Source organism: Lachnospira hominis (ex Hitch et al. 2025) (genome assembly GCF_040096395.1).
Lineage (GTDB): Bacteria > Bacillota > Clostridia > Lachnospirales > Lachnospiraceae > Lachnospira > Lachnospira hominis.
Window position 1 is genome coordinate 173,015 of record NZ_JBBMES010000001.1, and the last position, 115,343, is coordinate 288,357.

Genomic DNA, 115,343 nt, shown 5'->3' on the forward strand with positions numbered 1-115,343 from the left:
GTTCCTGGTCGTAATATCCGATTGTAACTTTTGAACCGAGAGTGATTTCACCATAATCAGCAGGAATTAAACCGTTAATTATTTTAAGTATTGTTGTTTTGCCTGTTCCGTTATTGCCGATGAGGGCAACGCGTTCGCCTCTTTTTATTTCAAAGTCAAGACCTGAAAATAAAAAGTTATCGCCAAAACTTTTTGAAAGGTCTTTGACAGTTAATACGTCATTGCCGCTTACTACTTTAGGATCAAGGCGTATATGCATTTTGTCGTTTAATTCTGTTGGCTTATCGACAAGTTCCATTTTGTCAAGCATTTTTTCACGGCTTTCGGCACGTTTGATTGATTTTTCACGGTTGAACTGTTTCAGTTTTGTGATTACTTCCTGCTGGTGTTTGATATCACGCTGTTGGTTTAGGTATTCTTTTAATTTCATGTTGCGAAGAACAGCTTTTTTGGCAGCATAGTCTGTATAATTGCCGGAAAATACCGTGACGGCAGTGTTGTCAATCTCGATAATCTTTGTGACAATTTTATCAAGAAAATACCTGTCATGTGCAACTATTAAGACGCTTCCATTATATGTGAGAAGATAATTTTCAAGCCATGCAATAGAATCCATATCAAGATGGTTGGTAGGTTCATCAAGCATGATGATGTCAGGCTTTGATATGAGCAGTTTTGCAAGTGCAACACGCGTTTTCTGACCGCCTGAGAGTGTGTTTACATGAAGAGAAAAATCCTCATCGCCAAATCCAAGACCTTTAAGGACACCGGTAACTTCACTTTTATATGCATATCCGTTATTCATCTCAAATTCATGATTAAGTCTTGTATACTGTGAAAGCAGGTTGTCAAGCTCATCGCCTGTAACATCTTTCATCTGTATTTCGAGACTGCGGATAGTATTTTCCATATCAATTAAATCCTGTTTAACAGACAGAAGTTCATCATATATAGTCTTGTCAGTTGAGAGGTTCTGGTGCTGTGAAAGATAACCGAGAGTTTTTCCTTTGGAGACAGTAACATTTCCTGAATCAGCGGGAAGTTCACCGACAATGATTTTTAAAAGAGTAGATTTTCCGGCACCATTGATTCCGATTATGGCAGCTTTTTCACGTTCTTCAAGGTGAAATGAGCAGTCATTTATAATCTGGTCAGTGCCAAACGATTTGCTTATATGGTTACATGATAAAATCATTTTTATATCCGTCCTTTGAAAATTTGCTTATACATGGTGACAGGTAAAAGACTTGTCTGCCACACTAATATTTTATTATAAATGGGAAATGCTTTATTTGCAATATGCATAGGAAGGCGATTGATATATTGAGTGTCTGAATTGTATGTAATAATAAACATTTTGACTTTATCAGCATAATTGTGTAAAATAAATCGATTATAAAGATTGCTTTTTACAGAGCAGGAATGGAGAATTAATGAAATTTGAAGAATTAAATTTAGATGAGAGAATATTAAGAGCTGTTGAAGATATGGGGTTTGAAGAGGCATCTCCTATTCAGGCTTCAGCTATTCCGGTTATTATGGACGACCGAGATGTGGTCGGACAGGCACAGACAGGTACAGGAAAGACGGCAGCATATTCTATTCCTGTTCTCGAAAAAATAGATCCTGATTTAAAGAAACTTCAGGCAGTAATACTCTGCCCGACAAGAGAACTTGCAGTCCAGGTTGCAGAAGAAATCAGAAAACTTGCAAAATATATGAGCGACATAAAAGTGCTTCCGGTATATGGCGGACAGGAGATTGTAAGACAGATTAAGTCATTAAAAGCTGGAGTGCAGATTCTTGTAGGTACGCCGGGACGTGTTATGGACCATATGAGAAGAAAGACAGTTAAATTTGATAATGTTTCAATGGTAGTTCTTGATGAGGCAGATGAAATGCTCGATATGGGCTTCAGGGAGGATATGGAGACTATCCTTACAGATACACCTGAAGACAGACAGACAATAATGTTCTCAGCGACAATGCCTAAGGCTATTATGGATATTGCAAAGAATTTCCAGAAGGATGCTGAAATTATCAAGGTTGTAAGAAAAGAACTTACAGTAAAGAATATTGAACAGTATTATTATGAAGTAAGACCAAAGAACAAGAATGAGCTTTTATGCAGGCTGATAGATATATATAATCCGAGACTTTCAGTTGTATTCTGTAATACAAAAAGACAGGTTGACGAGCTTATATCTGAGCTTAAAGGCAGAGGATATTTTGCAGACGGAATTCACGGAGATATGAAGCAGGCCCAGAGAGACAGGGTAATGGCTGATTTCAGAAGCGGAAAGACAGAAATACTTATTGCTACAGATGTTGCGGCAAGAGGAATTGACGTTGATGATGTTGATGTTGTATTTAATTATGACCTGCCTCAGGATGAAGAATATTATGTGCACAGAATAGGAAGAACCGGACGTGCCGGAAGAGAGGGTGTTGCTTTATCATTTGTTTCCGGAAAAGAAGCATATAAGCTGAAGGATATTGAGCGTTACTGCAAGACAAAAATCAAGGCAAAACCTATTCCATCAATGGATGATGTGAAAAATACAAAGCTTGAAGCAATATTTTCAAATATAAAGGAGACTATTGAAGCCGGAGGGCTTTCAGATATGGTTGAGGCTGTTGAGGACAGGCTTAATATGGAAGATTATACATGCCTTGATGTGGCTGCTGCACTTCTTAAAATGGTAGTAGGTGATTCACTTGAGGACAGAGAGGAACTTGAACAGGTTCATTATGACCTTGATGCTGACAGGAGAGGCATGGTAAGACTTTTTATCAATGTGGGTAAAAAAGATAAGATTAAGCCGGCTAATATTCTTGGTGCAATAACAGGTGAGTCAGGAATTCCCGGTAAGCTTGTCGGCTCTATCGATATGCTTGATAATTATACATTTGTTGAAGTACCTTCAAAGTATGCAGATGCAGTTCTGCTTGCAATGGAAAATGTTACCATAAAGGGCAGAAAAATCAGCATGGAAAAAGCAAAGGGAACAGGACGTAAAAAGAAGAAAAAAAGATAAAATTCATAGCAGATGCTATGAAAGGCGGGAGTTAATGATACATGCATGCTGATATAGTTCTTGGACAACTCGATAAAAATGAAGCATTAAGATATATGGGACACAGAGGTGAGGATATTGATGAGCAGCTTGATAAGCTTATAACAAAATGTGAGAAAGAAGTGCTTAGCTGTGTAAAACCCAGATTTGTATACAAAGTATGCGATATTTCAAGAGAAGAAAAAGGAATTCTTGTTAAAGATACGAATCTGTTTCTTACAGGAAATTCTATAAAAAAACATCTTGATGGATGCGATAAGGCTGTGCTTATGGCGGTTACGATATCTGCTGATGCAGACAGACTTATAAGAATAGCACAGATACGTGACATGGCTGAGGCTGTTGCGATAGACAGTCTGTGCAGCGTTGCAGTTGAACAGGCATGTGACCGGGCTGAACTTATCATAAAAGAGGAAAATCCCGGATATTACCAGACATTCAGGTTTGGACTTGGATACGGAGATCTGCCGATAAGTCTTCAGGGACAGTTCCTTCATGTATTAAATGCTCCAAAACAGATTGGGCTTAATGTCAGTTCGACAGATATGCTCACACCGACAAAATCAGTTACGGCAGTTATAGGACTGTCGAAAAATCCAATTCCTCAGAGGGCAAGAGGATGTCAGACATGCAGTATGAATAAGAAGTGTCAGTTCAGACAGAAAGGTGGACGTTGTAATGGCTAGAGATTTTAGAGAATTATTAAAAAGAGATTATGTTATTCTTGATGGAGCAATGGGAACAATGCTTCAGGCAGCAGGCATGAAAATGGGTGAAACACCTGAGATGCTTAATATTACACATCCGGAACTTCTTGTTTCTATTCATGAGCAGTATCTTAATGCCGGTTCAGATGTAATATATGCCAATACATTTGGCGGCAACGCTTACAAACTGGAAGAATGCGGACACAGCGTGGATGAACTTGTCACTGCAGGAATTAAAAATGCGATTACAGCCAGAGATAATGTCAAACCTGAGGCACTGGTAGCACTTGATGTAGGTCCGATAGGCCAGCTTTTAGAGCCTACAGGCACTTTAAGCTTTGAAGAGGCATATGAGATGTATGCAGAGGTGGTGAAAGCCGGAAGCAATGCGGGGGCTGACCTTGTTGTATTTGAGACAATGACAGACCTGCTTGATGTAAAGGCTGCTGTACTTGCCGCAAAAGAAAATTCTGACCTTCCTATAATGTGTACAATGACATTTGAGATGAATAAAAGAACATTTACAGGATGTATGGTTCCGTCAATGGCACTTACTCTTGAAGGACTTGGTGTTGATGCCATTGGTGTCAATTGTTCACTCGGCCCAAAAGAGTTAGAACCTGTTATAGAAGAAGTTACAAAATGGACCAACCTTCCTGTTGTAGTTAAGCCTAATGCAGGACTTCCTGACCCACAGACGAATGAATATAATGTGGGACCAAAAGATTTTGCTGAATTTATGAAAGATTTAAGAAAGTACGGAATCAGGGTATTCGGCGGATGCTGCGGTACAAATCCGGAATTTATTAAAGAACTTTCAGATATGCTTAAAGAAAATGGCAATGCAATTGTAAATGAGCTGCCACAAAAAGTAATTCCGGCAGCAGTATGTTCTGCAACAAAGGTAGTTCCGATAGACCAGCCGAGAATAATCGGTGAGAGAATTAATCCTACAGGCAAGAAAATATTTCAGGAAGCTTTGCGTAAAGGCGATATAGATTACATACTTAATCAGGCACTTGAACAGGTTCAGGCAGGAGCTGATATTCTTGATGTCAATGTCGGACTTCCGGGAATAGATGAGCGTGAGATGATGATAACAGCTGTCAAGTCACTGCAGTCAGTAGTGGATGTTCCGCTTCAGCTTGATTCTACAATTCCTGAAGTGCTTGAGGCAGCACTTCGTGTATACAACGGTAAGCCGATAGTCAATTCAGTAAACGGTGAGGAAGAGTCTCTTAAAAATGTTCTTCCACTTGTAAAAAAATACGGAGCTTCTGTTGTTGGACTTACTCTTGATAAAAATGGTATTCCTAAAAAGGCGGAAGACAGATTTGCAATTGCAAAGAAAATTCTAGATGCGGCACTTGCAATAGGCATTCCGAAAGAAAATGTATACATTGACTGTCTTACACTTACTGCATCTGCAGAGCAGGACGGGGTAGTTGAGACGCTTAAAGCACTTCACCGTGTCAAGACAGAACTTGGATTGAAGACAGTTCTCGGCGTATCCAACATTTCCTTCGGGCTTCCTAACCGTGTGCTTGTAAATCACATTTTTCTTACAATGGCACTTGAAAATGGACTTGACCTTCCTATTATCAATCCTAATATTGAAGAGATGACAGGTGCTGTAAGAGCTTACAAGCTTCTTGCAGGATTTGATAAGAATTCAGTTGATTTTATAAAGCATTATGCAGGAAAACAGATAGTACCAAAGATTGTCATTTCTGAAAATAAATCAGCAGGAACGGACACAAAATCAGGGCCGGATGGTGCAAAGGGCATACAGCAATCAGCTTCTGATAATGATACAGGACTTGAAGGTGATAAGCTTGCACTTTACAATGCAGTTCTTAACGGACTTAAAAATGAAGGTGCTGACTGTACAGCTAAGCTTCTGGAAAATACAGACTCAATGGAAGTTGTCAATGAAGTTTTAATACCGGCACTTGATAAAATCGGTGAGGAATTTGAAAAAGGCACACTTTTCCTTCCGCAGCTGATAATGTCCGCATCAGTTGCACAGGCGGCATTTGAAGTTATAAGAAAATTTATGATAAAAAGTGATGCGGCACCGGTGAGTAAAGGAAAAATTGTAATTGCGACAGTAAAAGGCGATGTGCATGATATAGGAAAAAATATTGTAAAAGTTCTTCTTGAAAATTATGGATATGATGTTATAGATCTGGGAAAAGATGTTCCTTATCAGGCTGTAGTTGATGCGGTAAAAGAAAATGATGTAAAACTTGTAGGACTTTCAGCACTTATGACAACAACACTTGTATCAATGAAAGAGACAATCGAACTTTTGCATGAAAATAATCTTGATTGTAAAGTTATGGTAGGCGGTGCTGTCCTTACACCGGAATATGCAAAAGAAATTCATGCGGATTTCTATGCGAAAGATGCGAAGGAATCAGTTGATATTGCCAAGAGAGTATTAGGCTGACTTTGACATTGTTTTAACATTGGTTTATAATAAAAAATACGAAAAAACAGGAAGGTACGGATGAGCAATATGGAAGAGACAAAAAAAATATCATCTGCGGTAATCAGGAGACTTCCAAGATACTATAGATATCTTGGTGAATTGATTGAAAGCGGTGTTCAAAGAATCTCATCAAAAGAACTCAGTGCAAGGATGAAGGTTACCGCATCGCAGATAAGACAGGATCTGAACAATTTTGGAGGGTTTGGCCAGCAGGGATACGGATATAATGTAAAGTATCTTTATGATGAGATAGCTAAAATTCTTGGTATTGACCGTACTCATAATATGATTATTATCGGTGCAGGTAATCTCGGTGCAGCACTTGTTAATTCGGGTGATTTTGCAAAGAGAGGATTTATAATAAAAGGTGTTTTTGATAATAATCATGAGCTTAAAGGCAAAAAGATAGGCAGTCTAGATATTATGATGATGGATGAACTAAAAGGGTTTATAAAAGAAAATAATATCGAGATAGTTGCACTTACAATTCCAAGACAGGCAGCAAGAGAAGTTGCAAAAGAAGTGGCTGAAGACGGAATAAAGGCAATATGGAATTTTGCACATACAGACCTTAATATGCCTGAAGATGTTGTAGTTGAAAATGTACATTTATCAGAGAGCCTTATGAGACTTTCATATAATATAGCAAATAAAAATGGTAAAACTCGTAATATACAGGAGGGGTGATTTATCATGGCAGATATTACATATGATTTAATAAAAGACACAGCATCATTTAATCATATTCCTATTCTTACACTAGATAAGAGATGGTATCTGCTTGTCCCGGAGGTCAGCAAAACTGACGAGATAAAGTATTGGGAAAAAAAGGTTAATGACCTGCTAAAAAAACAGGGACAGGTAACCAATGATTTAAAAGAAGTAAAAAAGATAAAAGAACAGGTTATTCAGGATGTCGTTGAAAATATGGAAGAAGACGGCAATGATTTTCGTCGTAAGAAACGTATGAATAAAAACCAGCGTCTTATACATGAAGCAAAAGACAAGATTGAATCACTTGAAGATGAAGAAAAAGAGATTCCAAGACAGCTGGCAGAAGCTAATAGAAAACTTCTGGTTGAAACGGTAAAGATGTGCTATGCGAAGATTAATGAAAACAAAGCAGATCTTGAAGTGCTGGATAAATGGATTGAAGCTACAAGAATCAAGCTCAAAAAGAATCTTCTTATAAAGCATGATAAGGAGAGTATGAACGAACAGCTTTATTCGGGAATGCATAATATCTTTGGACCGGAGATCATGGGAGTCCTTGATGATATTAATTCAAAAGGTCAGGAGTAACTGTATATGAAGTATTTACTTGATTCTGCTGCAATGAAAAAAATAGATGAATATTCAATAAAAACGACAGGGATTCCATCTGTAGTTCTTATGGAGCGTGCAGCATTGTCTGTATCATCATTTGTGGAAAAACTTGCATACAATAAAAAAGACAGCGGAAAAAAAGATATAAGCATCTGCGTTGTCTGTACAAAAGGAAACAATGGAGCTGACGGGCTTGCTGCCATACGTCAGCTTTATCTTCATGGTTATAAAACATTGGTGTATGAAGCTGGCAGAAAAGAGCCGGGAACAGATGAGTATGAGCTGCAGAAAAATATTATAAAAAATCTTGAAATTCCATTTGAATGTGCAGTACAAGATAACATACTACCACTGGATGAATATGATTTTATTATAGATGCAATGTTTGGAATTGGACTTTCAAGAGATGTCACGGGTGTTTATGCACAGATTATAGATGAGATTAACCGTGTCAGTGCAGTTAAGGTGGCGGTTGATATTCCGTCGGGGCTTAGTGCGGGAATAGTTCAGGTAAGCAATAAGAAAGTAAAAGCAGATTATACAGTTACATTTGGATTTGACAAGACAGGGATGGTTTTGTATCCCGGTAGGAAATATGCAGGAAAAGTAATAGTTTCTGATATAGGTTTTGCAGTCAGTCAGGACAATGTGCAAAAAATATTAGAAAATAATCCGGCAAGAATGATTGAAAAAAAGGATATTCTGACGATTCCCGAAAGAGAAGCAGACGGTAATAAAGGAACGAGCGGAAAAGTGCTTATAGCGGCGGGAAGCAGGAGTATGGGCGGTGCGGCGTTTATGTCAGCACAGTCTGCATACAGAAGCGGCTGCGGGCTTGTGAGGGTTTTTACACATGAAAATAATAAAAATGCACTTCTTACACTTGTGCCGGAATCAATATGTGACACATATAATGATAAAAACAGCAATTGTGATGAACTTACAAAATGGTGTACATGGGCTGACTGCATTATTGCAGGCCCGGGCTTATCGGTTTCAGGACAGTCAGAAGAGATTGTAAAATGCATTTTACAATCAGGTTCGGATGCAACATTAATACTTGATGCGGATGCTTTGAATATCATCTCAGAAAATGAAGAATATTATGAATATATAAGCAGATACAAAGGCAAAGTGATTATGACACCGCATGTTGGAGAAATGTCACGGCTTACAGGAAAAAGCATAGGACAGATAAAGGGAAATCCTGTGGAGACGGCATCATGTTATTCAAAAGAACATGGTGTTATATGCGTATTAAAAGATGCAGCAACAGTGGTTTGTGACCATGATGACATATATATCAATACTTCCGGAAATTGCGGAATGGCAACAGGCGGTTCCGGAGATGTGCTTACGGGAGTTATTGCCGGCATGATGTGTGCAGGATTTGATGATGAGTGTTTTGCAGCAGCACTGGCTGTATATATACATGGCTGTGCCGGTGATATGTGCCGGAAAAATCAAGGCACATTTTCAATGAAAGCATGGGATATTGCAGAGTCGTTAAGCACAGTTTTTACACAAAATAATACAGATTATAATTAAAAAATAAGGAATCGGGGAACAGAGTTAAAATGGGAAAGTATTACAGAGTATATGCAGATGTTGAACTCGGAAACATAGAATCCAATGTAGAGGCACTTATGGCACTTACGCCTGCCGGCACAAAGTCACTTGCAGTAGTCAAGGCAGACGGATACGGGCATGGAGACGTTGCAGTTGCAAAAGCAGTGTATTCAAAAGTCTTCGGGTATGCTGTTGCAACTCTTGATGAAGCAGTTAATTTAAGAGAAAATGGAATAGATAAACCTATATTAATACTTGGCTTTGTAAATACAGATGAATATGAAACTCTGGTTGAAAATGAAGTTGCAGCTACAGTTTTTGATTATGAGACAGCCGAGGAATTAAGCGAGGCGGCAAAAAAGACAGGAAAGACAGCAATATGCCATATTAAAGTAGATACAGGAATGAGAAGAATAGGAATGGAACCTGATGAGAGCGGTGTTATGCTTGTAAAGAAAATCAAGCAGCTTCCTAATCTTAATGTAAGAGGTATTTTTACTCATTTTGCAGCTTCGGATGAGACTGATAAAACATCAGCAAACAGACAGTATGAGAAGTTTAATGGTTTTATAAAAAAACTTGAAGATGATGGGATTACATTTGAAATAAAACACTGTGCAAACAGTGCGGCAGTTATAGATATGCCTGATACATATAAAGATATGGTGCGTCTTGGAATAGCAATGTACGGAATGTATCCTTCTGACGAAGTTAATAAAGATAAAGTTCAGCTTAAACCGGCACTTGAACTGAAAAGTCATGTTACTATGGTAAAGACAGTACCGGCAGGCGAACGTGTAAGTTATGGCGGAACATTTACAACACAGCATGAGACAAAGCTTGCAACTGTCTCTGTCGGATATGGAGACGGTTATCCGAGAAATCTTTCGTCAAAAGGATATGTGATTATCCGTGGACACAAAGTTCCTATTGTCGGACGTGTGTGTATGGACCAGATGATGGTTGATGCGACATCAATTCCGGATATACAAAGAAATGATGTTGTCACACTTATCGGAAAAGATGGAAATGAGGAGATAACTGTAGAAGAAATCTCTGCTCTAGCAGGAACATTTAACTATGAATTCGTATGTGATCTTAATAAAAGAATTCCGAGAAATTATTATTATAACGGCAGATACATAGGAAGCCATGATTATTTCCATGAAAAATGGAATCTTGAAATCTGAAACAGGCAATATATATTAATAAAAAATTGAATACACACCCGTAAGCTGGAAATACTACGATTATCAGATTAATAAATAGCTTTGGGGGAGTGTGATAGATTTGGTAATTAAACGTGGTGATATATTTTATGCAGATTTAAGACCGGTTGTCGGTTCAGAACAGGGTGGAGTAAGACCTGTACTTATAATACAGAATGATACAGGCAATAAACACAGTCCTACTGTAATATGTGCTGCGATAACATCAAAAATGAATAAAGCTAAGCTGCCGACACATGTTGAAATTGATTCAAAAAGATTTGATATAGTAAAAGATTCGGTCATTTTACTTGAGCAGCTGCGTACAATAGACAAGAAGAGATTAAAAGATAAAGTGTGTCATCTTGATAATGAGATTATTTCGCAGGTTAATCATGCTTTATCAGTTAGTCTTGAGATGGATTCTATTGACTGATAATATGTTTATATGTTACTATAAAAAAGCATACTGATTAAATTAGTTTGTTTAAGAAAGGATATAGAAGATGAACGAAGGCCATCCCGCGGATGGGAACGAAGGATTATTTTCTTCACTTTTTAAAAAGATTACAGGTAAAGTGAAGAAAGATGATGATGTAACAGAAGAAGAGATTATGGATATGGTCAATGAAGGCCATGAACAGGGTGTTTTAAAAGAAAATGAAGCTGAGATGATTGGCAATATTTTTGAGTTTGGGGAGAAACATGCATCTGATGTCATGACTCACAGAAAGAGTATTGTAGGAATTGAAGCTGATACTACAGTAGAAGAAGCTTTTGAATTTATAATGGGCGAGAATTATTCAAGATATCCTGTGTATGACGGTGATATTGATAATATCATAGGAATTCTTCATATAAGAGATCTGCTCAAGATATATTCAGAAGAAAAGAACAGAAAAAAGAAACTTGTCGATATGAAACATCAGGTTCTTTTTGATGCGAGTTATATACCTGAGACAAGAAATATAAGTGTTCTTTTTAAGGAGATGCAGTCCGATAAAGTACATATGGCAGTTGTTGTTGATGAATACGGACAGACAGCCGGTATTGTTACTATGGAAGATATTCTTGAAGAGATTGTCGGTAACATTTTTGATGAATATGATGATGAAGAAGTGCTTATAAGCCGCCAGCCTGATGGCAGTTATATAATAGACGGACAGACACTTCTTGAAGATATAGAAGATGCATTTGACATGCATTTTGACTGTGAAGATATTGATACTATAAATGGTTACCTTATTTATAAAATGGGGAAGATACCACAGGATAATGAACAGTTTGAATGTACTTGTGACGGATATTCATTCAGAGTGCTTGAGGTGCATGACAGGATGGTGACAAAAGTTGGAGCAAGGAGAGAAGAAGAAAGACAGCAGCCTGTTACATAACATTTTATACTATGGTATATATCAGGGGTGAGGATTATGATACCAGTAAGTTTAAGACATGAAGACAGTGAGGTTCTGGAAGCAAATTGTACAATTACAAAAGATTATCAGATTATAAGCGGCGATGAAAGTTTTTACAGGATGATTGGCGAGAATACAATGTTTCTTATGAATAAGCTCATTTATCCTGATGATTTGAATATATTTGAAGAATGTATTTTTTCTGATAAGAATAATTTTGTACTGCTTAGAATTCATACAGCAAAAGAAGTATTCAGATGGGTTTTGATGAAAAGACGTTTTGAAGCTGATGAGCCGGGGAGAATTGAGCTTCAGATTAAAGATGTAATAACACAGAATGATAAATTTGAACTGTATTATAACAATGTCCGTAAATACCGCGTATTTATGAATCAGATGAAGCAAAGATTTTTTGAATACGATTTTAAGACTAAAATTATAACTATATACTTTTATGTTAATGGACATTCGGAGATACTTGAAAAAGATATGCTTAGTGAGTGGCAGAAGAGAGTAATTAGGATGGGCTTTGTTGAAGGCGAGAATATAGAGCGTTTCAACAGAATGTGTGATGATATAGAAAATGGCATCGACAGTTTTTCATCGACATTCCAGTCTTCTTTTATGTCGCGTGGCACAAGAACAGATTTGCTCAATTTCAGGGGCGAGACAATGAGAGAAGGCTCAATTAACATGCTCGTTGTCGGTCTCATCGACGAAATTGGCGGAAGAATTGATGCACAGCCCGTACTTTATGATAATGATGTAAACAAAGATTCTGCTACAGGACTTCTTAATAAAAAGGCTGTAACGGAAGCGGTTATTGATGCACTTGCCGAGGCTGACACTCTTAATGACAGAAGAACTCTTTATCTTGCTGTAATGGATATAGATGATTTTAAAAATGTTAATGATACATATGGACATTATTTCGGTGATGAAGTTATTGCCGGATTTGCCGCTGAATTGCGAAAGAATATTGGTGATAAAGGAATTATAGGAAGAATTGGCGGCGATGAGTTTATATGTCTGTTTACTGACTGTCATAGTGAAGATGATGTAAGAATTTATCTTAAAGCGATAAGAAAAGGACTGAGTTTTTCTTTGGCTGAAAAACAGCCGGGATATGAATTCGGAGCATCGATTGGTGTTGCAAAGTATCCGCAGGATGGCACGGTATATGAAGAATTATTCCGTATTGCAGATGGATGCCTTTATATTGCAAAAGAAAAAGGCAAGAACAGATATATAATTTATGATGAAAAGCTTCATGGAAAAGCAATTGCAGAAGGAATCAAGAATGGACATATAATCGGTGGTGACTTTATGAAGCCTTACGAGAAGGGTAATATGACTGCCGATATGATTGCAAGGATAGTGAAAGATGGCAGAAATGCAATAGATAGTGTATTTACCGAATTGATGGATAAGATGCACATTCAGGGTATATGTGTATATGCCGGTGATGACATGGCATGTGTCAAGAAGTATGGCAAATATGGAAATCACCCGCAATATGCCGCACTTATGGGAAATGATAAATATCTTTCTTTATTTAATGAGAATGGAATTAATGTTATCAATAATATAACATCGCTTGCAATGGATTTTTATGATATATATAAGATGCTGATTGAAGAAAAGATATGTTCATCGCTTCAGATAGGTGTAAAAGATGCAGATGGTGTATATAAATGGCTGATCTGCTTTGATACATTTGGTGACCATAAGAGAAAATGGAGCCATGACGATATTATGTCAATATATATACTTATAAAGACTATTGCAAAACTGGATGAAATTAATGATGAAAAAAATCTTTAAACAGAACATCAATAAAATAATTATTATAGTTGTATGGCTGCTTATATGGCAGGCAGCAGCATCATTGACAGGGCTTGAACTTATTTTGGCAGGCCCTGTCAATGTGTTTAAGGCATTATGCACAAAGCTGGGTGAAAAAGATTTTTACATAGCAGCAGGCGGAAGCTTTGTACATATCTTTGCCGGTTTTATAATTGCATTTGTGACAGCATGCATTATAGGTTTTCTTGCATCTTTTTGCGGATGGCTCAGGGAATTTTTAAGACCGGCAATAGTAATAATGCAGTCGCTTCCGATAGCATCATTTATTATTGTGCTGATTATATGGTTCGGCTCGAAAAATGTTGCGTCATATATTTCATTTATTGTTGTATTTCCGATGATTTATAACAGCGTTATAACGGGCGTTGGCAATGTGGACAGCAAAATACTCGAGATGGCACAGGTGTTTAATGTTCCGTGGTGGAAAAAAATAAGATGTATATATGCTGTGTATGTGCTGCCGTATATTCAGACCTCTCTGAAATCGGCACTTGGAATGTGCTGGAAAGCAGGGATTTCGGCTGAAGTAATCGGGCTTGTGACACATTCAATAGGAGAACAGCTGTATTATTCAAAATTATATCTGATGACAGCAGATTTATTTGCCTGGAGTATAGCAGTTGTATTTATAAGTTTTATTTTTGAGAAAATATTTATGAAACTTGTGGATTTGACAGTCTTAAAGATGAGGAAACTGTAATGATAAAACTTGAAAATATATGTAAAAGTTATGATGAAAAGACTGTACTTGATAATATTATGGCAGAGTTTCCGGATGACAGCATAACATGTATTATGGGGGAATCGGGAGCCGGCAAGACAACACTTGTAAGGATTATAGCAGGACTTGAAAATGCTGACAGAGGTACAGTTAGCGGTGCAGGGGTTGTGTCATTTGATTTTCAGGAAGACAGGCTTATAAATGATATAAGTGCGGCAGACAATATTATGCTTGTTCTTGATAAAAATGATTTTGGCGGACATGATAAGAAAACGATGCGTAAAATTATAAATGAAAATCTTGCAGAGGTCCTAAAGGACTATCATTCAGATAAAAGTACCGGAACTTACAGCGGCGGCATGAAAAGGCGTGTGTGTCTTGTCAGGGCAATGATGAAAAAATCGGATACGGTTATTCTGGATGAGCCGTTTTCCGGCATGGATGAGGAGACAAAGATTCTTGCAGCAGAGTATATAAAAAAGCATCGTGACGGCAGAATATGTATAGTTGTTACGCATGAGAAAAGCGATTCGGGATTACTTGATGGTGGTATTTATTTGTTGACAACGGACAAGGCAGTTGATACAATATAGTGAAGTTCTTTTGTTATACGGGAGGTACATATGAGACATGCAGTTTTTTCTATTCTAGTTGAAAATTCAGCCGGTGTTTTAAGCCGTGTTGCAGGACTTTTCAGCAGAAGAGGTTATAATATAGATAGTCTTACTGTTGGTGAAACAACAGACCCTAAGGTGTCAAGAATGACAGTTACAGTTACAGGTGATGATGATGTTCTTGAACAGATTGAGAAGCAGCTTTCAAAGCTTATAGATGTCAAAGAAGTTGTAGAACTTCCGGCAGAGGCATCTGTATGCAGGGAACTTGTTCTTGTTAAGGTTGAATGTGATACGACAAGAAGACAGGAAATTATAGCTATAAGTGATATATTCAGAGCAAATATTGTTGATGTTTCAACAGAATCTGTTATTATAGAGCTTACGGGAGCACAGAGCAAACTTAATGCTTTTATTGAATTACTCAACGGTTTTAAAATTACAGAACTCGCAAGAACTGGTATTACAGGACTTGCAAGAGGAACTGCAAGTTTAAAATAAATATTAATTAATACTTTTGGAGGTAAAGTAAGATGGCAGAAGCTAGGATTTTTTATCAGCAGGATTGTAATTTATCATTATTGGATGGTAAGACAATCGCCATTATCGGTTATGGCAGTCAGGGACATGCACATGCATTAAATCTTAAGGATTCAGGTTGCCATGTAATTATTGGTCTTTATGAAGGCTCAAAGTCATGGAAGAGAGCAGAAGAGCAGGGCTTTGAAGTATTTACTGCAGCAGAAGCAGCAAAGAGAGCTGATATTATCATGATTCTCATTAATGATGAGAAGCAGGCTAAGTTATATAAGGAAGATATCGAGCCAAACCTTGTACCAGGCAATATGCTTATGTTTGCTCATGGTTTCAACATACATTTTGGTTTAATCAAGGCACCTAAGGGCGTTGACGTTACTATGATCGCTCCTAAGGCACCTGGTCATACAGTACGTTCTGAGTATCAGGCAGGTAAAGGTACACCTTGTCTTGTAGCTGTTGAGCAGGATGAGACAGGTAAGGCACTTGAGATGGCACTTGCATATGGTCTTGGTATCGGCGGTGCAAGAGCTGGTCTTCTTGAGACAACATTCAGAACAGAGACAGAGACAGACCTTTTCGGTGAGCAGGCTGTTCTTTGCGGTGGTGTTTGTGCATTAATGCAGGCTGGTTTTGAAACACTTTGCGAAGCTGGTTATGATCCAAGAAATGCATACTTTGAATGTATCCATGAGATGAAACTTATCGTAGATCTTATCTATCAGTCAGGTTTCGCAGGAATGAGATATTCAATCTCTAATACAGCTGAGTATGGTGATTACATAACAGGTCCTAAGATTATCACAGATGATACAAAGAAGGCTATGAAGCAGATTCTTAAAGATATCCAGGATGGTACATTTGCAAAAGAGTTCTTACTCGATATGAGCGAAGCTGGCGGACAGGTTCACTTTAAGGCTATGAGAAAACTTGCTTCTGAGCATCCATCAGAGAAGGTTGGCGAAGAAATCAGAAAGCTTTACAGCTGGAACGACGAATCAGACAAGTTAATCAACAACTAATTTGTTCGGATTTCCGGATATTTATATACCCCGCCGCTTTCGGCGGGGTGTTTTTTACGCAACAGGTGGAATAATTTAAAGCCTGTATGATGCATATTATTAGTATTTGCCAAGGAGACAGATTTATAATGTATAATTTTTCTAAATCAAAAAAAATACTTTTTGCTATAATGGCAGTTTCTTCATTAACATTTGCTGCATGCTCACAAAAAAACAGTTCGGATGAAAATGTGACATCAAATCAGGCACAGACTGAGTATGAGAGCAAATCATCAGGTACACAGGCAGTACAGCAAGAGACAACAAAAGAGCAGATTAAAGGTGTAAATAAAATTGCACTGTATATAGACCACAAGGATACAGGTATACATGAACTTGCTGATACATATTCATCTGCGTGGGTTAAAGGAAAAGATATTATAAGTTTTGACGCATTTGGATGCGATGAAAAGACATTTTCATCTAATGGCATGAACTTTAAAAAATTATGGGAAAGTTACTGGACAAAATATGAAGGATATGAGAATTCTAAAATAGGTTATATTGTGAGTTTTAAACTGAAATCAGGAGAGGAAATAAATACTACAATTAAAAATCCTGATGATGTTTTTGTATATAGAAATTATCTTGAAAATTATCTGTATGATGATATAAATCAGGTCCAGGGTGAGTGGTACAGCCATCTTTTACAGTCAGAAGTGACTGATAAAACACGTATGACTTCAATAAAATTTACAGCAGGACAGGATATTGATAAAGTTGGCGACACAATAAAACTGACAGCTTTTGTATACAATTCGGATGATGATTTTGATGCTTCCGGGAATTACAAAGGAAATGTGAGTTATACAGTTACAATAAAAAATACAGCACAATAAAATTAGGAGAGGAATATATAGGTGAAAATTTACATGTTAAGTAAATATTTAAAAAAGGCAGTGGCAGTAATGTCGTCTGTAATGATTTTTTCATTTGCAATACAGGCAGTATCACCATCACTTGTTGCAAAAGCAGACAGTGTAAGTACACAGACAACAGCATCAGCACAGGAACAGCAGGAAGCACAGGCAAAACAGCTTACATTAAATCTTTTGGCATCATCTGGAAAGAGCGTGGCAAATCTCTTGGACGATGCGTATACATCTAAAGTGTCATTTGCGGCAGGAGATACACTTACAGTTTCAGCTGATGAACCTATGCAGGGTGTATATCTTAAATGGGCTTCGCTGGAAAGCAGCTATAGCGTGTCATATAACGGAAAAGAGCAGAAAATCACGAAGGAAAATATGCTTCATAAGTATATTGATTTTGGAGAGACAGTTACAGAATGTACAATAACTTTTGAAAGTGCAGCTTCTGTGTGCGATATATTTGCATATGGAAAAGGTAAACTTCCTGATAATGTGCAGGTATGGGAAAAACCATGTACAGACGCTGATATACTTGTATTTTCGACACATGCAGATGATGAGATTCTTTTCCTTGGTGGAGTTCTTGCAACATATGCAGGCCAGCAGGGGCTGAATGTGCAGGTTGCATATATGACAAATTACTGGAATGGTGCGACTGTAAGGGAACATGAAAAACTTGACGGTCTCTGGGAGAGCGGTGTAAAGCATTATCCTGTTAATGGGAAATTTGATGATATATACGCTACAGATCTTAATGGTGCAATGAGTGTTTATTCTTATGATGATGTACTTGGTTATGTTACAGAACAGATAAGAAGGTTCAAGCCGCTTGTTGTTGTTACACAGGATATCAATGGAGAATATGGACATGGAGGACATATGCTTCTTGCAAAGGCTGTATGTGAGGCTGCCGATAACAGCGGCACGGCTTCATTTAAACAGGAATCTGCTGATAAGTATGGTGCGTGGGATGTTCCAAAAACTTATATACATCTTTATGGCGAAAATAAAATCAGGATGGATTTAAGACAGCCGCTTTCAAATATGAAATCAAGAACAGCAATAGACGTTGCCAAAGATGCGTATTTACAGCATGTATCACAGCAGTGGTGCTGGTTCTACGTATCGGATGAATATGAATACAGCTGTGCTGATTTTGGACTTTACAGGTCTACAGTCGGTACAGATACAGGCAATGACATGCTTGAAAATGTAACGACGTATGAAGAAAAAAAGCGGATTGAAGAAGAGTCAAAAGCTGCAGAAGAATCCTCAAAACAGGAAGAATCTTTAAAGACAGCCGAAAAAGAGGAGATAAGAGAACAGAAAGCTGCTAAAAAGAGAAATATAGTTCCGGTTATTATTATTGCTGTTCTGATTGTTGTGCTTGCAGCTGCCGGAGTGGTTTATCATAATTATATGGAAAAGATGCGCCGCAAAAAGAGAAGAAAAAACAGGGGGAAAAATGGCAGTCATAGGGGTAATACAAGATAATCTGTATAAATCACGTGCAAATATAGCAATAAAAAGGATAAAGAAAAAATGTTCCGGGCTTCCTGTTATGATTCACCAGGTCAGTGAAATCCGTGGATACAACAGTACATATGCACTGCTTAATGCAGTTGTTATTCGTGATGCAGATATTGTAGTTGTTGAACTGGACAGGTTGAATGATATCAGGCTGAAATATCCGGATATATCTGAAAATATCAGCATTGCAGCGGTTCTGAAAGCAGGAAATCCTGGAAATGTACTTATAACAAGAAAATTTGAAAAAAAGTTTGGGCATGCTGTGGCATTGTGTGATTCAATGCAGGCTGTAAGGCAGCTTGAAAGCATATTTGATGGTATAGTATGCAAGTATAATGATGATGATACAGTAAAACAGATAGAAAGATTAAAACAGGGGCAGTGTGATGCACTGTTTTTGTCAACAGACAGGGTAAAAGTAACGCAGAGTGAACATATAAGAGGACTTTCCTACAAATATTATGAGGGAAGTGAAAAAGATACATCACAAGGAAAAGCTGTGTGGGTGATAGTGGCAAGATATGATAACAGAGGTCTTATAGATATTCTGGAAAACCTTTCTGATGTAAAAACAGTTGAAATGTGTCGTAAAAAATTGTAGAATGTATTATTATATAAATATAATGCTGTGTGACAGTAAAAATGTAAATATTAATAGTTTAATAGATTATTGGCGAGGATACATATGGAATTTAAAAAGATTGATGATAAAAAGTTTCAGTGCCTTCTTTTTGAAGAAGATTTAGAGGAAAATAATATATCATTAGATGACTTTTTTAGAAATGATACAGAAAAGATACATGGACTTCTTGATGTTGTTATGGAAGAGGCAAGAAAAGAGATTGGTATAGCACCTTCAGGTGAGATGATTTCATTACAGCTTGCACCGCAGCCTAATAATTCTTTGCTTCTTACAGTGTCATCCGGCGGTGATGATATTTCGGACATGTTAAGACAAGCAGGAAAGAGAGCGGCAAAAGCACTTTCTTCAATGAGTCCGAAAGAAAATAATATTATAAAGAATTCAGATGACAGGCGTAAAAAGAAAGTCAAAGAAGCCGAATTTGAAAGTGTTGCCGTCAAAGACGGTGATGAATTTTTTGCGATTGACTGTGAAGGAGGATTTGTTGACAGTGAACTTGCAATATGCAGATTTTCAGAATGGGCTGAATTTGAAAGATTCTGTTCACAGAGCAGAAGAACATGGGGTGTCCGTAACACACTTTATAAGGATAATACTGATGTTTATATTGTTCTTGAAAGAGGAAGATGCTCAACTGTAAAGTTTTCACAGCTTGTTAATGATATGCTTGAATATGGTGAATTTGTACCGGCAAATGTGGAAAAGATAGGATATATAAAAGAACATTATCATAAGATAATAGCTGATAATGCTATTAATATTACTAAAAAATATTGTAATGCCGGATAATTGATAAACAGTATGGAGGAAAAGATGCTTGAATTAAAAGATATATGTTTTAATGTGAGACAGGATTCAAAAGAAAAAGAAATTTTGAAAAATATTAATTTGAAAATTGATGAGCGTTTTGTTGCAATAACAGGACCTAATGGTGGAGGCAAGTCTACACTTGCAAAGATTATAGCCGGAATTGAAAAGCCTACATCAGGAAAAATTATCCTTGATGGAGAAGATATTACAGATTTATCGATAACAGACAGAGCAAATAAAGGCGTAAGTTTCGCATTCCAGCAGCCTGTAAGATTTAAAGGATTGACAGTAAAAGATTTAATTACACTTGCAAGCGGTAAAAAGATAACAATTGCGGAAGCGTGTTCATATCTTTCAGAAGTTGGTCTTTGTGCAAAGGATTATATTAACAGGGAAGTTAATGCTTCACTTTCAGGAGGAGAACTTAAACGAATTGAGATTGCAATGATTATTGCAAGGGGAACAAAACTTTCTTTGTTTGATGAACCGGAAGCAGGAATAGATTTGTGGAGTTTTAATAATCTTATAAGAGTTTTTGAGTCGCTTCATGAAAAGATTAAAGGCTCAATAATTATTATTTCACATCAGGAAAGAATTCTTAATATAGCTGATAAAATTATTGTTTTATCAGGTGGAGAAGTGACTGCTGTCGGAACAAAAGATGAGGTAATGCCAAAGCTTATTGAATCATCAGAAGCCTGTTCAACACTTCTTGATAAACTAGCTTAATAATACAGTTAATATATTTGAATGGAGATTATTTAGATTATGGATGCAATACAAAAAAGCATGCTTGAAAAGATAGCGGATCTGCATGAAGTGCCGGAAGGAGCTTATAATATACGTTCTAACGGAGCACTTGCAGGCAGAAATACAACAGCCAATATAGATATTGTTACAAAGCAGGATAAACCGGGAATAGACATAATTATCAAGCCGGGCACAAAAAATGAGAGCGTTCACATTCCGGTTATATTAAGTGAGAGTGGACTGAATGACTGCGTATATAATGATTTTTATATCGGTGAAGGTGCAGATGTTGTGATAGTTGCAGGATGTGGAATTCATAACTGTGGAACTGATACATCAGAACATGATGGAATTCATACATTTTTTATCGGTAAAAATGCAAAAGTAAAATATATCGAAAAACATTATGGTGAAGGTGACGGAACCGGTGAAAAGATTCTTAATCCCACAACTATAGTCCATATTGATGAAGGCGGATATATGGAGATGGAGACAACGCAGATAAAAGGTGTTGATTCAACAATAAGAGATACACAGGCTGATTTGAAGGACGGTGCATCTTTAGTTATAAAAGAAAAGATTATGACACACGGAAACCAGACTGCCGAGACTAACTTTGTAGTTAATCTTGATGGTGTAGATTCAAGTGCCAATGTAATATCACGTTCAGTTGCAAAAGATTCATCAAAGCAGGTATTTAATTCAAAAATATGCGGTAACAACAAGTGTTACGGACATACTGAATGTGATGCAATTCTTATGGATAACGGACATGTCAATGCGGTGCCTTCGCTTGAGGCAAATGACCTTGATGCAAGTCTTATCCATGAGGCGGCAATCGGCAAGATAGCTGGAGAGCAGCTTATCAAGCTTATGACACTCGGACTTACGGAACATGAGGCAGAAGAGCAGATTATTAATGGGTTTATGAAGTAATGAGATATGCAGAATTTTTAAAAAAAGATGGTGTAATAGGTTTTGTGGCTCCATCTTTCGGATGTGCCACTGAACCCTACAGAAGTGCATTTGACAGTGCAAAAAAAGAGTTTGCAAGGCGGGGATATATTCTTGTAACCGGTCCTAATTGTTATGAATCTTCCGGAATAGGAATAAGCAGTACGCCACAGAAGTGCGGAGAGGAACTCACATATATGTATATAAACAGCAGTAGTGATATTCTTATATCATGCGGTGGTGGTGAGCTGATGTGTGAGACTCTTGAGTATGTTGATTTTGATAAAATAAAGAATTCACCTCCGAAGTGGTACCTTGGATATTCTGATAATACCAATTTTACTTTTTTACAGACAATACTTAACGATACAGCATCTATTTATGGTGTGTGTGCAGGTGCATTTGGCATGAAACCGTGGCATAAAGCAATTGATGATACATTCCGTCTTATCACGGGAAAGAAACTGCGTTTTACCGGGTATGACAAATGGGAAAAGGAATCATTAAAATCAGAAGAAAATCCTTGTGCGACAATGAATGTCACAGAAAAAAGAATAACTCCTGCATTCATTGGAAGTAAAAGGATAGCTTGTGAGGATACTGATATTACTTTTTCAGGACGTTTAATTGGCGGATGTATGGATTGTCTTGTTAATATTTTAGGAACAAAGTATGATAAAGTTGCTGATTTTAATGAGCGATATAAAGAAGATGGTTTCATATGGTTTCTTGAAAGCTGCGATTTGAATGTATTTGCCATAAGACGAGCTATGTGGCAGATGGAAAATGCGGGATGGTTTAAGTATTTAAAGGGCTTTGTGATAGGACGTCCGCTTGTATTCGGACAGGAAATGATGGGGCTGGACCAGTATGAGGCTGTTCTTGGAATTATAGGAAAATATAATGTTCCTGTCATCATGGATGCAGATTTGGGACATTTATCACCGACAATGCCGCTTATCTGTGGAAGTGTAGCAACAGTCAGCATAAAGGGAAATAATTACAGTATAGATATGAAACTGATATAAAAAATGGCGGGCAATAATTTGCCCGCTATTTTATGTATAAAATAAATTTTCTAAAAGACAATCGGAATGACGTGATTCGAACACGCGGCCTCTTCGTCCCGAACGAAGCGCTCTACCAAACTGAGCCACATTCCGCAATAATATTTCCGGATATAATCAATATGCCAAAAACATTATATATTTTAATAGCATTTTGCATAAATGTCAATAAAAAGTTCTGCTTTTAAGAAAGTTGATAAGAGATGTGCATGCACTGTCAGATGGAAGTGATTTGCTGTATGCAAAGCATATCTGGCGTGGCTTTATAGTAGATGGTGTTTTTATCTGAATAAGTGATTTGTTATTAAGCTCTTCTTTTATGAATTCTTTAATAATGCATCCGACACCGAGACCGGTTTTTACAAAGTCAATTAAAAGCTCCATACTATTTACTTCCATGGCTGTGTCAGAAGAAATTTCCCAGCTGCTTAAATAATTGTTGATAAATTTTCTTGTAAGGTTGTTTTTATCAAGAAGAATCAGGTTTGAATTGTTTATTATATCATTTGAAGATATATTTTCACGTTCAATCAGTCCTTTGGCATATTGCGGTGATGATACGAATATGTCATGAATCTGGCCGGCACCTATATAGTCGAGTTTTTTGGCCGAATCGGGTCTGGCAATAAGTCCGATATCAATTTCGTTGTTTTCAATAAGCTCAATTGTGTGGCTTGTTGACTGGCATGATATTGTTATCTGCATATGTGGATATTCTGTAAGAAAATCTTTGAGACAGGGAAGAAGAATATGCTTGCACAGAGTTGAACTTACACCAATTCTTATATGTCCTATTCCAAGTTCGTGTATATGCCTTAATGTATCTTCACCTGCAGAAATTGTCTCAAAAGCACTGTGAAGATATCTGTAAAGTATATTTCCTTCATTAGTTAAAGTTATGCCTTTTGATGAGCGTTTTATAAGGCTGACTCCAAGTGATTCTTCAAGTTTTTTGATGGATTTACTGACGGCCGGCTGGCTGATATAAAGCGACTTTGCGGCACCGGATATGCTTGACGAACGTGCAACTGTAAGAAATATATGATATAAAGGTATATTTGCTGAATTCATAATGCCTCCTTGAATGATTTATGAAATGCACTAATGTATAACTTCAAGTTATAACTGATATGTATAATATGTATTTGCATTATATCAATAAGTGTATTAGAATACAATAAAAGCATTTAAATTATAGTCTGAAAGGATGGTAGATAAAGATGGGAATGACAATGACACAGAAGATTCTTGCTGCTCATGCAGGTCTTGACAAGGTTGAGGCAGGACAGCTTATTGAGGCAGATCTGGATCTTGTACTTGGTAATGATATCACATCGCCGGTTGCGATTCATGAGATGGATAAGATGACTGTTAAAACTGTATTTGATAAGGATAAGATTGCACTTGTACCAGATCATTTTGTACCTAATAAAGATATTAAGTCTGCTGAACATTGTAAATGTGTAAGACAGTTTGCAATGAAGCATGATATTACTAATTATTTTGAAGTTGGACAGATGGGTATTGAGCATGCACTTTTGCCTGAAAAAGGACTCACAGTTGCCGGTGATGTTATTATCGGTGCTGATTCACATACTTGTACATATGGTGCACTTGGTGCATTTTCTACAGGTGTTGGTTCTACAGATATGGCTGCAGGAATGGCAACGGGCAAAGCATGGTTTAAAGTACCTTCAGCTATTAAGTTTAATCTTACAGGCAAGCCTTCAAAATGGGTAAGTGGTAAAGATGTGATACTTCACATTATCGGTATGATTGGTGTTGATGGTGCTCTTTACAAATCAATGGAATTCACAGGTGACGGAATTGCGAACCTTACAATGGATGACCGTTTTACAATTGCCAATATGGCAATAGAGGCAGGTGGAAAGAACGGTATTTTCCCTGTAGATGATATCACAAGAGAATATATGAAAGAACATTCAAAGAGACCGTTTGTAGAATATAGTGCAGATGATGATGCAGAATATGAACAGGTTTATGATATTAATCTTGCAGAGATTAAGCCAACTGTTGCATTTCCTCATCTTCCTGAAAATACACACACAGTTGATTCTATAGATGATATTAAGATTGATCAGGTTGTAATCGGTTCCTGTACAAATGGCCGTATAGATGACCTTCGTTGTGCGGCAAAGATTCTTGAGGGAAGAAAAGTTGCAAAAGGACTTCGTGTAATCGTAATTCCTGCAACACAGAAAATCTATCTTCAGGCAATTGAAGAGGGTCTTGTTCAGACATTTATCAATGCAGGTGCTGTAGTAAGTACACCTACATGTGGTCCATGTCTTGGCGGTTATATGGGTATTCTTGCTGAAGGCGAGAGATGTGTTTCAACAACTAATAGAAATTTCGTAGGACGTATGGGACATGTTGACTCAGAGATTTATCTTGCAAGCCCGGCTGTTGCGGCTGCCAGTGCTGTTACAGGTAAAATAAGCCAGCCATCAGAACTTGGTTTATAATATAATTTGAATATAGATTAATGGAGGATTAGTGATGAAAGCAGAAGGAAGAGTTTTTAAATATGGCGATAATGTTGATACAGATGTAATTATTCCTGCAAGATATCTGAATTCATCTGACCCGGCAGAACTTGCTACACACTGCATGGAAGATATTGATAAGGATTTTGTTAAAAATGTAAAAAAAGGTGATATAATTGTTGCAAATAAGAATTTTGGATGTGGTTCTTCAAGAGAACATGCTCCTATTGCAATTAAGGCAGCAGGCGTAAGCTGTGTTATTGCTGAAACATTTGCAAGAATTTTTTACAGAAATTCAATTAATATCGGACTTCCTATTATTGAGTGTCCTGAAGCTGCAAAAGCTATCAATGCAGGTGATGATGTAGAGGTCGATTTTGACAGCGGTGTCATAACAGACAAGACAACAGGCCAGAGCTTCAAAGGACAGGCATTCCCTGAATTTATGCAGAAAATCATAAAAGCAGAAGGACTTATTAATTACATTAATAATAAGTAATAAGACAAATAAATATTATTAAAATATAAAGCACCGGCATATTTCGTATGCCGGTACTTTAGTCATATGCATATAAGAAAAATAGTAATAATGTAATATATCAATCAGCTGACAACTAGTGTATTATAATGATTAAATTTCTCTATAAATATATGGTTTAAATGAAAGGAAATAAAATGCAGAAGAAAAGCAAAAAAAACGCATCTATTGCCCATAAGATGAGAAACGGATATAACAAAGTAATCAAAATAATGATAGCATCTGGAATTTTGTCACTTATAGTAATTGTGTTGCTTCTTGCTAACATGCTTAATTATGTACAGAAGGTTGAGCGTGCAGACAGAGCAGTAAAGACATGTATAATTGATGTTAATTCCGCAGCAAGAAGTATTCGTGAAATGGCACTTAATACAGATAAGTCATCATATAATACATATGAAAGTGATGTCAAGGATATATTAAATAATGTTAACTCAGAACTTCTTATATTAAAAGGTCTTAATACAGTTGATACGGATTTATATAATCAGTATGCAAAGGCTTTAAATGACTGGGGAACAATTGGATATTCAATTATAAAAGAAATAAAGGCAGGAAATAGTTCTGCTGCAACAAATGATATACTTAATAAGTGTACACCGGCACTTGATAATGTAATCAGCATCGGAGATAAACTTGATGCCGATACTGATGTAACAAGAAACAATGCAATCCGGTTTACATTATTCTTTGCTATAGCAGGAATTGCAGCAATAATTATATTTGTTATTGTAGCAATAATTATTTCAAAAAAGACAAGTAAGAATATTGTCAATTCTATTATGCTGCCACTTGGTGAGATTGAAAAAGTCGCAGCAGAACTTACACAGGGAAATCTCCACAGTCAGCTTGATTATCATTCTGATGATGAAATTGGACAGCTTGCACATAATCTTAGAAAGTCAATAAGAATTTTAAGTTCATATGTTGACGATATTGGATATTCAATGAAAGAATTCTCGAAGGGTAACTTTGCAGTTCAGCCTGAAGTTGAATGGAAAGGTGATTTTGTTGACATTCTTAATTCATTTGTTGCATTTGAAAACAGTATGTCTGATACAGTAATCGGAATACAGAGAGCAGCTAATGAAGTATCAGGAGGAGCCGGACAGGTCGCTGAAAGTTCTAATGATCTTGCACAGGGTGCAACAGATCAGGCTGCAGTTGTTGAAGAACTGACTGCTAGTATTACTAATGTGGCTGAACAGATTGACAAGAATGCCGAGAGTACAAAGAATATAAGCACCAGTGTTGATAATCTCGGAAAAGAGATTGTTACAAGCAATGCAAGAATGCAGGATATGGTTGAATCTATGAATGAAATCAATGAGGCATCTCAGCAGATAGACCAGATTATTGCAACAATTAACGAGATTGCATCAAGAACGAATCTTCTTGCACTTAATGCTTCAATTGAGGCAGCAAGAGCAGGCGAAGCCGGAAAAGGCTTTGCAGTTGTTGCAGACCAGGTAACAGTTCTGGCTGAGAACAGTGCCAAGGCTGCAAAAGAATCAGCAGTACTTATCAGCAATTCTGTAAGTGCGGTTGAAAGAGGTATGGTAATTGCTAATGAAACAGCAGGAAAACTTGAAAAAGTTGCTGATAATTCTAAGCAGATTACAGTCGATGTAAATGATATAGCTGAGACTTTGAAGGCACAGACGGATGTGATTCATCAGATTAATGAAGGCGTTAACCAGATTAATGATGTTGTTCAGACAAATTCAGCAACTTCACAGGAATGTGCTGCTGCAAGCCAGCAGATGAGCAGCGAAGCGGAGAATCTTAAAAATCTTATACGTGAACTCCGCGTTATTAAAAAGTAATATGATAACTCCTGCGATAGCTTTTACGGCTTCGCAGGAGTTTTTTACTGCATGGAAATTTTACAATGAATCAATGTATTTTCTGAACTTTGAAGGCAGGATTATTTTATTGTAAATTGAAGCGTATTGTATAGAAGAAATATTTTCAATGTAATTACGTTCATATTTTACAGATGTTTTCTTTTCGGTCATATCAGCAGCTTTGTTATATGCAATTGCAGCTTCATTTTCAGCTTCATATGTTCCAATCTGGTACATTCCGTTGATGTGGATGGCAGCACGATATAATTTTTTGCCGTTTTTTTCAATCATGCTCACACCGTTATAGCGGTTGATGACACAGATGTTTTCATAACGGTAATCACATGAATCTCCATTTTTAAAAATGTAGTCACGCCCCTCGACAGAGTGTGCACGGATTCCATAACGGGAGAGAATACTTGTCTGCATTCCAAAATCATTTACATAATAGTACCCGCCGCGTGCAATGATTTTGTGGGTTGAATAATAAAACAGGCTGTCCGTATTGAAAATAAGCGTTTTATCAGGTGACAGAAAATAGAGAAAAAACTTTTTGCACAGGTAAACAGGCGTCTTTATATATATTCCGTTATCTCTGAAATTAATAAGTATTATGTATTTTTCAAAAGGTATATTCATGTCTGGAGAATAAGATGTTGTGTGGAGTTCTGTATTTATGATGTGCAAATCGCTGCGGGACAATATTTCGCATGCTTCATTGTAAGTTACGGCGGCTTCATTTTCAGAAGAGAAACTTCCGAGACTTATATGTTTGTTTTTGTGTGTTATAGAAGAACGATAGTAAACAGTACCGTCTTTTTTATATGCAGTATAAACTCCGGCTGGCATATATTTTCTCCTTTTTTTAAATGAATGTGTAAATTTGCAAAATAATGTTGTGTTTATTCATAACTATGTTGTATAATAACAAATGATTATATGGTTTTATTATATGTCAATGATGTTGATTTTTCCATATAAAAATTAGTAAATGATATTAAGGGTGGAAAGAAGAATGAGTTTGTTTTACAAAAGTACCAGAGACGACAGCGTAAAGGTTACTGCATCACAGGCAATATTAAAGGGACTTGCACCGGACGGCGGTTTATTTGTACCGGAAAGTATTCCTTCATTTGACAAGAGCCTTGAAGAGTTATCTAAGATGTCATACAAAGAAGTGGCATATGAAGTAATGAAGCTTATGCTGGATGATTTCACAGAAGAAGAGTTAAAGGCTTGTATCGACAAGGCATATGATGAAAAGTTTGATACAGATGTAATCGCACCGCTTGTCAAAGCTGATGGTGCTTATTATCTGGAACTTTTCCATGGTGCAACTATTGCATTCAAGGATATGGCACTTTCAATACTTCCACATTTGCTTATAACTTCAGCTAAGAAGAATGACGTACATAATGAGATAGTTATTCTTACAGCTACATCAGGCGATACAGGAAAAGCTGCACTTGCAGGATTTGCCGATGTTAAGGGAACACGTATTATTGTATTTTATCCTAAGAATGGTGTCAGCCCGATTCAGGAAAAACAGATGGTTACACAGAAGGGTGATAATACATATGTAATCGGAATCAAAGGAAACTTTGATGATGCACAGACTGGTGTAAAGAAGATTTTCGGAGACAAAGAGCTTGAAAAAGAGATGGCAGAGGCAGGATTTCAGTTCTCATCAGCTAACTCAATCAATATCGGACGTCTTGTACCACAGATTGTTTATTATGTATATGCTTATACAAGACTTCTTGCAGATGGTGAGATTAAAGCCGGAGACAAGATTAATGCTGTAGTTCCTACAGGTAATTTTGGTAATATCCTTGCAGCATTCTATGCTAAGAATATGGGACTTCCTATTAACAAGCTTATTTGTGCATCAAATGAGAATAAAGTATTATATGATTTCTTCACAACAGGTGAATACGACAGAAACAGAGAGTTTGTTCTTACAACATCTCCTTCTATGGATATTCTTATTTCAAGTAACCTTGAACGTCTTATCTATAGAATTGCCGGAAATAGTGCAAAGAAGAATTCAGAGCTTATGGAATCATTAAAGAACACAGGCAAGTACGAGATTACACCTGAGATGAAAGCACAGTTATCTGATTTCTATGGCAATTATGCAACTGAAGCTGAAGATGCAGCTACAATAAAGAAGCTTTATGAAGATACAGGCTATGTTATCGATACTCATACAGCAGTTGCTGCTACAGTTTACGAGAAATATAAGAAAGAGACCGGCGATGATACAGTTACAGTGATTGCATCAACAGCAAGTCCATATAAGTTTACAAGAAGCGTTATGGATGCTATTGATTCAAAGTATGACAGCATGACTGACTTTGAACTTGTAGATGAATTAAGCAAGATTTCTAATGTTGCCGTTCCACAGGCAATTGAAGATATAAGAACAGCACCTGTTCTTCATGATACAGTATGTGAAGTTAATGAGATGAGTTCAAGCGTTAAAAAGATTCTTGGAATTTAATCGGAATTAATTATAAAGCATAAAGCTTTTGCAAAATGGATTGGAATCTGTTTTGCAGAAGCTTTTTTCATATCTTGTATCAGAGGGGAGAATATGTTTTCAATTATATGGAAAATTTGAAAGACAAAAATGAAAGCGGGGTATTATATGCAGGACGATTATGGGAATGTAACATTAGTTAATGTATCGGGAATTTATGATGAACAACCTTTATTTATTGATAAATTAAAAAAAGGCGGTGCTGGAGTTATAGATGCTGTCAGTATGACAGGGACAAACGGATATTGTGATGATATGGCAAAAGAAAATTTTCGTGAAATGATGAAAGAATATCCGACAAAAGGTATTCATTTTATTGATGGAGGCAATTACCATTATCTTACACTTTTATGGTTAAGTCTTATAGAGGAGCCGTTTGACCTGATAGTATTTGATAATCATTCTGATATGCAAAAGCCGGCATTTGGTGATGTTTTATCATGCGGCGGCTGGATTAGAAATCTGGTGGAAGATTCCGGCTTTAAAGGGAAAGTAACTGTTGTAGGTGTTGACAAAGATAATATAGATAAAGAAATGAAGGAGCTGGGGGTAAAGTTTATTACAAAGCAGACAATACTTAAAAAGAGAGGACAACAGTATGGTCTTGAAAATGAACTTATAGATAAATGCTGGACAGGAAAAAGACCTGTATATATTTCGGTTGATAAAGATGTGCTTGATGAAAAAGAATATAAAACAAACTGGAATCAGGGAATCATGAGTGTTGATGAGCTTTTTGCAATAATTGAGGACACATTTGAAATGCGTAAAGTTATAGGTATGGACATCTGCGGAGAGATGGATGAGGCGGTAAATTCAGAATTTGGCAGCATTTATAATGAAATAAACCAGGCAGTTAATATGAGATTTTTAAAGTTTAGAATTTCTTAATAAAAAAATTTAATAAGGGTGTTGACATTAATATGAGGTAGTGTTATTTTATGTATATCAAATGTTAGCACTCAAATTTAACGAGTGCTAACATGAGATAAATAAGCAGCATTTATTTATGGATAAGGAGTGAGAGTCAATGGAACTTGATGACAGAAAAGTTAAGATTCTGAAAGCAATCATTAAAAATTATCTTGAAACAGGCGAACCGGTTGGCTCAAGAACCATATCCAAATATGCAGATTTGAAACTGAGTTCGGCCACAATCAGAAATGAGATGGCAGACCTTGAAGAACTTGGATATATTGTCCAGCCTCATACATCAGCGGGAAGAATTCCTACAGATAAAGGCTACAGATTTTATGTGGATGATATGATGAGTCAGAAAGAGACAGAACTTGTGAACAGGGAGCAGGTAGTGACAGACAGAGAAAAAGAAGTTGAGTCAATGCAGGGTATCCTTTCACAGAAGGTCGATAAGGTTGAAGAACTTCTTCAGAATGTTGCAAAAGTGCTTGCAAAAGATACTAACTATGCAACAATGGTCAGTGCACCACAGGTTAAAGGTAACAAGCTTAAATTTGTCCAGCTTTCGCAGCTTGAAACAAATAAGATTCTGGCGGTTATTGTTATGGAAGGCAATATAATCCGTAACAAGGTAATAACAGTAAGTGAAGATTTATCACAGGAGAATCTTTTAAAGCTTAACATTCTTTTGAATACGAGCCTTACAGGACTTTCATTGCAGGAGATGAATCTTAGTATTGTATCTAAGATGGAGAATCAGGCAGGAGAGCATATGCAGCTTGTAAAAGAAGTTGTTGATGCTATTGTTGAGACAATAAGCGGAGAAGATAATTTAAAGATATATACCAGCGGTGCAACTAATATTTTCAAATATCCTGAGCTTAGCGATTCGACGAAAGCAAGTGAGCTTATATATGCACTTGAGGAAAAACAGTCACTTACTGATTTTGTAAAAGATACAGAGAGTGATAATTCCGATAATACAGGAATTCAGGTATATATAGGAAATGAAGCACCGGTTGAGTCAATGAAAGACTGTAGCGTAGTTACAGCAACTTATGAGCTGCAGGATGGCATGCGTGGAACGATAGGTATTATCGGACCGAAACGTATGGATTATGATAAAGTTGTTGAAAAACTTAAGACAATTCAGAATCAACTGGATGATGTCTTTAAGAAATCATAGGAAAGGTTGGATATAAAAGTGTCAAAGAAAGAAAAAGATTTAAAGAAGAAAGATGAAAAATTAGAAAAAGATATTGATAAGACTGAAAAAAAAGACGCTGAAACTGTAGAAACTCAGGCTGATAACGCAGATGCAGATAACACTGCAAGCGATGCGGAAGCGGCAGGTGATACAGATAATGATAAATCTGATAATAAAAAGAAAGATCCACGAGACGCTGTTATTGATGAACTGCAGGACAGAGTTAAGCGTCAGATGGCTGAGTTTGACAATTACAGAAAGCGTACAGATAAAGAGAAGTCAGCAATGTTTGAAATGGGAGCTTCAGATGTAATTAAAAAGTTACTTCCTATTGTTGATAATTTTGAACGTGGTTTTAAAGCAATCACGGATGAAGAAAAGGAAACACCATTTGCCAAAGGTATGGATATGGTTTACAAGCAGACAATGAAGATGCTTGAAGATCTTGAAGTTAAACCTATCGAGGCAGTTGGTTTGGAGTTTAACCCGGATGTTCATAATGCAGTAATGCATGTTGAAGATGATTCAGTAGGCGAAGGAATAGTAGTTGAAGAATTTGAGAAGGGTTACACATATAGAGATACTGTGATTCGTCACAGCATGGTAAAGGTTGCCAATTAGTTGGATTTTGAGTGATTAATTGCAGCATTTACATTATGACAATTGAAATTAGTATTTAATGTGCATTGCACAGAAAGGAAGATTAATATGGGAAAGATTATTGGTATTGACTTAGGTACAACAAACTCATGCGTAGCAGTTATGGAAGGCGGTAAGCCGGTTGTTATCGCAAATACAGAAGGTCTTAGAACAACTCCTTCAATCGTAGCATTTACAAAGAATGGTGAAAGACTTGTAGGTGATCCTGCAAAACGTCAGGCAGTAACAAATGCTGACAAGACAATTTCATCTATTAAGAGACATATGGGTACAGATTACAAGGTTGAGATTGATGGTAAGAAATACACACCACAGGAAATTTCAGCTATGATTCTCCAGAAATTAAAGGCTGATGCAGAAAACTACCTCGGTGAAAAAGTTACAGAAGCAGTTATTACAGTTCCTGCATACTTCAACGATGCACAGAGACAGGCAACTAAGGATGCCGGTAAGATTGCAGGCCTTGATGTTAAGAGAATTATCAACGAGCCAACAGCAGCAGCTCTTGCTTATGGTCTTGATAATGAAAAAGAACAGAAGATTATGGTATACGATTTAGGTGGTGGTACATTTGATGTATCTATCATTGAAATTGGTGATGGAGTTATCGAAGTTCTTGCTACAGCTGGTAATAACAGACTTGGTGGAGATGACTTTGATGAGAGAATCACACAGTATATGCTTGATGATTTCAAGAGTAAGGAAGGCGTAGATCTTTCTAAAGATACAATGGCTCTTCAGAGATTAAGAGTTGCTGCAGAGCAGGCTAAGAAGGAACTTTCAAGTGCTATGCAGACAAATATCAATCTGCCATATATTACAGCTACAGCTGAAGGTCCAAAGCATTTTGATATGACTCTTACAAGAGCTAAATTTGATGAACTTACACATGACCTTGTTGAGAAGACAGCAGAGCCGGTAAGAAATGCATTAAATGATGCTGGTATTACAGCTTCTGAACTTTCAAAGGTATTACTTGTAGGTGGTTCTACAAGAATTCCGGCAGTACAGGATAAAGTAAAACAGCTTACAGGACATGAGCCAAGCAAATCATTAAATCCAGATGAATGTGTTGCTATTGGTGCATCTGTTCAGGGTGGTAAACTTGCAGGTGATGCCGGTGCCGGTGATATCCTTCTTCTTGATGTAACACCACTTTCTCTTTCAATTGAGACAATGGGTGGTATTGCTACAAGACTTATTGAAAGAAATACAACAATTCCTACAAAGAAGAGCCAGATATTCTCTACAGCTGCTGATAATCAGACAGCCGTTGATATCAATGTAGTACAGGGTGAAAGACAGTTCGCTAGGGATAACAAGTCACTCGGCCAGTTCAGACTTGATGGTATTCCACCAGCAAGAAGAGGTGTTCCACAGATTGAAGTTACATTTGATATTGATGCTAATGGTATCGTAAATGTATCTGCTAAGGATTTGGGAACAGGTAAGGAACAGCACATCACAATTACAGCAGGTTCTAACATGTCAGATGCTGATATTGATAAGGCTGTTAAGGAAGCTGCTGAATTCGAGGCACAGGATAAGAAACGTAAGGAAGCAATTGAAGTAAGAAATGATGCGGATTCAATCGTATTCCAGACACAGAAAGCACTTGATGAAGCTGGCGATAAGCTTGATGCTAATGATAAGGCTGCTGTTGAGACAGACCTCAATGCATTAAAGAGTCTTGTTGACAGCACAGATGCTGAAAATATGACAGATTCACAGGTTGATGAGATTAAGGCTGCTAAGGAAAAACTTATGGAAAGTGCACAGAAGCTTTTTGCTAAGCTTTATGAAGCACAGCAGGGTGCAGCCGGTGCAGGCCCTGATATGGGTGCCGGTGCAGGTCCTGATATGAACAATGGTTCAGCTTCTAACAGTAATCCTTATGGCGATGATGTCGTTGACGGTGACTACAAAGAAGTGTAAAATCAATTGATGTTTAAACAGATTTACATGCAGTAGTGAAAGTTACAAAGCGTGTATCGATTCGTTAAACATTGGAGCTTGAATTAAACTGCATGGGGCAGAAAGCCCTGTGCAGTTTTTGGTGAAAAAAGCAAAAATTTTACATGTGTATTAGACAAACACAGAAATGGAGTTAATATGGCAGATAAAAGAGATTATTATGAGGTTCTTGGCGTTTCAAGAGATGCCGATGATGCTGCAATAAAAAAGGCATACAGGCAGCTTGCAAAGAAGTACCATCCTGATACAAATCCCGGTGATAAAGAAGCTGAAGCGAAGTTTAAAGAGGCATCAGAAGCATATGCAGTGTTAAGTGATGCCGAAAAACGTCGTCAGTATGACCAATTTGGACATTCTGCATTTGAAAATGGAGGTGCCGGCGGCGGTGGCTTTGATTACAGCAACATGGGAGATATTTTCAGCGATATATTTGGCGGTGGAGATATTTTTGGAGATTTGTTTGGCGGCGGTTCAAGAAGAAGAAACAGTAATGGACCAATGCGTGGTGCAGATGTAAGAAAATCTGTCAGAATTACATTTGCCGAATCGGTAAAAGGAACGAGCAAGAAGATAGATATTGAATTTAAAGACCCATGTAAGAAGTGTAATGGTACAGGTGCAAAACCTGGTACTCAGCCTGAGACATGTCCTAAGTGTGGCGGTAAAGGTCAGGTTGTATACACACAGCAGTCATTTCTTGGCATGGTTCGTAATGTCCAGCCTTGTCCGGACTGTAATGGTACAGGTAAGATTATTAAAGAAAAATGTCTTGACTGTCATGGAAGCGGTTATATCAACACAAGAAAGACTATCGAAGTTACAATTCCAGCCGGAATTGATAATGGTCAGAGTGTAAGAATACAGGGCAAAGGTGAGCCGGGTGTAAATGGCGGACCAAGAGGAGATTTGCTTGTAACAGTAATGATTTCAGCAGACCCTGAATTTAAGAGAGATGGATATAATATAATGTCAGATGTTGTTATATCTTATCCAACAGCAGTTCTTGGCGGTGAAGTAAAAGTTAAGACTGTAGATGGCGAAGTGGTTTACGAAGTAAAACCGGGAACGGCTTCAGGCACGGTTGTACGTTTAAGAGGAAAAGGCATGCCGACTGTAAGAAACAATGCAGTGCGAGGCGACCATTACATCACAGTTATCGTAGATGTTCCTAAACGTCTTACAAATGAGCAGAAAGAGGCTTTGATTGCATACGACAAAGCACTTACAGGCGAAGAAAAACATACAAGGAAAAAGGGATTTTTCAAATAAATAAAAAAATAACGTCTGTTTTCGTATCGGGATTAAGAATCCAATATACGAAAACAGACTTTATTTTTCCGCGTTTCATGAAATGGAGGACAATTTTCACCTCGGGATTAAAAATCCAATATATGAAAATTGTCCTTGTTTTTTTACATGTTTTAAAACTTCAATTTTATAATTACAATGGTAATCGAACTTTTTTTGAAAAAACGTGTAAAAATCATTTTTAATAAGATTTTAAAAAATTTTATCATATATGTCTTCCTTTCTGTTTTGATTTGACGAAAGTTTTCTTACTTTAATCCGTCATATGTTATATGACAGATTTTTTTAAAATCAGATTGATTTTATATGAAGTAAATATTTTAACTTTCGTCATGTGTAAATAGTGGTTTGAATTTTTTTTAAAACGAAAAATTTAGTGATTTTTTTAACAATTATTTGTATTTTTTTAATTTTAAAATGACGGTTGTAGAATAAGACCTTGCTTTGACATTAAAAATAGTTAAGTGAATAAAAATTTTAGTTGCGAGGCAAGTTTTACATGTAACCCCGCAGTGCGTTTTTTAAATATTGACACTAAGTGTCCGAATCAAAAAACGCATTGCGGGGTTAATTACAAATAAATATGGATATAAATGCAAAAATGTGATAATATTAAAAAGAATATAGTTTCTTCACAAAACAAGGAGGATTTATGACTGATATAAATAAACTGAATTTATCAAAATATGATGTAATTTCCGTTGAAAAGCTTGAAGATTTAGATTCTACAGGGCTTTTATTAAGACATAAAAAGAGCGGTGCAAGGATTGCCATTGTTTCCAATGATGATAATAATAAGGTATTTTCTATAGGTTTTAAGACACCGCCGTATAACGATACAGGGCTGCAGCATATTCTTGAACATTCGACACTATGCGGTTCAAGAAAATATCCTGTGAAAGACCCGTTTGTAGAACTTTGCAAGGGGTCGCTCAACACATTTCTTAATGCTATGACTTATCCGGATAAGACTGTATATCCTGTTGCGAGCTGCAATGATGTGGATTTCAAAAATATTATGGATGTTTATATGGATGCGGTATTTTATCCTGATATTTATAATAAGCCACAGATTTTTAAGCAGGAAGGCTGGCATTATGAACTTGAAAATGAGGATGATGAGCTTAAAATCAATGGCGTTGTATATAATGAGATGAAAGGTGTATATTCGTCACCGGATGATGTGCTTTCAAGATATACATGTGTATCTTTATTTCCTGACACGCCTTACAGATTTGAGTCGGGCGGTGAGCCTGCTCATATTCCTGAACTTGATTACAATGAATTTCTTGATTATCACAAGAAGTTTTATCATCCTGTAAATAGCTATATTTATCTGTATGGTGATATGGATGTACAGGAAAGACTTGATTATCTTGACAGGGAATACCTTAGTTATTTTGATGCAGATGATGTAGAGATTGACGCATCAATTCCTGCACAGAAGAGTTTTGAAAATGATGTTTTTAAGGAATTTAATTATGCTGTAACGGATGACGAACCGCTTGAAAATAATGCATTTCTTTCATATAACAAGGTTGTTGGAACATCACTTGATGCAAAACTTTATCTTGCAATGCAGATTCTTGATTATGCACTTATCATGGCTCCCGGAGCAAAGTTAAAACAGGCTCTTATTGATAAAAATATCGGAACTGATATTTACAGCAGTTTTGAGACATCTGTGTATCAGCCGATTTATTCAATTATTGCTAAAAATGCAGATGAAAATAAGAGACAGGAGTTCACAGATACAATTAATGAAGTGCTCAGTGATATTGTAAAAAATGGTATTGATATGCGTATGATTGATGCGGGAATCAATTATTATGAATTCAAATACCGTGAGGCTGATTATGGTGCATATCCAAAGGGATTAATGTATTATCTCACAATGATGGACAGCTGGCTTTATGATGAAAATAAGCCGTTTATTCATATTGAGGCGGGAAAAACATTTGAGCAGATTAAAAAAGAAAAAGAGTCAGGATTATTTGAAAAAATAATCGAGGAGTGGCTTGTAAATAATCATCATGGTTCTGTTATATCGCTGGTTCCGAAAAGGAATCTTGAAAAAGAACTTGAAGATAAGACAAAGTCTGAGCTTGCAGATTTTAAGTCTAAGCTGACAAAAGAGCAGATACAGCAGTATGTGCGTGAAACAAAGGAATTAAAGGAATATCAGGACGAGCCTTCAAGTCAGGAGAATCTTGAAAAAATTCCAATGCTTGCACTCAAAGATATTGGAAAAACTCCGGCAAGACTTTATATCGATGAAAAAGAGGAAAATGGTATCAAGGTTATTCACCATAATATGTTTACCAACAGAATTGCATATATTATGATGTCTTTTGAATGTAAGAGTGTATCAGATGAACTTGTACCATATATAGGACTTCTTTCATCAGTGCTTGGACTTATGGATACTGATAATTTCACATATCCTGAACTTACTAATGAAATCAATATTAATTCGGGAGGACTTTCATCAGATTCTGCAATATATACAGATAATAAAGAACTTGATAAGTATCAGATAAGATATGAGGTAAAAGGTAAAGTCTTATATGAAAAAATACCTTTTATGCTTGAAATGATGCATGAAATTATATATTGTACAAAATTTGATGATTATAAGAGACTTAAAGAGATTATTTCAAGAACAAAGTCGAGAATTGAAAGCTCAATGACAGGTATGGGACATACAGTAGCTATGCTTTATGGAATGTCACAGTTATCTGCATCGGGATATTATTCAAATCTTATGAGAGGATACGGATTTTACCTTTTTATCCAGGAGATTGAAAAAGATTTTGATAACAGAAAAGAAGAGATTGCAGGCACACTTAACCAGCTTATAAAGCTTATATTTACAAAGGAAAACCTTGTTGTCAGCTTTAATGCCAATGATGATGGATATGATAAATTTAAGGCTGCTTTTGGTGATTTTGCAGGAAAATTAAATACAGACAATTATCCTGTAGAAATAAGAAAATTTAAGCCATGTAATGTTAAAACAGGTTTTACGTCATCATCACAGGTTCAATATGTTGCAAGATGTGGCAATTTTGTTGATGCGGGATATAAGTATACAGGTGCATTAAGAGTTTTAAAAGTTATTTTCGGCTATGATTATCTTTGGATAAATGTGCGTGTTAAAGGCGGTGCATACGGCTGTATGAGCGGTTTTGGCAAAAATGGTGACATGTATATGGTATCTTACCGTGATCCTAACCTTAAAAAGACAAATGAAATTTTTGATGAATCAGTTGATTATATTAAGAATTTTGATGTGAGTGACAGAGACATGCTCAAGTTCATAATTGGTACAATAGGAGATATGGATACACCAATGAATCCGGCAGCTAAGGGCGTTCGTTCATTTGGAGCATATATAAGCAATGTGACTATTGAAGATTATCAGAGAGAGCGTGATGAAGTTTTAGGTGCGACACCGGAGAAGATAAGAGAACTGGCACCAATTGTTGAAGCAGGACTTAAACAGAATCATCTGTGCGTTGTTGGTAATTATAAAAATATAAATGATGAGTCATCTATGTTTGATGAGATTAAGCCATTATTTGTATCAGCAGTACAAAATAACAGTGAAGAAGAATGATTTTTTGGAATGGAGAAAAGTATGAATTTGGATGAAATGCTTGCTGCAAGCGGAATTACAGGCGGTGCGGCTGCTGACGGAAAAAATGTAAAGTCAGGGTTTGTTACGCTGATAGGACGACCTAATGTAGGTAAGTCAACACTTATGAACCGTATGATAGGTCAGAAAATTGCCATTACGTCTAATAAGCCTCAGACGACAAGAAACAGAATACAGACAGTCCATACAGATGAAAGAGGACAGATTGTATTTGTTGATACACCCGGTATTCACAAGGCAAAAAATAAACTTGGTGAATATATGGTTGGAGCAGCAGAAAAGACAATCGGCGAAGTTGATGTTGTATGCTGGCTTGTTGAGCCGACAACATATATCGGTGCGGGAGAACAGCATATTATTGAAAGACTTAAAAAAGTAAAAGCACCGATAATTCTTGTTATAAATAAAGTAGATACAATCAAAAAAGAAGAAATTCTTCCGGTTATTGACTGCTATAGAAAAGAACTTGATTTTCAGGAAATAATACCTGTGTCAGCAAGAAGCGGTGCAAATGTTGATGAACTGATTGATACAATTTATAAATATCTTCCTTATGGTCCGATGTTTTATGATGAGGATACAATAACAGACCAGCCTATGAGACAGATTGTCGCCGAGCTTATAAGAGAGAAAGCACTTCATGCACTTAATGAAGAGATTCCTCACGGAATTGCCGTTGTAATTGACAGCATGAAAGAAAGAAAAAGCCAGAAGGGCATAATTACAGATATTCAGGCAACCATTATATGTGAGAGAGATTCCCACAAAGGAATAATTATAGGTAAAGGCGGAGAAATGCTTAAAAAAATCGGTGCAAATGCCAGATATGAGATTGAAAAGCAGCTTGATACAAAAGTGAATCTTCAGCTTTGGGTGAAAGTTAAAAAAGAATGGCGTGACAGCGATGTTCTTATTAAGAATTTTGGTTATGACAAAAAGAAGGACGATTTGGGTTAATCTGATATGAGTGACATAACAGAGGTTACAGGCATAGTTTTATCAGCTATGCCTGTAGGCGAGTTTGACAGAAGGATAGTAATTCTTACAAAGGAAAGAGGTAAGATTGCAGCATTTGCAAAAGGGGCAAGACGACCAAACAGTCCTCTTACAGGAATAACAAGACCATTTGTTTTTGGAACATTTCAGGTGTATGAGGGAAGAACTTCGTATACGATAAGACAGGCGAATATAACAGCTTATTTTGAAGAAATTATAAGCGATTTTGATGCGGTCTGTTATGCATATTATTTTGCGGAGCTTGCCGATTATTATGGCAGGGAAAATCTTGATGCATCTGTTATGATAAATCTGTTATATGTTGCATTAAAGGCTCTTGGACGTAAAAATTTATCAAAGCCGCTTATCCGCCTTACCTATGAACTGAGAATAATTGCAATAAATGGTGAAAGTCCGGATTTTTTTGTATGTCAGGGCTGTGGCAAGGAAAAAGAACATTTGGTCTCATTTTCAAAGAGTACACTTGGAATTTACTGTGCGGATTGTGCAGATTATGCACATATGTCAGTAAAACTGGAAGATTCGACAGTTCATGCACTTCAGTATATAACGGGAACACCATTAAACAGACTTTTTTCCTTTGCTGTAAATAAAAATGTATTAATGCAGCTGATGGAAGTTATTACATCGGTAAAGGAATCGGTTATAGATAAAAAAATGAAATCATTTGAAATGCTTTCAATACAGGAGGAGTTAAATGCTTAAAAATATTTCACATAATAATCAGAAAAAAATTGCATTGATTAATGATTTTACCGGATTTGGGAGGTGTTCAATTGCGGTTGAACTTCCTATTATATCCACACTCAAAGTACAATGTTGTCCATTACCTACTTCAATTTTTTCTAATCACACAGGGTTTGACAGTTATTTTTTTGATGATTATACTGACAGGATGGAAAGATATGTGGAAGAGTGGAAAAAGCTGGATTTATCATTTAACGGAATATGTTCCGGATTTCTTGGTTCAGCCAGACAGATTTCTATTGTTAAGGATTTTATAAAAGAATTTAAAACTGATGATACAATAGTTGTTGTGGACCCGGTTATGGGCGATTATGGGAAAATTTATTCTACATATACAGATGAAATGTGTGGTCTTATGAAGGAACTTGTTGCAGGAGCAGACATAATAACTCCTAATATTACTGAAAGCTGTATTCTTACTGATACCCCATATTCTGATATGCTTTATGAAAAAGACATAGTAGAACTTGCAGAAAAACTTTCAATGATGGGACCTGAAAAGGTAGTTATAACAGGAATTGTTCAAGGAACATTTATTTCAAATTATTGTTATGAAAGAGAAAAAGAAGGGAAAAAAGGTTATTTTGTTAAAGCATTAAAGATTGGGGCACAAAGAAGTGGAACAGGTGATATATTTACATCAATAATTGCAGCAGATGCGGTCAATGGTGTGGATTTTCATAAATCAGTAAAAAAAGCTTCTTCGTTTATAAAAAAATGTATCATGAAGTCAATTGAACTTGATATACCATTGACTGATGGTGTATGCTTTGAAGAGCTGTTATATTCATTAAAATAAATATTTGGAGGTGCTTCATGGAAATATTATATAAGGTACATAATAATTTGTATGTTAATCTTACTAACAGATGTCCATATGCCTGTACATTCTGTCTTAGACAGACAATGGATAGAATCGGTGAGTCGGACAGATTATGGCTTGAAAGAGAACCGTTGGCAAAAGAGGTTATAGATGAGTTTGCAAAATTCAATATGGAAGATTATGACGAAGTCGTTTTTTGTGGATTTGGCGAGCCTACAGAGGCATTTGATGTGTTAAAGGAAGTTGCTTCATATGTCAAAAAGACATATAACAAGCCAATTAGAATTAACACAAATGGTGTAGGAAATCTGATTAACAAAAGGGATATCGTACCTGAAATGGAAGGACTTATTGATACAGTTTCAATAAGTCTTAATGATCCTGATAAAAAAAGATATAATGAGCTTGTAAGAAGCAAATTTGGTGATGAATCATTTGATGCAATGCTTTCGTTTGCAAAAGAATGTACAAAATATATTCCCAATGTTGTCCTTACAACAGTTGATACGACAATTTCCCATGAAGAAGAGGCACAGTGTCAGAAAATATGTGATGATATAGGTGCAAAATACAGAATAAGGCCATGGGAAGAATAAAAGTATCATTGGACAGAGAATAATACATAGCCGGGCAAGATTTAAGCTTGTCATATTTGAAGAAATGTTATAAAATTATCTGCATATTGCAGTCAAACATAACGGAGGTAGAAAAGAAATGGAAAAGACAATGGAAAAGATTGTTGCTCTTGCAAAGGCCAGAGGATTTGTATATCCTGGTTCTGAAATATACGGCGGATTGGCTAATACATGGGATTATGGTAATCTTGGTGTAGAACTTAAAAATAACGTAAAGAAAGCATGGTGGCAGAAGTTTGTACAGGAAAGCCCATATAATGTCGGCGTTGACTGTGCAATTCTTATGAATCCACAGACATGGGTAGCTTCAGGTCATCTTGGTGGTTTCTCAGACCCTCTTATGGATTGTAAGGAATGTCATGAGAGATTCCGTGCAGATAAGCTTATTGAAGACTGGGCATCAGATAATAATTTTGACATTGGCGGTTCAGTTGACGGCTGGACTCAGGAACAGATGAAGAATTTTATTGATGAGCATGAAATTAACTGTCCTACATGTGGAAAGCATAATTTTACAGATATCAGACAGTTTAACCTTATGTTCAAGACATTTCAGGGAGTTACAGAAGATGCTAAGAATACAGTATATTTAAGACCAGAGACAGCACAGGGTATTTTCGTAAACTTTAAGAATGTTCAGAGAACATCAAGAAAGAAGATTCCATTTGGTATCGGTCAGATTGGTAAATCATTCAGAAATGAGATTACACCAGGTAACTTCACATTCAGAACAAGAGAATTTGAGCAGATGGAACTTGAGTTCTTCTGCAAACCTGGCACAGACCTTGAGTGGTTCAGATATTGGAGAGAGTATTGCATCAACTGGCTTAAAGCTCTCGGCATCAAGGATGATGAGATGCGTGCAAGAGACCATTCACCAGAAGAACTCTGCTTCTACAGCAAGGGAACAACAGATATTGAATTTTTATTCCCATTTGGATGGGGCGAACTCTGGGGTATAGCTGACAGAACAGATTATGACCTTACTCAGCATCAGACAGTATCAGGTGAGGATATGTCATATTTTGATGATGAGTCAAAAGAAAAATATATTCCATATGTTATTGAACCATCACTCGGTGCAGACAGAGTTACACTTGCTTTCCTTTGTTCAGCATATGATGAAGAGGAACTTGAGGGCGGCGATGTGAGAACAGTTCTTCATTTCCATCCTGCTATTGCACCTGTTAAGATTGGTATTCTTCCACTTTCTAAGAAGTTAAATGAGGGGGCAGAAAAGGTATTTGCAGAACTTTCAAAGACATATAACTGTGAATTTGATGACAGAGGCAATATTGGTAAGAGATATAGAAGACAGGATGAAATTGGTACACCATTCTGTGTTACTTATGACTTTGATTCTGAGGAAGACGGAGCTGTTACAGTACGTGACAGAGACACAATGGAACAGGAGAGAGTTAAGATTGAGGATTTGAAAGCATATTTCGCAGAAAAATTTGAATTTTAATTATGCGGAAAGGCACGGTTATTTATATGATATGTCCAAAATGTGGTCAGGAATATGAAGGTGATAAGTGTCCAAGATGCAATGGACCGGAAGTCATTGTTAATAATGCAGATTATCTGAAACGGAAGAGGGCGTATGAGGAGAAGCAGGCCGGAAAGGGGTCTGCTTCTTCTGATAAAGAGACTTCTGAAAATAATACAGCAGATGTTAAAAATGGTGGGCAGGAAGAAGTGCTGCCTGATGAAATGTTTCGGCGTCTTAAAGAAAGTGGAAGTAAATTTGCACAGGATGCGGTTGAAAAAACAGCATCACAGGCGAAAAAGGCTGTAAAAGGCAAGAAGAAGCTGATAGTAAGAATAATTGCAGCAGCAATAGTTTTAATGCTGGCTTCTCTTGCAGGATTTGGCATATTTAAGCTTGCAACACGTAAAAATTATGTTTTGTATATGAAATACAATAATAAAATATATAATGTTGCAGGGATAGACAGTAAGCTGGTCTGCAGCGAAGATGATATTGTTTTTGAGGCTGATAATAATTCATTTTATATTCCGGAATTTTCTGATGAAATAGATAAAAATAATATTATACAGAAAATGGCTTCCAATCAGGGAAAATATTTTACTGCCATAACTTATGATTCTGTGGAAGACAAGTACACGCTTTTTGTATGGAACAATTCAATGAGTCTCAGACTTGCTGAAAGTTCAAATAAAAAAGAAATACTCTATATAAGTGATAAAGGAACTATAATTTATAAAGATACCCAGGTTGTAAATGACCAGGGGGCATTAGGACAGACATCACTTATGGTAAGTAAGCTGGATAAATCCAAAGATGGTGATGTGCATGGTGTTATAACAGAAGTTGAGTCGTCGCTTGCAAATGTGTATATATATTCTGCCAAAAATACGATTATATATAATTCAACCGGTAATGTGTTGTATACACTTAATTATGATAAAGATGAGAAGAAAAAGGAAATATCTGAAGATGCAAAAAATATTTATGCCCTTACAAGTAAATCTTCTGTGAGATATTCCTATAAGGCAAATCCGGTTAATCAGTCAGATAAGGCGGAAGGATTTATATATAGTGTCAACGGAAACTGTTATTATCACAGCATATCATCAAAGAATACAGAGGATATGTTTATTGGTAAATTTAATGGTTCCGGTGTTGAGCTTATATATGATAAAGATTATGTATATGTAATCAATTCTGGTCAGGTAAGCTATGCGTCTGTCAAGAAGGATGTAACGCCGGTATTTACAGTTGTGTCAAAGCTCGGAGGTGCGTCAGATTATGTATTTCTTGAATTAGCTGATACGATTGCAGCAGTTGATGAAAATAATAATCTAATAAGCATAAGTTCCGGTAAAGTTAAAACTATTGCTGAAAATATTACTGATGGCTCTTTAAGCATTGTAAAAAACACATCATCTGAACTTACGTATATACGTGATAATGTCCAATATTATAAAAAGTCGCTTACAGCGGATGAGGTGAAGATGACAGATGTTGGCTCAGATGCAGATACTGTGAGCACATTATTTTATAAAAATAAACTGTATTATTACAATTCAGATAAGAAATTATGCTCATGTACAGTAAAAGGAAAGAATGGTTCAGTGGTTGGAGACGTTGAACGTTTCTGGCTGGGAACAGAGTATAAGTAGAAAATGTAAAAGAGATGTAACTGTGATTTGCGTAGTTACATCTCTTTTTATTATATAAACACATATTAATAACATATAATCAAATGTTTTTAAATATTTCCTGTGACATGTTCTGCATCATATTGTCTGAATCGGAAGGTGTGGTAGCAGAACTGTTTGCAAATTTCTGAACACGCTCAACAGCAATTTCTGTGTCTGATAAGATGTTTACTGCATTCATACAGTCTTCTGATATAGTGTAAAAAAAGATTGAAAGATTGATAATCCGCCGGAAATGCAGCATTTTTATGTTAAAAAACGAAGTTGACAGTTGTATATTGACATAAAGCTTTAAAAGAAGTATTATTTTACAAGTTGGGAATGAAGTTCTCCCATGGGAAACCTAAACTGCTTATTATAGCTGATGACTTCTACGATTTTAGAATCGCAGGGGTTGTCAGCTTTTTTATGTGGACAATGAATAGAATCCCTGCTGAATAATTTAAGGAGAATTATATGTTAGCATCATTATCACTTATTTTTCTGGTTGGACTTGCAATGGGTGCAATCTGCCAGAAACTTAAAATGCCTCGTATTATCGGAATGCTTGTTACGGGTATTGTATTAGGACCATATGTTCTAGATTTTCTCGACCCGTCAATACTTTCTATTTCATCTGAATTAAGAAAACTGGCACTTATAATTATTCTGCTTAAAGCAGGATTGTCTCTTGATTTGAAGGATTTGAAGAAGGCGGGACGACCGGCAATTCTTATGTCATTTGTTCCGGCAACATGTGAAATAGCAGGATATATATTATTTGCACCATTGTTATTAGGAATTAACAGGATAGAGGCGGCGGTAATGGGAGCAGTGCTTGGAGCCGTTTCACCTGCGGTTGTCATACCGAGAATGGTAATGCTTATGGAAGAAAAATATGGGACGAAAAAAGCAATTCCACAGATGATTATGGCAGGAGCGTCATGCGATGATATTTTTGTTATTGTATTATTTACGACATTTTTAAGCATGGCACAGGGTGGAAGTGCTGATATTGTTGATTTTGTAAATATTCCTGTTTCAATTGTTCTGGGAATACTTCTTGGTGCAGTTACAGGATATGGATTATATTTATTTTTTGAGACATCATATGCACATAAGCATTGTGTCAGAAACAGTACAAAAGTAATAATTGTGCTTGGCTTTTCAATGCTGCTTGTTTCTGTTGAAGGCTGGCTTGAGGGAAAAGTATCTGTTTCAGGACTACTTGCTGTAGTCAGCATGGCATGTGTTATAAAAATAAAAAGTACAGCGTTTGTTTCAAAAAGATTATCAGAGAAATTCGGAAAGTTATGGATTGCAGCTGAAGTGGTTCTTTTTGTGCTTGTTGGGGCTGCGGTTGATATACGATATACGCTTAGTGCAGGAATAGCGGCAGTGTTTATGATTTTTATTGCATTGATTTTCAGAACGGCGGGTGTTTTGATATGTACGATAAAGACTAAACTTAATATGAAAGAGAGAATATTCTGCGTTATTGCGTACCTTCCGAAAGCCACGGTTCAGGCGGCAATCGGTTCAGTGCCTCTTGCAGCAGGACTTGCCTGTGGCAAAATTATTTTGTCAGTGGCTGTACTTGCAATTATTATCACAGCTCCGCTGGGAGCATTGGGAATTGATAATACATATAAAAAATTGTTGGAGAAGGAATAGGTAATTGAATTAATCATAAAACCACCACTTTATACATAAACTATAGCCAGAATATTGTGTATTGGGTGAGCAAATGTTTGTTATTAAGAGTAGAAACAAAAGACTTATAATGTGCATAATGTGTCTGATTTTAATATTTACATCAGTCTATGCGGGAATGAGCCGCGTCACATGTATTGCACAGGAACGGACACAGGGGGAAAATTCAGGAATAGAATTAAAATCACCGTCAGCGATACTTATGGAGGCATCAACAGGTCAGGTTATATATGAAAAAGATGCAGATACGAGCCTGCATCCGGCAAGTATTACCAAGATAATGACTCTGATATTGATATTTGATGCTATAAAGGATGGCAAAATCGGACTTGATGACGAAGTTACTGTATCGGAATATGCGGCATCTATGGGCGGAAGTCAGGTGTTTCTGGAGGCAGGAGAAAAGCAGACGGTTGATACGATGATTAAATGCATAAGTATGGCAAGTGCGAATGATGCATGTGTAGCCATGTCAGAATACATAGAGGGCACAGAGAGTGCATTTGTTGCAAAGATGAATGAAAGAGCCATGGGGCTTGGAATGAACAATACTAATTTTGTGAACTGCTGCGGACTTGATACGGATGGACATATGTCAACTGCCCGTGATATAGCACTTATGAGCCGTGAACTGATAACAAAATATCCGCAGATTCATGATTATTCCACAATATGGATGGATACCATTATTCACAGTACAAGAAGAGGTGACAGCGAGTTTGGACTTACAAACACCAACAAGCTTATTAAGCAATATGAATGGGCGACTGGGTTAAAGACTGGTTCGACAGGGCTTGCAAAATGCTGTCTGTCAGCATCGGCAAATAAGGATGGGATTGACCTTATTGCTGTAATAATGGCTGCACCGGACTCAAAGACACGATTTGCTGAGGCTGTTAATCTTTTGAATTATGGATTTAATACATGTGATATATATAAAGATGATGGTATGCCTTTATTAGAAAATATAAGAATTTCAAAAGGTAAAAAAGACTATGTCAATTGCCGGTATGAAAAAGAATTTTCATATATGTTTATTAATCCGGTTAATCATGAAGATATTTCAAAAGAACTCCATATAAATGAAAATATTGCCGCACCTGTATATGAAGGAGATACAATTGGAACACTTGAATATTATTATAATGGAGAAAAAATAGGCAGCGTCAATGTTATTTCATCTGAAAATATAGAAAAAGCAGATTTTTTAACACAGATAAAAAAGGTGCTTGGCAGGCTGTTGAAATGATATTGTAAGAATAGATTGCTGGTATATGACCCAAAATGTGAGCTGAAAAATATTGCGGCTGTAAAAAATTCAATATATATGTTATAATAAATCCAAATGACTTATGAAAGTGGAGTATATAATGGATTTATTTGATTATGTCAGACAAAATACGATGAAAAATGAATCGCCGCTGGCTTCAAGAATAAGACCGGAAACTTTGGATGAAGTAGTAGGACAGCAGCATATTATAGGAAAAGATAAACTTTTATACAGGGCAATTCAGGCTGATAAGATAAGCTCAATTATATTCTATGGACCTCCGGGAACAGGAAAAACCACACTTGCAAAGGTGATTGCCAATACTACAAGTGCAGATTTTAAGCAGATTAATGCAACTGTTGCCGGAAAAAAGGATATGGAAGATGTCGTTGCACAGGCAAAAAATAACCTTGGAATGTACGGAAAAAAGACGATACTGTTTGTCGATGAGATTCATAGGTTTAATAAAGGACAACAGGATTATCTTCTGCCTTTTGTTGAGGACGGAACAATTATCCTTATTGGTGCGACTACAGAAAATCCATATTTTGAAGTAAACGGAGCTTTGATTTCAAGGTCAATAATATTTGAATTAAAGCCACTTGACAAAGAAGATATAAAAACACTTATAAAACGTGCAGTATATGATGAGAAAAAAGGAATGGGAAGTCTTCATGCAGATATAGATGATGAGGCACTTACATTTCTTGCAGATGTGGCAAATGGTGATGCGAGAAGTGCATTGAATGCCATAGAACTTGGTATTCTTACAACAAAGCCATCTGAGGATGGAAAGATTCATATTAATTTAAAGATTGCCGAACAGTGTATACAGAAGCGTGTATTAAAGTATGATAAAGATGGTGATAACCATTACGATACTATATCAGCATTTATTAAGAGCATGCGTGGTTCTGACCCTGATGCGGCTGTATATTATCTTGCAAGAATGTTATATGCCGGAGAAGATATAAAGTTTATTGCGAGAAGAATAATGATATGTGCAAGTGAAGATGTCGGAAATGCTGACCCGCAGGCACTTGTAGTTGCAACTAACGCATGTCTTGCAATAGAAAGGCTTGGTATGCCGGAAGCACGGATAGTTCTTTCACAGGCGGCAACATACGTTGCATGTGCTCCTAAGAGCAATGCCGCTTATATGGCTGTAGACAAAGCACTTGATATTGTGAAAAATGAAAAGACATATGGTGTTCCTGTGCATTTACAGGATGCACATTATAAGAGTGCAGGAAAGCTTGGACATGGTATTGGATATAAATATGCACATGATTACAAAAATCATTATGTAAAACAGCAATACCTTCCGGATGAACTTGAAGGCACTGTATTTTATGAGCCGACAGATAACGGATATGAGAAAAAAATAAAGGAACATCTTGATAAAATTAAGGCGGAGGCTGAATCTTAATGAGAGATAATCTTAGGCGGCTGGCATGTGGTCATTTTGTATATGATAATCCTAAGCTGCATTTTAAACAGGATAATATAGAATTAAATATCACAAAAAATGTAGTCTGTGAGCAGTCGTTTGATATAGTCTCAAGGGAAGTAACAAAAGGCGTTATCTGGTCATCAAATGAGCATGTTAAAATCATCGACAATATGTTTCTTGGAACTGTAAGTACGATACATTATATTGTTGATACTAATGGACTTCAGAAAGATGATGTTATAAAAGGCAAGTTTGATGTCATAAGCAATGCGGGGGAATATTTTTTAGAATATGCTTTTACAGTTACGGCACAATTTTTAAAGACTAACGAAAATGATATTGCAGATTTATTTCAATTTGCTAATTTCACAAGAGATTATCCTGAAGAGGCTGTTGCAGTTTTTCTTAGTGATAATTTCAATATCCTTATTGAAAATGATACAAAACTATCTAATATATATGAAGCATTGAAAAAAGAGAATAATACCGGGCGTGCGATAGAAGAGTTTCTCGTTGCTGCCGGGAAGAAATCTCCTGTTTCAATAAATTTATGCACAGATAAAGAACGCTCATATATATGCAGCGATGACAGAAGAGATACTATTGCTTTAGAAAAGAATGCGTGGGGATATATTGAGGCAGATATTTGCGTTGAAGCAGATTTTATTTCAATGGAAACAGAGCATATTTCGGCACAGAATTTTACAGGAAATAAATGTGAACTTGCATATATAATTAATTATGAAAAACTTCATGATGGATATAATTATGGAAGAATAATAATAAATACATATAATCGTAAAATTGTAACTGATATAGAAGTAAAAAAAATATATGCAGAGTATCCGGATGAAAATACAAATGAGATATATCATGATAAGAGAAAACTCATGTATGAGATTACCCAAAATTATCTCGATTACCGCATGAAAAAATTTAATACAGGTGTGTGGGCTGAGCGTTCGGCTAATCTTATAGAAAGGCTGAGAACGCTCGATTATGACAATCCGCTGTACATGCTTATGCAGGCACAGGTTTATAACCTGCGTAAGATGAATGATGAGGCACAAAATCTTATTGAGCAGGTTCAGGTTTCAAAAGATGATGCATTTTTATACAGCTATTATCTTTATGTAAAATCAATGCTTATAAGTAATGCAGTATATACTGCGAAGGCTGCCATAGATATTAAAAATTTATATGAAAATGGCAATGATGACTGGCGTATATTGTGGATAAGATTTTATGTTGATCTGACATTCGGACATAATCAGAGCATTAAGCTTATGAGGATAAAAGAAAGCTTCCGTTCAGGATGTAAAAGTGGTGTGATGTATATGGAAGCATTAAATGTTATGAATAATCAGCCGCATCTTTTAAGAGTTCTTGATAAATTTGAGATACAGGTTCTTACGTTTGGATGTAAGAATAATATTATAAATGAAAAACTTGCATTGCATGCCGCACAGATAGCTGTTTCTGACAAAAATGCCAGCAATTCAAAAATAGAACTGTTGAAAAATATTTACAAAATATATGAAAAAGATGAGGTACTTACGTCTATTATTTCATATCTGATTTGTGCCGGAAGTATAAGCCGTGAAAGTAATATTTATTATGAGAAAGGGATTCTTCGAGGGATAAAAATTACAAGATTATATGAATATTACATAAAAAGTCTTGATAAAAATAAATATCCGCGTTTTTCAAAGCTTGTTTTAATGTATTTCGCATATGACGCCTCTCTTGATTATGAAAATAAATCATTTTTATATGCAGATGTACTTTTTAATGAAGCGGAAAATGAGAAGATAATGGAGATGTACATGCCGCTTATTGATAAATTTGCGTATGAACAGCTTCGTTATGGCAGAATTAATAATCATCTTATATTAATTTATAAAAGAATATGGAATAAATGTTTATTTGATGAGTATACAGCATCATCAATGATGAAAATTTTATACACTTATAAAATAAAATGTTATGAGGAAAATGTAAAAGCTGTATGGGTAAAACATAAAGAATATAAGACGTTACAACGTTACGAAATCATTAATAAATGTGCATTTGTCCCGATTTACACGAAAGATGCCGTTATTATATTTGAATCAGAATCAGGAGAATTTTTTAAGGACAGCTTCAGGTATGACATTGAAAAAGTATTTGAAAATAAATACTACGAAATGATAAACGCGAGCATGCTTGCTTATCAATATGAAGAAAATGATATAGAAAAATATAAAAATATAATTTTGTACGAGCAGAAAAAAGATATATTTAATGAAGAAATATATGAAGCTGTCAGATGTATCATAAATGATGCTGATTGTGATAAAAAATGTAAAAAGAAGCTTAACAGCTGGCTTATAAAATATTTTGAAAAATCATATGATAAAGAAAATTATCTGGCAGATATACAGATTATAGATACTGATGATTTAGATGAAAATGATGCAGTGAGACTTATATATGCAAGTGTCGATAATAATGCTTATAGTTTTGCATTTTCAATTATAAAGCAGTACGGAATATGTAATGCCAATTCAGGAAAAATATCAGAACTTGCACGTCATATGCTGGGATTTGCAGGGACAGAAGATGATGATGAACTTACGCAGCTGTGTGAATATGCTTTTGAAAATAAAAAATATAATGCTGATATTCTTGAAAATCTTGAAAAAAGATTTAATGGAACTAATGAGCAGATGCTTGATATATGGAATGCATGCAAAGATTATGATGTATTTACAGGTGATATAGAAGAAAGAATTGTCGCACAGATGCTTTTTACAAAATCAAGTGATAAAAGGCTTACAGATGTATTTGATTCATATGTAAAAAATGGTGGACACAGGACAGTTATTGCGGCTTATGCTGCATATAATGCTTTTATGTATTTTGTAAAGCACAGAGAAGTTGACATAGCAGTTTTTGACGTGATAGAAGAGCTTATTATGGAAAAACGTGCAATTCCTGATGTCTGTGTCCTTGCATACTTAAAATATTATTCTTTAAGAACCGGAGAACTTACAGAGTCAAAAAGCAGATTTATATATGAAATTATAAAAACATTGTGTGCAGTGGACAAGTGTTTTGAATTTTATAAAAATTATTCTGAAGTATTTGCACTTCCATATAATATGACAGACAGGACATTTGCGGAGTATGCAGGTAATCCGGATTCGCGTGTGGAGATTCATTACTGGTTTGGAGAAAGCAGTAATGAATATACTGAGATTCTTTCAAGTTGTGGAGGTTATTTTGTAAAAGGATTTACACTTTTTTATTCGGAGAGTGTCAGATATTATTTTGTTGAAGAAATTGGAAGTGAAACAAGAAAGTCTGATATATTTCATATGCAGAATAATGTTATCAATAAATCAGAGACCGCAGGAAGATTTGACAGCATTAATAAAATTCTTTCGGCAAGGCAGCAGCATGATCCGGCAGAAATGAAAAAGTGTATGTATGATTATTGTGTTCAGGATTATGTAACACAACAGATTTTTAAACCAATGTAGGTGAGGAATTTAATGAATAATGTAAATGGAGTGATAGTCGGGATTGATATACAGGATAAAATAACACAGGCTGCAATCTGGGATGAGCAGACAGAGATGGTGATACATGTTACAGGACCTGAAAACGAGGCCGCTTTTTTAAATCCGTTTGAAATGCCAGGCTGGGAACAGAGCGGTAATATTGAGGCAGCCTGTGAATTTATTGCATCGATAATAGAATGTGCATCAAAATGTGCACAGGGCAGAAAAGCGGGATTGATATGCATAACAATCGCTGATTATGAAATTAAAAAGCTTAATTTTATATCGGAGGTCATGAAACGGCTGCAGTTTAACAGTGAACAGTGGTCAGTTATAAGCCATGAGGAAAGTTTTGCTTTTTATGCTTACAGCCAGAAAAAAGGTCTGTATTCAGCAGGTGTTATGCTTCTTGACTACAGTAATGATAATATTGCATCATATATCTGCATGAAATCTAATCTTAATGGTTGTGATGTTATAATGGAAAACAGGTATTTTTCTGATGCCATACAATATGATGAAGAAAAGGATTCATATAGCAATCTGTGTGTTAATCAGCATGAGATAACAGAGTGGCTTAAAGGATTGCTGTTCAGGTATAATGTCTCAAGTGTATTTCTTACAGGCAGCAGATTTGAGATGGAGAAATTTCCTGATGAATTCACAAGATTTCTGTGCCATTCAAGAAAAGTTTTTGCAGGGCAGAATCTTTATGTGAAAGGTGCGGTTCTTGGGGCATGTACAAAAGTAAAACAGATACTTCCTCCTGATACAATTCTGGCATGCAAAAACAGGATTACAACTGGTATAGAGATGGACATATGCGAGCGTGGAAACGATATGCGTCTGAAAATTGTAAGACCCGGAACAAACTGGTACAGTGTAAAAAAACAGCTGTTTTTTATAATAGATGATGTAAGATATATTAATTTTTATCTGAGACCTGTTGATACTAACAAAGAATATATTGAAAAAATTGACATAAGTTCACTGCCTTTCCGTGAAGGTAAAATGACAAGAATAGAAATGGATGTTGATTTTATGTCTGATGAGGAATGTCATGTGTTAATAAAGGATAAAGGCTTTGGTGACATAGTAAAAAGTTCCGGAAAAATAATAGAAAAAACGTTTTTACTGAAATGAGGGTCATGCGTAAATGGGAAAGATAATATTATGCAGGGCAAGAGAGGCAAAACAGCCGCTTGTTGTAAAGGATATAGGACTTAAAATATATACACTTGAGGAATTGTGCTATTTTATATATAATAATATTTATTTTATAAGCATTGACTTCTTTGATGACGACTTCAATTCATTTGTTGAGGAGACAGGGCAGAAACAGCTGGTACAGATAATTGCAGATTTGAAAAGCAGGAATGCAGGACTTGCACAGATTGTTGTAAGTGTTTTAAAATATGTTGATTATTACAGCAATGAAGAGATAGAACAGTTAAGCGGTGTGCTTGGAACACTTGACAGCCGCAATGTTTATGAAAGACTTAAAGCGAGAGCTGATACATTGCTTGAAAATAAATGTTATTACGGTGCAGTGCAAAATTATGCGAAAATAATTGAGGGCACATATGATAAGTCACTTTCGGGATTGTTTTATGCGAGAGTGTATCATAATATGGGGGTTGCACATGCAAGAATGTTTTTATACAAACAGTCTGTTCCATATTTTGAGGAAGCCTACAAAATAGGGCAGCACGAAGAGTCGCTAAAATGTCTTATGGCAGCTAAAAGACTAGCTATGGGAAATAATATAATAGAAAGTGATGATGCATCTGACCAGGAGGCAGCTTTGAAAAGCGAACTTGAAAAACTGGCAGACAATGCAAGATATTCTGATACATACAGACATCTCCAGCAGATTGAAAAGCTTAAAGAGGAGGCTGATATTACGGAGTATAATGATGCACTTACCGGTCTGCTTGATGATTGGAAGAAACAGTATATTAAGTACAAATCATAGAATGGGGTACATATGGGATTTTTAAAGTCAGTTAAGAATATCTTCTTTAAAGATGAAATAGAAGATGATTATGAAGAATATGACGAATTTGATGAAGAACTGAATAAGCATGCCAGAACAATAAAGTCATATCTTGATGAAGAGGATTATGGCAAAGAAAACGAAGACACTGATAATCAGGAATTTGATGAGTATGATGAGAGTTCAGGATATGAAACGCCGGAAGATGATGAGGGCTTTGACGGCTTCAGCGATGATGAACTGCTTGTGGGTGATGAACGTGATAACGTAAAACTGGGGGCTTTTGATGGAAGTGACCTGAAAGAATATGTTAAAGGCCAGTGCGAGATTATGGAAGATGCCGGAAGGCATATTGAAATGATAATGGAGGAGTACAGTCAGGTATCAGAGAGATTTGCTGATATTGAACTGTATGAAAATGCACCGGATAATCTGAAAGACCAGATTGCAAAACAGGCTGAACTTGTTGACAATCTTGCGGTTGACAGGCGGATTCTTAAAAATTCCGAGAGCAAGCTGTCTAATAATGCATATAACAGAATGGACATGTATGCACAGGAACTTCCTAAGAGTTTTAGGTTTATACAGCAGCAGGAAACATATTATGAGACAGTGAAAAGAGATTTACAGTCTCTTGAGGGCGAGAGGATGGCTCTTAGAATGGAAGCCAAGAATCTGAAAAAGAAACATGCTGCAATCAAAAAGGCTGCAATTATAGTTCTTGCCTGTCTTGCGGTAGTTTATTCTATTTTTACAATAGTTATGGTTGCACTTGATAATGAAGATGAGTTATATTTATTCTTTGTTGTGACATTTCTTGGTGCAATAGTTGCTGTGGGAATATTTGCATGGCTGAGTATTATTCACAGACAGGCATCGGCAGTCGAAATAAAGATAAATAAAATTACGGCGGCATTAAACAAGATAAAGATAAAGTATGTTAATGCGGCAAATGTGCTTTCATATGAATATGATAAATACAAAATAAAGAGCTCATATGAACTTGGAAGAAAATTTGAATTATATCTTCAGATGAAAGAAGAAAGAAAGCATGTACTGATGATGACAGCTAATCTTAATGATGCAGAAAATAAGCTGCTTATGCTTCTGAAAAGAATAGGAATTTCAGACACAGTTGTATGGCTTTCACAGACCAAAGGACTATATATACGCAATGAAATGGTTGAAATCAGGCATGAACTTGCGGCACGTCGTAAGAAACTGAGAAATCAGATTGAGTATAATGAAGGCAGGATTGAAGAAGCAAAATATAACATAAGAAAAGTTAATAAATTACATCCGGAGTATACAAAAGAGACTTTGGAAATACTTGATGAATATGAAAAAAGGTCTATAAATTAAATTTTGCTTGCCAATTACGGTACATGTGTTAAAATTAGTTACAGTTCAGTTATTTTAAATTGGAGGAAAAAGTAATCATGATGAAGGAAAGATTGCAGGAAATCAGGGAGAGAGCGTTAGAACAGATTAACTCTACTGATTCACTTGAAAAGTTAAATGAGGTAAGAGTATCTATCCTCGGCAAGAAAGGCGAACTTACAGAAGTCCTTAAAGGAATGAAGGATGTTGAGCCAAAAGACAGACCTATGGTTGGTCAGATAGTCAATGAGACAAGACAGGCTATAGAGGAAGTTCTTGAGAATGCAAGAAAAGAACTTTCAGAGAAGATGAGAGAGATTCAGATGAAAGCAGAAGTTATTGATGTAACACTTCCTGCAAAAAAGAATAATGTTGGACACAGTCATCCTAATACACTTGCTCTTGAAGAAATTAAGAAAATATTTGTTGGTATGGGATACGAAGTTGTAGAAGGTCCTGAAGTTGAATATGATTACTATAATTTTGAAGCGTTGAATATACCTGCCAATCATCCGGCAAAAGATGAACAGGATACATTTTATATTAATGACAAGATTGTCCTTCGTACACAGACATCATCAGTTCAGGTTCGTGAGATGGAGAAAGGAAAACTTCCGCTTCGTATGATTTCTCCGGGTCGTGTATACAGAGCAGACGAAGTTGATGCAACACATTCACCATGTTTCCATCAGGTAGAAGGTCTTGTTATTGATGAAAATATTACATTTGCGGATTTAAAGGGTACACTTGTAGAATTTGCAAAAGAAGTATTTGGCCCTGAGACAAAAGTTAAATTCAGACCGCATCATTTTCCATTTACAGAACCTAGTGCTGAAATGGATGTTTCATGCTTTAAGTGTGGCGGTAAAGGATGCCGTATGTGTAAAGGTGAAGGCTGGATTGAAATTTTAGGATGTGGAATGGTTCATCCTCACGTACTTGAGATGAGCGGAATTGATACAGATAAATATACTGGTTTTGCATTTGGTGTTGGTCTTGAAAGAATAGCACTTCTCAAATATGAAATTGATGATATGAGACTTTTATATGAAAATGACGCACGTTTCTTAAAGCAGTTCTAATAATTAAGATAACAGGTTGTGAATATATTATAGATATCAGAAGGGATAATTAATCATGAATACATCTTTAAATTGGATTAAAGCAATGGTACCCGGACTTGATGATGTTACAGATCAGCAGTTCCGTGATGCCATGACACTTTCAGGAACAAAGGTTGAATGCTTCACAGCATATGATAAGAACCTTGATAAAATAGTAGTTGGACAGATTGAATCAGTAGAAAAGCATCCTGATGCAGACAAGCTTGTTATATGCCAGGTAAATGTAGGTGATTCAACAGTTCAGATTGTAACAGGTGCACCTAATATTGAAGTTGGTTCAAAGGGTCAGAAAGTGCCTGTAGTTCTTGATGGAGGACGTGTTGCAGGAGGTCATGATGGTTCTGCACTTCCTGAGGACGGAATTAAGATAAAGAAAGGTAAACTTCGTGGCATAGAATCATGCGGCATGATGTGTGCAATTGAAGAACTTGGTTCATCAAGAGAGTTTTATCCTGATGCACCGGAAAATGGTATATATATTCTTGGTGATGATGCAGTTGTAGGTTCTGATGCCGTAGAGTATCTTGGTCTTAATGATACTGTATTTGAATATGAGATTACAAATAACCGTGTTGACTGCTATAGTGTAATCGGTATTGCAAGAGAAGCAGCAGCTACATTCAACAAACCATTTAATCCTCCAATGCCATCTAAGACAGGCAATTCAGAGGATGTTAACGATTACATAAGTGTGGATATTGAAGCAAAAGAACTTTGCCCTCGTTATGTTGCAAGAGTTGTTAAAAATATCAAACTTGCACCATCTCCAAAGTGGATGCAGCACAGACTTATGACAGCAGGAATCAGACCTATTAACAATATAGTAGATATAACTAACTATGTTATGGAAGAATATGGTCAGCCTATGCATGCATATGACTATGACCAGATTGCAGGTAAAAAGATTGTTGTAAGAACAGCTGCTGATGGTGAAAAATTCGTCACACTTGATGGTCAGGAAAGAATACTTAATTCATCAACACTTATGATTTGTGACGGTGAACGTGCCGTAGGTGTTGCCGGTGTAATGGGCGGCGAAAATTCAATGATTACAGATGATGTTAAGACAATGCTTTTTGAAGCTGCAACTTTTGACGGAACAAACATCAGAAAGACAACTAAGAGAATCGGTCTTCGTACAGATGCATCAGGCAAGTTTGAAAAAGGTCTTGATCCTGAAAATGCAATGGCTGCAATGGACAGAGCATGCCAGCTTATAGAAGAACTTGGTGCCGGAGAAGTTGTCGGTGGAGCTGTTGATATCTATCCTGTTAAGAAAGAATGCAGAAGAATTGTATTTGAACCTGAAAGAGTGAATAAACTTCTTGGTACAAATGTATCCGTTGATGATATGATGGATTATTTCAAGCGTCTTGAAATAGAATATGATAAAGAATCAAATGAGCTTATTATTCCTACATTCCGTCAGGATTTAATAAGAACAGCTGATATTGCTGAAGAAGTTGCAAGATTTTATGGCTATGACAACATTCCTACAACACTTCCTCATGGTGCTACAACAATGGGTAAGGTTTCGTTCAAGCAGACAGTTAAGGATGTTGCAGGCGAGATAGCACAGTTCTGTGGATTTTCACAGGCTATGACATATTCATTTGAAAGTCCTAAGGTTTTTGATAAATTAAAGATTGCTAAGGATTCACCACTTAGAAAGACAGTTGTGATTTCAAATCCACTTGGAGAAGATTTCTCTATTATGAGAACACTTCCTCTTAATGGTATGCTTACATCACTTTCAACAAATTATAACAGAAGAAATAAAAATGTTAAGCTGTATGAACTTGCTACAGTTTATATTCCGTCTGATAATGAAGAAGAACTTCCAACAGAAAGCGTTGATTTTACTCTTGGTTTCTTTGGAGATGGAGATTTCTTTACAATGAAAGGCGTTGTAGAAGAATTTCTTGAAAGAATAGGAATGAGAAATAAGCCTGAATATGATCCACAGGCAGGCAAGCCATATCTTCATCCGGGTCGTCAGGCAAATGTAATCTATGATGGAACTGTTATCGGATATCTTGGTGAAGTACATCCTGATGTTGCTGATAATTATAGTCTTGGTGAGAGAACATATATTGCTGTTCTTGATTTATCAAAGATTACTCCGATGGCTTCATTTGACAGAAAATATACAGGAATTGCCAAATTCCCGGCTGTTACAAGAGATATAAGCATGGTTATGCCTAAAGACATGCTTGTAGGAACTGTTGAAAAAGTCATTGAAAAACGCGGCGGTAAGCTTGTTGAGAGCTTCAAGCTGTTTGATATATACGAAGGCGAACAGATTAAAGCTGGATTTAAATCTGTTGCGTATTCAATTTCATTCAGGGCAAATGACAGAACATTGGAAGATAAAGATATAGCTCCTATCATGGAGAAGATTCTTAATGATTTGTCAGAAATGGGAATAGAACTTAGAAGTAACTAGAGGTCAGACATGGAAAAAGTTATGAATCTGCATGATTTTTATTATGACCTGCCACAGGAACTTATAGCACAGGATCCGCTTTCTGACCGCTCAAGTTCAAGGCTTATGGTCCTTGATAAAAATACAGGCGAAATAGAACATAAAATATTTAGGGATATAGTTGATTATCTTAATCCGGGAGACTGCCTTGTTATTAATGATACAAAGGTAATTCCGGCTAGACTTATAGGTGAAAAAGAGGGTACAGGGGCAGCAATAGAAGTGCTGCTTCTCACCCGTAAAGCTGATTTGAAGGATACATGGGAAGTTCTTGTTAAGCCGGGCAAAAAGGCAAAAATAGGAACTCGTATTCATTTTGGCGGTGATAAACTTATTGGTGAGGTTATTGATATTGTAGAAGAGGGAAATCGTATTATCAGATTTGAGTACGACGGCATATTCGAGGAAATACTTGATGAACTTGGACAGATGCCTCTTCCGCCATATATAACACATAAACTGGAAGATAAAAACAGATATCAGACAGTATATGCAAAACATGAAGGTTCGGCAGCAGCACCGACAGCAGGACTGCATTTTACAGAGGAACTGCTTAAAGAGATAAAAGAAAAAGGTGTTGATATTGCAAGAGTAACTCTTCATGTCGGACTTGGTACATTCAGACCTGTTAAAGAAGAAAATGTACTTGATCATCATATGCATTCTGAATTTTACAGAATTGATGAGGAAGCAGCAGAAAAAATTAATAACGCACGTAAAAATAATGGGCGTATTATTGCTGTTGGAACTACAAGTACAAGAACACTTGAATCGGTGGCTAAAGAGGATGGTACAATAGAAGCGTGCAGTGGTTGGACACAGATATTTATATATCCTGGATATAAGTTTAAAGCAATCGACTGTCTTATTACAAACTTCCACTTGCCTGAGTCTACACTGGTTATGCTTGTGTCAGCACTTGCAGGACGTGAGAATGTACTTAATGCGTATGAAACTGCAGTAAAAGAAAAATATCGTTTCTTCAGTTTTGGAGATGCTATGTTTATAAAATAATGCAGAAGATATGGGAGGAGAAAAATAGTGGGAGCAGAAAGAAGAAGAGCATCAAGAGTCCCGATTAATGTGACATTGTCACTCAATGGTATCAGTGATGAAAATGATGCATGTGAGCAAAAAGATATAAGTGTTGAAACAGTAGACATTTCAAAGGGTGGTATAGCTTTTATTACAAAAAAAACCTTGAAAAAGGGGACTTTTTACAATACTTCAATTCAAATGCCGAACCATGAGGTTCTTGATGTTGTTATTGAAATAGTAAGACAGCAGCCAGATGAGAATGGTGAGATTATGTATGGAAGTCGTTTTGTTGGAATAGGACCTGAAGATGAATTTCGTATAGAGGTATTCAGAATGGTATTTGAAGGAACAAAAAATCAGAATAATTAAAATTAAAGATATTGAGTAGTGCGGATAATCGCGGCTGCAATTGCCGAAAGGCAGCAGGTGAGGAAAGTCCGGGCTTCGCAGGGCAGGATGCCAGATAACGTCTGGTGGAGGTGACTCCAAGGATAGTGCAACAGAAATAAACCGCCTGTTTTACAGGTAAGGGTGGAAAGGCAGTGTAAGAGACTACCGCGTTGCCGGTAACGGCAATGGTCCATGTAAACCCCATCCGAAGCAAGTCCAAGAAAAAGCTATACGGCTGCCCGTCGTGCTTTTAGGTAGGACGCTTGAGTGTATCGGCGACGATGCAACTAGATAGATGATTATCACACATTTATATGTGGACATAACCCGGCTTATAGTGCTGCTCATTATAATAAATTAGTTATTAAAACATTTTACAGATGACAAAAATAAATATTTTCTTTCTGCCGGAAAATGAATTAAGGTATGGTTTGTTGTGAAAAAAAACAGGGTTATATATTATAAAGATGAATTGTCAGATGAGTTTTCGTCGGCACAGATAAAACCAATATCTATTGATGAAAATTACATTTATGACAGGAAAACAAAAGGGAAAATATTACATACATTTTGGTATAAGATTATTGCCAGACCTCTGGCATATATTTTTTTGAAAATAAAATTTGGACATAAAATTATAAATAAAGAAGTATTAAAAGGATATTCAGATAAAGGAATATTCATATATGGAAATCACACTAATGCTGCAGCTGATGCATTTATTCCAAGCATGGTGAGTTTTCCAAAAGATACATATGTAATTGTGCATCCCAATAATGTTTCAATGCCTGTTCTGGGAAAGATAACACCATATCTTGGAGCTGTTCCCCTTCCTGGAAATAAAGAGGCATTTGTGAATTTTACAGATATTATAGAGAAAAGGCTAGATGAAAAAGACAGCATTGTTATTTATCCAGAAGCCCACATATGGCCATATTATACGAAGATAAGGCCGTTTAAGGATATGTCTTTCAGATACCCGGCTCAGTATCATGCTCCGGTATTTTGTTTTACTAATGTATACAGAAAGAGAAAACTAAGAAAGACACCGCAAATGATAACATATATAGATGGACCATTTATTGCAGATTCATCGATTCCAATTAAGGAACAGAAAGTATATCTTAGAAATAAAGTCTATGATGCAATGACAGCAAGAAGCAAAAATAATAATGTTGAGATAATAAAGTATATCAGATTGGAGAACGAATAATGATTAATGTATTATTCGCCGGTAATGATGGGGTTTTTGATGGCATACTTACATGTATGCTTTCAATATTTTTAAGAACTACAACAAAAGAGCCATTTACATTTTACATATTTACAATGGATGTAAGCCATATAAAGAGCAGCTATATTGCAATTTCGGAGAAAAAGACAGAATATCTTGATTCGATTGCCAAAAGCTACAACAAAGATAGCAAAGTGGTACGTATGGATGTAATAGAAAATTATAACAGAGTATTTGCGAATTGCCCGAATGAGCTTACATATTGTTCTCCGTACACACTTTTAAGACTTCTCGCTGACGAGATGGACGAGATACCTGATAAATTATTATATCTTGATGCAGATATTTTATTTAACAGGGACATAACACTTTTGTATAATCATGATATAAGTGATTACGAGTATGCTGCAGCAAGAGACCACTATGGAAAATATCTGATTAATCCTAATTATATTAATGCAGGTGTGCTTTTGCTTAATATGAAAAAAATAAGGCAGACAGGACTTTTTTCAAAAGCAAGAAAGCTTCTTTCAGAAAAAAAACTGTTATTTGCTGACCAGTCTGCTATCTACAGGAGTACAACAAAAAAGCTTATGCTTCCTCAGAAGTTTAATGACCAGAAGTTTTTACATAAGCATACTGTTGTAAGGCATTTTTCAAAGAGATTGTTTTATACACCGTATCCTCATACAGAAAATATTAAACAATGGCAGATTAGTAAAGTTTATCGAATATTTAGATATGATGCATTTGATGACATATTCTTTGAATATATATATTTAAAAAAGAAATTTGAAAGGGATATAAAAGGTAATACAAATGAATAGCAACATAATACCGATTTTCTTTGCATGCGATAATGGATTTGTAAAGTACACTATGGTTTCATTAAAGTCTCTTATGATGAATGCAGACAGAGACAGACAGTACAATATCCATATTCTGAATACAGGAATAGATGATGACAAGAAACAGGTCGTACTTGATATGGCAGATGATGTATTTCATATATATTTCAATGATGTAACAGAATATTTAAAAGAACTCGAAAAAAGACTTCCTTTAAGAGATTATTATTCATATACAACATATTACAGATTATTTCTTGCAGAAATGTTTCCAGAATATGAAAAAGCATTGTATATTGACAGTGATACTGTAGTGCTTGGAGATATATCAGAACTTTTCGATTATGATATAGGTGATAATTATGTCGGAGCTTCATGTGACCCGGTTGTTTCCCAGGCTGATATATTCGGTAATTATGCTGAACAGGTTCTTGATATTGACAGAAATCATTATTTTAATGCCGGAGTTCTTGTACTTAATATAAATCAGTTCAGAGAGCAGGATATACTCGGACAATTTGTTGAGCTGCTTCATGCATATACATTTGTTGTTGCACAGGATCAGGATTATCTTAATATTATCTGTAAAAATCATGTTTATTGGATAGATCCTAAGTGGAATAGTGAGACATTTGGTAAGCTTGCATGTGATGAGGAAGATATTTGCCTTATTCACTATAATCTTGCAGCTAAGCCATGGCATTATGAGGATTGTAAGCTGGCTAAGTATTTCTGGCAGTATGCAAAAGAAACAACCGTATATGACGAAATAAAAGATGTTCTTAATAACTTTACAAGAGAAGATGAGGAACAGGATAAGAAATACGGTGAAAATCTTTATAAACTTGCACATGATGAGATTCATAATGAGAATAATTATAAAAATATCTGCGATAGAAGTCAGGTACAGTCTAGGCAGAGAAGAGAAATAGTTGAGAAAATAGAGCAATATGAAAGAGAGGGGCGTTTCGATGAAGATGTTGAGGACGATCCGCCTTCAAGAGTATTACTTCCGGAAGAGATAGATTATACATCTAATAAATTTTTGAAAAAATTCAGAACAAGATATGCATTTAAGTTTGCAAGATGGTATCTTAATTCTATGATAAGAGAAAAAAAGGTAATAATAAAAGGCTATGAGGGAGTGGAAAATTTTAAAGCTCTTAACAGTGGTGCAGTTATTACATGCAATCATTTTAATGCATATGACAGCTTTGCAATGGAGCTCGTCTATGACAAAGCACAACAACAGTCAAGAAAATTGTATCGTATTATTAAAGAAGGTAATTACACAAGTTTTCCGGGATTTTATGGATTCCTTATGAGAAATTGTAATACACTTCCATTGAGCAGTAATATGGATACTATGAAGAAATTTATTTCTGCCGTAAATAAACTTCTGTCAGAGGGCAATTTTATACTTATATATCCTGAACAGAGCATGTGGTGGAATTATAGGAAACCTAAGCCTTTAAAGACCGGTGCATATAAATTTGCAGCAAGAAATAATGTTCCTGTACTGCCGGTATTTATGACTATGCAGGACAGTGATATAATAGATTCAGACGGTTTTCCTGTTCAGGAATATACAATTCATGTTGCACCGCCTATATATCCCGATGCTTCAAAGTCGGAGCATGAAAATGCCATGATTATGATGAAAGAAAATTATCGTTTATGGAAAGATATATATGAAAAAGTATATGATGAAAAACTCACATATACATGTGGAATGAATTTTGAAAATTCAGAATTTTATAAAGAATTTTTTAATGATAATGAAGAATTATCAGAACAGGTTGGTTAATAAAAAGCTCCGTCCGGTTGTTTATACCGGGTGGAGCTTTTTTGTATTAAAATTATCTTGAATATTTTTCTTCACAATATTTACAGCGGTAAACCTGTTTTTCTTCGTCAGTAAGAATGAAAACATGGTCTAATTCCTGTTCGATAGAAGTAATACATCTAGGATTTTTACACTTAATTACATTAGTAATCTGTGTCGGAAGAGAAAGAGCTTTCTTTTCAACAATCTGACCATCCTTAATTATGTTTACTGTGATATTGTGGTCGATAAAGCCTAATACATCGAGGTCTACAAGATCAAGACCACCTTCAATTTTAATGATGTCTTTTTTGCCCATTTTGTTGCTGCGTGCATTTTTGATGATGGCAACACAGCAGTCGAGTTTGTCAAGTCCAAGATTATTATAAATCATCATAGATTTGCCGGCTTCTATATGGTCAAGCACGAAACCTTCATTTAATTGTCCTACGTTTAACATAAAATCCTCCTTGTTTTTCCGAAGGAAAAATCCGAACTCCTGTGAGGAGAGGATTTGTCCTCCTTGTTTTTCCGAAGGAAAAATCCGAACTCCTGTGAGGAGAGGATTTGTCCTCCTTGTTTTTTCTTATTGTTATTTATTGAGACCGAGTAAAGTAAGTATAAGAGCCATTCTTACATATACTCCATACTGAACCTGCTTGAAGTATGCGGCACGAGGGTCGTCATCAACCTCTACAGAAATTTCATTTACACGAGGAAGTGGGTGGAGCACATACATATCTTCTTTTGCAAGAGCCATTTTTTCCTTATTAAGTATATAGAAATCTTTCATTCTAAGATATTCATCCTCATTGAAGAAACGCTCACGCTGGACTCTTGTCATATAAAGAATATCAAGTTGAGGCATTACATTTTCAAGTTTTTCAACTTCTTCATATTCAACATTATTTTCTTTTAAAGTATCAATTATGTAGTCAGGTACACGAAGTTCTTTAGGTGAGATGAGTATGAACTTTACATTTTTGTATCTGATAAGTGAATTGATAAGTGAGTGAACAGTACGTCCAAATTTTAAGTCTCCGCAAAGACCAATTGTAAAATTGTCAAGTGAGCCTCGAAGCTCACGTATTGTCATAAGGTCTGTAAGAGTCTGTGTTGGATGCTGATGACCACCATCACCGGCATTGATTACAGGAATACGTGATTTCTGGGCAGCTACCATTGGTGCACCCTCTTTTGGATGACGCATGGCACAGATATCTGCATAACATGAAATTACACGGATTGTGTCAGAGACACTTTCACCTTTTGATGCTGAACTTGAGTTGGCAGAAGAAAAACCAAGAACAGAACCGCCTAAATTCAACATAGCGGCCTCAAAACTGAGTCTGGTTCTGGTACTTGGTTCATAAAAAAGTGTTGCTAACTTTTTGCCATCACATGCGTGGCTGTATTTTTGTGGATTATTTGATATATCTCTTGCTAAATCAAGTAATTCATTAAGCTCTTCCACACTAAAGTCAAGTGGGTTAAGTAGATGCTTCATAGTATGCCTCCTAATTTTTTTTCTGTATGCTATTCTACATGTATTTGCAAGATTTATCAATTGTTATTTTGAAATAATTGTGTTAAAATACATTTAATACGAACATTAAGAAGGGAGAGACGTTATGTCTAACAGCAGTTCTATGGGCAATGATAAAAAAAATAATAATCCTAAGATAATACTTACAGGTGACAGACCAACAGGAAGACTTCATCTTGGTCACTATGTAGGTTCTTTAAAAAGAAGAGTAGAGTTACAGAATTCAGGTGAATTCGATAAAATATTTATTATGATAGCGGATGCACAGGCACTTACAGACAATGCTGATAATCCGGAAAAAGTAAGACAAAACATAATTGAAGTCGCACTTGATTATCTTTCATGTGGGCTTGATCCTTCAAAGACTAATATTTTTATCCAGTCACAGATTCCACAGCTTACAGAGCTTACATTTTATTATATGAATCTTGTTACTGTATCAAGACTCCAGCGAAATCCTACAGTTAAGAGTGAAATTCAGCTTCGTAATTTTGAGGCAAGCATACCTGTTGGATTCTTTACATATCCTATCAGCCAGACTGCAGATATCACTGCATTCAAGGCAACAACAGTACCTGTTGGTGAAGATCAGGAACCAATGCTCGAACAGGCAAGAGAGATTGTAAGAAAGTTTAATTCTATATATGGTGAAACACTTGTTGAGCCGGATATTCTTCTTCCTGATAATAAGGCTTGTCTCAGACTTCCGGGTACAGATGGAAAAGCTAAGATGAGCAAGTCTCTTGGCAATTGCATATATCTTTCAGATACACCTGAAGAAGTAAAACGTAAAGTTATGAGCATGTATACAGATCCAGACCATATCAGAGTTGAAGACCCAGGTAAGATTGAAGGTAACTGTGTATTTACTTATCTTGATGCTTTCAGTTCAGAAGAAGATTTCAAGGAATTCCTTCCTGATTATAATAATCTTGATGAGTTAAAAGACCATTACCGCAGGGGTGGACTTGGAGATGTAAAAGTTAAGAAGTTCTTAAATAATGTACTTCAGAAGCAGCTTGAACCAATCCGTAATAAACGTCATGAATATGAGAAAGATATTCCGGGTGTATATGAGATATTAAGAAAAGGTACAGAAGCAGCATATGAAGTTGCACAGCAGACGCTTAATGAAGTAAAAGCATCGATGAAGATAAATTATTTTGATGATGCACAGCTTATCAAAGTTCAGTCAGAAAAATATTCAGGTATTGAAGATTAATAAATAGAAACATACATTTTTGAATTTACCAATTGTGGCAGGGTTCAGAAATGTATGTTTTTTTATTGATTATATACATTACATGCAATTGCATACATTTTATAAAAAATCAGACCCTTGAGTGCAATATTTTTTGTTGCTAAGATAAAATAAAATATTTTGAAGTTTTAGGACTGGAATATCCTGAATTCGTAGGAGTTTGGTAACGAAAATGTTAAGAATTGGTATATGTGATGATGAAGAACTGATTACAAAAAGACTGATGAGAATTTTATATTCATTAGAGAAAAATCAAAGTGAAAATTATGATATTGAAATTTATACGGATAGCGTAAAATTATCAGAAAAATTATCGGCGGGGAAAAGATATGATTTGATTTTTCTTGATATTATGATGCCGGTAAAGTCCGGCGTTGAAGTTGGTAAAATTATAAGAAATGATTTGAAAGATAATATCACACAGATTGTTTTTATATCATCTGAAAATAAATATGCAATGGATTTGTTTGAAATAAGACCTATGAATTTTCTGATAAAACCATTTGATGAAAATGACATAGAAAAAATTATGAAAACAGCAGCAGAACTAATAAATACGAATAAACATATTCTTATACTTGAAGCCAGAAAGGAACTGCTACGAATTCCGGTGAGTGAAATCCGATATATTGAAAGCAGCGGAAGATATATTATTGTTCATGACAGTGGTGGTGAATATAAATTAAAAGGAAAATTAAATGATATATATGAGCGTGTAAAAGGATTTGGATTTTTATTTATTCATAAATCATATATTGTAAATAATCTTTATATAAGAAAATATTCATACGATAATGTCGAGCTTGATGATAATGTAATTTTGCCGGTCAGCAGGCAGAGAAGGGAAGAAATAAAAAAATCATGCAGTATAGGATTGTAATTAATTTGGCAGTATGTGCCTTCAGCTGTTTTGTTGCAAATGATCTGGCGACAGATATATATGGAGAAAGATGTAAGAGGGTGCTTCTTAATATATTGACAAATGCTGTATATGTATTTCTTCTTATGGACATGATGTTATTTCCATATGCAATGATATTGTTTCCTGTTATAGTATTTCTTGGATTTATGGCATTGTCTGTAAATTATAATGTTGATAAAAAGAAAATGTTTGGTACAAATTGTGCTGTGCTTGTAGCACTTGTTGTCTTGTATACATTTACATATATGTTTATGAAAGGCTGTGATGATGGATATGAAACATATATAATGTTTACAGCCATAGAGTATATAGTATTCAAAGCGTATCTTAAAATGAAAGAAACAACAGTAACATTTACCGGAATTCTCATAATAATAATACCGGTACTGTATTTTTCATTTACAATTTACATGTTAAATAATGCATCATTTAATGATAAAGAAAAGCTTGTAATGTTTTTTGTAATTGTTGTAATTAATATTCTGATGATAGTATTTTATAATGAATTTATAAAACAATATAAGATAGCTTTAAATAAAAAGGCAATGGTTGAGCAATATAATTCAATTAAAAATCAGGTCAGCACAATGGCGGAGACGAATGAAAAAATGAGAAGAATACGCCATGACATGAGGAATCACATGATTGTCATGGAACAGATGCTTGATGATAAAAACTATGACAGATTAAAACTATATATGCAAAAGCTGGCAGATATTGCACATGAAAATGAGCAGAAAATTGATACAGGAAACATAGAACTTGATGCAATTTTAAATAATAAAATTAATGAAGCCCAAAATAGTAATATAAAAACAGAAACAGATATTACAATTCCATCAGGGATTATTAAGGATGGATATGATATTGCGGTTATACTTGGCAATATTCTGGATAATGCAATCAGGGCATCACTTGAATGTGATGAAAAAGAAAGAAGTATTAATATAAATATAAAATATAATCGCGGAGTTATGTCAATATTGGTTATGAACGCATATGCCAATAATATTAATGTAACAAAAAACGTATTGCCTGTCACAACAAAAGATGATTCGTTTGAACATGGAATAGGACTGGCAAATGTAAGAAATACTGTTGAGAAATATCATGGTGAACTGATTATTAAAACAGAAAATAAAAAGTTTATTGCAGATATTATTTTGTATATATAAAGCAGTACATGATTAATCAGCGTGATATATTACATGCTAATTTTGACCACTAGACTGCTGTTTTTGACACTTTTGAAAAAATCCTCTTTTTTTATGATATGGTAATACCCGTAATCCGGATACAAAATTCTAATTAAGGAGGAAAACAGATGAGTTTGAAAAACTCAAAAATGACAAAAAGTACGAAAGAAAAGCATGGTGTGAAAAAAATACTCAGAACAGCAGTGATTTTATGTGCGGCAGTTGCAGCCGGAGTCAGTGCTGGGTCTTCAGGTAATATTGTGAAAGCAAATAACGAGGATTATGAGGATTTTCTTTTTACGCATGGATGGGAAGGGATTGACTTTGATACATCACTTTGCTATTCAAAGGATAATGAATCTAATATGTTGGCTTATTGTATTAATACTAACTATCCGTTATGTATATCAGCAATTGGAAGTAACAGTGCTAACAGGAATGGTGATGACTGGACACTTTGCTCTAATTACAGCTGGAGGCATGTGATGAATTCTGGAGATACGTATTCTATACTGAATACTGTAAAACAGAAGGGATTTGCAAATGCAGGTCTTTTAGGTGAGTCTTATGAGGAGGATTATACACAATTTACAGTTATATTTAGAACTGATGCAGAGGAGTAATGTAACATTAATGTGGGATAGGTGAAAAGATGAACGGAAAAAATAATAGCCACATTAAAGAATTCAAGATGTTTGTTTTATTGGTTGTTCTGATTACTACATTTATATATTTATTGTTTTGTAATAAATATATAAGTGTTTATTATGATGATAGACAAAATAATCGGGTTGTTGCTGCCAAAACCCAATACGAAAAAATAAAGCAACCTAATTATGATAAACTTGAATTTATAAGTAAGGAACAATTTTTTAAATATCAAATAGCTACTTTAAACAATAAGATTAATTATTATGAATCTGTAAGTTGTATATTGGCTGAAGAAAATAGAGTTGATAGTGCACAAATTGAAATTGTATGTGATATGATTCATAAAAACAATGATGAGGAAATATCTGGACTAGTGAATGTTACAGCTCATATTGTGTTGAAAAATAATGGTAAGTCAGGACTATGTAATGTGAAACCCAAATTAAGGATATTGATGCGTGAAGGAATTTATAATGATAAATTAAATGATAAATTCAAACTAATAGACATGAAATTTGATACAGATATAGAAGGATATACTTTGCCAGAAATTGATAATAGTAGTAGTAATCTTAATTCTGATATGGGTTATGTAAGAACCGATGATTGGAAATCGTTTGCTTTTCGCGTATACATCGAATCTAATAGCGAGATATCATACACCTGTGTGTTCAGAACGCCTAAAGAGTATGCAGATGATGAGAACCTCGTTATTGGAAACGATGATTCACATGCCAGCAGGAGATGGGATGGCGAAAAAGAAGTAACATATGATAATGGAGGGTACAGAATATACATTAACAGACAATAAAAATGTCTGAGAATAAATGAGGAGAAAAAAGTGAAAGAAATATTCAAGATAGAGTGCATGAGGGCATTTAGAAATAAAAAATTTCTGCTCATGGCATTGGCAGGATGTCTTATTGCATTACTAGACCTGGTAGGAACTTCGTGGCTTGGAGGTGCGATAGACCTGGCACAGTGTGCGGAGAAAATTGAGCCGGGGTACACGAATGTATTTGAGTCAAATGCAGTTGTGACATCTTTGTACTTTTGGATGCCAAATCATGGAGATGTCAGCAAATATTATTATGTTTATAAAGTTCTGATACCTGTAATGGCGGCAATACCATATGGTTCATCATATGTCGAGGATAAGAGGAGCGGATTGATTAATCAGCTGCTTTTAAGATGTAAAAATAAAAAAGATTATTATATTACAAAATTTATAGTTACATTTATAAATGGAGGAACGATTGCGGCAATACCGATTGTGGCGAGCCTTATTATAAGCATGTGCGTTGCACCATGGGGTATTCCTGTGTATTCGGTATCATTTTATTCAGTTGGAAAAAGAGCAGTGTTTGCAGAACTTTTTTACAAACATCCGGAATTGTACGTGATAATTTACATAACATATGTATTTATATTATTTGGACTGCTTAATTGTCTGTGTCTGACAGTTGGATTCTTTGAAGAAAATAAATATGCAGTGATACTTGTACCGTTTTTAGTATATTATGGCAGCAGCTTTATTATGAAATATTTATTTGGCTCAACGGCATCCTTGATGACAACATCAGGAATGATGCTGTTGTATAAAGACATTGCTGTATACGTGGCAGTTCAGATATTTATAGTGTTTGTGGTGGATTTACTGTTTTTTATGAAAATAAAAAAGGATGTAATTTAGATGAAGATAAGAAAAATAATTGTGTACTTATGCGTGTTTGCTGCGGCTGCATCCATTTTTACAAGAATAATATATGTTAATAAAGTATATCCGTCAGTAAAAATACATAATTACAATATTGGTGATACGGTTAATACAGATGAATATCAGATATGTTTGGATTCAGTAAAAGTTTATGAAAAAGCAGAGTGGGAAAATTATATAGACAGCACACAAATCGGCCGTGAACGTGATTCGTACAAGGCGGATGATAAAGATGCTGCATTAAAAATGAGATATAATCCGGATGAAGATTATAAGGTCATAGAGACAGAATTGTTGGTGAAAAATATTTCAGGTGAAAGAAAAACAGCGGTAATGGGGCAGTTGTGCAGTGTTAATGGAATTATGCAGAAAATGATGATGAATTATTATTATACAAGGCGTTTACAGCCGGAGGGAAAGATTGATTCAATAGTAAGGACGATAGAGGCTGGCGAAACACAGAAATGGAAATGTTATTATGTAGTTAATAACACAGATGAAGAATTATTTTTTGAATATATAAAAGTAGGGCAAATAAACAGAATAAGTCTGAATCTGCATAAATCCTGAAAGGAGTGGTGATTTAATGCAGATTGAAATATCGAATTATACAAAAAAGATAAAAAAGAATATTTTATTAGATAACATAAATATAAAAATGGAAAACGGTAAAATATATGGGATGTGCGGAAGAAACGGAAGCGGTAAGACAATGCTTATGAGAGCAATAAGCGGACTTATAAATCCGGATGAAGGATATGTTAAAATTGGTGAAAAAATAATTGGAAAAGACATATCATTTCCTGAAAGCATAGGGCTGCTTCTTGAATATCCGGGATTTGTAAGAAAATACAGTGGTTTTAAAAATCTCAAAATGATTGCTTCCCTTAAAGGAATTGCCAGTGATAACCAGATAAAAAATACTATGATAAAAACAGGACTTAATCCGGAAAATAAAAAATCATTTGGAAGCTATTCTCTTGGCATGAAACAGAAGCTTGGAATAGCATGTGCAATAATGGAAAATCCTGAATTGATTATTCTTGATGAACCTGTAAATGCATTGGATGAATTCAGCATAAAAAATATAGCCGGTATTATAGAAGAACAGAAAAATAACGGTGCGTTAATAATTGTATCAGCACACAGTAAAGAACTGCTTTTGTCATTTTGTGATGAAATATTTTATATGGATGATGGACGGATAATAAAAAATGAAAAAATACAACAAACTGATAATAAATAATTTAAAATGCAGTTTTAGAAATAATATTTTTATATATTTATTATTTGTAGTTCTTATTTTATTATCGTGCATTTATCTGAAAAATGGCGTAATGCATGGAAAAAGCGTTGGGGCAGGAGATTATTATTTTAATATTATAAAAGGCGTTGAAAAAATAGACAGCAATAATAAACTAAAAGAAATCCCTTTTATATATCTTGGTTTTGCAATATTTATTTCATATATTACAGGACAGATTCTTGAAAATGAATGTAATAAAATATTTATCATATATGCAGGAACAAGAAAAAAGTGGATTTTATCTAAAATAACAGCAATATTTATCAATATTGTTTTTATGTATATGACAGCTGCAATTATATGTTTTATGTCTGGAAAACGTAAAATTACTTTCAACAGTGAATTATTTGAAAAGTATTTTGGAACAGATTATTTTATTCAGAATAATGAGAATAAATTTTTGTATATATTAGTGTTTTTTGCCGCACCAATAATAGCTTCATTTGCAATAAGCATGGTTCAGATTGCGTTTTCGCTTGCTGTTAAAAATATGGCAGGTTTTATTATATCAATGATTATATATATAATTTCGATTTTTGATATAAATATATTTTTGCCTGGAAACGGATGTATGGCTCAAAGAAGCAGTCTTTTTATGGAAAATGGCTTGTCAGTGTCCCAGGTAATAATTATGGATATTATAATGATTGTTATTACTTTGATTATCCAGTTGAAAATAATCAGTGTAAAGGATATATTATAGTTATTAAAAATTATAGTTTACATTTTTGCATTGCGAAAACTGGCAGATGGGAGTAAATATGCAATATATAATTGAGAATAATGATTTTAAAGTAACAGTAGATTCAAAAGGATGTGAAGTTGTATCAGTATTGAAAAAGTCAGATGATACGGAGTATATATGGTGTGGAGATGCTTCAGCATGGAAACGTCATACGCCGGTATTATTTCCGGTTGTCGGCAGATATAAAAACGACTGCACAATATATGACGGCAAAGAGTATCATATGACTCAGCATGGATTTGCAAGAGATTCAGAATTTGAAGTTGTTGAAAAATCCGAAAATGCGATTACAATGAAACTTACATACAGTCAGGAGACGCTTAAAAAGTATCCTTTTAAGTTTAATCTTTATATCAGACATATAATTGAAGATGATATTTTGTCTACGGAATGGCATGTTGAAAATGCAGATGATAAGGATATGTATTTTAGCATAGGCGGACATCCGGCATTTGTATGCGGTGAAAATGCCTGTGGTGCAAAGCTTGTATTTGGGACAGATAAAGATATTCTGGAATACAGCCTTTTATCAAATGATGGTCTTCTTGAAGATAAATGCTATGTGATGAAGCTTGAAAATAAGGCAGTTACTATAACACAGGACTTTTTTGACAAGGATGCTTATATAGTAGAAAACAGCACAATAAAAAGAGTAAGCCTTGTAAAAGACGATAAAACTATTGTGACAGTTGAATTTGATACGCCCGTGTTCGGTCTATGGTCACCGGTCGGAAAAGGAGTTCCTTTTGTATGTATAGAACCATGGAATGGAAGAACGGACAGTGCTGACTTTGATGGTGATTTGACTAAAAGAGAGTGGAGCAATAAACTGGCACCGGGCAAAGAATTTGTTTCGGGATATAAGGTACGGTTTGGCAGATAGGAAAGATATAATAAATTTTATAATAATAACAAAAACAGCATCTGGGGTATTAAAAACACCTCGGATGCTGTTTTTTTAGCGGAACAATAAAATTCTGAACCCCGCATAAAATCAGGCATTGCGTTATGTAGCAAAAAATATTTATGATTTTGCTTGACATAAATCATATAAGGGGTTATATTAATCATAACAACTGTGCTAATTCATATAGTACAGTTGTTACAGAACGAAAAACATTGCAATGAAAAAATAGAAATGAAAGGATTAGGTGTTTAGATGTTTGTTGTAGACGTCATGTCGCGAGTGCCGGTATATGAACAGATAATCAAACAGGTGGAAGAACAAGTGCTTACAGGTATTTTGAAGGAGGGCGATAAATTACCTTCAGTAAGGTCGTTATCTGTAAAACTCTCTATCAATCCCAATACAATCCAGAAGGCTTATACAGAACTTGACAGAAGACAGCTTATAATAACTGTTCCGGGTAAGGGTTCATTTATATCAGAAAAAGCTATTGAGGTTGTAGGAGCGAATTCAAGAGAGAAGATGACAGAACTTAATAAGATTATCAGGGAACTGGCATTGGCCGGAGTTACAAAAGAAGAAATAATTAATAATATTGAAGAAGTGTTTAATAATACGGAGGTATGACAATGATTAATGCAGAGGCTATTCACAAGTCTTTTGAGGACTTTACTGCACTGGATAATGTTACATGCAATATCAGTGACGGCTGCATATATGGCATGGTTGGTTCAAATGGTGCGGGAAAATCTACATTTTTAAGAGTGTTATCCGGAGTTTACAAACCAGATAAAGGATACGCATTTATAGACGGACTTAATGTATATGAAAATCCAAAAGCAAAGCAGAAAATCGTATTTGTTGCTGATGATTTATATTTTCTGCCGGGTGCAACGCTGAATAAAATGGCAAAGCTGTATGCATCGGCATATGACAGATTTGATTGGGCAAGATTTAAAGAACTGACAAAATTATTCGGACTTGACCCGAAAAAATCAATTTCTAATTTTTCAAAAGGAATGAAGAGACAGGCAGCGATTATATTGGCACTGTCAACAAGAACAAAATATATGTTTTTTGATGAGACATTTGACGGACTTGACCCTGTAATGAGAAATCTTGTGAAAAAACTTATATGCAATGATGTTGCAGAACTGAATTCAACTGTTATAGTTACCTCACATTCTTTAAGAGAACTCGAGGATATATGTGACCATCTGGCACTTCTCCATAAGGGCGGAATGGTGCTTGACAGTGATGTGCTTGAATTAAAAACATCACAGTTTAAAGTTCAGGTGGCATTCAGGGAAAACTTTGATAAGAGCAGATTTGAACAGTTTAATATCACACGTTACAGACAGGAAGGTTCAGTTGCCAATATGATAATTAATGGAGACAGAGAAGAGACAGTTGCATTGTTCAAAGCAATGAATCCGCTGGTTCTTGATGTCCTTCCGCTTACACTTGAAGAAGTATTTACTTATGAGATGGAATCTCTTGGCTATGAATTTGAGAGTGCATTGGAGGTTGAAAAATAATGAATAATAAAAAGATTTTCAGTGTGAAAATGTTCTGGCAGTCATTTTTGCAGTTAAAAGTAATAGGTTTTATATCAACGATATTAATGGTGCTTATAACATGCGTGCCGATATGCATAAGGGCAGTTAATATTAAATCTAATATTGAATATGCAGGTGTTGAAAAGGCATCAAGATATGTTCAGCTTGTTGATGGGAATGATTTTATACTTATACTGATTCTTACATTTGCAATAATAACACCGGTTCTTGTTTTATTTGCGTGGAATTTTCTTAATAAAAGAAATACAAGTGATTTTTATCATTCGCTTGCTTATACAAGACTGAATCTGTATCTTACTAAAATAGCAGCCTTTGTATTATGGATTCTGATTATGTATGCATCAATATTTTTATCAGCTGTAATTTTATATAATATATTTAAAACATGTTATATTGTAAATTATGGCTCGATACTTAGTGTGTTTTTCTCGGAATTTATATGCTGTCTGTTATGTGCGGCAGCAGCAACACTTGCTTGTTCTATAACAGGAAATATATTCAGTAATATATGTCTTACAGGACTTATATTGTTTTTTCCAAGATTTATAATATTGATGATTCAGGTGACAGTTGTATCAATAGTATATTTTGCATCATCAGAGCATTTTGTTTCAATTCTTGACAATAGCTATAATATGATTGTTGGTCAGGTGTTCAGTGTGTTTACAGGTTCATCATTAGATGGTGTAATTAATGTAGCACATTCAAAAATATACACATTTGTTCTTGCACTTATTTATTTTGTTACCGGTTGTCTGCTTTTTATAAGAAGAAAGAGTGAGACGGCAGGAAAACCTACACTGTCTTGGAAACTGCAGTTTGTAATACGTACAGTTATCGGATTTTCAATAAGTATTATTGGTGTGATTTCATTTGTGGGTGCAGTAAGAAATGCAGATATAGAAAAGTCGCAGAGTATATTATATGTAGTTATAACGTTCATTGTGGCTGCGGTTGTTGTTATAGTATATGAGTTGATTGCAAGCAGAAAAACGCACCGTGTGATAAAAGCAATCCCTTCAATAATTACTGCATATGTGCTGGCAGCTGTTTTTGGTGTGATTGTAAATATCGGAATTGGCAGTATGATTAATTATCAGCCGGATGCATCAAAGATTAAGTATATAAAAATAAATACAGGAAATGATTCATATGTTTATGATAAAGATTATTTTTCAGATGTATTTTCACAGGTGAAAATTGACGACATAGATGCAATTAATTCAATTGTTAATTCAATGAAAGATAATATGGAAATATATAATACTTATGATGAATATTCAGCAATATTCCAGAATGGCGATTACAGCCCGGTTACTGTATATATTAAGGATGGCATTTGGGGAAGATACAGAACTGTATATGTCAAAGAAAAAGATATACAGACAATTATAAATGGAGCAGTGAAGAACGATGAATTCTGCAAAAAATATAAAAAGCTTCCGCAGTATGAAGAAGCTGTAATAAGCTGGTCAGATAATATGTCCGATGAGGACAGTAAAAAATTATATAATACATTTTTAGATGAAGTGTCAAAAATGTCATTTGAGGACTGGTATCTTACAGTTAATGGAAGGAAAAGAGGTGTATCATTGGCTTATGTTGATATATCATTTTCACTTAATGGAACTAAATATACTTCAGAAGTATTAATCGGAGATAAAATGCCAAACACGCTTCAGGCATACATGAATGCTGTTAATAAGTATGTGGCAGAAAATAAAAAGGATTCTTACGAATCAATGTGTAATTATCTTGATAATATTGAGACAGAGAAAAATAAAGATAATTATACATGCTATATATCAGTCTATGATGTAGAAAATAATACTCAATCACGAATATGGTCAGAAAATATGGACAGTAATAAAATTGTTCCTGATTTGAAAGAAAACCTGAAAAACATCTCACCTGAGAAAAAATTTGATTTGACAAAACCGGTAATTGAAATAATTTTCTATGGAAACAGATCAGGGGGGTCATTTAGTTATTTCTTCCAGATGGATGGATATGATTCTTTAGATGATTTTAACAATCAGGGTCCAATTGGATTGTAAAATTTCTGCATTAAAATAAATATTAAGGCAATCATATAAATAAAATGCTGCGAATATTTGTGGAGCATTATAAATATTGAAAGGATTGCCTTAATATGAGTGATTTTGTAAAAAATGCAGATGAAAATATAATAAATTTCAAAAACCGGCTGAGATTCCCAGCTAATTTTGATATGCTTGACAGAGCTGTCAGAATAGGCGGAAAGAAGGCCGGTTTTTTCTTTATTGATGGTTTTGTTCAGGAGGATATGGTGGAAAAACTTATGCAGTTTTTTTATTCCTTAAAACCGGAAGATGTCAGTAATATAGATAAATTTCTTGAAAATGGGATGCCATATACAGAAGTTGACAGGGCTGATAAGTATGAGCGGGTTATAACATCTTTTCTTGCAGGAGTTACAGTCCTTTTTGTAGATGGATTTGACGAGGCTGTACTTATAGACTGCAGGACTTATCCGATGAGGTCGGTTGCTGAACCGTGGAAAGACAGAGTTCTAAGAGGCTCAAGAGATGGTTTTGTTGAGACACTTGTATTAAATGCGGCATTGCTTAGAAGAAGAATAAGAGATACAGGATTTTCAATGGAGATGTTTAATGTGGGAACACGCTCACGCTCTGATGTTGCCATATGTTATATAGATGACCTGGTTGATAAAAGTCTTCTTAATAATATTAAGGAAAGAATAAAAAAACTAAATGTAGAATCACTTACCATGAATGTTGAAAGCCTTGCGGAGTGTCTTTTTGAGTATAAATGGATTAATCCATTTCCAAAGTTTAAATATTCAGAAAGACCGGATACGGCATCTGCTGCGATACTTGACGGAAATATCGTCATAATGGTTGATAATTCACCGGCCGTTATGATAATTCCGACATCAATATTTGATATTGTTGAAGAACCTGATGATTATAATTTTGCACCCATGATAGGAACGTATCTGAGGCTGTCGAGATTTCTTTTTACCATTGTTACAATGATGCTTACGCCGATATGGCTTCTGCTTATTCAGAATCCGGAATTGATTCCGTCATGGCTTTCGTTTATAACGGTGTCTGATGAAATAACTGTGCCTGTTATTTTTCAGCTTTTGATTCTTGAACTTGCAGTTGACGGACTGAAGATGGCAGCAGTAAATACACCGTCACTTCTTTCTACACCTTTAAGCATTGTGGCAGGTATTGTTGTCGGGGAGTATGCTGTAAGTTCGGGGTGGTTTAATACGGAATCACTTCTATATATGGCTGTGGTGACTGTCGGAACATACTCACAGGCAAGTTTTGAGATGGGTTATGCAATGAAATTTATAAGAGTTTTTACGCTGTGTCTTACAGCTGTTTTTAATGCTGCCGGTTTTTTTACAGGAGTGGCTGTCGGAGTATGCTGTATAATTTTTAACAAGACGATTTCAGGAAAAAGTTATATTTATCCGTTATATCCATTTGATGTAAAAAAATTGAAGAGAAGCATTTTCCGTGTCAGGCTGCCGCATGGCAAAAATAATTAATATATAAAATGGTTCGTTCTGAATGTTTATAAAAAATTTAAAAATTTTAGCGGTCTGTTCATTTTAAAGCATATGATTATGTGATATACTCATAAAAGAATAATCCTTTATGGATTATAAAGTATAGAAAGTGACTTGATTAGAATGGGTAAAGTAATCGGAATTGATTTGGGAACAACTAACAGCTGTGTTGCTGTGCTTGAGGCAGATGTGCCTACAGTTATAACAAACAGCGAAGGATACAGGACAACACCTTCAGTTGTTGCATTTTCAAAAGATGGTTCAAGGCTTGTGGGCGATATTGCTAAAAGACAGGCGGCAGCTAATGCAGACAGAACTATTTTTTCCATAAAACGACATATGGGAACAGATTACAGAAAAAAGATTGACGGTAAGAAGTATTCGCCTCAGGAAATTTCTGCGATGATTTTGAGAAAACTAAAAAATGATGCAGAACAGTTTACAGGAGAACAGGTTACAGATGCTGTTATAACTGTTCCTGCATATTTTAATGATGCTGAGAGACAGGCCACAAAGGATGCGGGAAGAATAGCAGGACTTAATGTTCTGCGTATAATTAATGAACCTACGGCAGCTGCACTTGCATATGGACTTGATAATGGTCAGCCACAGAAAATTCTTGTATATGACCTCGGAGGCGGAACGTTTGATGTCTCAGTTATTGAGATTGGTGACCAGGTTATAGAAGTTCTTGCAACATCAGGAGATAATCATCTTGGTGGAGATGATTTTGATGAGCGAATCGTGAATTTCCTTGTAGAACAGTTTAAGGAGACAGACGGAATCAATCTGACTAAGGATACTGCCGCAATGCAGAGGTTAAGAGAGGAAGCGGAGAAAGCTAAAAAAGAACTTTCTTCTGCCATGAATGCGAATATTAATCTTCCATTCATTGCAATGACAAAGTCTGGTCCACATCATATGGATATTAATATTACAAGAAGCCTGTTTGAGAGCATGACGGCAGATCTTATTGACAGAACGGTTACACCTGTTGAGAATGCACTTCATGATGCAGGACTTAAAAAGACTGATATTAATATGGTTCTTCTAGTCGGAGGCTCGACAAGAATTCCGGCTGTTCAGGAGAAAGTCAGAAGAATATGTGGTATAGAGCCTTCAAGAAATCTTAATCCTGATGAGTGTGTTGCAATGGGAGCGGCAGTTCAGGGCGGAAAGCTTGGGGGACAGCTGACTGCCGGAAGTGCGGCATCTGAGATTATTCTTATGGACGTTACACCTCTTTCCTTGTCGATAGAGACTGTAGGCGGAATTGCGAGCAGGCTCATAGAGAGAAATACAACAATTCCAACAAGACACAGCCAGATATTTACAACGGCAGGGAATTTCCAGACATCAGTAGATATAAAAGTATTTCAGGGAGAACGCAAGTTTACAAGGGATAACAAGCTTTTGGGTAATTTCAGGCTGTCAGGAATAAAAAAAGCACTTGCAGGAACACCACAGATTGAGGTAACATTTGATATTGATGCGAACGGAATTGTCAATGTATCGGCTAAAGATTTGGGAACAGGGCATGAACAGTCAATAACAATCACATCAAGTTCCAATATGTCAGAAGAAGAAATCGAAAGAGCAAAGTGGGAAGCAGAAGTTTACGGAAGTAAAGATGCCGAAAAACAGGATATTGTCAATCTGCGTATTGAGGCAGGACAGCTTTTGCAAAATACTGAGTATATGCTTCATGAGCATAGGAAAGACTGGGATAAACAGACTAAAAAACAGGTGAAAGAAGCATGTCAGAGACTTTCAAAAGCTATAGGCAGGTCAACACCCGAAAAGATAGATGAAGTTACGGCATCAAATATCTGTGAAGCTAAGGATTATCTTGAAAATACATTGAGCCGTATGGGCATATAGGATAGGTATAAATATCAGAAACAAAGGGGAAACGTAATGGCAGGTTCAACATTTGGTAACCAATTTAAGATTATGACATGGGGAGAATCCCATGGAGCCGGAGTAGGTGTTGTTATAGATGGGTGTCCGTCAGGAATACCACTTGCAGAAAGTGACATTCAGGTTATGCTTAATAAAAGAAAACCGGGACAGTCAAAATATACTACACCAAGAAAAGAAGACGATGAAGTTGAGATACTTTCGGGTATTTTTGAAGGAAAAACGACAGGAACTCCGATAAGCATGGTTGTACGCAATAAAACACAGCGTTCGGCTGATTATTCAGAGATAGCACGTTTCTACAGACCGGGACATGCTGATTATACATTTGATGAAAAATATGGTTTCAGGGATTATCGTGGAGGCGGCAGAAGCTCAGGACGCGAGACAATAGGAAGAGTTGCGGCAGGGGCTGTTGCAGTCAAGATTCTTGCAACGCTTGGAATAAGCATATGTACATATTCCAAGGAAATAGGCGGTATTGCAGCTTCATATGATAATTTTGACAAAGAACAGATTGAAAAGAATCCGTTCAGAATGCCTGATGAAAAAGCAGCTGCACAGGTTGAAGAGTATGCGATGAAGCAGATAGAGCAAGGTGATTCAATTGGTGGAATTATTGAATGTGTGATAGATGGAATGATGCCGGGAATAGGTGAGCCTGTATTTGACAAGCTTGATGCTAAACTTGCACAGGCTGTATTTTCTATAGGTGCAGTTAAAGGTTTTGAGATAGGAAGCGGATTTAATGCGGCAAGGTTGACAGGAACTGAGAATAATGATGCGTTTTATATGAATAATGGCAAAGTTGAGAAAAAGACAAACAATGCCGGTGGAATTCTTGGCGGTATGAGTGATGGTTCACAGATTGTTTTCAGGACAGCAATCAAGCCTACACCATCAATATCATCTGTTCAGGATACAGTTAATAAAGACGGGGAAGATATAAAAGTATCTATAAAGGGAAGACATGATCCTATGATTGTGCCACGTGCTGTAGTTGTTGTTGAATCTATGGCAGCACTTGCACTTGTAGATTTGATTTTTGAAAATATGACATCACGCATAGATAATATTGTGAAATTTTATAAAAAATAGGTAGGATAAAAATGTACAAATTATTAAAAACAGACGGACGTGCAAAGAGGGCTGAGATGCATACTGTGCATGGTGTTATACAGACACCTGTATTTATGAATGTGGGAACAGTTGCAGCAATAAAGGGTGCTGTTTCAACAGCAGACCTTAATGAAATAGGAACACAGGTTGAATTATCAAATACATATCATCTTCATGTAAGACCGGGTGATAAACTGATAAAAGAGCTTGGCGGACTTCATAAGTTTATGAACTGGAATAAGCCTATTCTTACTGATTCGGGTGGATTTCAGGTGTTTTCGCTTGCAAAGTTAAGAAAAATCAAAGAAGAGGGCGTTACATTTAACAGTCATATTGACGGACATAAGATATTCATGGGACCGGAGGAAAGCATGCAGATACAGTCAAACCTTGGGTCTACAATTGCTATGGCATTTGATGAATGTGCTCCGGCAAAAGCAGATAAAAAGTATGTACGGAATTCGGTAGAACGTACAACACGCTGGTTAGAGCGTTGCAAAAAAGAGATGGACAGACTTAATTCACTTCCTGATACAGTAAATCCAAATCAGCTTTTATTCGGAATTAATCAGGGAGCTGTGTATACAGACATAAGAATTGAACATGCAAAGATTATTTCAGAGATGAATCTTGACGGCTATGCAGTCGGTGGACTTGCGGTCGGCGAGACACATGAAGAAATGTACCACGTTCTCGATGAGACAGTGCCTTATCTTCCACAGGATAAGCCTACATATCTTATGGGTGTAGGTACTCCGGCTAATATTCTTGAGGCGGTAGACAGGGGAATCGATTTCTTTGATTGTGTATATCCTTCAAGAAACGGAAGACATGGACATGTGTATACAAAGTTTGGAAAGATAAATCTTTTTAATGCACAGTATGAAAAAGATATGCGTCCTATTGAAGAAGGATGTAACTGTCCTGCCTGCCGTGATTATTCAAGAGCATATATAAGACATCTTTTAAAGGCAAAAGAGATGCTTGGAATGAGACTTTGTGTATTGCATAATCTTTATTTTTACAATCATCTGATGGAGGATATAAGAGGTGCTATTGATGAGGGACGTTACAGTAAGTTTAAGGAAGAAAGACTTGATATGTTAAAGACATATGATAACAAAAAATCTTTATAAAAGCTGGACATTGAGCGAAATTTAGTATATAGTATCATTTAGTTAATTTAAAATTCGGAGGAATTTATTTATGCAGATAGTTATTTTATTAGTTTATGTAGTTGCAATTGGTGCGATGATGTATTTCCTGGCTATTAAGCCACAGAAGAAGCAGCAGAAACAGCAGCAGGAACTTATGGATTCAATTGAAAAAGGTGATTATGTTCTCACAACAAGCGGTTTTTACGGTGTTATTATAGATATCACAGATGATGATGTAATCGTTGAATTTGGTAACAATAAGAACTGCAGGATTTCAATGCAGAAGAAAGCTATTGCACAGGTTGAAAAGCCAGCTTCAGTAAAAGAAGATTAATATTTTTTAAGGTGTCTGTTTTAATATGTATCATGGATTATGGGTGCATATCAAAACAGACACCTTTTTTACTTGACAATAGTGCATTTATATAATAATCTTTGAAAGATGATTGAAATAGTCACTGTAAACGGAATATATGAATTAATATAAATGTCATAACTTTTTAATATATTTATAATTCCAGGGAATCAGGTGAGAATCCTGAACAGTTCCGCTGCTGTGAGCAGGGAGTCTGTATTTGATATGCCACTGATGATAAACATATATTATTTGTTATCTTACAGATATGAGATGGATTGGATTCGGGAAGGTGAATACAGGCGTTGATATGCGAGTCAGAAGACCGGTTTACAGGCAGATTTTAATAGTACGCTGCGAGAACAGTGAACTATTTATTTTTGTGCAATAAAATATATTTGATATACTGGCGGTATATAAAGGTACAAAAGCTGTTTTTACTCTGCAAGCTATCTTCATCAAAATAATAATAAGAGGCACAGGCTTCAAATGGAGGTAAAAATGAAGAAGAAAAGATTACTGGCAATTACACTTGTAATCACACTTTTTGCCAGCATATTTGCATTGGCAGGATGTGGAAAACAAAAAGAAGCATCAAACAACGATGAATACAACGGAAAGCTTGTATTTGACCATTCAATGGATTTAAAGTATGCAGAATTATTTTCTGTAGACTATTATAAGGGTGGTTATAAGATGATAACTATCACAAACCGTGATGAAGATACTGCTATAACAGACAAGCAGTCAAAGATTCTTGTGGTTCCTGATGGAATGAAGACTCCTGAAGATGTATCAAAGGATACTATTGTTTTAAACGGACCTGTTAAAAATATGCTTGTTGCATCTACACCGGTTACATCACTTATGAATGCAAGCGGATGTCTTGAGAATATAAGCCTTGTAACATATGATAAATCTTCATGGTATATCGATGATGTTAAAAAAGCATTTGACGATAATAAACTTACATATGTAGGTGATTATAAAGCACCTGATTTTGAGCAGATTGTTGCAGCATCCCCTTCAATATGTATTTATTCAACAATGCTTACAAGTGCCCCTGATGTTGCTGAGAAGTTCAAGGAGCTTAATATTAATTTTATACTTGACCAGTCAACATATGAGGAACATCCTCTTGGAAGAGTAGAGTGGGCAAAATGTTATGCAGCACTTTGTGATAAAGAAGATGATGCAGTAAGAATGTATGATGAGCAGGCTGCTTATGTTGATAAGATTTCAAAGACAGAAAAGACAGGAAAATCTGTAGCAGTATTTTATATAACATCAAAGGGTAAGTTATATGTAAGAAATGCGGACGATTATGTTGCACAGATGGTAGAACTTGCCGGTGGAAAGTATATTTTTGATGATTTGAATGTCGGAAAGACAGGAACACAGACAATGGAGATGGAAAGCTTCTATTCTAAGGCTAAAGATGCTGACTACATCATTTATATATGGAGCCTTGGAGGAAAACCATCTACACTTGCTGATTTTACAGGATACAGTTCGGTTCTTTCAGATATGAAGGCTGTTAAGGATGGCAATGTATGGTGTACTACACCTGATTTCTTCCAGATTGCGGATACAATCGGAAGTATGGTAAATGACATCAATAAGATGATGACATCTGACAGCAGTGTAAATGAACTTACATATCTTAAAAAACTTAAATAATTAAAGAGGTTATATAATGAAGAAGGCGTTACGCTGCCAGCTGGTTTATATAATGCTTGTAGTATTATTCATTGTTGCGGTATTTATGAATATTAATACAGGTAATGTACATATTTCATTTGGCAGAATTTTTAAGATTATCTTTTTAAAAGCTGAGGCAGGCACAGCCGGATTCAATATTATATGGAAAATCCGTCTGCCAAGGCTTCTTAGTGCAGCTATACTTGGCGGTGCCCTGGCACTGTCAGGTTTTCTGCTTCAGACATTTTTCAGAAATCCGATTGCGGGTCCATTTGTGCTTGGTATATCATCAGGTGCAAAAATGTTTCTTGCAATTACTATGATTTTTCTATTAAGATATATTCCATCAATGCCTTTATGGGCTCAGGTAGCGGCAGCATTTGCAGGTTCGGTTTTATCATTGCTTTATGTTCTGCTTTTTGCCGGCAAGGTTAAAAATATGTCAACACTTCTTGTAATCGGCATAATGATTAGTTATATATGTTCTGCAATAACAGATTTATGTATAACATTTGCCAATGATTCAGATATAGCAAATCTTACACATTGGGCAATGGGAAGTTTTTCAGCAAGTTCATGGAATACAGTAAAATTATCGGCAGTTATAGTATTTCCGACAGCAATAGTGACATTCCTTTTTGCAAAACCAATCAGTGCTTATCTTCTTGGTGAAGGATATGCAAAGAGCATGGGTATACCGGTTAAATTTTTCAGACTCTGTATAATAACATTGTCAAGCATACTTTCAGCATGTGTAACAGCACTTGCAGGACCGATTTCTTTTGTGGGAATTGCAGTTCCTCATGTTACGCGTATTCTTATGAAAACGTCAAAACCAGTAGTGATAATGCCAGCTATATTTTTAAGCGGTTCGGTATTCTGCATGTTTTGTGATTTGATAGCAAGAACAATATTCTCGCCGTCAGAACTTGCAATAGGTACTGTAACGGCGGTATTTGGTGCACCTGTGGTAATATGGCTTATGATTAGCAGGAAAAACGGTGAGATATAATGGAAGAAGAGAAAGAATTTTATTTTAAAACACAGAATTTATCAGTTGGATACAACAGAAAACCAATTCTTGAAAATATTTCACTTGGAGTGTATAAAGGACAGATTCTTACACTTATAGGTCCGAATGGTTCAGGAAAATCAACCATTTTAAAAAATCTTATAAGGGAAATGAATCCGCTTGGCGGTGTGGTTGTTTTAGAAGGAAAAGATATTAACAATTATTCAAGCAAAGATTTTGCAAAGCAGATGTCGGTAGTTCTCACAGAAAAAGTAAAAACAGAACTTCTAACGTGTCGTGATGTTGTTGCAATGGGACGTTATCCATATACTAATTATTTTGGAAAACTTACGCCTGAGGACGAACGAATTGTCGATGAATCACTTGAGAGCGTGGCGGCTCTTGATATTGCCGAAAAAGATTTTTCACAGATAAGTGACGGACAAAGACAGCGTATAATGCTTGCACGTGCAATATGTCAGAAACCGCAGATTATTGTGCTCGACGAACCTACGTCATTTCTTGATATAAGGCATAAGATAGAGCTTCTTGATATTTTGCAGAATATGGCTGTTAAAGAAAATGTTACGGTTGTTTTGTCATTACATGAGATAGAACTCGCAAACAGAATATCTGACTGGGTTATGTGTGTAAGGGCTGATGGAAAAATACTGTATGGTACGCCCGATGAAATATTTCAAGATGAAATAATACGTGAACTGTATGATATTAAAAATGGAAGTTATAACTGCCTTTATGGAAGTACCGAACTTGAAAAAAAGACAGGTACTCCAAAGGTGTTTGTCGCTGGTGGCGGTGGATTCGGCGTTTCCGTCTACAGGCGTCTGCAGCATTTTGAGATTCCGTTTTCGGCAGGAATTATTGCACAAAATGACTGTGAATATACGATAGCAGAATCCCTTGCGGTAAAAGTCATAAGCGAAAAGCCATTTGAAATATTTAGCGGCAAGTCATTAGAAATGGCAAAAAAATATGTTGATATAGCTGATTATTATATTGATGCAGGCTGCCCGTATGGTATAGTAAATGAGAAAATGAAAGAATTAAGGCAGTATGCATTAAAGAATAACAAAATTATTTTAGATAAACCGGACGATTATAATTTAAGACAGATAGGAGAAAATATTGGATAATAAGTATGAATATATGAATCCAAATGATATTGAAAAACATTCATTTGAAATAATAGAACAAGAGCTTGAAATTGAACTCCCATCTGATATTAAACCGATTGTTAAGAGAGTAATACATACGACCGCAGATTTTTCTTATGTGGAAAATATGTATTTTTCACCTGATGCCATAAAGACGGCGTTGGGTGAAATTAAATCGGGAGTGACATTTGTTACAGATACGAACATGGCACTTTCAGGTATTAATAAAAAAGCATTGAAAGAACTTAACTGTAATGCTGTGTGTTATGTATCAGACGAGGATGTTGCAGTTATGGCGAAAAAAGAGAATATAACAAGGGCAGTATGTGCTGTAAAAAAAGCAGCTATGAATAATAAAAGATGTATTATGGTTGTAGGAAATGCACCTACTGCACTTATTCAGATAGAAAAAATGTACAGGGAAAATGAGTTTAAACCACTTCTTGTAATTGGTGTTCCTGTTGGATTTGTCAATGTTGTGGATTCAAAGGAGGCAATTATTGATAGTGGTATGGAATGTATTATAGCAAGAGGGAGAAAAGGCGGCAGCAATGTTGCCGCATCAATAGTAAATGCACTTTTGTATATGTGTCAGGATGATAACCGGGAGTGGAGAAGATAAATGCTCGAAAAATATGTAAGTAAAGGCAGCAAAAAATTAAGATGCGGTTTTACAACAGGAACATGTGCTGCCGCTGCATCCGCCGGTGCTGCAAGAATGCTTTTGTCAGGAAAAGTCATTGAAAATATTACTGTAATAACTCCCTCAGGAAATTCTGTTACTGTTGGGCTTACAGATATAAAAAAAGAAAATGATTATGTGAGTTGTGCGGTACAAAAGGACAGTGGCGATGATCCTGATGTGACAGATAAAATTCTTGTATATTCAACGGTTTCATATGAAAAGAGTGGAATAACTGTTGATGGAGGAGAAGGTGTCGGACGTGTTACAAAAAAGGGTTTAAAGCAGCAGATTGGTGAAGCTGCAATAAATCCTGTACCACGGAAAATGATAGAAGAACAGTTAAAAACGGCTGCGTCTGATTATTCATATGATGGTGGACTTAAAGCTGTAATAAGTGTTCCGATGGGAATACAGATTGCGAAAAAGACATTCAATCCAAGACTTGGAATAGAGGGAGGAATATCAATACTTGGAACGACGGGAATAGTTGAACCTATGAGTGAACAGGCACTTATAGATACAATATCGGTTGAACTTGATGTAAGAAAAGCACAAAATGAAGAATTTATAATTGTCACACCGGGAAATTACGGCCAGGATTTTTTGAGGGATAATCTGGGTATTGCTGTTGATAAATGCGTTAAATGCAGTAATTTTATAGGAGATACAATAGATATGTGCATTGAAAAAGGCTTTAAATCAATGCTTCTTGTCGGTCATATCGGCAAACTTTCAAAGCTTGGCTGCACAATATACAATACACATTCAAGATATGCTGATGGAAGGATGGAAGCATTTGCTTTATGTGCAGCCTTATGTGGGGCAGAAAGAGAAGTTCTTGAAAATATACTTGGATGTATAACTACTGATGCTGCACTTGAGATTCTAAAAAAAGAAGGTATTTTTGATGAGACAATTAAAATGCTGGAAAAAAGAATTGACAGGTCATTAAAACTGCGGGCAAAAGGCAGTATTGAAATCGGAATGATAACATTTTCAGAAGAATACGGCATTTTATGTAAAACGGAAAATGCAGATAATATGCTTAAAAAATTGAAATGATAATAAGGAGAAAAGTATGGTTCATTTTGTTGGAGCAGGTTCAGGAGCCAAAGATTTAATAACGGTGAGAGGAATGAATCTGTTAAAAAATGCTGATGTAATAATATACGCCGGCTCACTTGTAAATCCTGAACTTCTGGAATATGCAGAAGATTCATGTGAAATTTACAACAGTGCATATATGACGCTTGAAGAGATTATTGATGTCATAAAAACAGCAGATAGTGAAAATAAGGATATTGTGCGTCTGCATACAGGCGATTCTTCAATATATGGTGCAATAAGAGAGCAGATTGAACAGTTAAATTCATATGATATTTCATGGGATATCTGTCCAGGAGTCAGCAGTTTTCTTGCTGCTGCGGCAGCAGCAGGATGTGAATATACGGTGCCTGGGATTTCGCAGTCATTGATAATTACAAGAATGGAAGGAAGAACACCGGTTCCTGAAAAAGAAAAGATGAGAGAACTTGCAGGACATAACACATCCATGGCAGTCTTTTTAAGCTCAGGACTTACAAAAGAATTACAGGATGAACTGCTGACCGGCGGATATAGTGAGGATACACCATGTGCCATATGTTATAAGGTAAGCTGGCCTGATGAAAAGATAATAATGACAACAATTAAAAATCTGCATAATGATATGGTATCGAATAGTATTGCGAAAACGGCTCTTATTCTTGTTGGTGATTTTCTAGGCAGAAAATATAATAATTCAAAGCTTTATGATGCTTCATTTACAACGGAGTACCGTAAATGAGAGCGGCGGTAATTGCATATACGGTAAACGGAGCTATACTGGCAGAAAAGTTAAGACATTTAAGTGATGATGAGACTGATATATATGTCAGTGCAAAATCGGCAAAATATATTGATGCAGAAAATATTATAACATTTAAGAGTACGCCGGCCCTTATCAGAGATATTTTTTATCAATATGAAGGAATCATATTTATTGGTGCGGCCGCAATAGCGGTACGTTCTATTGCACCTTATATTACAAGTAAATTCAAAGATCCAGCTGTGCTTGTCATGGATGATCATGCAATACATGTTATTTCACTTTTGTCCGGGCATGTGGGAGGCGGGAATGAATGGTGTGTAAAAGTTGCAGGAATGTTCGGTTCGGATGCAGTTATAACAACTGCAACGGATGTCAATAACGCATTTGCTGTAGATGTTTTTGCAGTAAAAAATCACCTTAAAATGATAAATCCATATATGATACGAGACATAAGCACAAGAATTGTAAACGGTGAGCAGCTTGGGATATACATGCAGGCTGAAGAATATGAAAAGGTAATACAGAACGAGTGTAAAAAATACAGTAAAAATATAAAAATAACAGACTATAAAAATGCTGATATAGTTATATTAAAAAATAAATCAGAAATTAAAGATATGCAGTCAAAAATAATTCTTATACCGCGTAATATTGTTGTCGGAGTTGGCTGCAGAAGAGGAACAGAATATTTAAAGATTAAAAGTTCTGTTATGACAATATTAGAAAAAGCCGGTGTATCTGCGGAAAATGTGAATTGTGTCGCTTCAATTAACAAAAAAGCAGACGAAAAAGGTATAATAGAGCTGGCAGAGGAGTTACAGGCAGATTTCATTACATATACGGCAGATGAGCTTATGGAGGTTGAAGGTGAATTTGAGCCGTCAATGACTGTATATAACCACGTTGGTGCGGATAATGTCTGTGGACGCAGTGCATGCAGGGCAAGTTGTAACGGTGAATGTCTTGTACCTAAGACTGTAGAAAACGGAGTGACAGTTTCTGTATACAGATACAGGGTTTATGGAGGATAAAGTGCTTAATATAGTTGGTTTTGGATGTGGTTCATATGAGAATATGACAATAGAAGCGGTAAGGACGATTGAAAAGTCTGAACTTGTAGTAGGATTTAAGACATATATAGATTTGATGAGAGAATATTTTCCTGATAAAGAGTATTATGAAAATGGCATGATGCAGGAAAGACAGCGTTGTGAATATGCGTTGAATGAGGCTGTGACTAAAGAGGTATCACTTGTCTGCAGTGGTGATTCCGGCGTATATGGCATGGCATGCCTTGCATATGAGCTTGCCGGTGCTATGGATAATTCTCCTGAAATTAAGGTCGTGTCTGGAGTTACAGCGGCAAACAGCGGAGCAGCAATAATAGGTGCTCCGTTGTCACATGATTTTTCAGTTATAAGCCTTAGTGACCTTTTGACAAAAAAGAGCGTGATAGAAAAAAGACTGCGTGCAGCAGCAATGTCAGATATGGTAATCTGCCTTTATAATCCGTCTAGTAAAAAAAGGGCAGATTATCTTGCATGGGCATGCAGCATATGTCTTGAATATAAAGATGAAGACACAGTATGCGGCGTTGTAAGAAATATAGGAAGAGACATGGAAAGCTCGAAGATTCTTACACTAGGTCAGTTAAAAGAATATAATGCAGATATGTTTACTACAGTATTTATCGGTAATAAATCAACTGTCAGGATGGGTGAAAAAATGGTAACACCGAGGGGATATAATAATAAGTCAGAAAAAAGTATTATTATATTTGCCGGAACAACAGAAGGCAGACACCTTGCAGATTATGCATCCGGGTTAAATATAGACACACATATATTTGTTGCTACAGAATATGGTGAAATGATATTAAAAGACGACAAAAGTTTCGATGGGAATAAGTGCATAATACACACAGGCAGGCTTGATGAGGCAGAAATTAAAGAAGAAATAGAAAAAATAAATCCGATGGCAGTGTTTGACGCGACACATCCATTTGCAGTGCAGGTTACGGAAAATATTAAAAATGCCTGTGAAAAGACTACAACAAAATACATACGTATAAAGAGAGATAAAGAAAATTATAATCTGGTCAATCGTGAAAAAGTAAGAAGTGCGGGCAGTGCCGAAGAAGCAGCAATAATATTAAGTGCCCCATGCTATAAAAATAAAAAAGTTCTGCTTACAACAGGAAGTAAAACGGTAGGCATTTACAGTCATCTTGAAGGATTTAAAGATAATTATTATTTGAGGATGCTGCCTAATGTGCAGATGCTTGGAGAGGTGCTTAAAAGCGGAATTAAAAATTCTAATGTTATATGCATGCAGGGACCTTTTTCTGAAAATATGAATTATGAAATGATAAAAAATTATGGAATAGAAGTAATGGTTACAAAAAATTCCGGAAATACGGGCGGTACACAGGAAAAAATCAATGCAGCTATGCGTGCAGGGACAGAGGTAATAATAATAGAGGATACAGGCAGTGATGAATGTATCGGTATAGGATTGAGTGAAGCTTTAAAATATATTACAGAAATAGTTGAAAAATAACAGAAAGAAAGATAAAAATGAATGTATATATAATTGGTGTGGGACCCGGAAACGGACAGTATCTGATAAAAGAATCAGAAGAAAAAATTGAGAATGCTGATATAATAATAGGTGCAAAAAGACTTATAAAGCCATATTGTAATAAAAAAACATTTGCAGCAATTACGCCTTTCGATATAATTTCAATCATAAAAAGTAATAATCAGTGTGAAAATATAGCGGTGCTTATGTCGGGAGATGCATCGTTTTACAGCGGAACGAAAAAGCTGGTTTTGGAATTAGAAAAAGAAAAAATTAAATATAATATTCTGCCGGGGATTTCAAGCGTATCATATATGTCTGCAAAAACAGGTGTTCCGTTGGATGAGGCTGGATTTTTAAGTCTGCATGGAAGAAAAATGAGCATTATGGGCACAATTCTTTCATCAAGATATACATACATTTTAACACAGTCAGATTGCGGCATAATATGTCAGAGACTCCAAAAAATTGGATTTGGCGGATTTAAAGTATATATAGGTGAGAATCTTTCGCTTGAAAATGAAAAGATTACATGTGATTATGCAAAAAATCTTACAGAGTATGAATCATGCGGACTCTGTGTAATGCTGGTTGAAAATAATGAAAAGCTTATTGACGGCATTGCAGGAATTCCCGATGAGAATTTTATTCGTGGCAATGTTCCTATGACGAAAAGAGAAATCCGTGCATCAATTGCTTCACGCATGCATGTTTCAAAAAATGAATGTATATATGATATTGGAGCCGGAACAGGTTCAGTCAGTATAGAGCTTGCACTTGCGGATTATATGGGAACAGTATATGCGATAGAAGAAAATGAAGAGGCGTGTGCTTTAATAAAAGAAAATTCTGATAAATTCGGAACAGACAATATTCAGATTGTAAATGGGCGTGCACAAGAAAAAATAAATGAACTTCCGGCACCGGACAGCGTGTTTATTGGCGGAAGCAAGGGAATGTTAAAAGATATAATTGACCAGCTTATCCGTAAAAATCCATCTGTACATATTGTTATGACTGCTGTTACAATGGAGACATTAAATGAAGCTCTGGAATATCTTGAAATTAATTTTCAAAAAGTGGAAACAGTGTGTATAGCAGTTACGAATGTGGTAAAACGTGGAAGATATCATATGCCGGATGTACAGAATCCTATATTTATAATAGATGCAAGATGACAGGTAAAATTTCAGGGAGGCATTAAAATGTGTAATGGAAGAATTATGATTGCAGGCACAAACAGCGGATGTGGAAAAACAACAGTTGTATGCGGTTTATTAAAGTGTCTTTTAAACAGAAAAATGAACATTCACGCATTTAAGTGCGGACCTGATTACATAGATACATCATTTCATAAAAAAGTGCTAAAAATTCCAACAGGAAATCTTGATTCATGGTTTTGTAAGCCGGAAGATTTAAGAAAGATAGTTTCAAAAAAAGCGGATAAATGTGATATATCGGTTATTGAGGGCGTGATGGGCTATTATGACGGGATGGGATTTACGCAGAGGGCAAGTGCATATGAAATTGCTGACATAACATCTACACCTGTAATACTTATAATAAATTGTAAGGGCATGTCATCATCGTTGGAAGCTGTCCTTTCAGGATTTGTTAATATGAAGCAAAACAGCCATATAAAAGGTGTCATATTTAACAGATTATCCGAGAAACTTTACAGATATGCAAAAGAATGTGCATTAAAACTTGGAGTACAGCCATTAGGATATATTCCGTCAGATTCGTCACTTCATATTGAAAGCAGGCATCTTGGGCTTGTAGGTGCGGATGAAATAAAAAGTTTTGATGAAAAACTTGAGCATCTGGCAGATGTAATGGAAAAGACGGTCGATATTGATGCAGTGATGAAACTTGCAAAAACAGCGGAAAAAATAGAATACGAAGCTGAAAAAGATGTGGGAACTGACAGTAAATCTTGTGTGAATATTGCAATTGCAAAAGATGAAGCATTTTGTTTTCTGTATGATGACAATATTGCTTTTCTGGAAGAAAATGGATGCAGGATTATGTATTTCAGTCCGATACATGACAGTGAAATACCGCATGATGCAGACGGAGTTATTTTCTGGGGTGGATATCCTGAGAGATATGCAAAAGAATTATCAGAAAATAAGAGTATGATTAAAAGTGTAAAAAAAGTGATAGACAGTGGGATTGCCTGTATTGCGGAATGTGGAGGCTTTTTATATCTTCATTCATATCTTGAAGGAACTGATGGGAAAAAGTATCCTATGGCGGGGATTATAGATGGTGAAGCAGTAAATGGCGGAAAACTGCAAAGATTTGGATATATGGAAGTTACGCCGGTGTCCGATGGTATGGCATGCAGATGCATGCAGCCGTTGAAAACGCATGAATTTCATTATTGGAAAAGCTGTAATCCGGGCAGCGATTTTCAGGTGAAAAAAGTATCTGATGAAAGTATCAGCATGGCAGGATACAACACAGAAAAATTATATGCGGCTTTTATGCACATATATTTTTACGGAAATGAGGAATTTGGAATGAATTTTATAAAAAAATCATGCGAATATGCTGCAAAAAAACATTGGGATAATATAGCAAAGCCTCTTAACGGACTAGGGGATTTTGAAGATATAATAGTAAAAATTGCAGGCATACAGAATACAGAACATGTAGATATAAGTAAAAAAGCATTAGTCATAATGTGTGCTGATAATGGAATTGTAGAGGAAAATGTAAGTCAGAGCGGACAGGATGTAACAGCGATAGTGGCTGCCAATATGGCATCACGCAAATCAAGTGTATGTCTTATGGCCGGTTATACCGGTGCACAGGTTATACCTGTAGATATAGGAATTGCATGTGAAACCATTCCGTCAGGTAAAAAAATTGATGATATGGATGGAATTTTACATAAAAAGATAAGCCATGGTACAAAAAATTTTCTGAAAGAACATGCTATGACAGATAAACAGTGTATTAAGGCAATAGAAACAGGAAAAGAAATTGTAAAAATGTGCAGTGAAAAAGGAATAAATATTATTGCAACGGGCGAAATGGGAATTGGAAATACAACTACAAGTGCAGCACTTGCAGCAATTCTTCTTGATGAAAAGCCGGAAAATGTAACAGGTTACGGAGCAGGACTTACGAATGAAGGGCTTAAAAATAAAACTGAAACAGTAAGAAAAGCATGTGAAATGTATAGTGGATATAAAGATGATGCACTTAAACTTTTATCATGTATTGGTGGATTGGATATTGCAGGGCTTGCTGGTGTATTTATCGGCGGAGCTGAGTATGGAATTCCGGTTGTCATTGACGGACTGATATCGGGAATAGCAGCACTTACTGCAGAATATATGTCACCTGGAACAAAAAAATATATGATTGCATCACATGCAGGAAAAGAGCCTGCTTTAAAAAAGATTATTACACATCTTGAATTAAAGCCTGTGATAGATGCGAATCTTGCATTGGGAGAAGGTTCTGGGGCAGTTATGGTTTTTCCTCTGCTTGATATGGCAATGAGTGTGTACAATGAGAGTAATACATTTGAAAATATAGATATGGAGGCATATGAGTGTTTGCATTAATTTTCGGAGGAAGCGGAAGCGGTAAATCTGAATATGCGGAAAAGCTTTCATGTGAGCTTGCACAAAAAAATGAAAAATATTATATTGCAACTATGATTCCATACGGAGAAGAAGGAAAAAAAAGAGTTGAAAGGCATAAGAAGCTGCGTGAAGGCAAAGATTTTTATACAATTGAGCAGACGATGCATATATCAGGGGCGTTGGAAAAAATAAAAAATCCACGTAACTCAACAGTTCTTATTGAGTGTATGTCAAATCTTGTCGCAAACGAAATGTTTGAGCCGGGAGGAAATACTCAATCAATTATTAAAGAATGCATGACAATCCGTGATAAATGTAGTAATATAATAATAGTAACCAATGATATTTTTTCTGATGGATGCATATATGATGAATCTACCAGAGAATATATCAGACAATTAGCATATATCAACAGGCAGCTTGCACAAGATGCGGATATTGTAGAAGAAGTTGTATATTCTGTGCCTGTAAGGTTGAAAACAATATATGAAATCATTTAAAACAAATAAAAAATTAATATATATTTTTCTTGTTCTGTCAATAATTCTTTCAGGAATGTATTTTGGAACGGATAATGAAGAATTCAGATGCAATAAGTCCGGTGGAACTTCTGCATCTTATGTATATCAGGTGATTGATGATACATATGGAGGTAACGAAATATGTATGGGAGAGATGTTAGGATTAAAAGATATTAATGTCTTTCAGACAAAAGATATAATTTCATACAGATATAATCTGAAGATTAATTTTTCGTTTGCCCTGATTTTACTTGAATTTATTATTATGTTTTTTTTCAGTATTAATTATTATTATATACATGAAAAAAATCAATACATACGCAGAAAAATTATTATTACATATATTCATAATCAGGATGGAGAAAAAAGCTGTGCTGTCATAAGTTAGGAATTAATTTATGACAGGAGGGGTGAATATGGTAATGAACATTATTGCAGCTGTGCTTACTTTACTTGCAGTTGCAGGTTCAATATTTGCATATAAGCTTGAAAAAAGCGATTATAAAAATGCAGATTCTGATAAAAATGCAGAAAAGTAATAAGATATAAAAATATAAAAGGCGGGTCTGCTGATTTTTTAGAAAAATCAGTAAGCCTGCCTTTTTGGCTGTTTACATCCGGTCTGAAAAACTTATAAGTGTATGGAAAGTTGAATCATTTTCGTCATAATACATATCAATAAAACCATTATATTTATTGACGACACGTTCAATGCTTTTAAGTCCATAGCCATGGCTTATGGTGTCTTTCTTGGATGTTTTTAATTTACCATGCGAATCGAAAGGATTTCCATTACATGAATTTACTACATTTACCATGATAGTAAGTTTGTCAGAAGTATCAGAACATATTTTTAATGTTATATGTCCATCATCTGTTTTACATGCTGCTTCATATGCATTATCAAGAAGATTGCAAAATAAAGAGGTGCAGTCGTCAGGAGATATGAAAGAAACAGTTTTTGAACGTATATCTGTTATAAATGTAATATTTTTGTCTGAACATTTTTTCTGAAAACGATATGCAATTGCATTTAAAATTTCATTGTCAGATACCATTACAGGTTTGCTGAATTCCTCAGAGTACAGAAGCGTTGAAATATATTTATCAATTTCATTATAATTATGTTCTTTATTTAACTCCTTTATCGACAAAAGATGATTCTTAATATCATGAATCATTATTTTTTGTTTTTCGTCCATTTCAGCGAGCTGTTTATAATATTCTATTGAAAGAGATTCATTTTGAAGCTGCAAATTTAGTTTTTCGTTCTGGATGTATTGTTTTTCTATGTAATTATACATATTTATTGCAAGTACATTAAGGCACAAAAGAACCGTTGCACTTATAAGTATAAGTGTAACATATTTTGTCGAAAGTGATATATTGACACATAAAATGCAAAAAGAATTTATAATGAAAACGCTTATTGCACATATTCCGACAGGTGCAAATATTTTTAATGTTGATGTTGTGCCGGGATGTTCCTTTTTTGCAAGAATATAAGAGGCTATATACATAAATATAAGGTATAAGAGCTTACTTATATAATAAATCATAACCTGTACCTTAAATGAATCAATATAGCCAAGAACGTTCTGACCATAATCAGGAACAGCAACCATTACGATAAGTTCTGTTATGCACATAATAAAAGTTGCCAGCAGTGCGTGCAGCATGCTTTTGCCCGGTGTGACTTTATATGCTGTGCATATAATCAGCATTGTCATTACAAAAAACAGTATACAGTTTAATGAAAACATGCGTAAACCTATAAACAATATAGGAATAGTGTAAAATATTATGTAAATTAACAATCTTTTTATAAAATTGTATCTGCGTTCAAAAAGGCCGGAGCAATAAAGCCATAACGTATATCCTTCACATATATATGCAAAAATTGATATTATATATATATTAAATAAATTCATGATAACTACCTGGCCCTATAATTTATCTTATTCTTTCAAGATGTCTTAAATATTGTCTTTTGAATTCAACCCTTTTACGGCGTGCCAAAGGTATAGTCATAAAGCCATTGCTAAGTGAAAGCTCAGTAGGAGAGTAGTTGGTTATATAATTCATGTTAATGATAAAGCTTCTGTGAACCTGATAAAAATTATAACTTTTATTAATTCCGGCTAGTACATTCATCCATTCTGACAGGCTGTTGACTGAGTCAATTTTATCATCTTTTGTGTATACATAAGAATAACGTCCCTCTGCTTCAATACATATAATATCAGATTTTTTAAGTGCAATAGGACCATGTCTGCGTGTGTAAACAATTGCTGTCGCATTAGCCTCGGCATATATTTTTACTGCATCAGCAAGACTGCGGCTGAGACGTTTCTTTTCAACAGGCTTTGTAAGATAGCGGAAAACATGGATTTTCATTGCGTCATCAAGATAATCAAGATGAGATGTCACGATTATTATAAGTACGCTTGGATTGCGTTTAATAAGCTCTGTTGCGGTATTTATTCCGTTGAGTCCCGGCATTTCTATATCCAGAAAAACAATATCCGGTATTAATGGGTCATTTAATAAATCATCACCGCTGGTAAAGCCTTTTACAAGCGGGTCATAAGGTTCCATTGCAAAGTATATTTTTGTATAACTGCGAATTTGTGCGATATCAGCTTCGTTATCATCACATATAAATATGTTCATATATAATATCCTCGTTTGTTTTTTATTTTATGTAAAAAAACGCCATGCCGCAGGTTTTGAAAATCCATGGCATGGCATAAGATTTACTGTAATTTTTTAATTATCATGTTATTTGGTTTTGAAACTTTTAATTCAGGACCATTCATTACTATAAGTCCTTTATCAAAATGAATTGTAAAAATTGTTATTGAGTTGCCCTCATTATTCATTGACATTATGTGTTTGTCATCAGGAAAAATATTTATGTATTTTGGATAATCACCGCTTACCGGAAGTGATGAAATACTGTTAAGCGTACCTGTTTCTTTGTTTACGCTGTAAATAGTAACAGTATTATCACCTGCGTTTGAGCAGATAAGATTATTGCCTGAATTAGAAAGAATAAGACTGGCAGCAGCACTGTTGTTTTTATGTCCTTTTCTGACTGTAAAAATATTCTGTATAAGTTCAAAACGGTTTTTGCCATTGTCTTTGTCATAAGAATATACATTTATATAATTCTTCAATTCACATAAAACATAGGCATATCTGCCGTCTGCACTGAATATCATCTGTCTTGGAGCTGATTCAAGCTGTGAACGTATAATATCATATAATTTGAGTTTTCCAGTGTTGTGATTAAATTCGTAAAGTTTAATCTGGTCAATACCAAGGTCGCATGCACATAAAAGTTCTTCATCAGGTGTAAATACAGACCAGCTTATATGTGGCCTGAAATTGCGGTCAGCAATGCTTCCCATTCCTTTGTGGAATACTTCATCTGTTATTTTGCCGATTCTTCCGTCAGGTTCAAGTGAAAGCACGGTAAGTTTACCATCATGATATCCTGAAACAATTAAAAAACGGTCATCTTTTGAAATTGTGATGTGACATCCTCGCATTCCGTTAATAGAAACGACATTGAGTTTATTTAAACTGCCATCCGGTTCTATGGAAAATGATGTTACACCCTGGTCACATATTGAATATAAAAAGTTACCGCTGTGTGACAATGTTATGTAAGAAGGATTATCAATTGGAAATTCTGTGCGTTCTGTTATACGTCCCTTTTCAACATCCATATCGTATAAATGGATTCCTTTGCTGCTTTCGTGAGTATAGCTGCCTACATATGCAATATATTTTTCGCTCATATAATATGCCTCGCTTCTGTACATTAATATTTATTTATATTTTAATTCAAAAAGAGATAAAATTCAATAATCATATACATTTATGTGTTATTTTTTCGAGAGAAACTTCAACAAGAACAGCATCGGGACCTATGCCTCTGACACATGGGAATGGAATTATATATTCGATATCTCTTCCAAACAGGCCGCAAAGCCGTCCGGGTCCCGGTACTATGAGTGCTTTTATGCAGCCGCTGCATTCGTCAAAGTCAATATCAATTACACATCCAAGAATTTTGCAGTCACATGTATTTATTACCTGTTTATTGTGCAAATCACATACACGCATGGATAACCGCCTTATGAATATTTGTCAGTATTATTATATTCATAAGGCGGCAGATAGTTGTCAGCCCAGAAAATTACGCATTGATTTTAATGCCATTTTTTCAAGCCGGCTGACCTGTGCCTGTGAAATGCCTATTTCGGCAGCAGTTTCCATCTGTGTTTTACATTCAAAAAAACGCATTGTTATAATTCTTTTCTCGCGTGGGGAGAGTTTTTCAACTGCTTCTTTAAGAGAAATCCGGCTGACCCAGTTTTCTTCGCAGTCCTTTTTGTCACTGACCTGGTCGAGCACATAGAGTGTGTCGCCGCCATCATTGTATACAGGCTCGTACAGCGAGACGGGTGTTTGTACTGCCTCCAGTGCAAGTACGATATCTTCTTTTGGCACACCGATTTCGGACGCAATTTCATTAATTGTCGGTTCTTTTTGTCTTAATTTTGTCAGTTTTTCTTTGGTATAGATTGCTTTGTAAGCGGTATCACGCATGGAACGGCTGACACGTATAGAATTGTTATCTCTTAAATATCTTTTTATTTCTCCTAATATCATTGGAACTGCATATGTCGAAAATTGTACATTTTGTGATAAATCAAAATTATCAATAGCTTTAATCATTCCGATACATCCAATCTGGAATAAATCGTCGATGTTTTCATTTGATTGGTTAAAACGCTGTACAATGCTTAATACAAGACGCAGATTGCCTTTGATAAACTGTTCACGGGCGTTTGCATCACCCTGTTTGATTTTCTTTAAAAGTTCCTCTTTTTCCTTTGCTTTTAACAGCGGAAGCTCTGCTGTATTGACACCGCATATTTCTACTTTATACCCAGCCAAGCTGCACCTCCTTTATCAATATAATTGAATTTTCTAAGTAAATGATTGCCGTTAAAAGAAAATTTAATCCTGTAAAGAATATCCATTTTTTTAAAGACTTTTTATTGACCGCAGGCACAATATTATTTATAATAAATTCATTCCTTGGGGAATTTTCAGTTTTAATTTTTTGGAGGTAACTACCTTGAAATGTCCATATTGCGGAAATGAGAATACAAAAGTTATAGATTCAAGACCGACTGAGGAGGGAGCGATACGCCGCCGCCGCCAGTGTGAGTCATGTGCAAAAAGATTTACTACATATGAGAAAATAGAGATGATGCCGATTATTGTTATTAAAAAGGATGACAACAGAGAGCCTTACGACAGGGAAAAGATTGTTGCGGGAATTGTGCGTTCATGTCATAAAAGACCAGTGTCACTTGCACAGATTAACCAGATGGTTGATGAGATTGAGACACAGATTTTTAATTCTGGTGAAAAAGAGATTCCTACAACAAAGATCGGAATGATTGTAATGGATAAACTTAAAAAACTCGACGAAGTAGCCTATGTAAGATTTGCATCTGTTTATCGTGAATTCAAGGATGTCAATACATTTCTTGAGGAAATTAACAAAATTTTAAAATAATTTATCATGAAAAATTAATGAGGAATATATGTTTAAATGTTTTTATCCCGGCAGATATTATGATTCTGCTTATGATATAGAATATGGTGAATTTTACGAAAAAGGATACCGCGGAATAATATTTGATGTTGACAATACACTTGTAGAACATGGTGCACCTGTCACAAAGAGAGCAAAGGATTTATTTGACAGGCTTCATGAGATAGGATACGAGACGTGTATTATTTCAAATAATAAAGAAGAACGAGTGAAACCTCTGGCAGATGAAGTTGATTCAAAGTATGTAAGCAAGGCAAACAAGCCATCGCCTGTCAATTATATTAAGGCAATGGATATTATGAATTGTGGCAAAGATAATGTGTTTTTTGTCGGAGACCAGATATTTACTGATGTATGGGGAGCCAACAGGGCAGGAATCCTGAGCATGCTTGTGAAGCCTATAGATAAGCATGAGGAGATTCAGATTGTTTTAAAAAGATATCTTGAGAAGATAGTTCTTTTTTTCTATAAAAGATATTGTAAAAAACATGGCCAAACAGATGATTATAAAAATAAAAAATAAAAAGGATATGTTAAGATGGATATTAATGGAACAACAAGAGTGTGCGGACTTATAGGTAATCCTGTAGCACATTCAATATCGCCTGTTATTCATAACAGGCTTGCTGGATTAAGAGGAGATAATCTTGTATATGCAACTTTTAAGGTTGAAGCCGGTAATGTGGCGGCAGCAGTTAAAGGTGCATATGCACTTGATATTCTGGGCCTTAATGTTACAGTTCCGCATAAACAGGCTGTTATAGATGAACTTGTTGACATTGATGAGCTTGCAGCTGCTATCGGGGCTGTGAATACGCTTGTGCGTACTGAAGGTGGATTTAAGGGGTATAACACGGATATTCTCGGGCTTGACAGAGAACTTTCAGATGTTGGCATTTCTCTTGAAGACAAGTGTGTTGTTATAATAGGTGCAGGCGGTGCAGCAAGAGCGATTGCTTTTCTTTGTGCAGGAAAGAAGGCATCAGAGCTTTATATAATGAACAGAACGCTCGAAAAAGCACAGAATATAGCAGATGCAGTCAATGAATATGCAAAAAAAGATATAGCAAAGGCGGCAGGAATTTCTGAATGTGGCAGCTTTGATAAAAAGGATTACATTGTTATACAGACAACAAGTGTAGGGCTTCATCCGCATGATGATGAGACAGCTGTTACGGCAGATGAGTTTTACGAGAATGCAGCGGCAGGTGTCGATATTATTTATAATCCATATGAGACAATGTTTATGAAACTTATGAAAAAGCATGGCAAGCCGGCTTATAACGGATTAAAAATGCTTCTGTACCAGGGCGTTGCAGCGTATGAACTCTGGAATGACTGTAAGATTTCATCTGATATGGCTGATATAATATATGAGGATATGAAAAAGGAGCTTGGAATCAGTGAGTAAAAGAAACAATATTATCCTGATTGGATTTATGGGTTCAGGAAAGACCACATTCGGAAAATGGATTGCAGCTAATAAGAAAATGGAATTTGTTGATACTGATGAGCTTATAGAAAAAGAAAATGGAATAACAATTTCTGATATTTTTGCGTCAAAGGGTGAAGTATATTTCAGAAATCTTGAGACAGACATGTTAAACAAACTTCTGGAGAGAGATATCCAAAATTGTGTTATATCTGTAGGAGGAGGTCTTCCTGTAAAAGAGGAGAACAGAGAGCTTTTATCACAGCTTGGTACAGTTGTATATCTGTGGGCTGATGCAGATGAACTTGTTAAAAGACTAAGTGGTGATAATACAAGACCGCTTCTTGCAGGTGGTAATCTCAAAGAAAAGATTAATACGCTTATGGATGCAAGAAAAGAGATTTATGACAGTGTTTCTGACATTAAGATTGATACGAAAGATATAGCTTTTAATGATATGTTTAGTCAGATGGAAGAGTTTTTGCAAAAAAATATGTAGATAATGTGGTTGTGATTTATAATTATAGAAAGGTAAATAAAAGAATGAAGAAAATACTTGTTATTAACGGACCTAATATCAATTTCCTCGGAATAAGGGAAAAAGGAATATATGGTTCACAAAATTATGATGCTCTTGTTGATATGATTAATAAAAAAGCAGAAGAGCTTGGTGTTGAAGTTGAAGTATTCCAGAATAATTCACAGGGAGCAATTATTGACAGAATACAGCAGGCATATTTTGAAAATGTTGACGGAATAGTAATTAATCCTGGAGCTTATACACATTACAGCTATGCTATACGTGATGCACTTGCATCAATAGAATCAATTCCAAAGATTGAAGTTCATATCTCTAATGTTCATACAAGAGAAGAATTCCGTCATGTATCTGTTACAGCACCTGTGTGTACAGGTCAGGTTGTAGGACTCGGATTAAACGGATATTTATATGCAATGCAGGCATTATGTGATATGCAGTAAATCTTTATAATTTGGTTCTTAGTGTATAAAATATGTATTTTGTGGCTGTTTGCTAAAAAAATAGTTGCCAAATGCGTAAGATTATTATAAAATATTATAAGTTATTGATAATTTAGGAGGTATACCAAAGAATGGTAAGTGCAGGAGATTTTAAGAACGGTATTACAGTTCAGATGGATAACGGTATCTGGCAGATTATTGAATTCCAGCATGTAAAGCCTGGTAAGGGCGCTGCTTTTGTTAGAACAAAGATGAAGAACATCGTGAGTGGCGGTGTGGTTGAAAAGACTTTCAGACCAACAGAGAAGCTTGAGCTTGCTCACATTGACAGAAAAGAATATCAGTATTTATATTCTGATGGAGATCTTTACAACTTCATGGATACAGAAACATTCGAGCAGATTGCTCTTGCAAAGGAAGATGTAGGCGATGCATTAAAGTTCGTTAAGGAAAACGAAATGGTTAAGTTATGTTCGCATCAGGGCAAGGTATTTGCTATTGAACCACCTCTTTTCGTTGAACTTCAGATTACAGAGTCTGAACCTGGTGTTAAGGGTGATACAGCAACAGGTGCTACAAAGCCTGCTATTCTTGAGACAGGTGCTAAGATTATGGTTCCACTCTTTGTAAATCAGGGAGATACAATCAAAATCGATACACGTACAGGTGAATATCTTTCAAGAGTTTAATTTAATCATTTGGCAGACTAAGTTTTATGCCTGTGCATGATGGATTTGTAATTCATAACATTAATAATATAAAGAGAGAAGCTTGACATTTAATGTCGGTTTCTCTCTTTTTTTTACGCGTGTAACGAGCCAAAGTCCGTGCTTGCACGAGACCTTGGCGACTGCCGCGATAACTTGAGAAACTCGCGGAGCGTGTTTCTCATAGTTGACTTGAATTCAATCGAAATCAATCAAAAAATGAAAAAATATGATTGAATTTGATTAAAAATGATTGACAATGATTAAAAAGAGTGATATTTTAATCATAGATAAAGAAAATGGTTTAAGGGAGTGGTTATTAATGCTGACACAGGAACGATACAGACTGATAACTGAAGCAGTTGAAAAGAATCAGGCTGTGACGGTTGAGCAGCTGGTGAATGAAATAGGTGCATCAGCGGCAACAATAAGAAGAGATCTGACAGCACTTGATGAACTGGGAAAAGTAAAGAGAATCCGTGGAGGTGCAGCAGCAGTTGAACAGGAGTTCCTTACATCTGAAGATGATGTTGATACCAAGTACGAAAAGAATGTAGCAGAGAAGAAAGCTATAGCAGAATATGCAGCTTCAACAATCCAGAATGATGATTTTATATATATAGATGCAGGAACTACAACAGAGTTTCTTATTGATTATATAGACATAAGTGTGTCGGCCGTATTTGTTACGAATGGAATTGTACATGCAAAAAAACTGATATCTAAAGGATTTAAAACTTATATGGCGGGTGGACTTATAAGAGCAAAGACTGAGGCAGTTGTCGGCAGTGAGGCTGTTGAGAGCATAAAAAAATTCAATTTTACAAAATCTTTTATCGGTGCTAACGGAATACATCCGTTACATGGATTTACAACAGTTGACACAGATGAAGCAATGTTGAAAAAAGAAGCAGTCAATCACAGTTATGTGAGCTATGTTCTTGCTGACCACACAAAGTTTGGCAAAGTTACAGCTGTAACATTTGCTCCGTTAGAAAAAGCGTGTATTGTAACGGATGGTATTGTTAAAGATAAGTATAAAGAACTTACTCTGATTAAGGAGGTGCATGTTGAATGATTTATACGGTTACACTGAATCCTGCAATTGACTATGCGATGCATGTTGATAATCTTACAGCTGGTCAGGTAAACAGAAGCCATGGTGAATATGTTTTATATGGCGGAAAAGGAATTAATGTTTCGACTGTATTGCATAATCTTGGCGTTGAAAGTATAGCATTAGGTTTCGTTGCGGGATTTACAGGTGAAGAGATTGAAAATGGCGTAAAAAATCTGGGTGTTCAGACGGATTTTATACATCTTAACAGTGGATTAAGCAGAATAAATGTTAAAGTCAAGGGCACAAAGGAAACAGATATTAATGCGGCAGGACCTGAAATTTCAAAAGATGAGCTGGAACAGCTTTTTAAGAAACTGGATAAAATAAAAGATGGTGATACGTTGATACTTGCAGGGACGATACCTAAAAGTGTTCCAGAAGATATATATGAGCAGTTTATAGAAAGAATTTCAGGGAAGAATGTTAATGTTGTGGTTGATGCTACAAAAGAACTTTTACTGAATGTATTAAAATACAGGCCATTTCTTATTAAACCGAATAACCATGAACTTGCGGAAATGTTCGGTAAGACATCACTTGATGAAGAACAGATGAACTATTATGCAGGTAAATTACAGGATATGGGGGCGAAAAATGTGCTTGTCTCTATGGCAGGTGACGGTGCGGTGCTTTTTACGGAAAATAAAAAGGTATATAAAATAGGCGTTGCAAAGGGTCAGGTTGTTAATTCGGTAGGTGCAGGAGATTCGATGGTTGCGGGGTTTGTTGCAAGTTATTTTAAGGACAGGAATTACGAAAAAGCCCTAAAATATGCAACTGCCGCAGGCGGTGCCACAGCTTTTCTGGAAGGGCTTGCCACTAAAGAAAAGACGGAAGAATTGTTAAAACAGTTATAACAGTGAATGACACATATAATAGATGTGTTAAAAATAAAAAGAAAGGATGGAAGATGACATGAAGATTACAGAATTATTAAATGAATCGGGAATTGAGCTTGGTGTTTCAGTTAAGGACAAATCATCTGCTATTGAGATTTTGGTAAACCTTCATGAAAAAGCAGGAAATCTGTCAGACAAGGCTGAATATACACAGGCCATAAAAGCAAGAGAGGAGCAGGGTTCAACAGCTGTTGGCGAAGGAATAGCAATTCCTCATGCAAAATGCAGTGCAGTAAAAAGACCGGGACTTGCAGCAATTACAGTACCGGATGGAGTTGATTATGAAGCACTTGACGGACAGCCGTCCAATCTGTTTTTTATGATAGCAGCACCTGAGGACGGTGCGGATGTTCACCTTGAGGTTTTATCACGCCTTATGGTTCTTCTTATGGATGAAGATTTTAAAAATAAGCTTTTGAATGCAAAAAGCAAACAGGAATTTTTGGCTGTGATTGATGAAAAAGAATCAGAAAAATATGGTGATGAAGAATCTTTAGATGAAAAAGAACAAAGAGAAAAGCAGATTAGACAAAATGACAATAATGCAAAGTATCGTGTACTGGCTGTAACTGCATGTCCAACTGGAATCGCCCATACATATATGGCGGCAGAAGCATTGCAGAAAGCTGGAGAAAATATGGGTTACAGCCTGAAAGCCGAGACTAATGGTTCAGGCGGTGTAAAGAATGCACTTACAGCTGAGGAAATAGAAGCGTGCGATGGCATAATTGTTGCAGCTGATAAAAATGTAGAAACAGCAAGATTTGACGGAAAACCAGTATTGTTTACGAAAGTATCGGATGGAATTCATAAACCGGAAGAGTTGATTACCAAAATTGTAGAAAAGAAAGTTCCGGTGTACCATGAGGAGGGTGGACAAAAGGAAAGCCTTTCATCAGGTGAAAAAGAAGGCGCATGGCATGTAATATACAAACATCTTATGAATGGTGTTTCGCATATGCTTCCATTTGTAATTGGCGGCGGAATAATGATTGCACTTGCATTTCTTCTTGATGATTATTCAATTGACCCGTCTAATTTCGGTATGAATACGCCTGCTGCTGCATTTTTCAAGACAACAGGCAATGCAGCTTTTGCATTTATGTTACCGATACTTGCCGCATTTATTGCATCATCAATAGCAGACAGACCCGGACTTGCAGTTGGTTTTGCCGGTGGTGTGCTTGCGATGAACGGAACTAATTTTGTGGATCTTGCACAGGGTAAGACAGTCGGAATTTCAGGAGGATTTCTAGCAGCACTTCTGGCAGGTTTCGTTGCAGGATATGTTGTTCTTCTTCTGGAGAAGATAACCAGAAAGCTTCCAAAGAGTATGGACGGAATAAGACCGATGCTTATATATCCTCTCGGCGGAATTATAATTATAGGACTTGTAATGTGTGCTGTTAATCCTGCTATGGGATGGATTAATACAGGAATAAGCAATTGGCTTGATGGCATGGGAAATACATCAAAAGTTCTTCTTGGAATAATTGTTGCAGGCATGATGAGCGTTGATATGGGTGGACCGGTAAATAAGGCTGCATATGTATTTGGTACTGCATCGCTTGCTACAGGTAACTTTGATGTTATGGCAGCTGTAATGATTGGTGGAATGGTACCACCGATAGCTATTGCATTGTCAACAACATTTTTTAAGAATAAATGGAATGATGAAGAAAGAAGAAATGGCGTGGTAAACTATATTATGGGATTATGTTTTATATCAGAAGGAGCAATTCCATATGCAGCATCTGATCCATTAAGAGTAATTCCAAGCTGTATTGTTGGTTCGGCAGTTGCAGGTGGTCTGTCAATGGCATTTGGATGTACATTGAGGGCACCTCATGGTGGTGTATTTGTATTTCCGGTTGTTGGCAACTGGCTTATGTATATAGTTGCACTTGCAGTAGGAAGTATAGTTGGAGCATTAATTCTTTCAGCATTAAAGAAAAAAGTAAAGTGAAAATAAAAGCGTAATGAACAGACAGGAGAATTATTATGGTATCAAAAACAGTGGTGATTAAAAATGAACAGGGACTTCATATGCGTCCGGCAGGCGTGCTTGCTAAAGAAGCGGCAAAATATAAAAGTAATATTAGTCTGGTATTTAATGGAAAAAAGATTAATGCCAAGAGTGTTATGAATATTATTGCGGGATGTATGAAATGTGGTTCCCAGATAGAAGTTGAATGTGATGGTGCTGATGAGCAGGAGGCTTGTGAAAGCATTACCGCATTAATTGAATCGGGACTTGGAGAATAAAGTACGTATAGCTATTGATAAGCCGCCGGTTCATGTTCCGGCGGCTTTGTGGTTTAGGAGTTAAAAGGAGGCAGTTATGTATAAAGGAATTGGTGGGTCTTCGGGCTATGGAATCGGAAAAATTGTTATTATAAAAAATGATATGCCTGTGTACGAGATAAAATCGCCAGAGAATAAAGAAAATGAAATAAAACGTTTTTTACAGGCAGTTGATAAATTTATTGAAAAAACAACAAAAATGGCTGAACATATGAGAAAAACAGCAGGAGAAAAGAATGCAGAAATTATAGAGGGACATATAATAATGCTGTCAGACCCATTTATGCAGGATGAAATTAAAGATAAGATAAACAGCGGAATGTGTGCAGAAGAAGCTGTTGATAAAGTATGTGAACAGTTTATTGAAATGTTTACAATGACAGATGATGAGCTTACAGTCCAGAGAGCGGCGGATATTAAAGATATCAGGCTTCGTCTGTTAAAAATTCTTACAGGAGACAGAGATATTGATATAAGCGAAGTGCCTAAAGGCAGCATAATTGTAGCAAAAGATTTAACACCTTCAATGACTGCCGGAATTGTAAAGGAAAATGTAGAAGGCATCATAACACAGGCAGGAGGCTTTACATCACATTCTGCTATACTTGCAAGAGCTTTGGAAATACCGGGAGTGTTCAGCGTAGATGATATAACCGACAATGCAAGAGATGGGATGGAGGCAGTGATTGACGGAAAAGAAGGATATGTCATTCTTAATCCGTCTAAAGAAGAGATTACAGAATATAAAGCAAAGAAAGAAAAATATCTTAAAAATAAAGAAGAATTAAATAAATACAGAGGCAAAGCCACAAAGACAGCTGATTCTATTGAAATAGAACTGTTTGGAAATATAGGAAAACCGGAAGATGCAAAAAATGTCAAAGATAATGATGGTGAAGGTATCGGACTTTTCAGGACAGAATTTTTATTTATGGAAAATAATCAGATTCCATCGGAAGAAGAGCAATTTGAAGCATATAAAAAGACAGCTGTTATGATGGATGGAAAAGAAGTAATTATACGAACACTTGATGTTGGAGGAGACAAAAATATTCCATATCTTGGAATGGAAAAAGAGGATAATCCATTTCTTGGATTCAGGGCAGTCAGATATTGTCTTGACAGAAAAGAAATGTATAAAATTCAATTAAGAGCATTGATTAGAGCAAGTGTATTTGGTAAAATAAAGATAATGATACCTCTTGTTACGTGTGTAAATGAGCTGAGAGAAGTAAAAGCATTAGTTGAAGATATCAAAGCTGACCTGGATAGGGAAAATATACCTTATGATAAAAATATAAGTGTCGGTGTTATGATTGAAACTCCAGCGGCAAGTGAAATCGCTGATCTGCTTGCAAAAGAAGCCGATTTTTTCAGTATCGGTACAAACGATCTTACACAGTATACAATGGCTGTTGACCGTGGCAATTCAAAGGTTGCATATTTATATTCTGTATACAATCCTGCAGTTATACGTTCAATTAAAAGAATTATAAGTGCAGCTGCAAATGAGAATATTATAGCGGGAATGTGTGGCGAAGCTGCTGCAGATCCACTTCTTACACCACTTCTTATATCATTTGGATTAAAGGAATTTAGTGTAAATGCATCATCAATTTTAAGGACGCGTGCACAGATTGCAAAATGGACAAAAGCTGAGGCAGATAAAGTTGCAGATGAAGTTATGAAATGTGCTACGCAGGAAGAGGTATATGAGATATTAAAAAGATATCAAAGATAAAATATAAAAATACCGGCAACGCATAAGTACAGGGGCGGTGTCAGAGACAGGAGAGAATATGAAAAGCTTTTTTGGAACTGACAGATTAAAAAGAAGTAGAATTCTAAAAGCAATATTATTTATTATAATAATGATAGGTGCAGTGAGTAGTATGTCATTATTATATAAGAGTGTTTATGCACAGGAAGAAAATCAGCAGAAGTACACTACAAAAAAGAGAGTGCTTTTTATAAGTTCATATTCATATGCATGGGAAACAGTGCCTGAACAGATTGCCGGTATAAAAGAAGTACTTAATGAAGATGTAGTTATTGATTATAAGTTTATGGATTCAAAAAATCTGACATCATCAGAAAG

At 35.7% G+C, this 115,343-nt stretch carries 105 protein-coding genes, 1 tRNA gene, 1 other RNA gene and 2 riboswitches (2 of these 109 running past the window's edge); of the genes, 95 read left to right on the plus strand and 12 right to left on the minus strand.

Annotated features, from left to right (window positions below; genetic code table 11):
* Nucleotides 1–1,195, minus strand: partial view of an ABC-F family ATP-binding cassette domain-containing protein gene (locus WMO38_RS00765; RefSeq protein ID WP_349160999.1) — the 5' portion only. 764 nt of this gene lie to the left of the window's left edge; 1,195 of the gene's 1,959 nt are visible here — the first part of the coding sequence; its start codon is at nt 1,193–1,195; the stop codon falls past the left edge of the window.
* Nucleotides 1,196–1,433: 238 nt separating this feature from the next.
* Between WMO38_RS00765 and WMO38_RS00770 the strand changes: the two genes are divergently transcribed.
* The 21 genes from WMO38_RS00770 (at nt 1,434) to WMO38_RS00870 (ending at nt 23,182) form a co-directional block, all read left to right on the plus strand.
* On the plus strand, nt 1,434–3,038 hold the full coding sequence (locus tag WMO38_RS00770) for a DEAD/DEAH box helicase (protein ID WP_021866999.1): 1,605 nt from the start codon (nt 1,434–1,436) through the stop codon (nt 3,036–3,038).
* A 41-nt stretch (nt 3,039–3,079) separates the two neighbouring features.
* Nucleotides 3,080–3,763, plus strand: a complete 684-nt coding sequence (locus WMO38_RS00775; protein WP_021867000.1) for a 5-methyltetrahydrofolate--homocysteine methyltransferase — start codon at nt 3,080–3,082, stop codon at nt 3,761–3,763.
* A complete protein-coding gene (locus WMO38_RS00780; protein ID WP_349161001.1) occupies nt 3,756–6,236 on the plus strand; it encodes a homocysteine S-methyltransferase family protein in 2,481 nt (826 codons plus the stop codon). Before WMO38_RS00775 ends, WMO38_RS00780 begins: the two co-directional genes overlap by 8 nt.
* A gap of 60 nt (nt 6,237–6,296) precedes the next feature.
* On the plus strand, nt 6,297–6,965 hold the full coding sequence (locus tag WMO38_RS00785) for a redox-sensing transcriptional repressor Rex (protein WP_330605485.1): 669 nt from the start codon (nt 6,297–6,299) through the stop codon (nt 6,963–6,965).
* Nucleotides 6,966–6,971: 6 nt separating this feature from the next.
* Nucleotides 6,972–7,580, plus strand: a complete 609-nt coding sequence (locus WMO38_RS00790) for a hypothetical protein (protein ID WP_349161003.1) — start codon at nt 6,972–6,974, stop codon at nt 7,578–7,580.
* Nucleotides 7,581–7,586: 6 nt separating this feature from the next.
* A complete protein-coding gene (locus WMO38_RS00795; RefSeq protein ID WP_349161004.1) occupies nt 7,587–9,152 on the plus strand; it encodes an NAD(P)H-hydrate dehydratase in 1,566 nt (521 codons plus the stop codon).
* A gap of 29 nt (nt 9,153–9,181) precedes the next feature.
* Complete coding sequence (alr, locus tag WMO38_RS00800) at nt 9,182–10,363, plus strand: alanine racemase (RefSeq protein WP_349161005.1); 1,182 nt, start codon at nt 9,182–9,184, stop codon at nt 10,361–10,363.
* Nucleotides 10,364–10,463: 100 nt separating this feature from the next.
* Nucleotides 10,464–10,817, plus strand: coding sequence for a type II toxin-antitoxin system PemK/MazF family toxin (locus tag WMO38_RS00805; protein ID WP_021867006.1), 354 nt, complete (start codon nt 10,464–10,466; stop codon nt 10,815–10,817).
* Nucleotides 10,818–10,887: 70 nt separating this feature from the next.
* Nucleotides 10,888–11,775 carry a hemolysin family protein gene (locus tag WMO38_RS00810; RefSeq protein WP_021867007.1) on the plus strand — a complete coding sequence of 296 codons (888 nt, stop codon included), beginning with the start codon at nt 10,888–10,890 and terminating at the stop codon, nt 11,773–11,775.
* 36 nt (nt 11,776–11,811) lie between these two features.
* Nucleotides 11,812–13,620 (plus strand): GGDEF domain-containing protein, encoded by a 1,809-nt coding sequence (locus WMO38_RS00815; RefSeq protein WP_349161006.1) that lies wholly within the window; start codon nt 11,812–11,814, stop codon nt 13,618–13,620.
* Complete coding sequence (locus tag WMO38_RS00820; protein WP_349161007.1) at nt 13,601–14,362, plus strand: ABC transporter permease; 762 nt, start codon at nt 13,601–13,603, stop codon at nt 14,360–14,362. Before WMO38_RS00815 ends, WMO38_RS00820 begins: the two co-directional genes overlap by 20 nt.
* Nucleotides 14,362–14,976 (plus strand): ATP-binding cassette domain-containing protein, encoded by a 615-nt coding sequence (locus tag WMO38_RS00825; RefSeq protein ID WP_349161008.1) that lies wholly within the window; start codon nt 14,362–14,364, stop codon nt 14,974–14,976. The genes WMO38_RS00820 and WMO38_RS00825 overlap by 1 nt, the downstream gene beginning before the upstream one ends.
* Nucleotides 14,977–15,006: 30 nt before the next feature.
* Nucleotides 15,007–15,498: an acetolactate synthase small subunit gene (ilvN, locus tag WMO38_RS00830; RefSeq protein WP_186836239.1), complete on the plus strand. Its 492-nt coding sequence runs from the start codon at nt 15,007–15,009 to the stop codon at nt 15,496–15,498.
* A gap of 32 nt (nt 15,499–15,530) precedes the next feature.
* A complete protein-coding gene (ilvC, locus tag WMO38_RS00835) occupies nt 15,531–16,556 on the plus strand; it encodes a ketol-acid reductoisomerase (protein ID WP_186836238.1) in 1,026 nt (341 codons plus the stop codon).
* A gap of 128 nt (nt 16,557–16,684) precedes the next feature.
* Nucleotides 16,685–17,434: a hypothetical protein gene (locus WMO38_RS00840; protein ID WP_349161009.1), complete on the plus strand. Its 750-nt coding sequence runs from the start codon at nt 16,685–16,687 to the stop codon at nt 17,432–17,434.
* Between the two features lie 33 nt (nt 17,435–17,467).
* Nucleotides 17,468–18,961 (plus strand): PIG-L deacetylase family protein, encoded by a 1,494-nt coding sequence (locus WMO38_RS00845; protein ID WP_349161010.1) that lies wholly within the window; start codon nt 17,468–17,470, stop codon nt 18,959–18,961.
* On the plus strand, nt 18,933–19,598 hold the full coding sequence (locus tag WMO38_RS00850; RefSeq protein ID WP_349161011.1) for a hypothetical protein: 666 nt from the start codon (nt 18,933–18,935) through the stop codon (nt 19,596–19,598). The genes WMO38_RS00845 and WMO38_RS00850 overlap by 29 nt, the downstream gene beginning before the upstream one ends.
* Nucleotides 19,599–19,682: 84 nt before the next feature.
* Nucleotides 19,683–20,429: an adaptor protein MecA gene (locus WMO38_RS00855; RefSeq protein WP_349161012.1), complete on the plus strand. Its 747-nt coding sequence runs from the start codon at nt 19,683–19,685 to the stop codon at nt 20,427–20,429.
* A gap of 24 nt (nt 20,430–20,453) precedes the next feature.
* Nucleotides 20,454–21,179 (plus strand): ABC transporter ATP-binding protein, encoded by a 726-nt coding sequence (locus WMO38_RS00860; RefSeq protein WP_021867017.1) that lies wholly within the window; start codon nt 20,454–20,456, stop codon nt 21,177–21,179.
* A gap of 39 nt (nt 21,180–21,218) precedes the next feature.
* Nucleotides 21,219–22,136, plus strand: a complete 918-nt coding sequence (locus WMO38_RS00865) for a SufB/SufD family protein (RefSeq protein ID WP_021867018.1) — start codon at nt 21,219–21,221, stop codon at nt 22,134–22,136.
* On the plus strand, nt 22,136–23,182 hold the full coding sequence (locus tag WMO38_RS00870) for a S66 family peptidase (RefSeq protein ID WP_021867019.1): 1,047 nt from the start codon (nt 22,136–22,138) through the stop codon (nt 23,180–23,182). Before WMO38_RS00865 ends, WMO38_RS00870 begins: the two co-directional genes overlap by 1 nt.
* Nucleotides 23,183–23,243: 61 nt before the next feature.
* Here the strand turns inward: WMO38_RS00870 and WMO38_RS00875 are convergent.
* Together WMO38_RS00875 and WMO38_RS00880 are read right to left on the minus strand one after the other, a co-directional pair.
* A tRNA-Pro gene (locus tag WMO38_RS00875) sits at nt 23,244–23,317 on the minus strand.
* Between the two features lie 69 nt (nt 23,318–23,386).
* Nucleotides 23,387–24,292 (minus strand): LysR family transcriptional regulator, encoded by a 906-nt coding sequence (locus tag WMO38_RS00880; RefSeq protein ID WP_021867020.1) that lies wholly within the window; start codon nt 24,290–24,292, stop codon nt 23,387–23,389.
* A gap of 149 nt (nt 24,293–24,441) precedes the next feature.
* Between WMO38_RS00880 and leuC the strand changes: the two genes are divergently transcribed.
* The 3 genes from leuC to WMO38_RS00895 all read left to right on the plus strand — a co-directional run bounded on the left by leuC (nt 24,442) and on the right by WMO38_RS00895 (nt 28,092).
* Nucleotides 24,442–25,707 carry a 3-isopropylmalate dehydratase large subunit gene (gene leuC, locus WMO38_RS00885; protein ID WP_349161014.1) on the plus strand — a complete coding sequence of 422 codons (1,266 nt, stop codon included), beginning with the start codon at nt 24,442–24,444 and terminating at the stop codon, nt 25,705–25,707.
* 34 nt (nt 25,708–25,741) lie between these two features.
* The gene (gene leuD, locus WMO38_RS00890) at nt 25,742–26,227 is read left to right on the plus strand and encodes a 3-isopropylmalate dehydratase small subunit (RefSeq protein WP_186836232.1); all 486 of its coding nucleotides are present in this window, start codon (nt 25,742–25,744) and stop codon (nt 26,225–26,227) included.
* 176 nt (nt 26,228–26,403) lie between these two features.
* Nucleotides 26,404–28,092, plus strand: coding sequence for a methyl-accepting chemotaxis protein (locus WMO38_RS00895; protein ID WP_349161016.1), 1,689 nt, complete (start codon nt 26,404–26,406; stop codon nt 28,090–28,092).
* A gap of 60 nt (nt 28,093–28,152) precedes the next feature.
* Here the strand turns inward: WMO38_RS00895 and WMO38_RS00900 are convergent, their stop codons facing one another.
* Nucleotides 28,153–28,962 (minus strand): hypothetical protein, encoded by an 810-nt coding sequence (locus WMO38_RS00900; protein ID WP_021867024.1) that lies wholly within the window; start codon nt 28,960–28,962, stop codon nt 28,153–28,155.
* Between the two features lie 166 nt (nt 28,963–29,128).
* Here WMO38_RS00900 and thrC point away from each other — a divergent pair, with 166 nt between their 5' ends.
* The 13 genes from thrC (at nt 29,129) to WMO38_RS00965 (ending at nt 46,749) form a co-directional block, all read left to right on the plus strand.
* A complete protein-coding gene (gene thrC / locus WMO38_RS00905; RefSeq protein ID WP_021867025.1) occupies nt 29,129–30,616 on the plus strand; it encodes a threonine synthase in 1,488 nt (495 codons plus the stop codon).
* A gap of 147 nt (nt 30,617–30,763) precedes the next feature.
* Nucleotides 30,764–31,546: an arginase family protein gene (locus tag WMO38_RS00910; protein ID WP_186836229.1), complete on the plus strand. Its 783-nt coding sequence runs from the start codon at nt 30,764–30,766 to the stop codon at nt 31,544–31,546.
* A gap of 139 nt (nt 31,547–31,685) precedes the next feature.
* Entirely contained in the window at nt 31,686–32,759 is a 1,074-nt protein-coding gene (gene hrcA / locus WMO38_RS00915) for a heat-inducible transcriptional repressor HrcA (protein WP_349161017.1), read from the plus strand.
* A gap of 18 nt (nt 32,760–32,777) precedes the next feature.
* A complete protein-coding gene (gene grpE / locus WMO38_RS00920) occupies nt 32,778–33,401 on the plus strand; it encodes a nucleotide exchange factor GrpE (protein WP_021867028.1) in 624 nt (207 codons plus the stop codon).
* Nucleotides 33,402–33,488: 87 nt separating this feature from the next.
* Nucleotides 33,489–35,375: a molecular chaperone DnaK gene (gene dnaK, locus WMO38_RS00925; protein ID WP_349161018.1), complete on the plus strand. Its 1,887-nt coding sequence runs from the start codon at nt 33,489–33,491 to the stop codon at nt 35,373–35,375.
* A gap of 177 nt (nt 35,376–35,552) precedes the next feature.
* Nucleotides 35,553–36,683: a molecular chaperone DnaJ gene (gene dnaJ, locus WMO38_RS00930; protein ID WP_349161020.1), complete on the plus strand. Its 1,131-nt coding sequence runs from the start codon at nt 35,553–35,555 to the stop codon at nt 36,681–36,683.
* A gap of 691 nt (nt 36,684–37,374) precedes the next feature.
* Complete coding sequence (locus WMO38_RS00935) at nt 37,375–40,341, plus strand: insulinase family protein (protein WP_349161022.1); 2,967 nt, start codon at nt 37,375–37,377, stop codon at nt 40,339–40,341.
* A 36-nt stretch (nt 40,342–40,377) separates the two neighbouring features.
* Nucleotides 40,378–41,337 carry a GTPase Era gene (era, locus tag WMO38_RS00940; protein ID WP_435390968.1) on the plus strand — a complete coding sequence of 320 codons (960 nt, stop codon included), beginning with the start codon at nt 40,378–40,380 and terminating at the stop codon, nt 41,335–41,337.
* Nucleotides 41,338–41,343: 6 nt separating this feature from the next.
* Nucleotides 41,344–42,102 carry a DNA repair protein RecO gene (gene recO, locus WMO38_RS00945; RefSeq protein WP_349161023.1) on the plus strand — a complete coding sequence of 253 codons (759 nt, stop codon included), beginning with the start codon at nt 41,344–41,346 and terminating at the stop codon, nt 42,100–42,102.
* Nucleotides 42,095–42,943, plus strand: a complete 849-nt coding sequence (locus tag WMO38_RS00950) for a pyridoxamine kinase (protein ID WP_186836223.1) — start codon at nt 42,095–42,097, stop codon at nt 42,941–42,943. Before recO ends, WMO38_RS00950 begins: the two co-directional genes overlap by 8 nt.
* Before the next feature lie 17 nt (nt 42,944–42,960).
* Entirely contained in the window at nt 42,961–43,563 is a 603-nt protein-coding gene (locus tag WMO38_RS00955) for a TIGR04100 family radical SAM protein (protein WP_349161025.1), read from the plus strand.
* Between the two features lie 118 nt (nt 43,564–43,681).
* The gene (locus WMO38_RS00960; RefSeq protein WP_349161026.1) at nt 43,682–45,070 is read left to right on the plus strand and encodes a glycine--tRNA ligase; all 1,389 of its coding nucleotides are present in this window, start codon (nt 43,682–43,684) and stop codon (nt 45,068–45,070) included.
* A gap of 26 nt (nt 45,071–45,096) precedes the next feature.
* Entirely contained in the window at nt 45,097–46,749 is a 1,653-nt protein-coding gene (locus WMO38_RS00965) for a hypothetical protein (RefSeq protein ID WP_349161027.1), read from the plus strand.
* Between the two features lie 79 nt (nt 46,750–46,828).
* Here the strand turns inward: WMO38_RS00965 and WMO38_RS00970 are convergent, their stop codons facing one another.
* The gene (locus WMO38_RS00970; RefSeq protein WP_349161028.1) at nt 46,829–46,969 is read right to left on the minus strand and encodes a hypothetical protein; all 141 of its coding nucleotides are present in this window, start codon (nt 46,967–46,969) and stop codon (nt 46,829–46,831) included.
* A 127-nt stretch (nt 46,970–47,096) separates the two neighbouring features.
* A riboswitch (Fluoride riboswitch) is annotated at nt 47,097–47,169 on the plus strand.
* 75 nt (nt 47,170–47,244) lie between these two features.
* On the opposite strand from WMO38_RS00970, the gene WMO38_RS00975 reads away from it, so the two are divergent.
* The 15 genes from WMO38_RS00975 to WMO38_RS01045 all read left to right on the plus strand — a co-directional run bounded on the left by WMO38_RS00975 (nt 47,245) and on the right by WMO38_RS01045 (nt 67,050).
* Complete coding sequence (locus WMO38_RS00975) at nt 47,245–48,441, plus strand: cation:proton antiporter (protein WP_349161030.1); 1,197 nt, start codon at nt 47,245–47,247, stop codon at nt 48,439–48,441.
* Nucleotides 48,442–48,514: 73 nt separating this feature from the next.
* The gene (locus WMO38_RS00980; RefSeq protein WP_349161031.1) at nt 48,515–49,729 is read left to right on the plus strand and encodes a D-alanyl-D-alanine carboxypeptidase family protein; all 1,215 of its coding nucleotides are present in this window, start codon (nt 48,515–48,517) and stop codon (nt 49,727–49,729) included.
* Nucleotides 49,730–49,850: 121 nt separating this feature from the next.
* Nucleotides 49,851–51,179 carry a replication-associated recombination protein A gene (locus WMO38_RS00985; protein ID WP_186836217.1) on the plus strand — a complete coding sequence of 443 codons (1,329 nt, stop codon included), beginning with the start codon at nt 49,851–49,853 and terminating at the stop codon, nt 51,177–51,179.
* Nucleotides 51,179–54,727, plus strand: coding sequence for a DUF5717 family protein (locus tag WMO38_RS00990; RefSeq protein ID WP_349161033.1), 3,549 nt, complete (start codon nt 51,179–51,181; stop codon nt 54,725–54,727). The genes WMO38_RS00985 and WMO38_RS00990 overlap by 1 nt, the downstream gene beginning before the upstream one ends.
* Nucleotides 54,728–54,739: 12 nt before the next feature.
* Nucleotides 54,740–55,891: a DUF5716 family protein gene (locus tag WMO38_RS00995; RefSeq protein ID WP_349161035.1), complete on the plus strand. Its 1,152-nt coding sequence runs from the start codon at nt 54,740–54,742 to the stop codon at nt 55,889–55,891.
* Nucleotides 55,892–55,904: 13 nt separating this feature from the next.
* Complete coding sequence (locus WMO38_RS01000) at nt 55,905–56,723, plus strand: hypothetical protein (RefSeq protein WP_349161037.1); 819 nt, start codon at nt 55,905–55,907, stop codon at nt 56,721–56,723.
* A 12-nt stretch (nt 56,724–56,735) separates the two neighbouring features.
* Nucleotides 56,736–58,106 carry an AAA family ATPase gene (locus WMO38_RS01005; RefSeq protein ID WP_349161039.1) on the plus strand — a complete coding sequence of 457 codons (1,371 nt, stop codon included), beginning with the start codon at nt 56,736–56,738 and terminating at the stop codon, nt 58,104–58,106.
* An 80-nt stretch (nt 58,107–58,186) separates the two neighbouring features.
* On the plus strand, nt 58,187–59,206 hold the full coding sequence (gene pheS, locus WMO38_RS01010; RefSeq protein WP_186836344.1) for a phenylalanine--tRNA ligase subunit alpha: 1,020 nt from the start codon (nt 58,187–58,189) through the stop codon (nt 59,204–59,206).
* Between the two features lie 55 nt (nt 59,207–59,261).
* Nucleotides 59,262–61,694: a phenylalanine--tRNA ligase subunit beta gene (gene pheT / locus WMO38_RS01015; RefSeq protein ID WP_186836212.1), complete on the plus strand. Its 2,433-nt coding sequence runs from the start codon at nt 59,262–59,264 to the stop codon at nt 61,692–61,694.
* 21 nt (nt 61,695–61,715) lie between these two features.
* A complete protein-coding gene (gene queA / locus WMO38_RS01020) occupies nt 61,716–62,747 on the plus strand; it encodes a tRNA preQ1(34) S-adenosylmethionine ribosyltransferase-isomerase QueA (RefSeq protein ID WP_349161190.1) in 1,032 nt (343 codons plus the stop codon).
* Nucleotides 62,748–62,774: 27 nt separating this feature from the next.
* The gene (locus WMO38_RS01025; protein WP_349161041.1) at nt 62,775–63,140 is read left to right on the plus strand and encodes a PilZ domain-containing protein; all 366 of its coding nucleotides are present in this window, start codon (nt 62,775–62,777) and stop codon (nt 63,138–63,140) included.
* Between the two features lie 12 nt (nt 63,141–63,152).
* An RNA gene (rnpB, locus tag WMO38_RS01030) (RNase P RNA component class A) lies at nt 63,153–63,512 on the plus strand.
* Between the two features lie 85 nt (nt 63,513–63,597).
* Complete coding sequence (locus WMO38_RS01035; protein ID WP_349161043.1) at nt 63,598–64,374, plus strand: lysophospholipid acyltransferase family protein; 777 nt, start codon at nt 63,598–63,600, stop codon at nt 64,372–64,374.
* Complete coding sequence (locus tag WMO38_RS01040; RefSeq protein ID WP_349161044.1) at nt 64,374–65,222, plus strand: glycosyltransferase; 849 nt, start codon at nt 64,374–64,376, stop codon at nt 65,220–65,222. The genes WMO38_RS01035 and WMO38_RS01040 overlap by 1 nt, the downstream gene beginning before the upstream one ends.
* Nucleotides 65,215–67,050 carry a glycosyltransferase gene (locus WMO38_RS01045; protein ID WP_349161046.1) on the plus strand — a complete coding sequence of 612 codons (1,836 nt, stop codon included), beginning with the start codon at nt 65,215–65,217 and terminating at the stop codon, nt 67,048–67,050. The genes WMO38_RS01040 and WMO38_RS01045 overlap by 8 nt, the downstream gene beginning before the upstream one ends.
* A 52-nt stretch (nt 67,051–67,102) precedes the next feature.
* On the opposite strand, the gene WMO38_RS01050 is transcribed toward WMO38_RS01045, so the two are convergent.
* A complete protein-coding gene (locus WMO38_RS01050; protein WP_021865434.1) occupies nt 67,103–67,528 on the minus strand; it encodes an aspartate carbamoyltransferase regulatory subunit in 426 nt (141 codons plus the stop codon).
* Between the two features lie 132 nt (nt 67,529–67,660).
* Nucleotides 67,661–68,575 carry an aspartate carbamoyltransferase gene (gene pyrB / locus WMO38_RS01055; RefSeq protein ID WP_349161047.1) on the minus strand — a complete coding sequence of 305 codons (915 nt, stop codon included), beginning with the start codon at nt 68,573–68,575 and terminating at the stop codon, nt 67,661–67,663.
* Nucleotides 68,576–68,699: 124 nt separating this feature from the next.
* On the opposite strand from pyrB, the gene trpS reads away from it, so the two are divergent.
* From trpS to WMO38_RS01210, 31 genes are all read left to right on the plus strand, one after another.
* Complete coding sequence (gene trpS / locus WMO38_RS01060; RefSeq protein ID WP_243204191.1) at nt 68,700–69,836, plus strand: tryptophan--tRNA ligase; 1,137 nt, start codon at nt 68,700–68,702, stop codon at nt 69,834–69,836.
* 211 nt (nt 69,837–70,047) lie between these two features.
* Nucleotides 70,048–70,755, plus strand: coding sequence for a LytR/AlgR family response regulator transcription factor (locus WMO38_RS01065; protein WP_349161049.1), 708 nt, complete (start codon nt 70,048–70,050; stop codon nt 70,753–70,755).
* Between the two features lie 5 nt (nt 70,756–70,760).
* Nucleotides 70,761–71,972, plus strand: coding sequence for a sensor histidine kinase (locus WMO38_RS01070; protein ID WP_349161050.1), 1,212 nt, complete (start codon nt 70,761–70,763; stop codon nt 71,970–71,972).
* Between the two features lie 149 nt (nt 71,973–72,121).
* Nucleotides 72,122–72,616 carry a hypothetical protein gene (locus WMO38_RS01075; RefSeq protein WP_349161051.1) on the plus strand — a complete coding sequence of 165 codons (495 nt, stop codon included), beginning with the start codon at nt 72,122–72,124 and terminating at the stop codon, nt 72,614–72,616.
* Nucleotides 72,617–72,645: 29 nt separating this feature from the next.
* Nucleotides 72,646–73,455: a hypothetical protein gene (locus WMO38_RS01080; protein WP_349161052.1), complete on the plus strand. Its 810-nt coding sequence runs from the start codon at nt 72,646–72,648 to the stop codon at nt 73,453–73,455.
* Nucleotides 73,456–73,485: 30 nt separating this feature from the next.
* Entirely contained in the window at nt 73,486–74,337 is an 852-nt protein-coding gene (locus WMO38_RS01085; RefSeq protein WP_349161053.1) for a hypothetical protein, read from the plus strand.
* Complete coding sequence (locus tag WMO38_RS01090) at nt 74,338–74,931, plus strand: hypothetical protein (RefSeq protein ID WP_186836203.1); 594 nt, start codon at nt 74,338–74,340, stop codon at nt 74,929–74,931.
* A 16-nt stretch (nt 74,932–74,947) separates the two neighbouring features.
* Nucleotides 74,948–75,607, plus strand: coding sequence for an ATP-binding cassette domain-containing protein (locus WMO38_RS01095; RefSeq protein ID WP_349161054.1), 660 nt, complete (start codon nt 74,948–74,950; stop codon nt 75,605–75,607).
* Nucleotides 75,576–76,370: a hypothetical protein gene (locus WMO38_RS01100; protein WP_349161055.1), complete on the plus strand. Its 795-nt coding sequence runs from the start codon at nt 75,576–75,578 to the stop codon at nt 76,368–76,370. The genes WMO38_RS01095 and WMO38_RS01100 overlap by 32 nt, the downstream gene beginning before the upstream one ends.
* A 58-nt stretch (nt 76,371–76,428) precedes the next feature.
* Nucleotides 76,429–77,295, plus strand: coding sequence for an aldose 1-epimerase family protein (locus WMO38_RS01105; RefSeq protein WP_349161056.1), 867 nt, complete (start codon nt 76,429–76,431; stop codon nt 77,293–77,295).
* A 276-nt stretch (nt 77,296–77,571) separates the two neighbouring features.
* Nucleotides 77,572–77,946 carry a GntR family transcriptional regulator gene (locus WMO38_RS01110; RefSeq protein WP_021866434.1) on the plus strand — a complete coding sequence of 125 codons (375 nt, stop codon included), beginning with the start codon at nt 77,572–77,574 and terminating at the stop codon, nt 77,944–77,946.
* A gap of 2 nt (nt 77,947–77,948) precedes the next feature.
* On the plus strand, nt 77,949–78,857 hold the full coding sequence (locus WMO38_RS01115; protein WP_021866435.1) for an ABC transporter ATP-binding protein: 909 nt from the start codon (nt 77,949–77,951) through the stop codon (nt 78,855–78,857).
* Complete coding sequence (locus WMO38_RS01120) at nt 78,857–80,956, plus strand: hypothetical protein (protein ID WP_349161057.1); 2,100 nt, start codon at nt 78,857–78,859, stop codon at nt 80,954–80,956. Before WMO38_RS01115 ends, WMO38_RS01120 begins: the two co-directional genes overlap by 1 nt.
* Before the next feature lie 95 nt (nt 80,957–81,051).
* Entirely contained in the window at nt 81,052–82,464 is a 1,413-nt protein-coding gene (locus WMO38_RS01125; RefSeq protein ID WP_349161059.1) for a spore germination protein, read from the plus strand.
* A 144-nt stretch (nt 82,465–82,608) separates the two neighbouring features.
* A complete protein-coding gene (gene dnaK / locus WMO38_RS01130) occupies nt 82,609–84,366 on the plus strand; it encodes a molecular chaperone DnaK (protein ID WP_021866438.1) in 1,758 nt (585 codons plus the stop codon).
* A 36-nt stretch (nt 84,367–84,402) separates the two neighbouring features.
* A complete protein-coding gene (aroC, locus tag WMO38_RS01135; protein ID WP_349161061.1) occupies nt 84,403–85,503 on the plus strand; it encodes a chorismate synthase in 1,101 nt (366 codons plus the stop codon).
* An 11-nt stretch (nt 85,504–85,514) separates the two neighbouring features.
* Nucleotides 85,515–86,660 carry a tRNA guanosine(34) transglycosylase Tgt gene (gene tgt / locus WMO38_RS01140; protein WP_349161062.1) on the plus strand — a complete coding sequence of 382 codons (1,146 nt, stop codon included), beginning with the start codon at nt 85,515–85,517 and terminating at the stop codon, nt 86,658–86,660.
* A 70-nt stretch (nt 86,661–86,730) separates the two neighbouring features.
* Complete coding sequence (yajC, locus tag WMO38_RS01145) at nt 86,731–87,015, plus strand: preprotein translocase subunit YajC (RefSeq protein WP_021866441.1); 285 nt, start codon at nt 86,731–86,733, stop codon at nt 87,013–87,015.
* A 162-nt stretch (nt 87,016–87,177) separates the two neighbouring features.
* A riboswitch (cobalamin riboswitch) is annotated at nt 87,178–87,384 on the plus strand.
* Between the two features lie 153 nt (nt 87,385–87,537).
* Nucleotides 87,538–88,716, plus strand: coding sequence for an ABC transporter substrate-binding protein (locus WMO38_RS01150; RefSeq protein WP_349161063.1), 1,179 nt, complete (start codon nt 87,538–87,540; stop codon nt 88,714–88,716).
* 16 nt (nt 88,717–88,732) lie between these two features.
* Nucleotides 88,733–89,749, plus strand: a complete 1,017-nt coding sequence (locus tag WMO38_RS01155; protein ID WP_021866443.1) for a FecCD family ABC transporter permease — start codon at nt 88,733–88,735, stop codon at nt 89,747–89,749.
* Entirely contained in the window at nt 89,749–90,903 is a 1,155-nt protein-coding gene (locus WMO38_RS01160; RefSeq protein ID WP_349161065.1) for an ABC transporter ATP-binding protein, read from the plus strand. The genes WMO38_RS01155 and WMO38_RS01160 overlap by 1 nt, the downstream gene beginning before the upstream one ends.
* Nucleotides 90,896–91,546, plus strand: coding sequence for a precorrin-8X methylmutase (locus WMO38_RS01165; RefSeq protein ID WP_349161066.1), 651 nt, complete (start codon nt 90,896–90,898; stop codon nt 91,544–91,546). Before WMO38_RS01160 ends, WMO38_RS01165 begins: the two co-directional genes overlap by 8 nt.
* Complete coding sequence (cbiD, locus tag WMO38_RS01170) at nt 91,547–92,671, plus strand: cobalt-precorrin-5B (C(1))-methyltransferase CbiD (protein WP_349161067.1); 1,125 nt, start codon at nt 91,547–91,549, stop codon at nt 92,669–92,671.
* A gap of 16 nt (nt 92,672–92,687) precedes the next feature.
* Entirely contained in the window at nt 92,688–93,434 is a 747-nt protein-coding gene (gene cobM / locus WMO38_RS01175; protein ID WP_021866447.1) for a precorrin-4 C(11)-methyltransferase, read from the plus strand.
* Complete coding sequence (locus WMO38_RS01180) at nt 93,431–94,489, plus strand: cobalt-precorrin 5A hydrolase (protein WP_349161069.1); 1,059 nt, start codon at nt 93,431–93,433, stop codon at nt 94,487–94,489. Before cobM ends, WMO38_RS01180 begins: the two co-directional genes overlap by 4 nt.
* Before the next feature lies 1 nt (nt 94,490).
* The gene (gene cobJ, locus WMO38_RS01185; protein ID WP_349161070.1) at nt 94,491–96,017 is read left to right on the plus strand and encodes a precorrin-3B C(17)-methyltransferase; all 1,527 of its coding nucleotides are present in this window, start codon (nt 94,491–94,493) and stop codon (nt 96,015–96,017) included.
* A gap of 17 nt (nt 96,018–96,034) precedes the next feature.
* Complete coding sequence (cbiE, locus tag WMO38_RS01190; protein WP_349161071.1) at nt 96,035–97,216, plus strand: precorrin-6y C5,15-methyltransferase (decarboxylating) subunit CbiE; 1,182 nt, start codon at nt 96,035–96,037, stop codon at nt 97,214–97,216.
* A 27-nt stretch (nt 97,217–97,243) separates the two neighbouring features.
* Nucleotides 97,244–99,619 carry a cobyrinic acid a,c-diamide synthase CobB gene (locus WMO38_RS01195; RefSeq protein ID WP_349161072.1) on the plus strand — a complete coding sequence of 792 codons (2,376 nt, stop codon included), beginning with the start codon at nt 97,244–97,246 and terminating at the stop codon, nt 99,617–99,619.
* Nucleotides 99,607–100,140 (plus strand): bifunctional adenosylcobinamide kinase/adenosylcobinamide-phosphate guanylyltransferase, encoded by a 534-nt coding sequence (locus WMO38_RS01200; RefSeq protein WP_021866452.1) that lies wholly within the window; start codon nt 99,607–99,609, stop codon nt 100,138–100,140. Before WMO38_RS01195 ends, WMO38_RS01200 begins: the two co-directional genes overlap by 13 nt.
* A complete protein-coding gene (locus WMO38_RS01205) occupies nt 100,127–100,549 on the plus strand; it encodes a hypothetical protein (RefSeq protein ID WP_349161073.1) in 423 nt (140 codons plus the stop codon). The genes WMO38_RS01200 and WMO38_RS01205 overlap by 14 nt, the downstream gene beginning before the upstream one ends.
* Before the next feature lie 28 nt (nt 100,550–100,577).
* Nucleotides 100,578–100,700 carry a hypothetical protein gene (locus WMO38_RS01210; protein ID WP_349161075.1) on the plus strand — a complete coding sequence of 41 codons (123 nt, stop codon included), beginning with the start codon at nt 100,578–100,580 and terminating at the stop codon, nt 100,698–100,700.
* Between the two features lie 72 nt (nt 100,701–100,772).
* Here the strand turns inward: WMO38_RS01210 and WMO38_RS01215 are convergent, their stop codons facing one another.
* The 5 genes from WMO38_RS01215 to sigG all read right to left on the minus strand — a co-directional run bounded on the left by WMO38_RS01215 (nt 100,773) and on the right by sigG (nt 105,132).
* Nucleotides 100,773–101,810 carry a sensor histidine kinase gene (locus WMO38_RS01215; RefSeq protein WP_349161076.1) on the minus strand — a complete coding sequence of 346 codons (1,038 nt, stop codon included), beginning with the start codon at nt 101,808–101,810 and terminating at the stop codon, nt 100,773–100,775.
* A 304-nt stretch (nt 101,811–102,114) separates the two neighbouring features.
* On the minus strand, nt 102,115–102,834 hold the full coding sequence (locus tag WMO38_RS01220; RefSeq protein WP_021865959.1) for a LytR/AlgR family response regulator transcription factor: 720 nt from the start codon (nt 102,832–102,834) through the stop codon (nt 102,115–102,117).
* An 83-nt stretch (nt 102,835–102,917) separates the two neighbouring features.
* Nucleotides 102,918–103,967 carry a lactonase family protein gene (locus WMO38_RS01225; protein WP_349161077.1) on the minus strand — a complete coding sequence of 350 codons (1,050 nt, stop codon included), beginning with the start codon at nt 103,965–103,967 and terminating at the stop codon, nt 102,918–102,920.
* Nucleotides 103,968–104,037: 70 nt separating this feature from the next.
* Nucleotides 104,038–104,295: a PRC-barrel domain-containing protein gene (locus WMO38_RS01230; protein ID WP_021865957.1), complete on the minus strand. Its 258-nt coding sequence runs from the start codon at nt 104,293–104,295 to the stop codon at nt 104,038–104,040.
* Between the two features lie 60 nt (nt 104,296–104,355).
* A complete protein-coding gene (gene sigG, locus WMO38_RS01235) occupies nt 104,356–105,132 on the minus strand; it encodes an RNA polymerase sporulation sigma factor SigG (RefSeq protein ID WP_186836183.1) in 777 nt (258 codons plus the stop codon).
* Between the two features lie 184 nt (nt 105,133–105,316).
* On the opposite strand from sigG, the gene nrdR reads away from it, so the two are divergent.
* The 12 genes from nrdR to WMO38_RS01295 form a co-directional block, all read left to right on the plus strand.
* A complete protein-coding gene (nrdR, locus tag WMO38_RS01240) occupies nt 105,317–105,763 on the plus strand; it encodes a transcriptional regulator NrdR (RefSeq protein WP_021865955.1) in 447 nt (148 codons plus the stop codon).
* A 28-nt stretch (nt 105,764–105,791) separates the two neighbouring features.
* Complete coding sequence (locus WMO38_RS01245) at nt 105,792–106,325, plus strand: YqeG family HAD IIIA-type phosphatase (protein WP_021865954.1); 534 nt, start codon at nt 105,792–105,794, stop codon at nt 106,323–106,325.
* 15 nt (nt 106,326–106,340) lie between these two features.
* Nucleotides 106,341–107,213 carry a shikimate dehydrogenase gene (gene aroE / locus WMO38_RS01250; RefSeq protein WP_349161079.1) on the plus strand — a complete coding sequence of 291 codons (873 nt, stop codon included), beginning with the start codon at nt 106,341–106,343 and terminating at the stop codon, nt 107,211–107,213.
* Nucleotides 107,206–107,733, plus strand: coding sequence for a shikimate kinase (locus WMO38_RS01255; RefSeq protein WP_349161080.1), 528 nt, complete (start codon nt 107,206–107,208; stop codon nt 107,731–107,733). The genes aroE and WMO38_RS01255 overlap by 8 nt, the downstream gene beginning before the upstream one ends.
* Before the next feature lie 44 nt (nt 107,734–107,777).
* On the plus strand, nt 107,778–108,215 hold the full coding sequence (aroQ, locus tag WMO38_RS01260; RefSeq protein WP_021865951.1) for a type II 3-dehydroquinate dehydratase: 438 nt from the start codon (nt 107,778–107,780) through the stop codon (nt 108,213–108,215).
* 131 nt (nt 108,216–108,346) lie between these two features.
* Complete coding sequence (gene efp, locus WMO38_RS01265) at nt 108,347–108,904, plus strand: elongation factor P (protein ID WP_021865950.1); 558 nt, start codon at nt 108,347–108,349, stop codon at nt 108,902–108,904.
* 277 nt (nt 108,905–109,181) lie between these two features.
* Entirely contained in the window at nt 109,182–110,000 is an 819-nt protein-coding gene (locus tag WMO38_RS01270; RefSeq protein WP_349161081.1) for a DeoR/GlpR family DNA-binding transcription regulator, read from the plus strand.
* A complete protein-coding gene (gene pfkB, locus WMO38_RS01275; RefSeq protein ID WP_349161082.1) occupies nt 109,997–110,899 on the plus strand; it encodes a 1-phosphofructokinase in 903 nt (300 codons plus the stop codon). Before WMO38_RS01270 ends, pfkB begins: the two co-directional genes overlap by 4 nt.
* A gap of 58 nt (nt 110,900–110,957) precedes the next feature.
* Nucleotides 110,958–112,907 (plus strand): PTS fructose transporter subunit IIABC, encoded by a 1,950-nt coding sequence (locus tag WMO38_RS01280; protein ID WP_349161084.1) that lies wholly within the window; start codon nt 110,958–110,960, stop codon nt 112,905–112,907.
* A 35-nt stretch (nt 112,908–112,942) separates the two neighbouring features.
* A complete protein-coding gene (locus tag WMO38_RS01285; protein WP_349161085.1) occupies nt 112,943–113,206 on the plus strand; it encodes an HPr family phosphocarrier protein in 264 nt (87 codons plus the stop codon).
* 76 nt (nt 113,207–113,282) lie between these two features.
* Complete coding sequence (gene ptsP, locus WMO38_RS01290; RefSeq protein ID WP_349161086.1) at nt 113,283–114,986, plus strand: phosphoenolpyruvate--protein phosphotransferase; 1,704 nt, start codon at nt 113,283–113,285, stop codon at nt 114,984–114,986.
* A 58-nt stretch (nt 114,987–115,044) separates the two neighbouring features.
* A protein-coding gene (locus WMO38_RS01295; protein ID WP_349161087.1) for a diguanylate cyclase domain-containing protein crosses the window boundary here: on the plus strand, nt 115,045–115,343 show its beginning. The gene runs 1,408 nt beyond the window's last position; 299 of the gene's 1,707 nt are visible here — the first part of the coding sequence; the start codon lies at nt 115,045–115,047; the stop codon falls past the right edge of the window.

Coding starts and splice junctions, on each gene's coding strand:
- WMO38_RS01075 (WP_349161051.1), top strand. CDS start 72,122: ATGAGTTTGAAAAACTCAAAAATGACAAAAAGTACGAAAGAAAAGCAT.
- WMO38_RS00780 (WP_349161001.1), top strand. CDS start 3,756: ATGGCTAGAGATTTTAGAGAATTATTAAAAAGAGATTATGTTATTCTT.
- WMO38_RS00950 (WP_186836223.1), top strand. CDS start 42,095: ATGCTTAAAAATATTTCACATAATAATCAGAAAAAAATTGCATTGATT.
- WMO38_RS01270 (WP_349161081.1), top strand. CDS start 109,182: ATGATTAAAAAGAGTGATATTTTAATCATAGATAAAGAAAATGGTTTA.
- WMO38_RS00965 (WP_349161027.1), top strand. CDS start 45,097: ATGATATGTCCAAAATGTGGTCAGGAATATGAAGGTGATAAGTGTCCA.
- aroE (WP_349161079.1), top strand. CDS start 106,341: ATGGATATTAATGGAACAACAAGAGTGTGCGGACTTATAGGTAATCCT.
- WMO38_RS01110 (WP_021866434.1), top strand. CDS start 77,572: ATGTTTGTTGTAGACGTCATGTCGCGAGTGCCGGTATATGAACAGATA.
- dnaJ (WP_349161020.1), top strand. CDS start 35,553: ATGGCAGATAAAAGAGATTATTATGAGGTTCTTGGCGTTTCAAGAGAT.
- WMO38_RS01150 (WP_349161063.1), top strand. CDS start 87,538: ATGAAGAAGAAAAGATTACTGGCAATTACACTTGTAATCACACTTTTT.
- WMO38_RS01065 (WP_349161049.1), top strand. CDS start 70,048: ATGTTAAGAATTGGTATATGTGATGATGAAGAACTGATTACAAAAAGA.
- pheT (WP_186836212.1), top strand. CDS start 59,262: ATGAATACATCTTTAAATTGGATTAAAGCAATGGTACCCGGACTTGAT.
- WMO38_RS01095 (WP_349161054.1), top strand. CDS start 74,948: ATGCAGATTGAAATATCGAATTATACAAAAAAGATAAAAAAGAATATT.
- WMO38_RS01215 (WP_349161076.1), bottom strand. CDS start 101,810: ATGTGCATAACAGAACTTATCGTAATGGTTGCTGTTCCTGATTATGGT.
- cbiD (WP_349161067.1), top strand. CDS start 91,547: ATGCTCGAAAAATATGTAAGTAAAGGCAGCAAAAAATTAAGATGCGGT.
- ilvC (WP_186836238.1), top strand. CDS start 15,531: ATGGCAGAAGCTAGGATTTTTTATCAGCAGGATTGTAATTTATCATTA.
- WMO38_RS00980 (WP_349161031.1), top strand. CDS start 48,515: ATGTTTGTTATTAAGAGTAGAAACAAAAGACTTATAATGTGCATAATG.
- WMO38_RS00815 (WP_349161006.1), top strand. CDS start 11,812: ATGATACCAGTAAGTTTAAGACATGAAGACAGTGAGGTTCTGGAAGCA.
- WMO38_RS01050 (WP_021865434.1), bottom strand. CDS start 67,528: ATGTTAAACGTAGGACAATTAAATGAAGGTTTCGTGCTTGACCATATA.
- WMO38_RS00840 (WP_349161009.1), top strand. CDS start 16,685: ATGTATAATTTTTCTAAATCAAAAAAAATACTTTTTGCTATAATGGCA.
- WMO38_RS00850 (WP_349161011.1), top strand. CDS start 18,933: ATGGCAGTCATAGGGGTAATACAAGATAATCTGTATAAATCACGTGCA.
- WMO38_RS00860 (WP_021867017.1), top strand. CDS start 20,454: ATGCTTGAATTAAAAGATATATGTTTTAATGTGAGACAGGATTCAAAA.
- WMO38_RS01045 (WP_349161046.1), top strand. CDS start 65,215: ATGAATAGCAACATAATACCGATTTTCTTTGCATGCGATAATGGATTT.
- WMO38_RS01180 (WP_349161069.1), top strand. CDS start 93,431: ATGAGAGCGGCGGTAATTGCATATACGGTAAACGGAGCTATACTGGCA.
- WMO38_RS01120 (WP_349161057.1), top strand. CDS start 78,857: ATGAATAATAAAAAGATTTTCAGTGTGAAAATGTTCTGGCAGTCATTT.
- WMO38_RS00855 (WP_349161012.1), top strand. CDS start 19,683: ATGGAATTTAAAAAGATTGATGATAAAAAGTTTCAGTGCCTTCTTTTT.
- WMO38_RS00970 (WP_349161028.1), bottom strand. CDS start 46,969: ATGAATGCAGTAAACATCTTATCAGACACAGAAATTGCTGTTGAGCGT.
- WMO38_RS01225 (WP_349161077.1), bottom strand. CDS start 103,967: ATGAGCGAAAAATATATTGCATATGTAGGCAGCTATACTCACGAAAGC.
- efp (WP_021865950.1), top strand. CDS start 108,347: ATGGTAAGTGCAGGAGATTTTAAGAACGGTATTACAGTTCAGATGGAT.
- WMO38_RS00995 (WP_349161035.1), top strand. CDS start 54,740: ATGAATAATGTAAATGGAGTGATAGTCGGGATTGATATACAGGATAAA.
- pfkB (WP_349161082.1), top strand. CDS start 109,997: ATGATTTATACGGTTACACTGAATCCTGCAATTGACTATGCGATGCAT.
- WMO38_RS00870 (WP_021867019.1), top strand. CDS start 22,136: ATGAGATATGCAGAATTTTTAAAAAAAGATGGTGTAATAGGTTTTGTG.
- WMO38_RS00960 (WP_349161026.1), top strand. CDS start 43,682: ATGGAAAAGACAATGGAAAAGATTGTTGCTCTTGCAAAGGCCAGAGGA.
- WMO38_RS00795 (WP_349161004.1), top strand. CDS start 7,587: ATGAAGTATTTACTTGATTCTGCTGCAATGAAAAAAATAGATGAATAT.
- WMO38_RS00810 (WP_021867007.1), top strand. CDS start 10,888: ATGAACGAAGGCCATCCCGCGGATGGGAACGAAGGATTATTTTCTTCA.
- WMO38_RS00895 (WP_349161016.1), top strand. CDS start 26,404: ATGCAGAAGAAAAGCAAAAAAAACGCATCTATTGCCCATAAGATGAGA.
- WMO38_RS00775 (WP_021867000.1), top strand. CDS start 3,080: ATGCATGCTGATATAGTTCTTGGACAACTCGATAAAAATGAAGCATTA.
- WMO38_RS01040 (WP_349161044.1), top strand. CDS start 64,374: ATGATTAATGTATTATTCGCCGGTAATGATGGGGTTTTTGATGGCATA.
- aroQ (WP_021865951.1), top strand. CDS start 107,778: ATGAAGAAAATACTTGTTATTAACGGACCTAATATCAATTTCCTCGGA.
- WMO38_RS01220 (WP_021865959.1), bottom strand. CDS start 102,834: ATGAACATATTTATATGTGATGATAACGAAGCTGATATCGCACAAATT.
- WMO38_RS00935 (WP_349161022.1), top strand. CDS start 37,375: ATGACTGATATAAATAAACTGAATTTATCAAAATATGATGTAATTTCC.
- WMO38_RS00770 (WP_021866999.1), top strand. CDS start 1,434: ATGAAATTTGAAGAATTAAATTTAGATGAGAGAATATTAAGAGCTGTT.
- WMO38_RS00975 (WP_349161030.1), top strand. CDS start 47,245: ATGTTAGCATCATTATCACTTATTTTTCTGGTTGGACTTGCAATGGGT.
- yajC (WP_021866441.1), top strand. CDS start 86,731: ATGCAGATAGTTATTTTATTAGTTTATGTAGTTGCAATTGGTGCGATG.
- ilvN (WP_186836239.1), top strand. CDS start 15,007: ATGAGACATGCAGTTTTTTCTATTCTAGTTGAAAATTCAGCCGGTGTT.
- WMO38_RS01245 (WP_021865954.1), top strand. CDS start 105,792: ATGTTTAAATGTTTTTATCCCGGCAGATATTATGATTCTGCTTATGAT.
- dnaK (WP_349161018.1), top strand. CDS start 33,489: ATGGGAAAGATTATTGGTATTGACTTAGGTACAACAAACTCATGCGTA.
- leuC (WP_349161014.1), top strand. CDS start 24,442: ATGGGAATGACAATGACACAGAAGATTCTTGCTGCTCATGCAGGTCTT.
- WMO38_RS00845 (WP_349161010.1), top strand. CDS start 17,468: ATGTTAAGTAAATATTTAAAAAAGGCAGTGGCAGTAATGTCGTCTGTA.
- WMO38_RS01090 (WP_186836203.1), top strand. CDS start 74,338: ATGAAGATAAGAAAAATAATTGTGTACTTATGCGTGTTTGCTGCGGCT.
- WMO38_RS00825 (WP_349161008.1), top strand. CDS start 14,362: ATGATAAAACTTGAAAATATATGTAAAAGTTATGATGAAAAGACTGTA.
- WMO38_RS01280 (WP_349161084.1), top strand. CDS start 110,958: ATGAAGATTACAGAATTATTAAATGAATCGGGAATTGAGCTTGGTGTT.
- WMO38_RS01230 (WP_021865957.1), bottom strand. CDS start 104,295: ATGCGTGTATGTGATTTGCACAATAAACAGGTAATAAATACATGTGAC.
- hrcA (WP_349161017.1), top strand. CDS start 31,686: ATGGAACTTGATGACAGAAAAGTTAAGATTCTGAAAGCAATCATTAAA.
- WMO38_RS01160 (WP_349161065.1), top strand. CDS start 89,749: ATGGAAGAAGAGAAAGAATTTTATTTTAAAACACAGAATTTATCAGTT.
- recO (WP_349161023.1), top strand. CDS start 41,344: ATGAGTGACATAACAGAGGTTACAGGCATAGTTTTATCAGCTATGCCT.
- WMO38_RS01100 (WP_349161055.1), top strand. CDS start 75,576: ATGAAAAAATACAACAAACTGATAATAAATAATTTAAAATGCAGTTTT.
- WMO38_RS00955 (WP_349161025.1), top strand. CDS start 42,961: ATGGAAATATTATATAAGGTACATAATAATTTGTATGTTAATCTTACT.
- queA (WP_349161190.1), top strand. CDS start 61,716: ATGAATCTGCATGATTTTTATTATGACCTGCCACAGGAACTTATAGCA.
- thrC (WP_021867025.1), top strand. CDS start 29,129: ATGAGTTTGTTTTACAAAAGTACCAGAGACGACAGCGTAAAGGTTACT.
- cbiE (WP_349161071.1), top strand. CDS start 96,035: ATGAATGTATATATAATTGGTGTGGGACCCGGAAACGGACAGTATCTG.
- WMO38_RS00790 (WP_349161003.1), top strand. CDS start 6,972: ATGGCAGATATTACATATGATTTAATAAAAGACACAGCATCATTTAAT.
- leuD (WP_186836232.1), top strand. CDS start 25,742: ATGAAAGCAGAAGGAAGAGTTTTTAAATATGGCGATAATGTTGATACA.
- WMO38_RS01005 (WP_349161039.1), top strand. CDS start 56,736: ATGGGATTTTTAAAGTCAGTTAAGAATATCTTCTTTAAAGATGAAATA.
- WMO38_RS01155 (WP_021866443.1), top strand. CDS start 88,733: ATGAAGAAGGCGTTACGCTGCCAGCTGGTTTATATAATGCTTGTAGTA.
- WMO38_RS01000 (WP_349161037.1), top strand. CDS start 55,905: ATGGGAAAGATAATATTATGCAGGGCAAGAGAGGCAAAACAGCCGCTT.
- trpS (WP_243204191.1), top strand. CDS start 68,700: ATGTCTAACAGCAGTTCTATGGGCAATGATAAAAAAAATAATAATCCT.
- era (WP_435390968.1), top strand. CDS start 40,378: ATGCTTGCTGCAAGCGGAATTACAGGCGGTGCGGCTGCTGACGGAAAA.
- dnaK (WP_021866438.1), top strand. CDS start 82,609: ATGGGTAAAGTAATCGGAATTGATTTGGGAACAACTAACAGCTGTGTT.
- WMO38_RS00910 (WP_186836229.1), top strand. CDS start 30,764: ATGCAGGACGATTATGGGAATGTAACATTAGTTAATGTATCGGGAATT.
- pheS (WP_186836344.1), top strand. CDS start 58,187: ATGAAGGAAAGATTGCAGGAAATCAGGGAGAGAGCGTTAGAACAGATT.
- WMO38_RS00880 (WP_021867020.1), bottom strand. CDS start 24,292: ATGAATTCAGCAAATATACCTTTATATCATATATTTCTTACAGTTGCA.
- WMO38_RS00820 (WP_349161007.1), top strand. CDS start 13,601: ATGATGAAAAAAATCTTTAAACAGAACATCAATAAAATAATTATTATA.
- WMO38_RS01210 (WP_349161075.1), top strand. CDS start 100,578: ATGGTAATGAACATTATTGCAGCTGTGCTTACTTTACTTGCAGTTGCA.
- WMO38_RS01105 (WP_349161056.1), top strand. CDS start 76,429: ATGCAATATATAATTGAGAATAATGATTTTAAAGTAACAGTAGATTCA.
- alr (WP_349161005.1), top strand. CDS start 9,182: ATGGGAAAGTATTACAGAGTATATGCAGATGTTGAACTCGGAAACATA.
- tgt (WP_349161062.1), top strand. CDS start 85,515: ATGTACAAATTATTAAAAACAGACGGACGTGCAAAGAGGGCTGAGATG.
- WMO38_RS00865 (WP_021867018.1), top strand. CDS start 21,219: ATGGATGCAATACAAAAAAGCATGCTTGAAAAGATAGCGGATCTGCAT.
- WMO38_RS00785 (WP_330605485.1), top strand. CDS start 6,297: ATGAGCAATATGGAAGAGACAAAAAAAATATCATCTGCGGTAATCAGG.
- WMO38_RS01080 (WP_349161052.1), top strand. CDS start 72,646: ATGAACGGAAAAAATAATAGCCACATTAAAGAATTCAAGATGTTTGTT.
- WMO38_RS01125 (WP_349161059.1), top strand. CDS start 81,052: ATGAGTGATTTTGTAAAAAATGCAGATGAAAATATAATAAATTTCAAA.
- WMO38_RS00985 (WP_186836217.1), top strand. CDS start 49,851: ATGGATTTATTTGATTATGTCAGACAAAATACGATGAAAAATGAATCG.
- WMO38_RS01115 (WP_021866435.1), top strand. CDS start 77,949: ATGATTAATGCAGAGGCTATTCACAAGTCTTTTGAGGACTTTACTGCA.
- WMO38_RS00900 (WP_021867024.1), bottom strand. CDS start 28,962: ATGCCAGCCGGAGTTTATACTGCATATAAAAAAGACGGTACTGTTTAC.
- WMO38_RS01285 (WP_349161085.1), top strand. CDS start 112,943: ATGGTATCAAAAACAGTGGTGATTAAAAATGAACAGGGACTTCATATG.
- WMO38_RS01195 (WP_349161072.1), top strand. CDS start 97,244: ATGTGTAATGGAAGAATTATGATTGCAGGCACAAACAGCGGATGTGGA.
- WMO38_RS00990 (WP_349161033.1), top strand. CDS start 51,179: ATGAGAGATAATCTTAGGCGGCTGGCATGTGGTCATTTTGTATATGAT.
- aroC (WP_349161061.1), top strand. CDS start 84,403: ATGGCAGGTTCAACATTTGGTAACCAATTTAAGATTATGACATGGGGA.
- cobM (WP_021866447.1), top strand. CDS start 92,688: ATGGTTCATTTTGTTGGAGCAGGTTCAGGAGCCAAAGATTTAATAACG.
- ptsP (WP_349161086.1), top strand. CDS start 113,283: ATGTATAAAGGAATTGGTGGGTCTTCGGGCTATGGAATCGGAAAAATT.
- WMO38_RS01205 (WP_349161073.1), top strand. CDS start 100,127: ATGAAATCATTTAAAACAAATAAAAAATTAATATATATTTTTCTTGTT.
- pyrB (WP_349161047.1), bottom strand. CDS start 68,575: ATGAAGCATCTACTTAACCCACTTGACTTTAGTGTGGAAGAGCTTAAT.